Raw genomic sequence first — 112,614 nt, forward strand, 5'->3', positions numbered from 1 at the left:
CTGCTCACGCTGGGCATTCCGACCTCCAACACCACCGCCATCCTGCTGGGCGCGTTCCAGAACTACGGCATCCAGCCGGGTCCGCAACTCTTCACCACCTCGGCCGCGCTGGTCTGGGCGCTGATCGCCTCGCTCTACATCGGCAACGTGATGCTGCTGGTGCTGAACCTGCCGATGGTGGGCCTGTGGGTCAAGCTCCTGAAGATTCCGAAGCCCCAGCTCTACGCCGGCATCCTGATCTTCGCGACGGTGGGGGCCTACGGCATGCGCCAGAGCGCGTTCGACCTGTTCCTGCTCTACGCCATCGGCCTCCTGGGCGTGGTGATGCGGCGCTTCGATTTCCCGACCGCCCCCGTGGTGGTCGGCATGATCCTCGGGCCGCTGGCCGAAGCGCAGCTGCGCAACGCCATGTCGATCGGCGAGGGCAGCGCGGTGGTGTTCTTCCAGCGTCCGATGTCGATCGTGCTGGTGATCATCGTGGTGGCCGTGCTGGTGCTGCCGCGCCTGGCCAAGCGCATGAGCGAACGCAAGTTGAAGCGCCTGGCGCAGCTGGACGCCTGACCCTCTTTCGTTTCTTTCTCTCCAGGAATGCCGCGGTGCTTTTGCCCCGCGGCATTTTTGTTTGGCATGCCCGGGTCCGCCCCAGCGGGCAACCGCTGGCGCACCGTGGCGGCTGTCCGCCCCCCGCCTGATGCATTTCGTCGCAAGTCGGATGCGCCGCGCGGCGTGCGTTCCTAGAGTCCCGCACCAGAAGACGCCGCCCGTCTTCCCCGGATGGAACCCAACGAAAGGAACTCACCATGGAACGCCGTCACTTCGCCCGCTCGATCCTCGCCGCCGCGGGTGCCATCGCACTGGGCGCAAAAGCGCAGGAGGCCAGCCCGGCCGCTGCCGCATCGCCCGCACCGGCAGCCCCTGGCCTGAAGCCGTTTCTCTTCGAGAAGGACGAGACCTTCTGGTACGAGACGCTGCGCTCCTTCGGCCACATCGCCTATGGCGGCGCGGATTTCGGCGAGGTGGTGGTCACCGCCCAGCGCATCCGCGGCGGCGACTACGACAGCTGGCACGACGAATGGTGCCTCACCGCCGACCGGGTGGCCGCCGAGGCCGAGAAGAGCCTGGCCGCGGGCCACGCGGTGAGCGCGCGCGATGCGTTCTTTCGCGCTTCCAACTACTACCGCAGCGCGGAGTTCTTCCTGCACGGCAACCCGGCCGATCCGCGCATCAACGCGGCGTATGAGCGCAGCGTCGCGTGCTTTCGCGCGGCCGTGCGGCTCACCGGCGGCGCGATCGCGCCAGTGCGCATCCGTTACGAGAACACGACGCTGCCGGGCTACTTCTATCGCGCTGCGGGAAACGGTGGCAAGGGCGGCAAGCGCCGGCCCACGGTCGTCATGCACAACGGCTTCGACGGTTCGGTCGAAGAGATGCACTACGTTGCCGCCGCCGCGCTGGCCGAGCGCGGCTACAACGTGCTGAGCTTCGACGGCCCCGGCCAGCCCGGCCCGATGCACCGCGAAGGCCTGGTTCTGCGGCCCGACTGGGAGCATGTGGTCGGCCCGGTGCTCGACCATGTGCTGGCGCGGCCCGACGTCGATGCCAGGCGCGTCGCGCTGCTGGGCAACAGCCTGGGCGGCGTGCTGGCGCCGCGCGCAGCAGCGTTCGAGCCGCGCATCCGCGCACTGATCGCGCTGGACGGCATCTACGACATGAGCGAGAAGACGCTGCCGATGTTCGGCGGCCAGCGCGAAGTGGCGCGCCGCGTGCTCACCGCGCCCTCGGCGCCCGACATCGACAAGGCACTCGCGCAGGTCGCCGCGCACGATGCGCAGGCGCGCTGGGCCTTCGGCCACGGCGCGTGGGTCACCGGCAAGGGCACGGCGCGCGGTTATCTCTCGACGCTGCTGGACTACAACGTGGCCGACGGCGTGGCCGAGCGCATCCAGTGCCCGACGCTGGTGTGCGCTGCCGCCAACGACATGTTCTTCAAGGGCCAGCCCGAGGCGCTGTATGCGCACCTCACATGCCCGAAGACTTTTCTCGCGCTCGACGACACCCTGGGTGCCGGCGCGCATTGCCATGCGGGGGCGCAGCGCCTGGCGATGGCGCGCATCGGCGATTGGCTCGATGCGACGTTCGCGGCTTGAGGCTGGGCTCCCTCTCCCGCGAGCGGGAGAGGGGGCAAGACAGCATCAGCCCGCAGGCCGCGGCGTCTCCACCAGGTCGTCGTCGAGGTGCGGATCGGCCGGCTGCCCGCGCAGCTTGCGCACGGTGCGCTTGATCCAGTGCTCGATGTCGTCGATGTAGGTGAACACCGCCGGCACCACCAGGAGGCTCAGCACGGTGGAGGTGATCAGCCCGCCGATCACCGCCATCGCCATCGGCGAGCGGAAGCTCGAATCGGCGGCGCCGAAGCCCACGGCGATCGGCAGCATGCCGGCGCCCATGGCGAGCGTGGTCATGATGATGGGGCGCGCGCGCTTGTGGCAGGCGTCGCGCAGCGCGTCCCAGCGGCTCATGCCGTGGTCGCGGCGCGCCACGATGGCGTACTCCACCAGCAGGATCGAGTTCTTCGTCGCGATGCCCATCAGCATGATGAGCCCGATCAGCGACGGCATCGAGAGCGCCTTCTGCCCGATCAGGAGGCCCACGAAGGCGCCGCCCAGCGCGAGCGGCAGCGCGCACAGGATGGTCACCGGGTGCAGGAAGTCCTTGAACAGCAGCACCAGCACGATGTAGATGCACAGCACGCCCGTGAGCATCGCGAGGCCGAAGCTCGCGAAGAGCTCGGTCATCACCTCGGCGTCGCCCACCTCGGTCACCCGCACGCCGGGCGGCAGCTTCTGGATCGAGGGGAGCGCCATCACCGCGGTCTTCGCATCGCCCAGGCCCACGCTGGAGAGTTCGATCTCGAAGTTGACGTTGCGCGAGCGGTCGTAGCGGTCGATCACGGCCGGCCCGCCCTCCATGGTGAGCGAGGCCACCTGGTTGAGCATGACCGGGCCGCGCGCGCCGGGCACCGAGAGGCGCCCGAGCAGGTCGAGGTCCTTGCGCGCCGAGTCTTCCAGCTTCACCACGATCGGCACCTGCCGCTGCGCGAGGTTGAGCTTGGCGAGCGACTGGTCGTAGTCGCCCAGCGTGGCCACGCGCAGCGTCTCGGCGATGGCCGCACTGGTCACGCCCAGGTCGGCGGCGCGCGCGAAGTCGGGGCGCACGGCGATCTCGGGGCGGATCAGGCTCGCGGTGGAGGTGATGTTGCCCAGGCCCGCGATGGTGCGCAGGTCCTTCTCGACCGCGCTGGCCGCGGCGGCCAGCGCGACCGGGTCTTCGCCCGTGAGCGCCAGGATGTACTTCTCGCCCGAGCCGCCCAGGCCCACCGTGCTGCGCACGCCCGGCAGGGTTTCCAGGGCGGTGCGGATCTGGTTCTCGATCACCTGCTTGCGCGGCCGGTCGCCGCGCTCGTCCAGCTTGATGGTGAGCGTGGCCTTGCGCGTCTCGGGCGTGCCGAAGCTGGCGAACGGGTCGCCGCCCGCGCTGCCGCCGGCCACCGTGGTGTAGACGCTCTTCACATGCGCGATCTTCATCACGCGGTTGCGCGTTTCCTCGGCGGCTGCGGTGGTCTGCGCGAGCGTGGAGCCCGGCGCGAGCGACAGATACACCTGCGTCTGCGAGTTGTCGTCGGGCGGGATGAAGCCGGTCTTCAGGAGCGGAATCATCGCCAGCGAACCGAAGAAGAAGAGGGTGGCCAGCACCATCGTCTTGAAGCGGTTGTGCGTGCTCCACTCCACGGCGCGCATGTACCAGCGCAGCCAGCCGGGCTCCTTCTCTGCGCCGACGATGGGTTTGAGGATGTAGGCCGCCATCATCGGCGTGAGCACCCGCGCGACCACCAGCGAGGCGAACACCGCGAGCGAGGCCGTCCAGCCGAACTGCTTGAAGAACTTGCCGGCCACGCCGCTCATGAAAGCCGTCGGCAGGAACACCGCGATCAGCGTGAAGGTGGTGGCGATCACGGCCAGGCCGATTTCGTCGGCCGCCTCCATCGCCGCCTGGTAGGGGGTCTTGCCCATGCGCAGGTGCCGCACGATGTTCTCGACCTCCACGATCGCATCGTCCACCAATATCCCGACCACCAGCGAGAGCGCGAGCAGCGAGATCACGTTGACCGAGAAGCCCAGGAGGTACATGCCGATGAAGGCCGGAATCACCGACATCGGCAGCGCCACCGCCGAGACGAAGGTCGCGCGCCAGTCGCGGAGGAACAGCCACACCACGATCACCGCCAGGATGGCGCCTTCGTACAGGAGGTGCAGCGAGCCGTTGTATTCCTCTTCCACCGGATCGACGAAGTTGAAGGCTTCGGTCAGCTCGATGTCGGGGCGCTGCGCGCGCATGTCGCCCAGCGCCTTCTGCACCGCGCGGCCCACTTCCACTTCGCTGGCGCCGCGGCTGCGGGCCACTTCGAAGCCCACCACCGGCTTGCCGTTGAGCAGGGCCCCCGAGCGCGGCTCGGCGATGGTGTCGCTGATGCGCGCCACCTGATCGAGCCGCACGCGGCGGCCGTCGGACAGCACGATCTGGATGTCGTTCAACTGGTCGGCCGACTGCACGGTGGCGAGCGTGCGCACCGGCTGCTCGCTGCCGCCCAGGTCGAAGCGCCCGCCGGCGCTTTCCACCTGCACCTGGCGCAGCTGGCGCGAGATGTCGCCGGCCGAGGCGCCCAGCGCCTGCAGCTTGGCCGGGTCCAGGTCGATGTGCACCTGGCGCGTGACGCCGCCCACGCGGTTTACCGCGCCCACGCCGGGCAGCGCGAGCAGCTTCTTGGTGATGTCGTTGTCCACATACCAGCTGAGCGCCTCGGCGTCCATCTGCGAGGAGGAGATGGTGAAGGCCAGCACCGGCTGGCCCGCCAGGTCGAGCTTGGTGACCACCGGGTCGCGCACGTCGGCCGGCAGGTCGGCGCGCACGCGCTGCACCGCCGAGCGCACGTCGTCCACGGCTTCCTGCACGGGCTTCTCGAGGCGGAACTCCACGATCAGCGTGGCGGCGCCGTCCTGCACCTTGGTGGTGATGTGCTTCAGGCCCTGCACGGTGGCGATGGAGTTCTCGAGCTTGCGCGCGACGTCGGTCTCCAGCTGCGAAGGCGCGGCACCGGGCAGCAACGCCGAGACCGTGACGGTCGGCAGGTCGATGTCCGGAAAGTTCTGCACCTTCATCGCGTTGAACGACAGCAGCCCACCGAAGGTGAGCAGCACGAACAGCATCACCGCCGGAATCGGGTTGCGTATGGACCAGGCGGAAACGTTCATGGCGTGTCCTTGTTTGTCTTACTTGGCACCCGCGGCGGATGCCGCGGATTTCGCCGGGTCTGCGGCGGATGCCGCGGACTTCGCAGGCTGCGCTGCCGTTGCCGCCGCTGCCGGCGGCGTTGCCGCCACCACGCGCACCAGATCGCCGTCGTTCAGGAAGCCCGCACCCTGCACGACGACCTGCGCGCCCTCGGGCAGTGCGCTGGTGACCTCGATGCGGTCGTTCAGCCGGCGGCCGACCTGCACCTTCAGCTGTTGCACGCGGTTGTCCGGCTGCAGCACGAACACGTTGTTGAAGCCGTCGCGCGGAACGATGGAGGCCTGCGGCACGGTGGGCGCCGAGGTGCGGCCCAGCTCGAAGTCGCCGCGCGCGAACATGCCGGCCTTGACGCCCGTGTTCTGCAGCACCGTGGGCAGGTCGACGTAGACCAGCGCCGCGCGCGTCTGCGGATCGACCGTCGGCGCGATGCTGCGCACCTTGCCGCGCACCTGCGCGCCGCTCGCGCTGACCACGAAGGCGGGCGTGCCGACCGCGATGCGCGCGAGCTCGGCCGAGGTGACTTCGGCGCGCCATTCGAGGCGGCCCTGGCGGATCAGGCGAAAGAGCTCCGTGCCCGCCGCGACCACGCTGCCCACCGTGGCGGTGCGCGCGGAAATCACGCCGTCGTCCGGCGCCAGCACCTGCGTGTTGCGCCCGCGCACCTGCTGCGCGGCCAGCACCGCTTCGGCCGCCTCGACGCGCGCCTTGGCGGTCTGCTCGGTGGTCTGGTACTGGTTGATCTGCTGCTGGCTCAATGCGCCGGTGGCCTGCAGCGTGCGGGCGCGCGCGGCGTTGCCGGCGGCATCGGCGGCCGTGGCGCGGGCCTCGGCCAGCGAGGCGCGCGACTGCGCGATGTCGGCCTGCACCGTCTCGGGCGAGAACACGGCGAGCACTTGGCCCTTCTTGACCACGTCGCCCACGTTCACCCGCACCTCGGCGAGCTTCAGGCCGTTGGACTCGGAGCCGATCACCGCCTCCTGCCAGGCGGCCACGTTGCCGTTGGCTGCGAGCGTGACGGTCAGCTCGGTGGCTTCGGGCTTGGCGACGGTGACGGTGAGCGCGGGCTTGGGCGCAGGCGCGCCGTCCTTGGCTTTGCCTGCCGCGGCCTGCTCGGCGGGCGTGCCCGAGGGCTTGCGCACGAGCCACACGGCCGCAACGACGACGATGACGAGCGCCAGCAGCGCGATGACGAGGGTGGAACGCTTCATTGTTTTCATGGTGACGTCGCAACCGTAGAGGTCGAGGAAGAGGTCATGGACGAGGACGCTGGCGAGGACGAGGACGAGGACGCGGACGAGTCAGGCCGGTTCCAGCCGCCGCCCATCGAGCGGTACAGCGAAACCCAGGCTTCGGCGCGTTCGCGCTGCAGCGTGACGCGCGCGGTCTGCGCGGTGAAGAGCGTGCGGCGCGAGTCCTCCAGCTCGAACAGGCTCGCGAGACCGCTGCTGTAGCGCGCCTGCGTGGCGTCGAAGGAGGCCTGGTAGTTCTTCACCGCGCTGTCGGCGTCGGTGGTGCGGGCTTCGGTGGCGTCGAGGTTCACGAGCGCCTCTTCCACCTCGCGCACCGCCTGCCGCACGTTCGCGCGGTAGAGCGACACGGCCTCGGTGTAGCGCGCCTTGGCCGCATCGGTGTTGGCCTTGCGGGCGCCGCCATCGAGCAGCGGCACGGTGAGCGACACCGGCCCGACCGTCCAGGTGTCCAGCGACTCGCGAAAACCGCTGGTGCGGATCTGCATGCGGCCGATGGAGCCCGAAATGCTGAGCTTGGGATAGCGCTCGGCCTCGGCCGAGCCCACATCGGCGCTGGCCGAAGCCACGGCGAGTTCGGCGGCGTACACGTCGGGCCGCTGCGACAGCGCCTGCGCCGGCACGCTCTCGATGCCGCCCATCACCACCAGCGCGCGCTGCGTGTGCGAGACGGCGAGCTTCTGCGCGAGCGTGGGTTCGTCGATGCCGCTGAGCGCCACCAGCGCCTTGCGCTGTATCGCGCACTGGGCGCGCTGTTGCGTGAGGCGCCCCGAGGCATCGGAGGCGCTGGCGCGGGCGAGCGCCGCATCGGCCGGCGCGGTGAAGCCGGCGCGCGCCGACAGGTCGGTGAGCCGCGCGGTCTCGCTGCGCGACTTGGCATCGGACTCGGACACGCGCAACTGCTGACGGCAGGCGCGCTCGGCGAAATAGGCGTTGGCGGTTTCGGCCGCGACGGCCACGCGCGCGTCGTGCCATTTGGCGGTGGCGCTATCGAGCTTTTGCTGGGCTGAATCGCGGTCGGCGCGCAGGCGCCCGAAGAGATCGATCTCCCACTTGGATTGCAGGCCGGCCTGCAGCGTGGTGAGCGGCGCGGTGGCTGCCGCCGCGGCGCTGCTGCTGCTGCTGCTGCTCGATGACGACGAGCCCGTGCCGCCGCCGCTGAAGGACGAGCCCGAGACACCGCGGCTCGCCGTGCCCGTGCCGTCCAGGCTGGGCAGCAGCGCCGCGCCGGCCTGCACGCGCGTGGAGCGCGCCTCGGCCACGCGCGCCGCGGCGCTCGCAAGGTTGGGGCTGGCGGTTTCGGCCGCGGCGATCAGCTCGACCAGCAGCGGATCGTCCAGCTGGCGCCACCAGTCGGCCAGCGAGGCGAGCGAGCCGCCGTGGGGCAGGGGCGCATTCCATTGCGCGGGGAACGGCGCCTGGACGCTGGCCGGCGGGCGCATCAGGCCGCAGCCCGCGAGGCCCACGCTCAGCGGGATGCAAAGGGAGGCAATCAGTCGCAGTTGTCTCATGGCTTCTTTCTCGCGGCGCGTGCGGGGGAGGGCGCAGGCGCGGTTGCGGCTTTCTCGTCGGCGGCCGCGGCCTGCCGGCGCGTGGCTTCGGCCTGCACCAGCGCCAGCGCGTAGACGGTGAGGCGGTCGGCCCAGGTGTCGATGCTGCGCGGCGTGCGCAGGAGCGACGGGCGCACGGCCTCGATGAAATCCTGGTTCACGTAGAGCTGCATCGACAGCCCCGTGATCGCGAAGGTCAGGCGGTGGATGTCGTCGTCGGCGCGCTCGAGCTTCAGGTGCCGGCACAGCAACTCGGCAATGGCGCGGTGCGGGCCCTTGATGTCGCGTTCGATTTCCTTAGCCCACTGGCTGGTCGGCTCCAGCATCTCGCGCATGTGCAGCTGGATGCACTGGCGCACGATCTCGCCCTGTTTCAGCGGCTGGATCACCGAGGTGAAGCAGATGCGCAGCGCCGCTTCGAGTGTGAGCCCGGGCGTGCTGAAGATCGCCACCAGGTCGTCGGAGTCGCCGCCCATCGGCTCGGTGAAGCAGGCGCCGTACAGGCCGTTCTTGTCGCTGAAGTAGTAGCTGATGGCCGAGATGTTGACCCCGGCCTCGCGGGCGATCTCGCGCGTGGAGGTCTTGGCGAAGCCCTTCTGCGCGAAGAGCCTGAGCGCCGTGTGCAGGAGGCGGTGGCGCGCCTCGGCGCCATCCGCGCGGGACGAGCGGGAGGCGTTTGGCTTAGCGGGAACTTGGTGGGAGTTCATGTGGCCACATTGAAACTGAAGTGGCCGGATAAATCAATCGTTTGATTGAAGTAGAGCTCAGATCCTCTTCATATGGGGCGTTCTATGGCTCTATACATAGGGCTTACTGGTTCGTTCGCCTGTAGACTCTTTTGCAACCAAATCTTTGGAAGAAAACATGAGCGATTTGCAGGTCGATCAAGGGCATCGTGTTCTAAGTGATTTAATTAATGCATTTGGGAAGTTGTCTCTCGCAAATGCAAATGAGGCCGAAACCAGATTTAAGGTAATCGATGGTATTTTGGAAAAAGTCCTTGGATGGCAAAAAGATGACATATCGGTTGAACCGGCCTGCACTGAGCAGGGGCACACGGATTATGCAGATTATTTGGTAAAAACGGCCACTACCAGCATTATTGTTGAAGCGAAGCGCGCAGGAGCAGCTTTCACTCTTCCGAATAAGCTTAAATCTGGAAAGCTTGGTGGTTTTTTGTCGATCGGGGAGATTGGAGAGGCTGTTGCGCAGGCAAGATTTTATTGCCAAAAAAAATCGGCACAATTTGCAGTGGTAACTAATGGGGATGCTTGGATAGTTTTTCCTGCTGTACGAACGGATGGCATTGAGTTTGAAGAAACCCAAGCTCGAATTTTTCGAAGTCTTGAGGATATAAATAGTCGATTCGTTGAATTTTGGGAATTACTTTCTAGGCAGCGAGTTATCGAGGGCAATCTTGAGAAAGAGCTTTTGCAAAAAGATGGAGATACAACCATTCGACGTGCACTTTCTCTGCTGCGTGATCCAAATATCAGGTTGGCAAGAAATACATTGTTTGCGCACCTGAATCCTGCAGTTGAAAAAGTTTTAACTGACGAGGGGTTGCTGGGTGATGCAGATGCTTTGAGTTTTTGCTATGTTAGAAATACAGAAAGAACAGGATTTGATAGCCGACTGAAGATGTATCTTTCAGATCCAAAGCCTCAACTTGGGATTGCTTCAACTCGAGTTAAAACTTCAAAAAAGGCATTTGATTATTTCGATCAAAAAATTAATTCAGCCAGACCCGCGCAGTCAAAATTTTTCCTGATTCTTGGACAAGTCGGCGCGGGAAAATCGACGTTCCTTGCGTATACACGCATGGTATCTGCGCGCGATCTTATTGACGCGTCAATCGCTTGGTTGTACATCGATTTCAAGAAGGCGACACAATACGATGTTCCGAGAGAGTTCATTTATTCTCAACTGCTTTCTTTGATCGAAGAGGATAAGCAATTTGATTTAGGGGACTGGGAGAAAACTATAAGCCCGGCCTATCAGGCGGAAATTGATAATTTGGGGCGAGGCCCGTTATATTTGCTGAAAAAGGCGGATGCTGCTGCGTTTGAAAGAGAAGTTGCAGCGGTAATAATGAAAGAGCGAACTGCCGTCGTTCCATATGTAGATCGCATAATTTCTCATGTTGCGGCAACTCGCCCAATTTTTATTGCTATTGATAATGTGGATCAAATTGAGGATGACAAGCGGCAAAGCGAAATTTTTGCGGAGGCACAGGCATTTTCTCAAAAGCATCAAGTAAATATAATAATTTCTCTTCGAGATACGACATTTCGCAAATACCGATCCGCGCCAACATTTAACGCGTTCGAAGTGGATGCTATATATATTGATCCGCCCAGTGTTGTCCCTGTTTTAGCCCGTCGATTCACATTTGCTCGAAAAATGCTGGAAGGGCAGAAGGCAGATCTTTTATTGGAAAGCGGAATTCGTTTCAAAGCAGATGATATCGGGGCTTTTTTTGAGATTGCCGCCCATTCGTTGCTTTCGATTGAAGGCGCCGAGCTAATAGATACGTTGGCAGGCGGAAATATTCGTCGTGGCCTTACGTTGGCGCGAGAATTTCTGGCGAGCGGGCACGTGACTGCTGACGTCGCGCTTCAAAAATATTTGACCGATCAGAATTGGAAATTTCCTATTCACGAAATATTTAAAGGCGCTGTGCTTGGAGGGCGTAAGTTTTATAGGGAAGAAGACTCGCTTTTGCCAAACATGTTTTGTGCCAAACTCGGCATCCCAACACTTCAGTTATTGCGCTTGATTCTCGCCGATTACTTAGTCCACATGGCGCAATCTTCTAATTTTGAGGGTGCCATTGTTGAAGAAGTTCAGGCAACTCTTCATCAAGTGGGGATTGCGCAGAGAGAGGTTGACTTGGTTTTAAAAAGTCTATTGGAAAGTTCTATATTAAGAACTGTTGATGGAGCTCCTGTATCTCAGCAGTCGAGATTGGTTCCTACAAGGTTGGCTGGGTATTTAGTTCAGGATTTGATGGGTAGATTTAATTACGCTGAAATGTGCACATTAGATGCCCATATATATGACGAAGACCTGTGGAATGGCATAAGAAAACTCACTAATAAGATTCAATTCGAAGAGAATTTCATTTCTAAAATTAGAATTAGAATTGAACGTGTAAAGCTATTTTTTGATCACTTGGAGGTGGTGGAGGAAAAATGGGTTGTCGAGGCTAGGCGTCGAAATCTAGGGCAGGGCTGGCTGGACGCGCCAATTCGCAATAGGATTCGACCGCTGCTAGACAAGGATTGCGAGCGCGCGCTGGAGTCGGCCCAGAATAATTACGCAAAGAAGAAGAACGGAAATTGAGCTCGGTTCCTGTGCTTCCCCTCGATGCCGAAGGCATCCTCGCGCTGGCCGCGCGCTCGATGTTCCATCTGTTCTCCAGCATCAGCCAGGGCATGTTCCTGGTGGACAGCAGCGGGCGCATCGTGTGGGTCAATGAAGGCTACCGGCGCTTCCTGCCGGCGCTGGGTTTCTCGTCCATCGACCAGTTCCAGGGCCACATGGTCGAGGACGTGATTCCCAACACGCAGATGCGCCGCGTGCTCGAGACCGGCGAGCCGATCCTGGTGGACCTGCTCACGAACAAGGCGGGGACCTTCGTGGTCAGCCGCATTCCGCTGCGCGACGAACGGGAGGGCGGTGCGGGCGATGTGATCGGCGCCATCGGCATCGTGCTGTTCGACCAGCCCGAGACCACGCTGCAGCCGCTCATCAGCAAGTTCGCGCTGCTGCAGCGCGACCTGGACGACGCGCGGCGCGAACTCGCGAGCCAGCGCAACAACCCGCTGTACCAGCACGCGCCCGACGGGCAGCGGCGCTCCAAGTACACCTTCGCGAGCTTCATCGGCAGCAGCCCCGCAGCGGTGGAGGTCAAGCGCCATGCGCGTCGCGCGGCGCAGTCCACCAGCCCGGTGTTGCTGCTGGGCGAAACCGGCACCGGCAAGGAGCTGCTCGCGCACGCCATTCACGCATCGTCGGCGCGCGCCAAGGGCATGTTCGTCAGCGTCAACATCGCGGCCGTGCCCGACACGCTGCTCGAAGCCGAGTTCTTCGGCTTTGCACCCGGTGCCTTCACCGGCGCCGACAGGCGAGGGCGCGAAGGCAAGTTCAAGCTGGCCGATGGCGGCAGCCTTTTCCTCGATGAGATCGGCGACATGCCGCTCGGCCTGCAGGCCAAGTTGCTGCGCGCATTGCAGGAGGGAGAGATCGAACCGCTCGGCTCCAACAAGCTCGTGCCTTTCGACGCACGCGTGATCGCCGCCACCTCGCGCGACCTGCCCGAGCTGGTGCGGCGCGGCCTGTTCCGGGAAGACCTCTACTACCGCCTCAACGTGCTGCCATTGCGCGTGCCGCCGTTGCGCGAACGGCGCAGCGACATTCCCGCGCTGGTCGAAGCGCTCGGCGAAGACATGGCGCTGCGCAGCGGCGAAGCGCCGCCCGAGCTCACCCCCGATGCACTCGCACTGCTCGCGGGCCAGCACTGGCGCGGCAACATCCGCGAGCTGCGCAACGTGCTGGAGCAGGTGACGATGCGCAGCGATTCGCAACGCATCGATGCCGTGCAGCTCGAGCGCATCCTGCGCGAAGCGGGGCTGGAGCAGATCGAGCTGCCCGACCTGTCGCATGCGGGCGGCGATGAAGAAGCCGCGCTGCTGCGGCCGCTCGCGCAACAGGTCGCCGAGCTGGAGCGCAAGGCCATCGCAGCGGCGATGGCTTCCACAGGCGGCAACAAGCTCGCGACGTCGCGGCTGCTCGGCATTTCGCGCGCAACCTTGTACGAGCGCATGACGAACCAGGAGCGATGAGCTCCGATCGACAACCACCATGAGGAAGGGGATTCGATGAAGGGTCTGTTCGCGAAGTTGAAAGATGCGCTGGTGAAGCCCGCGGCGCCGATAGAGCAACCGGATGCAATCCCGCAGGAGGGGATGCTGGTCAACGCCTATTGCACCTGCGCCGAGGTTCCTGAACTTCAATTCGCGCACACGATCGTGGCGCGCCGCGATCTCTCCGATCCCGAGCTCGCCACGCATCTCGAAGGCTTCGTCGGCTATGTGCTGAGCGGGGGCAACGGCGAGATGACGCGCAACCGCTATCACGTGATGCGGCACATCCAGCGGGTGCGGCAGCACCTGAGCCTCGTCGTCGAGGACGCGCAGCTCGATGCGTTCGCCGACTGGGCCGTGCAGGCCAACGCGATCCTGTTCATGCGCGATGGCGGCATCCGCGATCCCCACGGCGTGGTCCTGCTGTCCGCGGGCGGCGAGGAGGGCGATGCGCGCACCGCGATTCCCTATCCACCGCAGGCATGGGAGAGAAAGGCGCGCACGGAAGCGCTTCTCTCAGGGAAACAGATGCCGCCGCCCCAACACCTGCCGCCGCTCATCTCGGAGCCCGAGCTGCGGTTGCGCACCACGCAGGAGATCGCGGGCAGGGCGTTCGCGCTGCTGGCCATGGCGGTCCGCGCCGAGTCGGTGGCCGCCAAGGACCCGCTCTCCGCCGAATCGCTGTTCGAAAGCCTGCCGTCCGCGCGGACTCACCTGACGCCGAAGGAGCAGGCCTTTCTGCTGCAGGAGGCACCATCGGAATCGGAGGTCGCGCAGTTCGCCTGGCGCTACGAATGCGTGTTCCTCCTGGAATGGGCCATGGGCCTGGTGGACGCGCTGCCGTTTCCCTCGGCCATCTGCGACGTGCCGTTGACGACCCGCCGCCTGCTGGACGCGCGCGACGAGCAAGGCCTGATGCGCGCGATGCGGATGCGGACGGACAGCGAGATCCTCGATGCGCTCGACCTGCACTACCGGCTCCACTGGCTCACGCGCCAGGCCGAGCTCAAGGAACAGGCCGTGCCGGCGGGGCTCGATGCCGGCGTGATCCTGGAGCGCCACCGGGTGCTGAACTGGCTGGTCCGATTCGAGAACAAGGAATGGGATGACGTCGATACGCCGACCTGACTGCGCCATGAGGGCCGCACCATGAGCGTCCGAGCCCTGCGCTCCACCTTCGGCCCCAACTGCCACTGGTGCGGCCTTCCCATGGACTTCGACGAGCCGCACGGCCGGCCCGAGTCCGCGACCATCGAGCACCTCGTCGACTCGACGTTGGGCGGTGTGCGCAATCAGAAGCACCGGCGCCTCGCCCACGCCATCTGCAACCACACGCGCAACGAATTCCGCATGCAGGCCGAGCGCGAATTCCAGCGCTGGATCGCGGTGCGCCAGGCTTCTGGGAAACCCTGACTGATAAAAAGACAGTTGCCTGAAATTCAGACGCGGCAAGTGTTCTGAAATCAGGCGCCAGGGGCTTCTTCCCAATGAAGAAACCTTTGTTATCAACGACTTGGTCGCGTGGCACGAACTGTGCAATATTCAGTCACCACTTTCAGGAGACATAACGATGATCCGTCGCCACCTCGTCGCGCTGGCCGCGCTTTCCGCTTGCGCCGCCGCCGCACCCGCCTGGGCCCAGTCCAACGAAATCCGCATCGCCCACATCTACAGCAAGACCGGCGCGCTGGAGGCCTACGGCAAGCAGACGCAGACCGGCTTCATGATGGGCCTGGACTACGCCACCGGCGGCACGATGGAGGTCAACGGCAAGAAGCTCGTGGTCATCGAGAAGGACGACCAGGGCAAGCCGGACCTTGGCAAATCGCTGTTGGCCGCCGCGTACTCGGATGACAAGGCCGCGCTGGCCGTCGGCCCGACCGCTTCGGGCGTCGCGCTCGCGATGCTGCCGGTGGCCGAGGAATACAAGAAGATCCTGCTGGTCGAGCCCGCCGTGGCCGACTCGATCACCGGCGACAAGTGGAACAAGTACATCTTCCGCACCGGCCGCAATTCGAGCCAGGACGCGATCTCCAACGCGGTCGCGGTCGACAAGGCCGGCGTCACCGTCGCCACGCTCGCGCAGGACAACGCCTTCGGCCGCGACGGCGTGAAGGCCTTCGGCGCCGCGCTCAAGAAGGCGAAGCTGGTGCACGAGGAGTACCTGCCGCCCGCGACCACCGACTTCACCGCCGGCGCGCAACGCCTGATCGACAAGCTGAAGGACCAGCCGGGCCGCAAGATCATCTGGATCGTCTGGGCCGGCGCGGGCAATCCGTTCAAGATCGTCGACCTGGACCTCAAGCGCTACAACATCGAGATCGCCACCGGCGGCAACATCCTGCCGGCCATGGCCGCGTACAAGGCGCTGCCGGGCATGGAGGGCGCGGCGTACTACTACTTCGGCATCCCGAAGAACCCGGTGAACGAGGCGATGGTCTCGGCGCACTACAAGCAGTTCAAGACGCCGCCGGACTTCTTCACGGCCGGCGGCTTCTCGGCCGCGATGGCGGTGGTGACGGCGCTGAAGAAGACCAACGGCGACACCAACACCAACAAGCTCATCAGCACCATGGAAGGCATGAGCTTCGACACGCCCAAGGGCAAGATGACCTTCCGCAAGGAAGACCACCAGGCGATGCAGTCGATGTACCACTTCAAGATCAAGGTGGACCCGGCGTTCGCCTGGGGCGTGCCTGAGCTAGTCCACGAGATCAAGCCTGAAGAGATGGACATCCCGATCAAGAACAAGCGCTGATCGACACGGCGCCGATCGCCCCCTGACCGCGCGGCGCGCAAGAAGCGCCGCTCCCATTTCGCCCCGGATGGCCGCCGGGCGAAGCGCCAGCCTGCGTGCGCGCAAGCCGGTGCGTTTCCACGGCCGATTCGTCAGTCTGCAAGCAAGCGTTCGATACCCACAACACAAGGAGACAGCGATGCAAGCGATGAGAAGGAACTGGAAGGGACTGGCCGCGGCAGCGGCAATGACGGTGGCGGCGCATGCCGCGGTGGCGGCGGTGCCGCTGCCTGCGCTCAACGCCAATCCGGCGGAGGTGAGCGTCTCGGGCCTGTCGGCCGGCGGCTTCATGGCGGTGCAACTGCACGTGGCCTATTCGGCCACCTTCAAGCGCGGCGCCGGCATCGTGGCCGGCGGTCCGTACTACTGCGCCGAAGGCTCGGTGCTCAATGCCACGGGGCGCTGCATGACGCACAGCACCGCCATCCCGGTGTCCACGCTCGTGAGCACCACCAACAGCTGGGCCGCGAGCGGCGCGATCGACCCGGTCTCCAACATGACGGGCTCCAAGGTCTACATGTTCTCCGGCACCTCGGACAACACCGTCAAGCAGGCGGTGATGAACGACCTGAAGACCTACTACCAGAGCTTCGTGCCCGCGGCCAACACGGTCTACAAGAACAACCTGGGCGCGGGCCACGCGATGGTCACCGACGACTACGGCGCGGCCTGCAGCACCACCGCCACGCCCTACATCAACAACTGCGGCTTCGATCTGGCGGGCGAGATCCTCGCGCACCTGTACGGCCCGCTGAATGCGCGCAACAACGGCACGCTGGGCGGCACCTTCACCGAGTTCAACCAGGGCGAATTCGCCGGCGGTTCCGGCATGGCGGCCACCGGCTGGCTCTACACGCCCGCGGCCTGCGCGGCCGGCAGCGGCAACAGCTGCCGCGTGCACCTGGTGCTGCACGGCTGCAAGCAGAACTACACGGACGTCGGCGACCAGTACGTGAAGAAGACGGGCTACAACCGCTGGGCCGACACCAACAACATCATTCTTCTCTACCCGCAGACCAGCACCGCCGCGACCAACAGCTGCTGGGACTGGTGGGGCTACGGCAGCGTTAACTACGCCAAGAAGTCCGGCCCGCAAATGGCGGCGCTGAAGGCCATGGTCGACCGCGTCAGCGGCTCGGGCGGCGGCTCGTCGCTGCCGGCACCGACCGGCGTGGGCACCTCGGGCGCGACCAGCAGCAGCATGGTGATCGGCTGGGCGGGCGTCACTGGTGCGAGCGGCTACAACGTGTACCGCGGCGGCAGCAAGGTCAACGCCGCGCCGGTCGCCGGCACCAACTACACCGACACGGGCCTGGCCGCCTCCACCACCTACAGCTGGACGGTCGCGGCGCTGGACGCGGGCAGCGCGGAGGGCGCGATGTCGACGGCGGCGACGGGCACCACCACCTCGGGCGGCACCGGCGGCACCTGCTACACCGCGAGCAACTATGCGCACACGATGGCCGGGCGCGCCTATGCGTTGTGGGGCCTGACGTATGCCTACGGCTCGGCGCAGGCCATGGGCCTGTGGAACATCTACGTCACCACCACGCTGAAGCAGACCGGCCCGAACTACTACGTGATCGGCACCTGTTGAGGCCGATCGAGATCGACACTTTTTTCTTTTCGCAATGACCAACGATGCTTGAGACCCGAGACCTGACCATCCGCTTCGGGGGACACGTGGCCGTCAACAGCGTGAGCTGCGCTTTTGCGCCGGGCACGCTAACGGCCATCGTCGGCCCCAACGGGGCGGGCAAGACCACCTATTTCAACCTGATCTCGGGGCAGCTCAAGGCGAGCGCCGGCACGGTGTCGCTCGACGGGCAATCGCTCTCGGGCCTCGCGCCGTCCGCGCGCACGCACGCGGGGCTGGGGCGGGCCTTCCAGCTCACCAACCTCTTTCCCAACCTCACGGTGCTGGAGAACGTGCGCCTGGCGGTGCAGGCCACGCGCGAGGGGGCGCACCGGCGGGGCCTGAATCTCTGGAGCATCTGGAGCGACCACAAGGCGCTGACCGAACGCGCGGACCAGATCCTCGCGGACGTGGCGCTGAAGTCGCGCGAGCACGCGACGGTCGCGAGCCTGCCGCACGGCGACCAGCGCAAGCTCGAGGTGGCGCTGTTGATGGCGCTGGAGCCCAAGGTCTTCATGTTCGACGAACCCACGGCCGGCATGAACGCGGCCGAGGCGCCGGTCATCCTCGATCTGATCCGCAAGTTGAAGCAGGACAAGACCAAGACCATCCTCCTGGTCGAACACAAGATGGACGTGGTGCGCGAGCTCGCGGACCGCATCATCGTGCTGCACAACGGCACGCTGGTGGCCGATGGCGAACCGGCCGAGGTGATCGCCTCGCCGGTGGTGCAGGAAGCCTACCTGGGCATCGCGAAGGAGGCTGCATGAGCTCGAATCTCTTGACGCTCGAAGGCGTTCAGACGCACATCGGGGCGTACCACATCCTGCACGGCGTGGACCTCGCCGTGCCCAAGGGTCAACTCACCATGCTGCTGGGCCGCAACGGCGCGGGCAAGACGACGACGCTGCGAACCATCATGGGCCTGTGGCACGCCTCCGAGGGCCGGGTGCGTTTCGCCGACAAGGACATCACAGCGCTGCAGACGCCCCAGATCGCGGGCCTGGGCATCGCCTACGTGCCCGAGAACATGGGCATCTTCTCCGACCTCACCGTGAAGGAGAACATGTTGCTCGCGGCACGCGGCGCCAAGAACGCCGCGCAGATCGACGACACGCGCCTGAAGTGGATCTTCAAGCTCTTCCCCGCAGTGGAGAAGTTCTGGAACCATCCGGCCGGCAAGCTCTCGGGCGGGCAGAAGCAGATGCTGGCCGTCTCGCGCGCCATCGTGGAGCCGCGCGAACTGCTCCTGATCGACGAGCCGAGCAAGGGCCTCGCGCCCGTGATGATCAACAACATGATCGACGCTTTCGCCGAACTCAAGCGAAGCGGCGTGACGATCCTGCTGGTGGAGCAGAACATCAACTTCGCCCAGCGCCTGGGCGACAACGTCGCGGTGATGGACAACGGCCGCGTGGTGCACAGCGGCTCGATGGCGGCGTTCTCCGCCGATGCGCAACTGCAGCAATCGCTGCTCGGACTGGCCTTATGAAACTCGACTTCGACTGGAAGCCGCTGCTTCTGGCCCCCATCCTCGCGCTCGTCGCGCTGCCGCTCACGGGCTCCTTCTCTACCTGGCTCACGCTCACCGTGGCGGGCCTTGCGATGGGCATGATCATCTTCATCATCGCCTCGGGCCTCACGCTGGTGTTCGGCCTCATGGACGTGCTGAACTTCGGCCACGGCGTGTTCATCGCGCTGGGCGCCTTCGTGGCGAGCAGCGTGCTGGGCCTCATGGGCGACTGGACCGGCTCGCAGGAACTGTGGCGCAACCTGGTTGCGGTATTCCCCGCGATGCTGGTCGCGATGGCCGTCGCGGGCGCGGTCGGCTTTGCGTTCGAGCGCTTCATCGTGCGGCCCGTCTACGGCCAGCATCTGAAGCAGATCCTCATCACGATGGGCGGCATGATCATCGGCGAGGAGCTCATCAAGGTGATCTGGGGCCCGGCTCAGGTGCCGCTGCCCTTGCCCGAGGCACTGCGCGGATCGCTGCTGATTGGCGATGCGGCGATCAGCAAGTACCGGCTGCTCGCGGTGGCCGTGGGCATCGTGGTGTTCGGCGTTCTCGCATGGACGCTCGGCCGCACCAAGATCGGCCTCCTGATCCGCGCCGGCGTGCAGGACCGCGAGATGGTCGAGTCGCTCGGCTACCGCATCGGCCGGCTCTTCGTCGGCGTGTTCGTGGTGGGCAGCGCGCTCGCGGGGCTGGGCGGCGTGATGTGGGGGCTGTTCCAGCAGAACCTCGTGCCGCAGATGGGCGCGCAGGTCAACGTGCTGATCTTCATCGTCATCATCATCGGCGGGCTCGGCTCGACGGGCGGGGCGCTCATCGGCGCGCTGCTCGTGGGGCTCATGACCAACTACATCGGCTTCCTGCTGCCCACGGTCACGCAGTTCGCGAGCATCTTCCTGATGGTGGCGGTGCTGCTGTGGCGGCCGCAGGGCGTGTATCCCGTTGCGAACCGTTGAGGAAGAAGACACCATGTTCCTCAAAAGACTTCTCTCCAACGACATGCCGCGCAGCCGCCTGCTGGCGCTGCTGCTCGTGGCGCTGTTCATCGCGCTGGCGTTCGCGCCGTTCATCTTTCCGGGCGTGAAGGCGCTCAGCGTTGCGGCCAAGATCCTGGTGTTCGTGGTGCTGGTCGCAAGCTTCGACCTGCTGCTGGGCTACACCGGCATCGTGAGCTTCGCGCACACGATGTTCTTCGGCATCGGCGCCTACGGCATCGCCATCTCGGCCTCGCGGCTCGGTCCCAACTGGGGCGCGGTGCTCGTGGGGCTTGGCGCGTCGCTCGCGATCTCGCTGGTGCTCTCGTTCGCCATCGGGCTCTTTTCGCTGCGGGTGCGCGCGATCTTCTTCGCGATGATCACGCTGGCCGTGGCCTCGGCGTTCCAGACGCTGGCCTCGCAGCTGTCGGACTTCACCGGCGGCGAAGACGGCCTCACGTTCAAGCTGCCCGAGCTGATCTCGCCGAGCTTCGAGTTTGCCGAGGAGCCCTTCCTCGGCGTCTCGCTCGACGGCCGGCTGCTCTGCTACTACCTCTTGTTCGTCGCGGCGGTGGTGCTGGTGCTCGCGCTGCTGCGCATCGTGAATTCGCCGTTCGGCCGCGTGCTGCAGGCGATCCGCGAGAACGAGTTCCGTGCCGAGGCCATCGGCTACCGCGTGGTGGTGTACCGCACGACGGCTGCGGTGCTGTCGGCGCTGTTCGCCACGCTGGCCGGCGCGATGCTCGCGATCTGGCTGCGCTACAACGGACCGGACACATCGTTGAGCTTCGAGATCATGATCGACGTGCTGCTGATCGTGGTGATCGGCGGCATGGGCACCATCTACGGCGCTGCCATCGGCGCGGTGCTGTTCGTGGTGGCACAGAGCTATCTGCAGGACCTGCTTCGACTGGGCAGCGAAGCCGCGAACGGCCTGCCGTGGCTCGCGGCGCTGCTGTCGCCCGACCGCTGGCTTCTGTGGCTGGGCGTGCTGTTCGTGCTCTCGGTGTATTACTTTCCGACCGGCATCGTCGGCAAGCTGCGGGCGAGGGCGGCACGATGAGCGCGCCCCTCATTCCCACATCGCATTACGCGGAACTTGTCGGCCGCGAGATCCACTGGCTCGAATGGGGCGCACCCGATGCGCCGGTGGTCATCGCCTGGCACGGGCTCGCGCGCACCGGCAGGGACATGGACGAGCTCGCGCAGCACTTCGCCGAGCGCGGCTTTCGCGTGATCTGCCCCGACACCATCGGCCGGGGCCTCAGCCAATGGAGCCCGCTGCCCGACGAGGAGTACCAGCTGTCTTTCTACGCGCGGCTGGCCAACGCGCTGTGCGACGAACTGCGTCTGGGCCGCGTGCACTGGGTGGGCACCTCGATGGGCGGCGCGATCGGCATGGTCTGCGCCTCGGGCCTGTTCGAGCCGCGCATGAAGGCGCGCATCGCGAGCCTGACGCTCAACGACAACGCGCCGCAGCTCGCGCAGGCGGCCATCGAGCGCATCCGCGCCTATGCGGGGCAGCCGCCTTCGTTCGACACGGTGGCCGAGCTCGAAGCTTTTTTCCGCACCGTCTACAAGCCCTACGGCTGGCTGAGCGACGCGCAATGGCGGCGCCTGACCGAAAGCTCCACGCGCCGCCTGCCCGACGGCCGCGTGACGCCGCATTACGACCCGGCCATGGTCCAGCAGTTCAGCGCGCACGACAACGATTACCTCATCTGGCCGCACTACGACGCGATCGAGGTGCCGGTGCTGTGCCTGCGCGGCGCCGACTCGGACCTGGTGCTGCCCGAGGTGGTCCAGGAGATGCGGCATCGCGGACCGGGCGCCCAGGGGCGGCTGCAGGTCATCGAAATCCAGGGGTGCGGCCACGCGCCCGCGCTGAACGTGCCCGAACAACTGGCGCCCATCGAGGGGTTTATCCGCGCCGCCGGTCGCTGAACGCGCGGCGGCATCACAATCGCCGCGGCTTCAACCACTACAAGGCTCACCTCACCATGGCGCTCTCGATGTACGACATTTCGGTCCCGGTCTTCACCCGCGGACTCGGCCAGCTCATCCACCTGTTCGACAAGAGCCTGGCGCACGCCAAGGCCAACGGCATCGACACCGCCACCCTGGTCGATGCGCGCCTCGCGCCCGACATGCTCACGCTGGCCGGCCAGGTGCAGCGCGCGAGCGATGCTTGCAAGCTCGGCGCGGCGCGCATCGCGGGCATCTCGGCACCGAGTTTTCCCGACGAGGAAAAGACCTGGGACGACCTCGTGGCCCGCATCCACAAGACGCAGGACTTTCTCGCCACCGTGGACCGCGCGCTCATCGACGGCCAGGAGGAGCGCCCCGTGACCATCAAGACCCGCGAGGGCGAGGCCACCTTCACCGCGCAGCGCTACCTGCTGCAGTTCGCGCTGCCCAACTTCTTCTTCCACGTGACCACCGCCTACGACGTGCTGCGCCACAGCGGCATGCCGATCGGCAAGCTGGACTACCTCGGCAAGTTCTGAACGCCGTTCGTCACGGCTTCGCGACAAACTTCAAATTGCCGTGACACATGCGCGCCAACCCGGCGCGCGCCCAACAATCGCGCCAGACCGCTGTCGGTCTGACACGAACGGGGTTGCGATCATGGGCAAGTTGCTGTCGAGAAGGGCGTTTTCAGGACTCGGTGCGGGCGTGGCCGCGGCCGCCTGCTGGCCGATGCAGGGTGCGCTCGCCGCATCGCCGGGCCTCAAGGACTACGGCCGCGCGCCCGAGTTCGCGGGCATCGAGAAGTGGCTCAACTCGGGGCCGCTCACGATGCAGGGCCTCGCGGGCAAGGTGGTGCTCGTCGACTTCTGGACCTACACCTGCATCAACTGCATCCGCACGCTGCCGCACGTGGTGCGCTGGTACGAGACCTACAAGGACCAGGGCTTCGTCGTCGTGGGCGTGCACTCGCCGGAGTTCGCCTACGAGCGGTCGACGCGCAACGTGCAGGACGCGATCGAGCGCTTCAACATCCGCTACCCGGTGGCGCAGGACAACGGCTTCACCACCTGGAAGGCCTACAACAACCAGTACTGGCCGGCGTTCTATCTCGTCGACGCCAAGGGGCAGGTGATGCGCCAGCATTTCGGCGAAGGCGAGTACGCCGAGATGGAGGCGGCGATCCAGGCGCTGCTGGCCCGCAAGGCCACGGGCTGAGCTACCTGGTCGGCCAGCCCGCGAGATTGCGCTCGGCAATGTTCGCGAGCGCGGTGATCCAAGCGGGGCTGTCGTTCAGGCACGGGATGTAGTTGAACGCCTGGCCGCCCGCATGCAGGAAGGCCTCGCGGCCTTCCATGGCGATCTCTTCGAGCGTCTCCAGGCAGTCGGCCGGGAAGCCCGGGCACACCACATCGACCCGCTTGACGCCCTTCGCGCCGAGTTCGCGCAGCGTCGGCTCGGTGTAGGGCTCGAGCCATTTGGCGCGGCCGAAGCGCGACTGGAAGGTGACGCGGTACTGCGCATCGGAAAGGCCGAGCCGCGCCACGAGCAGGCGGGCGGTTTCGAGGCACTGCGCCTGGTACGGATCGCCCAGCGCGATGTTGCGCGCGGGGATGCCGTGGAAGCTCATCAGCAGCACCTCGCCGCGGCCTTCGCTCTTCCAGTGGCGCTCGATGCCCTGCGCGAGCGCGTCGATGTAGGCGGGGTCGTCGTGGTACTGGTTGACGAAGCGGAACTCGGGAATGCGGCGTTGCTTCCGGCTCCAGTCGTTCACCGCATCGATCACGCTCGCGGTGGTGGTGGCCGAGTACTGCGGATAGGCCTGCAGCACCAGCACGCGCGTGGCGCCTTCGGCCTGCAGCGCATCCAGGCGCGAGGCGATCGACGGCTTGGCGTAGCGCATCGCGTCGCGCACCGTCACGCGGTGGCCGCGTTCGCCGAGCCAGCCGGCCAGGAGCTTCGCCTGCTTCTCGGTCCACACCTTCAGCGGCGAGCCCTCGGTCATCCAGATGCTCGCGTACTTGGCGGCCGACTTGGCCGGCCGGGTGCGCAGGATGATGCCGTGCAGGATCAGTGCCCAGAGCACCTTTGGAATCTCGACCACGCGCGGGTCGCCCAGGAAGTCGGCGAGGTAGGGGCGGACGGCGGCGGCGGTGGGGGCGTCTGGAGAGCCCAGGTTGCACCAGAGCACGGCGGTGCGGTCATTGACGGAGCTGGCGATCATCGTGTCTTGAGGCATGCGATATTCTCAGGCATGACCTCCGCTCCCCCAGCGCCCGCGAGCGCCGCGCCGCTCGACGTCCAGCGCATCGCCGCGATCTCGCTCGACCTCGACGACACCCTCTGGCCCATCTGGCCCACCATCGAACGCGCCGAGGGCGTGCTGCAGGAGTGGCTCCTGCGCGAGGCGCCCAAGACCGCTTCGCTGCTGCTCACGCCCGGCATCCTGCGCGAACTGCGCGAGGCCACCGCCAAGGAGCGCTCGGACCTCGCGCACGACCTGAGCGCGCTGCGCCGCGAATCGATCCGCACCGCACTGAAGCGCGCGGGCGAAGACCCGGCACTGGCCGATCCGGCGTTCGACGCCTTCTTCGCCGAGCGCCAGCGCGTGACGCTCTACGACGACGCGCTGCCCGCGCTCAAGTGGCTCAGCGAGCGCTACCCATTGGTCGCCGTGTCGAACGGCAATGCCGACATCCACCAGACCGGCGTGGGCCGGTGGTTTCGCACCGCGTTCAACGCGCGCGCCTTCGGCAGCGGCAAGCCGCATGCGCCGATCTTTCGCGCGGCCGCGGCCTCGGTCGGCCTCTTGCCCAAGGACGTGCTGCACGTGGGCGACGACGCCGAGCTCGACGTGGTCGGCGCGCTCAACGCCGGCATGCAGGCCGCATGGCTGGTGCGCGACGAGCGCCCCTGGGTGCACGGCGCGCGGCCGCAGCTGATCGTGCCGAACCTGCACGCGCTGTGCGTGGCCCTCGGTGCCTGAGCCTTATTCGAAGACTGGGCGGAAGAAGCTGCGCTCGTAGCTGAGGAAGCAGCGCGTGTCCTGCGCGTACTTGAAGGCGGCTTGGCACTCGGGGTCCTGCATCGAATCGGCGCGGTACTTCTCGTAGGCCGCGAGGCTCGGGAAGCTGAACATCGCCAGCGCCACGTCGTTGGCGCCTTCCGAGGGCAGGAAGTAGCCGTGGTGCTTGCCGCCGAACTTCTCGACCAGCGGAATCCAGAGCTTGCCGTAGTGCTCGAATTCCTTGAGCTTGTAGGCGTCGACGATGTAGCGCAGGTAACAGGTGACCATGTTCTTTGTCCAGAGGTGAGGGGCAATTGGCGCGGCCCGGGCGGGCGGCGGGCCGTCGGACTATAGTTTCCCGCTCCCCCGTCTCCGCATCCCCGATCACCTTTCGCGCAGGAACTCCGAAAGTGCACCTCTCCAACTGGCTCATCTTCTGCGGCGTGACGCTGCTCGTCGCCTTCACCCCCGGTCCGGCCGTGCTGCTCGCGGTGTCGAACTCGATCGCCGTGGGCCCGCGACGCGCGATGATCAGTTCGCTCGGCAATGCGGTGGGCCTGTTCATGGTGTCAGCCGCCGCGATGGCGGGGCTGGGCGTGGTGCTGACGACCTCGGCCTCCGCGTTCATGGTGCTGAAGGTGGCCGGTGCGGCGTACCTCATCTATTTGGGCGTGAAGCAGTGGCGCAACCGGGCCAGCGTGTTTTCCGACCTCGCAGCAACCGGCGCGCCCGCCGCGCCGCGCGCCGCATGGCGCCTGTTCGGCAACGGCGTGACCGTGGCGCTCACCAATCCCAAGGGCATCCTGTTCTTCTCGGCGCTGTTCCCGCAGTTCCTCATGCACGACGCGCCGATCCTCGGGCAGTTCGCGGTGCTCACGGCCACCTTCGCCGCGGGCTCGGTGCTGTCGCATGCGTTCTATGTGCTGCTCGCGCGAATGCTGAAGAAGCAGCTCTCGGATCCGCGCCGCTCGAAGCTCTTCAACCGCGTGTCCGGCGGCGCCTTCGTGCTGCTGGGCCTGAGCCTGCTGCGCCTGCCGAACAAGGTGGCCTGATCAGTCGAGCGCGAATTGCTCGCGCAGCGCGGCGCAGAAGTCCGCGGTGCCGCCGAGCGAGAAGGTGAGGGTGGTGAAGCGCGTGTCCTCGCGCGTTTCCTGCAGGTCATAGTCCCAAATCGCGCCTTCGTCCAATGCGCCGCGCGCGTTCGGAAACGTGGCTTCCGCCCAGGCGATCACCTGTTCGATTTCGGCACGCACCTCGCGCACTTTCTCTGGCGACGTCGAGGCCATGGCATCGAAGGTGCCGTTGCCTTCGGTGTCTTCGCTGTAGTCGAAGTCGAGGTAGCGCAGTTCGGTCATGGGGTGGTCAACGCCTGCGCGGCCGCCAAGCCGCTGAGCACGGCGCCTTCGAGCGTCGCGGGGTAGGGGCCTTCGGTGTAGTCGCCGCAAGCCTGCAGGCCCGGCGCGATGCGCATCGGTGGCCGTGCGAGCGCGGGCGTGCAGGCGAAGGTGGCGCGCTTTTCGACGACGGTCTGAATGATCTCCAGCGAAGTCTGGCCCAACTGCGTTGCAGCTTGCGCGATCACTTGCTGTTCGAGTACTTCGCGCGATGCCTCGTTGGCGCTGATGACCAGCGCGAGCACGCCGTCCGGGCCGCCGAGCTGGGTGCGGTCGAACACGAACTGTGCGGGCGCCGTGGCCGGATCGCTGCGCAGCGCCAGCATCGGCTCCGCCAGCTTCGAGGCGCCGCGCACATAGACCGTGGCGATGGCTTCGAAGCGCAATGCCTCGGTGGTCTCGCACCAGCGATCGGCCGGCAAGCCCGATGCACGAACAAGCCGCGCGGCATCCCAGGGGGCGCAGGCCAGGATGACCTGATCGAAGGCTTCGCCATCGACGCGCCACTCGCCGGCTTCAGGGGCGATGGCCCGCGCGCGCGTGCCGATGCGCAGCGTCGCGCCGTGCTTCGCCAGCCACGCGATCGCAGCATCCGGGAGAAGCGCGCCGAGGTCCGCACGCGGCAGCAACAGGTCCGCGCCGCCGCTGCCGCTGAAGAGCGCGTCGCGCAGCACGCGCAGGAACACCTCGCCGCTCGACTGGGCGACCGGCGTGTTGAGCGCAGAGACGCACAGCGGCTCGATCAGCTCCTGCATCACACGCGGGGAAAGGCCGGTGCACAGGTCGGCGACCGTGGTGGTGCTTGCGCAGCGGAAGCCGGAAAGCCGCCAGCCGATGGCGGTGCGCAGCAACGAAGACTTGTCCTGCCACGTCCAGCCGCGCGCCGTGAAGATGCCCATCAGCAGATCGAGCGGTGCAGGCAGACGCGGCAGTTTCAAGCCGCCGCCATCGGCGAAGCGCAGCGAGAGCGGCAAGCGATGCAGCGCCTTCTCGACATCGACGCCGACTTCGCGCATCAGCTTCAGCGTGGCCGTGTAGGCGCCGATCAGGATGTGCTGTCCGTTGTCCAGCGCCAGCCCGTGCATGTGGTCGACGCGCCGCGCGCGCCCGCCCGGCATGTGCGCCGCCTCGAACAGGGTGACCGCATGACCGAGCCGCATGGCCTCGACCGCACAGGCGAGGCCGGCCCAGCCGGCGCCGATGACCGCAAGCTTCTTCATTGCTGGAAACCGCGGGGAAGTTGAATGCGGTCGCCGTAGGGATGAATGTCGTCGTCCGGCTTCTCGCAACGGACGAAACATCTGTGCGTGAGCACCTCGATGCGCTCGGCAACAGTCAGGTCGTCGTACGCGGAGTCCGGCAATCCGAGCGCAGCCAGGTCGTGCTCGCCGTCGGCGTTGAAGAGCAACTCTTCGCCGACGATGTAGTCGCGGCGAAAGGGCGTTCTCCACTGCGAATTGGAGCCCCAACCATCTGAGAGATCCGACGTGCGGCGATGCTTGCGCCGGCGTTCCCAATAGAGGGTCGAGGACGTTGCGATCTCGGCATGCAGGGCGCCAGGGGCGCAACTGACCGCAACGCCCGATCTCGAGAACATCATTGTCCCGAGCATCAACGCGGGCCAATCGACCCTTGCCAGTTCAACGGCCTTGCGTTGCGAAGAGACAGTTCTCTTCTCTTCAGCGACTTCGACAATTTCGTGGAAGAACGGCGAGTAGTCCGTCTCGTCGGCCACGCGGCAACCCAGGCCGGTCATGAATGTCAAGTAATCCGGCAGGCCCAGGTTCGGGCCTTCCCAGCCTTCGCCCTCATTGCGTTGAAAGGCCAGCAGCAAGACCTGGTTGACGCGCGACAGTGCGTAGAGGCGCCACGAGTCCTCGATGGCGATGGGCGCCGGCGAGGATCTTTGCGCAAACGCATTCAGCCAGTCGCGTTCTTTCGCGTGTGCGTCGAGCCACGGACGAAGCAGCGTCTCAAAGACATCTTCCGCTGGGGCAGTTTGGGAGAGCGCATCGGACAGATCCCGATACGGAGCTTGGGACGGATCCATGGGCGCGACGGCTAGATCCGCCCCAAGGCCTGGACCTTCCATGCGAGCCAGAACTTGCGCACCGGCGTCAGGCTCACCCGCTGGTTCAGCACCTGGAAGTCGTCGCGCTCGATCTCGCGCAGCAGCGTGCGGTAGATGCTGGCCATCATCAGGCCCGGCTTCTGCGTGCGGCGGTCGGCCACGGGCAGGAGGGCGAGCGCCTCGTCGTACGCGGCATGCGCGCGTTGGGCCTGGAACTTCATGAGCGCCACGAAGCGGTCCGAATGCACGCGGTTGAGGATCTCGTGCGCCTTCACGTCGAACTGCTGCAGCTCGTTGACCGGCAGGTAGATGCGGCCACGCAGGGCGTCTTCGCCCACGTCGCGCAGGATGTTGGTGAGCTGCAGCGCGAGGCCCAGCTTGTGGGCGTAGGCGGTGGTCTGCGGATCGGTCTGGCCGAAGATGCGCGCGGCGACCTCGCCCACCACGCCTGCCACCAGGTGGCAGTAGCGCGCAAGGCCGGGGAAGTCGAGGTAGCGGGTCTGGTCCAGGTCCATCTGGCAGCCGTCGATCACCTCGAGCAGCTGGCGCGCCTCGATGCCGTAGGCCGCGGCGTGCGGCATCAGCGCCAGCATCACCGGATGGCGCGGCGTGCCCGCGAAGGCCTGGGCCACTTCGGTGCGCCACCAGGCGAGCTTGGTGGCAGCCACGCCGGGGTCGCTGACCTCGTCGACCACGTCGTCGACCTCGCGGCAGAAGGCATAGAAGGCCGTGATCGCGGCGCGGCGCGGCTTGGGCAGGAACAGGAAGGCGTAATAGAAACTGCTGCCCGAGGCGGCGGCCTTGTCTTGCACGTATTGCTCGGGATTCATCGGGGAGGCGCTGCTTTCATGGGGCGCCATTGTCTCCGCATCCGCAGCGTCTTCCAGAGCAGCACGGGCGCATCGGCCTTGCCGATGGTGGGGCGCTCCGAGAAGGTGTCGAAGCCCAGGTCGGTGATCTTGTCCAGGATGCGCAGGCCCCCCTGCACGACCAGGCGCAGCTCCCAGCCCGCGCGGCCCGGCAGGCGGTGCACCAGCGGCGCGCCTTCGTCCATGAGCTCGCGGGCCCAGAAGGACACCACCGACACCAGGTTGATGGCCTCCTGCGGCGGCGGCGCGGCCGAGAGTGGCTCGAACACCTTGAAGTGCTCGCGCGTGAGCCCGCGCCGGGCGCAATCGGTCAGCGGGAAATAGAAGCGCCCGCGCGGCAGGTCCACGCTCGGGTCCTGCCAGAAGTTGATGAGCTGCAACGCGCTGCAGATGGCGTCGCTCTGCGCGAGCGCCTGTGCATCGTGCACGCCGTAGAGGTGCAGCAGCAGCCGCCCGATGGGGTTGGCCGAGCGGCGGCAGTAGTCGAGCAGCTCGGCGCGGTCGGCGTAGGTGCCGTGGTCGCGGGTCTTCTCGATGTCCTGCATGAAGGCACTCAGCAGGTCGGCGAGCAGGTTCTCGGGCAGGCCGTGTTGCGCGATGCTGTGGGCGAGCGGGCCGAACACGTGCGGCCAGCGCGACGCGGCGAGCGCCTGGCCCTGCGCGGCGGCGGCGAGTTCTTCGCGGTAGGCGCGCAGTTCGGCCAGGCGCTCGCCGGGCGACGCGTCGCCTTCGTCGGCGATGTCGTCGGCGGTGCGCGCGAAGTGATAGATCGCGGCAATCGGTGGGCGCAGGTGCGGTGGGCAGAGCCACGAGGCGACCGGGAAGTTTTCGTAGTGCGTCGGCGGGACGGCTTGGTGGGGAGTGGCGGACACGCCACGATTGTCCGCGACACGATGCCCCCGGCACTATGCTCGGTGCGTTGCCACTTCGAACAGCTCGCCCATGAACGCACCGGCCCCGGCCTCCAAGGCCCCGATTCCAGCGCAAGGCGCGGCAGGGCATCCGGCGGGGCCGGGATTGATGATCGCGGCGCTGGGCGTCGTGTTCGGCGACATCGGCACCTCGCCGCTGTACGCCTTCAAGGAAACGATGAACCCCGAGCACGGCGTGCCGTTCTCGCCCGATTCGGTGCTGGGGCTGCTGTCGCTGATCTTCTGGGGCCTGATGTTCGTGGTGACGCTGAAGTACGTGGTGTTCGTGCTGCGCGCCGACCACGACGGCGAGGGCGGCATCCTGGCGCTGCAGGCGCTCGCGCGCAGCGCGGTCGCGGGGCCCAAGACCCGGCCCTGGGTGTGGAACGCGATCGGTGTGCTCGGCCTGGTGGGCGCGGCCATGTTCTATGGGGACAGCCTGATCACGCCGGCGATCTCGGTGCTCTCGGCCGTCGAGGGGCTGGAGGTGCAGGCGCCGGTGCTGCAGCGCGCGGTGATCCCGATCACGGTCGTCATCCTGATCGCGCTCTTCATGGTGCAGAAGAAGGGCACGGGCGTGGTCGGCAAGATCTTCGGGCCGGTGATGCTGCTGTGGTTCATCGTGCTGGCCGCGGCGGGCCTGTGGCAGGTGCTGCAGCAGCCGCAGGTGCTGGCGGCGCTCGATCCGCGGCGTGCCTTCGGCTTCTTGATCGAGCACCGGGCGCAGTCGCTCGCGGTGCTGGGCGCGGTGTTCCTCGCGTTCACGGGCGGCGAGGCGCTCTATGCGGACATGGGGCACTTCGGCGCCAAGCCGATCCGGCTCGCCTGGCTCTTCATCGCGCTGCCGGGGCTGGTGCTCAACTACTTCGGGCAGGGCGCGCTGGTGCTGGCGAACCCGGCGGCCATCGACAACCCGTTCTTCCGGCTCTTTCCCTCGTGGGGCGTGCTGCCGATGGTGGTGCTGGCCGCGATGGCCACGGTGATCGCCTCGCAGGCGGTGATCTCGGGCGCCTTCTCGCTCACCGCGCACGCGATGCGCATGGGCTACCTGCCGCGCATGCGGGTGGTGCAGACCTCGGGCTCGGCGATCGGGCAGATCTATGTGCCGGCCGTGAACTGGCTGCTGATGGTGGGCGTGCTGCTCCTGGTGCTGGGCTTTCGCAGCTCGGGCGCGCTGTCGGCGGCGTACGGCATCGCGGTGTCGATCACGATGGTGACGACCACGCTGCTCGCCGGCATCGTCGCCTGGGGCCTCTGGCGCTGGAACAAGGTGGCGGTGGTGGTGGGCGTGGTGGCCTTCGCGGTCGTCGACCTGACCTTCGTGGTGGCTAACAGCCTGAAGGTGGCCGAAGGCGGCTGGCTCACGCTGGCGGTGGCGGCAGTGGTGATGGTGCTCTTCACCACCTGGGCCAAGGGCCGGCGGCTGGGGCTGGAGGCGGCTGCCGCCGAGAGCCTGCCGCTGCGGCCCTTCATCGAATCGCTCGCGCAGCACATGCCGCACCGGGTGAGCGGCACCGCGGTGTTCCTGAACCCCGATGCCACGGCGGTGCCGCATGCGCTGCTGCACAACCTCAAGCACAACCAGGTGCTGCACGACCAGGTGATCGTGCTGCGCGTGCTGGCCTGCGACACGCCGCGCGTGGACGCGCGCATCCGCATCGAAGCGGAGCAACTGATGGAGGGCATCTGGGTGGTCACCGCGCGCCACGGCTTCATGGAGCGGCCCGACGTGCCCGAGTTCATCCGCATCCTGGCCTACCAGAAGACGCTGGCGATCGATTCGATGAAGACCTCGTACTTCGTCTCCCGCGCCTCGGTGGGCGAGGAGAACCTGCCGGGCCTGAACCCGGTGCGGCGCGTGCTGTTCGGCTGGCTGCAGCGCAATGCGGGGAGGGCGTCGGACTACTTCGAGCTGCCCGACAACCGCCTGGTGGAGATGGGCCAGCGGACCTGAAAACATCTGTCAACTGACCCGCGGGTCATTGACAGTGTTTAACGTTTACCCTAGATTACTAACCAGTGGGTCATTAAAGGCCCGGGTTTGTTCTTTCTTGGGTGTCTCATGACCGCCTCCACCGCTTTTCCCGCTTTTCCTCCTCTGGTGCGCAGCGCCTTGTGGCTGCTGATTCCGTCCCTGTTCCTGGCCGGCTGTTCGCCCAAGCCGGCCGCCGAGGAGCCCGTGCGAGCGGTGAAGCTGGTGACCGTCGGCACCAGCGACTTCGACGCCCAGCCCGAGTTCTCGGCCGAGGTCCGGGCCCGCGTCGAATCGCGGCTCGGGTTCCGCGTGGCGGGCAAGATCACCAAGCGCCAGGCCGATCTCGGCCAGCACGTGCAGGCCGGCCAGGTGCTGGCCCAGCTCGATCCGCAGGACTACAAGCTGGCCGCCGACGCCGCCCGGGCCCAGCAGGCCGCCGCACTCACCAACCGCGACCTGGCCGCCGCCGACCTGAAGCGCTACCGCGAACTGCGCGAGCAGAACTTCATCAGCGGCGCCGAACTCGAGCGCCGCGAGACCACCTGGAAGGCCGCGCAGGCGCAGCTCGAACAGGCGCAGGCCCAGCTTTCCTCGCAGGGCAACCAGGCGAACTACACGACGCTCGTCGCCGACGTGGCCGGCGTCATCACCGCCATCGAGGCCGAGCCCGGCCAGGTGGTGCAGGCCGGCACGCCGGTCGTTCGCATCGCGCAGGACGGCGCGCGCGACGTCGTGTTCGCGGTGCCCGAAGACCGCGCGCAGGCGATCAAGCCCGGCTCGCCGGTCACGGTGCGCGGCTGGTCCGGCGGCAATGAATTGCAGGGCGAGGTGCGCGAAGTGGCGGCCAGCGCCGACGCGGTCACGCGCACGTATTCGGTCAAGGTCGCCATCGACGCGGCCACCTCGCCGCCGCTGGGCGCCACCGTCTACGCACGTCCGCAGGCCCTGGCCCACGCCAGCACCGCCGTGATGAAGCTGCCGACCAGCGCCTTGCGCCAGGAAGGCAAGGGCACGGCGGTCTGGGTGCTCGACAAATCGACGATGACGGTGCGCTCGCAAGCCGTGCAGGTGGCCACCGCCGACGGCAACGAAGCCGTGATCGGCGGCGGGCTCGCGCCCGGAATGATGGTCGTGGCCGCGGGCGTGCACGTGCTCTCGCCGGGCCAGAAGGTCACCATCTACCAGTCCAAGGAGGCGGCCGCGGCCGCCGCCAACGCGAAGGACGTCGTGCAGGCCGTCGAGCCCGTCGCCGCAACCAAGAAGGAGATCGCTGCAGGTGCCGCCAAATGACGGAAGGCGCAGCGAACCCCACCGACAAGCCCCTCGACAAGCCCGCCGCCAAGTCCGCCGGCTTCAACCTTTCCAAATGGGCGCTGGACCACGCGCCGCTCACCCGCTACCTGATGGTGGTGCTGATGGTGCTGGGCGCCTTCGCGTACTTCCAGCTGGGGCAGGACGAAGACCCGCCGTTCACCTTCCGCGCGATGGTCGTTCGCACCTACTGGCCCGGCGCCACCGCGCAGCAGGTGGCCGAGCAGGTCACCGACAAGCTCGAGCGCACGCTGCAGGAGGCGCCCTATGCCGACAAGATCCGCAGCTATTCGAAGCCGGGCGAGTCGCAGATCATTTTCCAGATCAAGGATTCGTCCAAGGCCGCGGAGGTGGCCAACGTCTGGTACACGGTGCGCAAGAAGATCGGCGACATGCGCAACACGCTGCCGCCCGGCGTGCAGGGGCCGTTCTTCAATGACGATTTCGGCGATGTCTATGGCGTGATCTATGCACTGGAGAGCGAAGGCTTCAGCTACGCCGAGCTCAAGACGCTGGCCGACGAAACCCGCCAGCAATTGCTGCGCGTGAAGGACGTGGCCAAGGTCGACCAGTTCGGCGTGCAGGACGAGAAGGTCTATGTGGAGATCTCGCAGAAGCGCCTGGCGCAGCTGGGGCTCGACTTCAACGCGGTGCTCGCGCAGCTCGGCTCGCAGAACGCGGTGGAGAGCGCCGGCACGATCCAGTCGCCGCTCGATGTGGTGCAGGTGCGCGTGGCAGGCCAGTTCACCAGCGTCGACCAGCTGCGCGAGATGCCGATCCGCGGCACCTCGGGCAACCAGCTGAAACTCGGCGACATCGCCGAGATTCGCCGCGGCTACATCGATCCGCCGGCCGTCAAGGTGCACCACCAGGGCAAGGAAGTGATCGCGCTGGGCGTCTCCATGGCCAAGGGCGGCGACATCATCGCGCTGGGCAAGGCGCTGAAGGTGGCGACCGCGCAGATCGACCAGCGCCTGCCCATCGGCGTGAAGCTCGCGCAGGTGCAGGACCAGCCGGTGTCGGTAGCCAGCTCTGTGAACGAATTCGTCGGCGTGCTGATCGAGGCGGTGGCCATCGTGCTGGCCGTGAGCATCATCGCGCTCGGCCTGCACAAGGGCGGGCGCTTCGGCTGGTACATCGACGTGCGCCCGGGGCTGGTGGTGGCGATCACCATTCCGCTGGTGCTGGCGGTGACGTTCCTCGCGATGAACTACTTCGGCATCGGGCTGCACAAGATATCGCTGGGGTCGCTGATCATCGCGCTGGGCCTCCTGGTGGACGACGCGATCATCGCGGTCGAGATGATGGTGCGAAAGATGGAGGAGGGCTACGACAAGGTGCGCGCCGCCACCTTCGCCTACGACGTGACGGCCAAGCCGATGCTCACGGGCACGCTCATCACGGCGGCGGGCTTTTTGCCGATCGGCATCGCCAAGTCGGTGACGGGCGAATACACCTTCGCGATCTTCGCGGTGACGGTGATCGCGCTGGTGCTGTCGTGGATCGTCTCGGTGTACTTCGTGCCGTACCTGGGCACGCTGCTGCTCAAGGTGAAGCCGCACGATCCGGATGCGCCGCCGCACGAGCTCTTCGACACGCCCTTCTACAACGGCTTTCGCCATGCGGTGAACTGGTGCGTGCAGCACCGGTGGCTCACCATCGGCGCGACGGTGCTGGTGTTCGCGCTGGGCATCTTCGGCATGGGCAAGGTGCAGCAGCAGTTCTTTCCCGATTCGAGCCGGCCCGAGATCATGGTGGACATCTGGTTCCCCGAAGGCACCTCGTTCGCGGCCAACGAAGAGGTGGCCCGGCGCGTCGAGCACCGCGTGATGAAGGAAGAGGGCGTCAAGACCGTGAGCACCTGGGTCGGCTCGGGCGTGCCGCGCTTCTACCTGCCGCTGGACCAGGTGTTCCCGCAGACCAACGTGTCGCAGCTCATCGTGCTCGCCAAGGACCTGAAGGTGCGCGAGCGCCTTCGGCTGCGGCTGCCCGCGCTGCTGGCCGAGGAATTCCCCGAGGTGCGCGGCCGCGTCAAGCTGCTGCCCAACGGGCCGCCGGTGCCCTACCCGGTGCAGTTCCGCGTGATCGGCACCGAGCCGGCGCAGCTGCGCGCGCACGCCGACGAGGTGAAGGCCGTGCTGCGCGAGAACGCCAACATGCGCGGCGTGAACGACAACTGGAACGAGTCGGTGAAGGTGATCCGCCTGGAGATCGACCAGGCCAAGGCGCGCGCGCTCGGCGTGACGAGCCAGGCCATCGCGCAGGCTTCGCGCACGATGTTCAGCGGCACCACCGTGGGCCAGTACCGCGAGAACGACCTGCTGATCGACATCGTGCTGCGCCAGTCGCCCGATGAGCGCGAAGCCATCTCGGACATCGCCAACGCCTACATCCCGACGACCTCGGGCCGCTCGATCCCGCTCACGCAGATCGCCCGGCCGGTGTTCACCTGGGAGCCCGGCGTGATGTGGCGCGAGAACCGCGACTACGCGATCACCGTGCAGGGCGACGTGGTCGAGGGCCTGCAGGGCGCGACCGTGACCGAGCAACTGCTGCCCAGGCTGCGCCAGCTCGAAGCCGGCTGGCTTGCGGCGGGGCAGGGCGCCTACCGCATCGAGGTGGCGGGCGCGGTCGAGGAAAGCAGCAAGGGATCGGCCTCCATCGTGGCGGGCGTGCCGATCATGCTGTTCCTGGTGTTCACGCTGCTGATGCTGCAGCTGCACAGCTTCAGCCGCTCGCTGCTGGTGTTCATCACCGGGCCGATGGGCATTGCCGGCGTCGCCGGCGCGCTCCTGGTGCTGGACCGGCCGTTCGGCTTCGTGGCGCTCCTGGGCGTGATCGCGCTCATGGGCATGATCCAGCGCAACGCGGTGATCCTGATCGACCAGATCGAGAGCGATCGCGCGGCGGGCGTGCCGGCGTGGGACGCGATCGTCGAGTCGGCCGTGCGGCGCCTGCGCCCCATCGTGCTGACGGCGGCGGCTGCGGTGCTGGCGATGATTCCGCTGTCGCGCAGCGTGTTCTGGGGGCCGATGGCCGTGGCCATCATGGGCGGGCTGATCGTGGCGACGGTGCTCACGCTGCTGGCGCTGCCGGCGATGTACGCCGCGGCATTCCGGGTCAAGCGGGAGCCGGCCGAGCCAGGGGCACCGAAGGCGCCGGAAGCGACCCTCATTCATGCTTAAAATCGAAAGCTGACCGATTTCAAGCGGATGGTCTTCGGCCCGAGGGATTCCCGAGGTGCCAAGAGGCCGTCCGCTTTTGCATTCACCTGAAAGATTTGGCATCGCGCGGGTGGCGAAATTGGTAGACGCACCAGGTTTAGGTCCTGACGTTCGCAAGAACGTGCCGGTTCGAGTCCGGCCCCGCGCACCAGCCTCTGCTATGTAGACGTTCTATCGAGCAGCGAAGAGCCCCCGTTCCACAAGGACGGGGGCTTTTTTGTTTTCACCAGTCGCTGCTGCTGGAACTGCTGTCGCTGCTGCTGCTATCGCTGCTGCTGCTGTCGCTGCTGCTACCGCTATCGCTGCTGCTGCTGCTGCTCGAGTCGTCCCACGAGCTCGTGTCCTTGATGCCGAAATCGTTGTCCACGAAGCTGCGGTCGGGCCGGCGCTCGGGTTCGGAGTCCGAGTCCGATATCGAATCCGATGAAGGCCACAGGCTGCTGCCAATGTGCGCGTTGTTGCTGCGGCTGTTGTTGAAGATGTTGACCGTGCTGCCTGCGCGCGACTCTCGCCGACTGTTCATGGCCTCGCGCAGCACTTCGCCCACGATCACCGCGCCGACGCCGGCCACGGCACCGGCCGCCAGCGCGCCGCCGATGTTCGAGCCGTGGCCGGGCGGGGGCGAGGGCGGAAATTCGCGGTCGCCATAGCCCATGGACGAGTCGCTCGTGGGCCGCGAGAACCGCGGCGCTTCCGCGACGTCGCCTGGCACCGGGAAGGTGACGGCACGCGAACGCCGCTGGAAGAACACGTAGGCGACGACGATCAGCGCCACGATGCCGATCGGGCCCCACGGGATCGAGCCGGTGGGCGGAAAGGAGTCCTTGACCACGGGAGCCGGCGCTGCGACCGGGCTCGGCGCGGGCAGCGGTTCGGGGGGCGCGATCTCCGCCGGCTTCTCCAGCTTGCGCTCGAGCTTGGTGACCGATTCGGCCTTCGCGAACTTGAGGCCCGGCGACAGTTCCTTGGCCCGGGCCAGCGCGTCTCTCGCGTCATCGAGTTCGTCCTGCATCGCGAGCAACTGCGCGTGGACGAAATGGGCTTTCGCGCTCTCGGGATGGCTCTTCAGCACCTTGGCGATCATCGTGTTCGCGGCGTCAATGCGGCCCTTGTCCGCCGCGTCGTAGATCTGCTGGATGGTCGGCTCCTTCGCCTGCGCGCCGGTCTTGGCCAGCGTCGGCGAGGGCATCGCAAACGCGAGGGCGGCAAGTGCGAAGGTGAGGGCGGCGAAGAGGCGCTGGAGCATGGAGATCCCTGGGGGCAGTGGCGAATCGCCCGCCACTGTAAAGGGGAATGCGGCGCGGGATTTCGGCACGCACCGAGCAATCTCCGCGCACGGCCTTGCGGCCGGTCCGAAGCGGGTGTTCCAGCCGATTAGAATCGCGGGTTGCCCAGTTTTGCGAGCTGCACGCGTGTGCCGCCGCATAAATCCCGCTAGCGCGTGTAAGTCCTTGATCTGTATTGATAAAAAAGATGCAGGCCCCGCGCAACAGCCCCCTCACAAGGAAGACATCATGACCGTGACCGTTGAAACTCTCGAGAAGCTCGAACGCAAGATCACGCTGACCCTGCCGGTCGGCACCATCCAGAACGAAGTCGATTCGCGCCTCAAGAAGCTCGCGCGCACCGTCAAGATGGACGGCTTCCGTCCTGGCAAGGTGCCGATGAACGTCGTGGCCCAGCGCTATGGCTACTCGGTGCACTACGAAGTCATGAACGACAAGGTCGGCGAAGCCTTCTCGCAAGCGGCCAACGAAGCCAAGCTGCGCGTGGCCGGCCAGCCCCGCATCACCGAGAAGGAAGAGTCGCCCGAGGGCGAGCTGGCCTTCGACGCGGTGTTCGAAGTGTTCCCCGAAGTCAAGATCAACGACCTCTCGGGCGCTGAAGTCGAGAAGCTCTCGGCCGAAGTGGGCGACGACGCGATCGACAAGACGCTGGACATCCTGCGCAAGCAACGCCGCACCTTCGCCCAGCGCGCGCAAGACGCCGTTGCTCAAGACGATGACCGCGTGACCGTCGACTTCGAAGGCAAGATCGACGGCGAGCCCTTCCAGGGCGGCAAGGCCGAAGACTTCCAGTTCGTGGTCGGCGAAGGCCAGATGCTCAAGGAATTCGAAGACGCCGTGCGCGGAATGAAGTCCGGCGACAGCCGCACCTTCCCGCTGTCGTTCCCGGCCGACTACCACGGCAAGGACGTGGCCGGCAAGCAAGCCGACTTCATGGTCACCGTCAAGAAGATCGAAGCCTCGCACCTGCCCGAAGTCAACGAGCAGCTGGCCAAGTCGCTCGGCATCGCCGAAGCCACCGTCGAAGGCCTGCGCGCCGATATCAAGCGCAACCTCGAGCGCGAAGTGAAGTTCCGCCTGCTGGCCCGCAACAAGAACGCCGTGATGGACGCGCTGGTGGCCAACGCCGAGCTCGACCTGCCCAACGCCAGCGTGCAGTCCGAAGTCAGCCGCATGATCGAAGGCGCCCGCGCCGAGCTCAAGCAGCGCGGCATCAAGGACGCCGACAAGGCCCCGATCCCCGACGAAGTGTTCCGCCCGCAAGCCGAGCGCCGCGTGCGCCTGGGCCTCGTGGTGGCCGAGCTGGTGCGTGCCAACGAACTGCAGGCCAAGCCCGAGCAGATCAAGGCCCACATCGACGAGCTGGCCGCCAGCTACGAAAAGCCGGCCGACGTGGTGCGCTGGTACTTCAGCGACAACAACCGCCTGGCCGAAGTCGAAGCCGTCGTCATCGAGAACAACGTGACCGATTTCGTGCTCGCCAAGGCCAAGGTCAACGAGAAGTCGGTGTCGTTCGACGAACTGATGGCGCAGCAGCAAGGTTGATCTCCTGGCTGCCCGCAACGCCAATGGGGCTTGTGCTTTGCGGCACGAGCCCCATTTCACTCAGGCGTACAGTTCATACACAGCGAACGATTCATCTTCCGGAGAGCTAATTCATGATCGCAAACGAAATTCAAGGCCTCGGCATGGTCCCGATGGTCGTCGAGCAATCGGGCCGTGGCGAGCGGTCCTATGACATCTATTCGCGCCTCCTGAAGGAGCGCATCGTGTTCCTGGTGGGCGAGGTCAACGACCAGACCGCCAACCTCGTGGTGGCCCAGCTGCTGTTCCTGGAGAGCGAGAACCCGGAGAAGGACATTTCCTTCTACATCAACTCCCCGGGCGGCAGCGTGAGCGCCGGCATGGCGATCTACGACACCATGCAGTTCATCAAGCCCGACGTGTCGACCATGTGCCTGGGCTTTGCGGCCAGCATGGGCGCGTTCCTTTTGGCGGCGGGCGAGAAGGGCAAGCGCTTCTCGCTGCCCAACTCGAAGATCATGATCCACCAGGTGCTGGGCGGCGCACGCGGCCAGGCGACCGACATCGAGATCCATGCGCGCGACATCCTGCGCACCAAGGACCAGATGAACCGCATCCTGGCCGAGCGCACCGGCCAGCCGCTGGAGAAGGTCAAGACCGATACCGAGCGCGACTATTTCCTCACGGCCGACGAGGCCAAGGACTACGGTCTGGTCGACCAGGTCGTTGCCAAGCGCGGTTGAAGCTGCCGGCGCCTGTGGCGCAAAAGGCGAAAAACGGCGTTTTCCACACGGGAAACGCCGTTTTTGTTTAGTTATCATTGTCCATACCCTGTCACGAGGCACCTGTCCATGGCCGAAAAAAAAGGCTCTTCCAGCGAAAAAACGCTTTATTGCTCGTTCTGCGGCAAGAGCCAGCATGAGGTCAAGAAGCTGATCGCGGGCCCTTCGGTCTTCATCTGCGACGAGTGCATCGACCTGTGCAACGAGATCATCCGCGACGAACTGCCGGCCGGTGAAGAAGCACGCGAAGCGCGCAGCGACCTGCCCACGCCGCTGGAGATCAAGACCAACCTGGACAACTACGTGATCGGCCAGGAGCCGGCCAAGCGCATGTTGTCGGTGGCGGTCTACAACCACTACAAGCGCCTTCGCCACAAGGAAAAGGCCAAGGGCGACGACGTCGAACTCAGCAAGAGCAACATCCTCTTGATCGGCCCCACGGGCTCGGGCAAGACGCTGCTGGCGCAAACGCTCGCGCGCATGCTCGACGTGCCCTTCGTGATGGCCGACGCCACCACGCTGACCGAAGCCGGCTACGTGGGCGAGGACGTCGAGAACATCATCCAGAAGCTGCTGCAGAGCTGCAACTACGAAGTCGAACGCGCCCAGCGCGGCATCGTCTACATCGACGAAATCGACAAGATCTCGCGCAAGTCGGACAACCCCTCGATCACACGCGACGTGTCGGGCGAGGGCGTGCAGCAGGCCTTGCTGAAACTCATCGAAGGCACCATGGCCAGCGTGCCGCCCCAGGGCGGGCGCAAGCACCCGAACCAGGACTTCCTGCAGATCGACACGACCAACATCCTGTTCATCTGCGGCGGCGCGTTCGCGGGCCTGGAGAAGGTCATCGAAAACCGCACCGAGGCCTCGGGCATCGGCTTCGGCGCCACGGTCAAGAGCAAGGCGCAGCGCAGCATCACCGAGGTGTTCCGCGAAGTCGAACCCGAAGACCTGATCAAGTTCGGCCTCATCCCCGAACTCGTGGGCCGCATGCCCGTGGTGGCGTCGCTCGCGGAACTCAGCGAGGACGCGCTGGTCCAGATCCTGACCGAGCCGAAGAACGCGGTGGTCAAGCAGTTCACCAAGCTCCTGCAGATGGAGGGCGTGGACCTGGAAATCCGTCCGGCGGCGCTCAAGGCCATCGCGCGCAAGGCGCTGGCCCGCAAGACCGGTGCACGGGGCCTGCGTTCGATCCTTGAACAGTCGCTGATCGACACCATGTTCGAATTGCCGAACGCGACCAATGTCGACAAGGTGGTGGTCGAGGAATCGACCATCGACGAAAACAAGCCCCCGCTGCTCGTGTACCGCGAAGCGGCGAAAAAGGCGTAAAGCCAAAGACGCGAAGGATCTGCATGTCTGGCCATACCCCCCTGCCTCCCGAAGCCCTCGACCTGCCGCTGCTGCCGCTGCGCGACGTCGTGGTGTTTCCCCACATGGTGATCCCGCTCTTCGTGGGACGCCCCAAGAGCATCAAGGCGCTCGAACTGGCCATGGAGGCCGAGCGCCGCATCATGCTGGTGGCCCAGAAAGCCGCCGCCAAGGACGAGCCCTCGGTCGAGGACATGTTCGAAGTCGGCTGCGTCTCGACCATCCTGCAGATGCTCAAGCTGCCCGACGGCACGGTGAAGGTGCTGGTCGAAGGCCAGCAGCGCGCACGCGTGAACCGCATCGATGACGGCGAGACGCACTTCACGGCCAACGTGACGCCCGTCGAGGCGACCGAAGGCGGAGAGAAGGGCACCGAGGTCGAGGCCCTGCGCCGCGCCGTGATGCAGCAGTTCGACCAGTACGTCAAGCTGAACAAGAAGATCCCGCCCGAGATCCTGACCTCGATCTCGAGCATCGACGATGCCGGCCGCCTGGCCGACACCATCGCCGCGCACCTGCCCCTGAAGCTGGACAACAAGCAGGCCGTGCTCGACCTGGACGACGTCAAGGCGCGCCTGGAAAACCTGTTCGGCCAGCTCGAGCGCGAAGTCGACATCCTCAACGTCGACAAGAAGATCCGCGGCCGCGTGAAGCGCCAGATGGAGAAGAACCAGCGCGACTTCTATCTGAACGAGCAGGTCAAGGCCATCCAGAAGGAGCTCGGCGAAGGCGAAGAGGGCGCGGACATCGAGGAGATCGAGAAGAAGATCAAGCTCGCCAAGATGTCCAAGGAGGGCTTGAAGAAGGCCGAAGGCGAACTCAAGAAGCTCAAGCTCATGTCGCCCATGTCGGCCGAGGCCACCGTGGTGCGCAACTACATCGACGTGCTCATCGCCCTGCCGTGGAGCAAGAAGACCAAGATCAAGCACGACCTGGCGAATGCCGAGGCCGTGCTCAATGCCGACCACTACGGCCTGGAGAAGGTCAAGGACCGCATCCTGGAATATCTCGCGGTCCAGCAACGTGTCGACAAGGTCAAGGCGCCCATCCTGTGCCTCGTGGGCCCACCGGGTGTCGGCAAGACCTCGCTGGGGCAGTCGATCGCCAAGGCGACCGGCCGCAAGTACACGCGCATGGCGCTGGGCGGCATGCGCGACGAAGCCGAGATCCGTGGCCACCGCCGCACCTACATCGGCGCGCTGCCGGGCAAGGTGCTGCAGGGCCTGAGCAAGATCGGCACGCGCAACCCGCTGTTCCTGCTGGACGAAATCGACAAGCTGGGCACCGACTTCCGCGGCGACCCGTCGAGCGCGCTGCTCGAGGTGCTCGACCCCGAGCAGAACCACACCTTTGGCGACCACTACGTGGAAGTCGACTTCGACCTGAGCGACGTGATGTTCGTCGCCACCTCGAACTCGATGAACATTCCGCCGGCGCTCCTGGACCGCATGGAAGTCATCCGCCTCTCGGGCTACACCGAGGACGAGAAGACGCACATCGCGATCAAGTACCTCTTGCCCAAGCAGCTGAAGAACAACGGCGTCAAGGAAGAAGAACTCCTGGTCACCGAAGAGGCTGTGCGCGACATCGTTCGCTACTACACGCGTGAAGCCGGCGTGCGTTCGCTCGAGCGCGAGCTCTCCAAGATCTGCCGCAAGGTGGTCAAGGGCCTGCTGCTCAAGCAGATGACGCCCAAGGTCACCGTCGACGGCGCGAACCTCAACGAGTTCCTGGGCGTGCGCAAGTACAGCTTCGGCCTCGCCGAGAAGCAGAACCAGGTCGGCCAGGTGGTCGGCCTCGCATGGACCGAAGTCGGCGGCGACCTGCTGACGATCGAGGCGGTCACCATGCCCGGCAAGGGCGTGATCAGCCGCACCGGCTCGCTGGGCGACGTGATGAAGGAATCGGTCGAGGCCGCACGCACCGTGGTGCGCAGCCGCTCGCGGCGCCTGGGCATCAAGGACGAGATGTTCGAGAAGCGCGACATCCACATCCACGTGCCCGACGGCGCGACGCCCAAGGACGGTCCGAGCGCGGGCGCCGCGATGACGACCGCCTTCGTGTCGGCGCTCACCGGCATCCCGGTGCGCGGCGACGTGGCGATGACGGGCGAGATCACGCTGCGCGGCGAGGTCACGGCCATCGGTGGGCTGAAGGAAAAGCTGCTGGCCGCCTTGCGCGGCGGCATCAAGACCGTGCTGATCCCCGAAGAGAACGCCAAGGACCTGCAGGACATCCCCGAGAACGTGAAGAACGGCCTGGAGATCGTGCCCGTGAAGTGGATCGACAAGGTGCTGGAGATCGCGCTGGAGAAGATGCCCGAGCCGCTGTCGGACGAAGAGGTCGCGGCCTCCGCGGCTGCGGTGGCTGAGCTCGCCAAGCAACGTGCCGGTGGCACCGCGACCGAAGGCTCGGTCAAACATTGAGGGTGTGAATTTGCCAGGCCTCGAAAAACTGGTATATAATTCGAGGCTCGAAACGCGGGAATAGCTCAGTTGGTAGAGCGCAACCTTGCCAAGGTTGAGGTCGAGAGTTCGAGACTCTTTTCCCGCTCCAGTTTTGAAAAAGGGAAGCAACTGCTTCCCTTTTTTTCGCAAGTTCGTTTTTTGGTTCTGCGTGGCGCGATAGCAAAGCGGTTATGCAACGGATTGCAAATCCGTCTAGCCCGGTTCGACTCCGGGTCGCGCCTCCACCTTCTCGTTAGACACGATTCGACCCGACAAACAAGCCCCGCCAACCACCGTTGTCGGGGCTTGTTTCGTTTGGGTTATCGTCGATGTTCAACCTGACGCCCGGATGGTGAAATTGGTAGACACATCGGACTTAAAATCCGCCGCTTCCTTGATCGGGGCATACGGGTTCGACCCCCGTTCCGGGTACCACATATAGAAAAAGGAGCATTCGATGCCTCGCTACAACGCTCCATTTGAAATCCATGTGCATGGCGACGTGCCATTGCGCCCGGACGTGAACTTCGAGCAGATCCAGGAAGCGCTCAAGCCGCTCTGGAAATATGCAGGCGCCAAGTCGCTGGCCGATGGTGCCACCAGCACCTACGAAGAAGAACCCGGCATCCGCTTCGAGCAGAAGGACCACACGCTGCAGATCTGCTGGACCGTGCCCGGCGACGAAGACTTCCGCCAGGCGCTCGACGAAATGTGCATGGCCCTGAACGAGTTGTCGGATCGCGGCGCCGCCATCGAGGTCACCTTCTACGACACCGACTTCGACGAGGAAGAGGGCGACCCCGACGAAGAATCGCGCGACGATTTCCTGATGCTGTTCGTCGGCCCCAACCCGGCGGCAATCATGCAGGTGCAGCGCGACCTCTTGGTGGAAGACGTCGTCAACCTCATGGAGCGCCACTTCGACGGCGCCGAGCTGGGTGGCGTGGTCGCCGAGATCGATCGCCTGTTCAGCGACCGTTTCGATGCGCTGGTGAACTCGCTCGAAATCGGCAAGCGCCCGCGCGGCACCGGTGGCCCCGGCAGCGGCGGAAGCGGCGGTGGCCACGGCGGCGGTCGCCGTCCGCGTCACCTGCACTAACCCCGCGACCACTCGCCCGACGCAAGGCCGCATGGCCCTGTTCCCCGCCTCCGCGCTGCGCCCGGGCGTGCGCAAGCGCGAGGTGTTCGGCTGGGCGATGTACGACTTCGCCAACTCGGGCTACACGACGGTCGTCATCACGGCCGTGTTCGCCGCCTACTTCGTGGGCGGCATCGCGAAGGGCGCGCCTTGGGCCGCCTTCGCATGGACCGCGGCGCTCAGCATTTCCTACGCGATCGTGATGCTCACGATGCCCGCCATCGGCGCCTGGGCCGACCTGCGCGGCGCCAAGAAGCGGGTGCTGGTCATTGCGACCACCGGCTGCGTGCTGGCCACGGCCGCACTGGCGCTCACGCCGCGCTTTGCGGGCGCCTCGGGCGGCATTGCGCTGGCCATGGCGCTGGTGATCGTCTCCAACGCTTTCTATTCCTACGGCGAGTCCCTCACGGGCGCCTTCCTGCCCGAACTCGCAACGCCCGAAGGCATGGGCAAGGTGAGCGGGTGGGGCTGGAGCTTCGGCTACGTCGGCGGCATGCTCACGCTCGGCATCTGCCTGGCCTACGTGCTGTGGTCGCAGGCCAGGGGCCTGCCGGCTTCGCATTTCGTGCCGGTCACGATGCTGATCACGGCCGCGATCTACGGCGCCGCCGCCTGCGCCACCTTCGCGCTGCTGCCCGAACGGGCGCAGCCGAAAACTACCGACGGCGAACTCGGCGCATGGCAGCAACTGCGCGCCACCTACAAGCAGGCGCGCGCGTACCGAGACTTCATGTGGCTGCTGGTCTGCACCGTCTGCTACCAGGGCGGCGTGGCGGTCGCGATCACGCTCGCCGCGATCTACGCCGAGCAGGTGATCGGCTTCGTGGCGAGCGAGACGATGGTGCTGATCTTCGTGCTCAACATCGCCGCCGCCATCGGCGCTTTCTCGTTCGGGTACATCCAGGACCGCATCGGCCACAAGGTGTCGCTCGCGGCCACGCTGGTGGCGTGGATCGCGGTCTGCGTGATCGCCGCCGTGGTGACCACCAAGGGCAGTTTCTGGTGGGCCGCCGCCATCGCAGGCCTCGCGATGGGCTCGAGCCAGTCCGCCGGCCGCGCGATGACGGGCTACCTCGCGCCACCGCAGCAGCTTGCGGAGTTCTTCGGGCTCTGGACCTTCGCGACCCGGCTGGCCAGCATCATCGGCCCGCTGAGCTTCGGCGCGATCACCTGGGCCACCGGCGGCAACCAGCGCATCGCGATCCTCTCGACCGCGGTGCTGTTCGTGGCGGGGTTGTTGCTTTTGCTGCCGATCGACATGCGGCGCGGCCGCGAGGCCGCGCTGCGCACCTGAGCCATCAGAACAGGCTGTTGTTCGTCAGGGGCCAGCCGGCCTTGCTCTGGAACTTCCAGTTGGCCGTGTTCTTCACGCTCGCGGCGAAGTTCGCGATGTCGGTCGGCGTCGGCGAGGCCGGCAGCATCGGTCCGTTGTAGAGCACGTCGAACTGCGTGGGGAAGCTGATCGCTGCGCCCGTGGCCGTCAGCGTCGCGGGAATGGCGTTCGCATCGGGCACCGGTCCCAGCGTGATGCTGGCCAGGTACGTTCCCACGCCGCTGATGGTGCCGGCAGCACCGTCGCCCAGGCCGGCGATGGTGCCGCCGACGAAGGCGTAGACCGTCTCGTAGCTGGCGCTGATGCCGCCGCCCGCGCCCTGCACGGTGCCGACGTTGGTGATCGGGTTCGTGTTCTTGGCCACGTCCGGCTGGATGGTCACGATGGTGCCCGCGGGCAGGGCGCGGTCTGCGGTCCAGACGAAGGCGCTCTCGTTGGTGATGGTGTCGAAGTCGGCGGCGGTGCGGTCGCGGTCGGTGAAGATGATGCGCGTGCCCGTGTCCATCGGCTTGAGCAGCACGAAGGCGAACGCGTCGGTCTTGTCGGCGTTCGCGCCCATGAAGAGGATGTCGCCGGCAGCCAGCGCGGGCGGTGCGCTGGTCGTGAAGCTCAGCGTGGTCGCGTCGGCGATGCCTGCGTAGGCGTTGCCCTTGGCATCGGTGATGGCGTTGGCGTCCACGGTCACGTAGTAGCCGGTGGATGCTGCCAGCGGTTGGCTCGGTGTCAGCGTGATCACGTTGAACGCGGCTTGCAGGCGCGTGGCCGGGCTCGCGGCCGAGAAGCTCTCGACCACGCTGCCGTCGGCCTTGTGTAGCACGATGCTGCCGGCGCCCAGGCGCACGCCTTCGTTGAAGCTCAGGGTCACCTTCGCGTTCGCGCCGACGCTGCCGTCCGTGGCCTTGGGCGAGCCGCTGCGAAGCACCGGGCCGGCGGTGTCGACCCATGGCGCGGCCAGGCGCACGACGTAGCCGTTGAACTTCTGGTCGGCCGGCGGCAGGTCCTTCGAGGCGTCGCTCTGGCCGGGCCAGACGGTGTCGCCGTTGTCCAGCAGCAGTTGCACTTCTGTGCCGGCCGTCACCGGCCCCGGCACTTCGACGGTCGATTCGAAGCTGCCGCCCGTGTCCTTGCGCAGCTTGTCGAGGTCGTTCGACAACTCGACCGGTGCCGTGCCCGGATTGCCGTTCCACGAAAAGAGCGCGAAGTTGCGGTCCACGTCCGCGCTGGCGGCGCCTGCCGGACCGGCCACGATCAGGTAGTTGCCGTCCGTGCCCTTGTCGATCGAGCGGATGCCCCGGCCGCCGAGTTCCAGCTCGATGGGGGCGCCGAACGCGGCCTGCGTGGCCGTGCCGCCCACCAACGCGGCGTAGTTCTGCACCGGCACGATCAACGCCTTGGCGCGCGTCGATGCACCCGTCTGCGGCGCGCGGAAGCCCAGCCACAAGGCGATGTCGCCCGGCGCGCTGGTGATGCCCTCGATCGAGAAGCCATCGACCCGCTCAGGCACGATGCCCGCGCCGGCCGACACGGTGAAGCCGAAATGGTTCGCGCCCAGGCCGTGCGCATTGGTGGCGTCCCAGGCGACGAGTTGCGCTTCGAGCGACGAGAACTGGCCCACATAGCTGAAGGCTGTTGCGGCGCCAGTGCCCGTGACTTTCACGGCGAAGAGGTGCGAACGATCAGGCGCATCGCCCCCGTCCTTCTTGTTGCTGTTGGAGCCCGTGAGGTACAGCGTGTCGCCGATGCGCGTACCGGCTTCCAGGTCGAGTTCCTTGCCGAGCTTGGGGCCTTCGAGCTCGTAGCTCCATTCCTTCACCGCAGCGCCGCTGGTGCGCGGGTACACGCGCAGCACGTTGGCCTCGTCGTCGGCCACGATCATGAAGTTGTCGGGCAGGGCGAATGCGGTCGATGCGTCCGACGAGCCCTCGGTGGTGCCGGCATTGGGGGTGAACGTGGCCTTGGAGACGAACTGGTCCGGCTCGGCTGCCGGCGGCGCTGCCGCGGGTGGCTGGGCGGCCGGCGGGGGCGCCACGCCGACCGGCGGGAAGGCAATGCCACCTCCGTCGCTACCGCCGCCGCATGCGGCCAGTACGAGAGCGAGGGCACTGGCGAGCAGCATGGGCTTGAAAGGAATACGGGAGGAGGCGAGAGAGTTCATGTTGCGCGGTTCTTGTTCTGGACAAACCGCGCATGCTGGTACTTTCGTGTGACGGTGCCGTGAAACACCCCGCGAATTCAGCCGCCCGTCAGGGCGATTGCTGCAGCAGCGACTTCGGCACCTTGAACCGTTCGCCGTCGTAGCGCAGCGTCACGGTGCTGAACTTCGCGGGCAGCGCCTTCTCGACGCAGCCCTGGTCTTCCTGCTCCTGCGCGCGGCTCTGCACGAGCGTGCGCGACAGCTGCAGGTCCGCAAAGCCGTTGCTGGCGGCCTTGCCCACCGAGAGCATGGTGCGCAGCTTCTCGAAGTGGCCGGTGCAGGTCGAATCCCAGCCACCGTTGTCGTGGTCCAGCTCGATTTCCTGCAGCACCTCGCGCAGCCTGCTGCCGTGCTGCACGTAGAGGCGCACCGTCTCGCTGGCCAGCGGGCTCGAGGGCGCGCTGCTGCCGCGGTAGCGCACGCGCAGGCCGAAGGCGCGCGCGTCGGCGGCGAGCACGTAGCGCGAGGTGTCGATGCGGATGTCCTGGATCGCGGTGGTCGCGTCCTCGTCGAGCGCCTCGGGCTGGAAGAGGCGGCCGATGACGGTGTCGCGCTCGGTGTTGCCGTTGTCGGGCCGCTGGATCAGCAGCACCTCGAGGTCGAAGACCTTGGCGCCCTTGTCGGTGGTTTCGCGCGGCATCGGCAGCACGACGATGCTGCGGCCGGGGAACGCGGGCCACACCTTGCAGGCCGCGAGCCGCTCGTCGAGCGGGCGCTTGGGGTACAGCTTGGCGTGCATGCGCTCGGCCAGGCCGCTTTCGCAGGCAGCGTGACTCAGGCCGGCCGCAGAGAGGCACAGCAGGAGCAGGGCGTGACGAAGAAAGGAGCGCATGAGGTACGGCAGTTTCAGGTGGCGATCGCCGTTGTACCTTGCGGTGAAATCTGCAGCCAGCGCGCGGCGGCCACGTCGAGAACGGCGGGGTCACCGCTGCTCTGAAGCATCAGTCCGCCTTCGCCATCCGAGAGGCGGCCGGCAGCGGCCAGCACGCGCCGCGTCTGCTGCGCGACGGGCGCGCCGGTGTCGATGAAGCGCAGCGTGGGCGGTGCATGGCGCTGCAGTTCGCTCTTCACGAGCGGGTAGTGCGTGCAGCCGAGCACGATGGTGTCGACTTCGCCGGGCGCATCGCCGAAGGGACCGGCCTCGGCCATGTAGCGCGCGCAGAGCGTCGCGATGGCTGCGGTGTCCAGGCCTTCGATGGCTTTGACGAGTCCGTCGCACGGCACGGCACGAATGTGGGCAGACCCGGCGAACGAGTCGCGCAAGGCCGCGTACTTGGCGCTGGCCAGCGTTCCGCGCGTGGCCATCACCGCGATGTGGCCCGTGCGGCTCGTCGCGACCGCGGGCTTGAGCGCAGGCTCCAGGCCCACGATGGGCAGTGCCGGATGCTCGGCACGCAGCAGGTGGATCGCCGCCGTCGTGGCCGTGTTGCAGGCCACGACCAGCGCCTGGATGCCGTGCTCGGCGATCAATTGCGCGGTCACCTTGCGCGAGCGTTCGATCACATACTCATCGCCGCGCTCGCCATACGGGGCATAGGCCGCATCCGAGAAATAAACGAAGCGCTCACGCGGCAGTTCGGCACGCAGCGCGGCGAGCACGCTGAGCCCGCCGACGCCGCTGTCGAAGACGCCTACAAGGCTCAAGCTTCTTCCATCATGATGGTCTTGAACTCGCCGCTGGCGATGCGCTTTTGCCACTCGGCCGGGCCGGTGATGTGCGCGCTGGTGCCGCCCGCATCGACCGCCACCGTCACGGGCATGTCGACCACGTCGAATTCATAGATGGCTTCCATGCCCAGGTCCTGGAAGCCCACCACCTTGGCGGTCTTGATGGCCTTGCTCACCAGGTAGGCGGCGCCGCCCACGGCCATGAGGTAGGCGCTCTTGTGCTTCTTGATCGCCTCGATGGCGACGGGGCCGCGCTCGGCCTTGCCGATCATCGCGATCAGGCCGGTTTGCGCCAGCATCATCTCGGTGAAGCCGTCCATGCGCGTGGCGGTGGTCGGGCCGGCGGGGCCCACGGCCTCGTCGCCCACCGGATCGACCGGGCCGACGTAGTAGATGACGCGGTTGGTGAAGTCGACGGGCAGCTTCTCGCCCTTGGCCAGCATGTCCTGGATGCGCTTGTGCGCGGCGTCGCGGCCGGTGAGCATCTTGCCGTTCAAAAGCAGCGTGTCGCCCGGCTTCCAGCTCGCCACTTCGGCGGGCGTGAGCTGGTCCAGGTTCACGCGCTTGCTCTTCTTCTCGTCGGGTGCCCAGTTCACGTCGGGCCAGAGGTCCAGCGACGGCGGATCGAGGTACACCGCGCCGCTGCCGTCCATCACGAAGTGCGCATGGCGGGTGGCCGCGCAGTTGGGGATCATCGCCACGGGCTTGCTGGCCGCGTGCGTCGGGTACATCTTGATCTTGATGTCCAGCACGGTGGCCAGGCCGCCCAGGCCCTGCGCGCCGATACCCAGCGCATTGACCTTCTCGTACAGCTCGATGCGCAGCGCCTCGACCTTGCTCAGCTCGGCGCCCGAGGCCTTCTTGGCCTGCAGCTCGTGCATGTCCAGGTCGTCCATCAGGCTTTCCTTGGCCATGAGCGCGGCCTTCTCGGCGGTGCCGCCGATGCCGATGCCCAGCATGCCCGGCGGGCACCAGCCGGCGCCCATGGTGGGCACGGTCTTCAGGACCCAGTCGACCACGCTGTCGCCGGGGTTCAGCATCACGAGCTTGCTCTTGTTCTCGCTGCCGCCGCCCTTGGCCGCGACCGTCACTTCGACGGTGTTGCCCGGCACGATCTCGGTGAAGATCACCGCGGGCGTGTTGTCCTTGGTGTTCTTGCGGTCGAACTGCGGATCGGCCACGACCGAGGCGCGCAGCGTGTTGTCGGGGTGGTTGTAGCCGCGGCGCACGCCCTCGTTGATGGCGTCGTCGAGAGACCCGGTGAAGCCGCCCCAGCGCACGTCCATGCCCACCTTGAGGAACACGTTGACGATGCCGGTGTCCTGGCAGATCGGGCGGTGGCCCGTGGCGCTCATCTTGCTGTTGGTGAGGATCTGCGCGATGGCGTCCTTGGCCGCGGGGCTCTGCTCGCGCTCGTAGGCGCGGGCCAGGTGGGCGATGTAGTCGGCGGGGTGGTAGTAGCTGATGTACTGCAGCGCGGCGCTGATCGATTCGATCAGGTCGGCCTGCTGGATCGTGGTCGTCATGGTGGGGGGCTTTTTGTAGTGGGTAACACGGGAAATCGCCCCCCGATTATCTCAGCCGCCGCCAGCTACCTCGCCGCCGCCCGCGCTTCGGCGATCCAGCCGTCGAACAAGGCCTGGTGCACCCGGATCCACCCATCCGCATGCCGCTCCACATCCTGCTGCGTGTTGGCGCCCTGGCTCATGCGCAGGTTCTGGGCGTTGATGTCGCCGATCGGCAGCTTCATCACCTCGAACAGCTTGCCGGCCGCCGGGTTCTTCTCGACGAACGCCTTGTTCGCGACGATCTGCTCCCGGTTGGCCTGGAAGCCGTAGTTCTTGCCATTGGGCAGTTGCGTGTCGGCCTGGCCCTCCTGCGAGGACGAGAAGGGCACCTGCAGCCACACCACGTCCGCGCCGGGGCGCAGCACGGCGCTCACCCAGTAGGGCGTCCACGTGTAGTACAGCACCGGCTTGTCCTGCTTGAAGCGCGCGATGGTGTCGGCCATCAGCGCGGCGTAGCTGCCCTGCTTGTGGGTGACGGTGTCGCGCAGCCGGTAGGCCGTCAGGTGGTTCTCGATGGCCAGCTCGCAGCCCCAGCCGGGGTTGCAGCCCGTCAGGTCGGCCTTGCCGTCGCCGTCCGCGTCGAAGAGCCTGGCGATCGCCGGGTCCTTCAGCTGCGCGATGTTGGTGATGTTGTATCGCTCGGCGGTCTTGCGGTCGATGAGGTAGCCCTGCACCGCGCCGTCCGAGTACACGCCGGTGCGCGAGAGCTTCGCGTCGCCGCCGCTGTTCTTGTAGAAGTCCGCGTGCAGCAGGCTCCAGTGGTTGGCCATGAAGGTGGCATCGCCGTTGGCGATGGCCAGGTGCTCGGTGGCGGGCTCCAGGTCCTTCATGGGCTCGACCGTGTAGCCGAGCTTTTCGAGGGCGCGCATCACGAGCAGCGTCTGGAAGGCCTCTTCGGCCAGCGAGCTTTTGAGCGGTTGCACGGTGACGCCCTTGCCGGGCAGGTCGTTGGCGGCCTGCGCGGCCACGCCGAATGCGACGAAGCCGAGGGCCAGGAAGCCGCGGGCGATGAAACTGGTTTTCTTCATGCGTTGATTTCCTCCGTGACCTGTCATTGCGCAGAGAGCGCGGGAACGGGCGCGCCCGCATCGCGCGACGGCGTGCCCACGAGCCGCTGCAGCACGCGCAGCGCCAGCCCCGCAGGCCCCGTGTGCCACCAGCGTCGCCCCGCGCTGCGGCGTGACTTGCCCATCGCCTGTGTGAGCCGGTCGAGCGAAATCGCCAGCAGCACGATGCCCAGGCCGCCCACGGTCGCAAGACCCATGTCCAGCCGCCCGATGCCGCGCAGCACCATCTGGCCGAGGCCGCCGACGGCGATCATCGAAGCGATCACCACCATCGACAGCGACAGCATCAGCGCCTGGTTGATGCCCGCCATGATCGAGGGCATGGCCAGCGGCAGCTGCACCTTCACCAGCATCTGCCAGGGCGAGGCGCCGTAGGCGCGCGCGGCCTCGATGAGGTCGGGCCGCACCTGGCGCAGGCCCAGGTTCGTGAGGCGCACGAGCGGCGCGAGCGCGAAGATGATCGTCACGATCACGCCCGGCACGTTGCCGATGCCGAACAGCATCACCACCGGCACCAGGTACACGAAGGCGGGCGTCGTCTGCATCGCGTCGAGCACGGGCCGCATGATCCGCTGGGCCCGGTCGCTGCTGGCCAGCAACACGCCCAGCGGCAGGCCGATGACCATGCAGAAGACGAGCGAGGTCAGCACCAGCGACAGCGTGACCATCGCCTCGGGCCAGATGCCCAGCATCGCCACGAGCAGCAGCGCGACCGTGGTGCCGATGGCCAGCGCGCGGCCCGCGAACTGCCAGGCCAGGAGGCCGATGAGCGCGATCATCGCGAGCGTCGGCAGGCCGGTCAGCAGGCCCTGCACCCAGTTCAGCGTGCTGTCGATGGGCAGGCGCACCGTCTGGAAGAAGGGGCGGAAATGTTCGACCACCCAGCCCAGGCCCTGGTTGATCCAGGACTCGACGGGAAGGGAGCCGTCCCAGAGGCGGTGCAGCTGGAAGCCGCTGGTCGCGCTGTCGGCCTGGCCGGCGAGCTGGTGCGCGGCGTTCAGCGGCGCATCGAGCCAGGCGCTGGTGGCCGAGGTGTCGGGCGCGGCCGAGAGCGCCTCCCACGGATCGACGAAGGCCGCGGGTTCGGGGGACGTGTTCAGCGCGGCGCCGATGTCGGGCGCGTTCAGGTCGGAAGGCAATGTGGTGTCGTTCATCGTTCAGGATCCTTCGTGAATTCAGTGCGGCTCGGCGGCGAGGGCAGGCGCGGCGTGCGGGGAGACGGGCTCGATCGGCGGCGTCTCGCGGTCCAGGAACTTGAGCAGCGTCGTCTTGCTGATCGCGCCGCAGAAGCGCCCGTCGCCCGCCACCACCGGCAGCGCGCACGGCGCCTGCGCGAGCTGGCCGATGAGGCCCGCCACCGGCGCCTCGGCGTCGATGCGCGGCAGGTCGGCCAGGAACGCGTGCTGCAGCCCGAGCGGGCCCGAATGCCCGTCGAGCGCGCCGCGCAGCGTGTCGGCCGACACCACGCCCAGGAAGCGCTTGTTGGGGCTGGTCACGTAGGCGAAGTCGCGGTCCTGGTCTTCCAGCAGCTTGAGCGCCGCGCGCGCGCCGCGCTCGGGGTGCTCGCACACCACGGTGAGCGACTTGCGCGCGATGTCCGCCGCCTTGAACACGGCCGCCGCGTCCACGCCGCGCACGAAGCTGCGCACGTAGTCGTCGGCGGGGCTGCGCAGGATCTCGTCGGGCGTGCCGACCTGGATCACCTGTCCGTCTTTCATGATCGCGATGCGGTCGCCGATGCGCATGGCCTCGTCCAGGTCGTGCGAGATGAAGACGATGGTGCGGCGCTGCTCCTGCTGCAGCCGCAAGAGCTCCGACTGCATCTCGGTGCGGATGATCGGATCGAGCGCCGAGAAGGCCTCGTCCATCAGGAGGATCGATGGGTCCGAGGCCAGCGCGCGCGCCAGGCCCACGCGCTGCTGCATGCCGCCCGAAAGCTCATCGGGATAGCTGTCGCCCCAGCCCGCCAGGCCCACCTGCGCGAGCGCCTTGTCGGCTTGCGCGAGGCGCGCCTTCTTGCTCGTGCCCGAGAGCTCCAGGCCGAACGCGGTGTTCTCGCGCACCGTCATGTGCGGCATCAGCGCGAACGACTGGAACACCATGCTGATGTCCTTGCGGCGCAGCGCGCGCAGCCTGGCGTCGGAGTGCTCGTTGATGTCGGCGCCGTCGATCACGATGCGCCCCGCGGTCGGCTCGATCAACCGGTTCAGGAGGCGCACCAGCGTCGACTTGCCCGAGCCCGACAGGCCCATGATCACGAAGATCTCGCCGGCCTGGATCTCGAAGGTGGCATCGAAGACGCCGATCGACTGGCCCGTCTGCGCGAGGATTTCCTTCTTCGAAAAACCTTGGCGCACGAGTTCGAGGGCTTCGTCGGGCGAATCGCCGAACACCTTGAAGACATGGTCGATGAGAATTCCTTTGGCCATATGCCGGGGCTCCTTGTTGAAAGGTTGGACACAGCACCGCCCCGGCAAAGCACGGGACGGCAACGGTCACGCCATCAGCCGATGGGCTGTCCGAACAGAGAGCGCGAGAAACGCGTGCAATGGCCCGGCGAGCCTTGGAGGGCTGCCGACAGGCACTGAAGACGACGTGGCGACGAAACCAGTGCCCGCCGAAGGTGGCGTGGCAGTGGGGCCGGAAACGATCCGGCCGGTTTGCCGGACAGGGCCCGGCGGGGAGAACCTTGCACCGCGACGGGATTCGGAGATCCGCGAGTAGCGCAGGGCCGACCAACCATGACTTACATGACTTGTTGGTCGTCTGAAGCCCATGATTATAACTTTTTGACATGACGCGAGTCAACCCGACGGGCGTAACGTGATGTCGGCGGCGGTCCAATGGCCCCGTCAGATGCGAGCTATTCTTGTTGGCCGATACTCGGGCCGCGCCCGACCAAGCGGCGCGACCATCCAAGACTGCGGAGCTTTTCTCATGACGACTTTCCCCAAGACCCGTGCCGAGCGCGATACCTTCGGTCCGATCGACGTGCCGGCCGACAAGCTGTGGGGCGCGCAAACGCAGCGCTCGCTGCAGAACTTCGACATCTCCGGCGAGCAGCAGCCGCGCGAGATCATCAAGGCGCTGGCGCAGGTCAAGCGTGCATCGGCCGTGGTCAACCACGCGCTGGGCCTGCAGGACGAGAAGAAGACCCAGGCCATCGTGGCCGCGGCCGACGAAGTCATCGCCGGCAAGCACCCGGGCGAATTCCCGCTGGTGGTCTGGCAGACCGGCTCGGGCACGCAGACCAACATGAACGTCAACGAGGTGCTGGCCAACCGCGCGAGCGAAATCCTCGGCGGCGAGCGCGGCGAAGGGCGCCTCGTGCACCCGAACGACGACGTGAACCGCAGCCAGTCGAGCAACGACGTGTTCCCCACCGCCATGCACGTGGCGGCTGTCGAGGCCATCACCCACAAGCTGCTGCCCGCCATCGCCAGGCTGCGCGGCACGCTGGAGCAGAAATCCAAGGACTTCGCCGACATCGTGAAGATCGGCCGCACCCACCTGCAGGACGCCACGCCCCTCACGCTGGGCCAGGAGTTCTCGGGCTACGTGGCGCAGCTCGCGCACGGCGAGGCGCATGTGCGCGCGGCGCTCCCGCACCTGAGCGAACTGGCGCTGGGCGGCACGGCCGTCGGCACCGGGCTCAATGCGCCGAAGGGTTATGCGGAGCAGGTCGCCGCCGAACTCGCGAAGCTCACGGGCCTGCCGTTCGTGACCGCACCGAACAAGTTCGAGGCCATGGCCAGCGTCGATGCGCTGGTGCATGCGCACGGCGCGCTCAAGACGCTCGCCGCCAGCATGAACAAGATCGCCAACGATGTGCGCTGGCTCGCGAGCGGCCCGCGCAGCGGCATCGGCGAACTGAGCATTCCCGAGAACGAGCCGGGCTCCTCGATCATGCCGGGCAAGGTCAACCCGACCCAGAGCGAGGCGGTCACGATGCTGGCCGCGCAGGTGTTCGGCAACGACGTGGCCATCAACATCGGCGGCGCCTCGGGCAATTTCGAGCTGAACGTGTTCCGCCCGATGGTGGCGCACAACTTCCTGCAGAGCGTGCGCCTCTTGGCCGACGGCATGGTGAGCTTCAACGACCACTGCGCCGTGGGCATCGAGCCGAACCGCGAACGCATCACGGAACTGGTGCAGCGCTCGCTGATGCTGGTGACGGCGCTGAACACGCACATCGGCTACGACAAGTCGGCCTACATCGCCAAGAAGGCGCACAAGGAAGGCACGAGCCTGCGCGAAGCGGCGATCGCCTCGGGGCACCTGACGGCCGAGCAGTTCGACCAGTGGGTCGTGCCGGAGAACATGACGGGGCGCTGAATTTCAGGCGCCGGGTTGTTCGAGGGGCCGCCGCGCACGGCCGCCCGAAGCGGCCGGCCCGCCCCCGGTAGGGGGTTGGCGAAGCGACACGAAGTGCGCGCAGCCTGGGGGCGAGCCTCAATACCCGATCGTGTAGCGCTGGCGCGAGTGGGCAGGCTTCTCGAGCTCGTCGATGAACGCGATCGCGTAGTCCTCGAAGCTGATCCAGCTGCGGCCCTCGGCACTCACGAGCAGGTCGTCCTTGCCGAGGCGGAACTTGCCCGTGCGCTCGCCGTCGACGAATTCGGCCGAGGGCGACAGGAAGGTCCAGTCGAGCTCCTTCTCGCTGCGCAGCGCCTCGAGGAACACGCCGCCGGCCGTGGCTTCGGCGCGGTAGGCATCGGGGAAGTTCGGCGTCTCGATCACCTTCAGGCCCGGTGCCGCGGACAAGCTGCCCGCGCCGCCGACCACCAGCAGGCGCTTGACGCCCGCGCGCTTGACCGGATCGATGATGGCCGCGGACGGCACGGTGGCGAAGTGCGCGGCGCTGAACACGGCGTCGTGGCCTGCCAGTGCCTTCTCCAGCGCGGGGGTGTCGAGCGCGTCGACATCGACGGCCTTCACGTTGGCGCGTCCCGACAGCTTCTCGCTCGCCTTGCGCGCGATGGCGGTGACGGTATGGCCGCGGCGCAGCGCCTCTTCGAGAAGGCGGCCGCCGGCGCGTCCGGTGGCGCCGATGATGGCGATGTGGCTCATGAATGACTCCAGAAAGTGGATGGGATGCATCTCATCTTAGGTTTCTGGTTTCGAAAGAAATACCTCGAAATCCGCGCTTCTTTATTCCTAAAATCGTTCGAATGGACCGATTGAACGCAATGCGGGTGTTCGTGAACGTGGTGGATTCGGGCAGCCTGTCCGCCGCGGCCGAGAAACTGGACATGTCCCGACCCGTGGTCACGCGCTACGTGGCCGAGCTGGAGCAATGGACCGGCGCGCGCCTTCTGCACCGGACCACGCGGCGCCTGAGCCTCACCGCCGCGGGCGAAGAACTGCTGCCGCGCTGCCGCCAGGTGCTCGAGCTCGCGGGCGACATGCAGGCGGCCGTGCGGCATCCGGCCGAGGCGCCGCAGGGGCAACTGCGCATCACGACCGGCACGTCGTTCGCGCAGGCGCAGTTGGCCGACGCCATCGCGGACTACGTGCGTCTCTATCCGGGCGTGGCGGTCGATTTGGTGCTGTTGGACCGCACCGTCAACCTGGTGGACGAGCGCATCGACCTGGCGATCCGCACGGCGGCAGAGATCGATCCCAACCTCATCGCGCGCCGGCTCACCACCTGCCGCTCGGTGGTCTGTGCCTCGCCCGCCTACCTGCAAGAGCACGGCAAGCCGCTGCGCGTGGACGAACTGGCCCAGCGCAACTGCCTCACGCATTCCTACTTCGGCCACAGCCTCTGGAATTTCACCCGCAAGGCGGACGGGGCGCCGTTGTCCGTGGCCGTGAACGGCAACGTGTCGGCCAACGATGCCGCGAGCCTGATGTACCTCGCGCGGGCGGGGGCGGGCATTGCGATGCTGCCGACCTTCCTCACGGCGCAGCTGCTGCAGTCCGGTGAACTGGTGCCGCTCTTCGAGGACTGCGAGCCGCAGGTCGTCGGGATGTATGCGGTGTATGCCTCGCGCAAGCACATGCCGGCCACGCTGCGCACGATGCTCGACTTCCTGGCCGAGCGCTTCACCGAAGTGCCGGCCTGGGACGCGCCGCGCGCCGCCGCATAGGACGAGGGCGCGCGGGCTTTCTCTCGGTGACTCAGTGACTCAGTGAGGCGTGCCGCCCTGCGACGCGTTCGCGGTCATCAGCTTGTCCGTGTAGGCAATGGCAATCGCCGAGAACAGGAAGGTGATGTGGATCACCGTCTGCGCGATCAGCACGCGGTCGGTGTAGTTGTCCGCGTTGATGAAGGTCTTCAGCAGGTGGATCGAGCTGATGCCGATGATGGCGGTGGCCAGCTTCACCTTGAGCACCGAGGCGTTCACGTGGCTGAGCCACTCGGGCTGGTCGCGGTGGCCTTCCAGGTTCATGCGGCTCACGAAGGTCTCGTAGCCGCCCACGATCACCATGATCAGCAGGTTGGAGATCATCACCACGTCGATCAGCGCCAGCACCACCAGCATGATCACGGTCTCGTTGAGCGAGCCGACGGGCGCGGTCGTCTTGTAGCCGATGCTGGTGATCAGGGCCTGCAGCGCGGTCTGGCTGCCGAATGCGGCTTCGACCAGGTGCAGCAGCTCGACCAGGAAATGCACCACGTACACCGCCTGCGCGACGATCAGGCCCAGGTACAGCGGCAATTGCAGCCAGCGGCTGGCGAAGATCAGCTTGGGCAGCGGCCCCATGGGGATGGTCCGGGTGGGGGGCGGGTTCAAGGGGTCGAAAGGATCGGGAGCGGACATCGGATGGGGGTTCGTGGAAGACCGGCGATTTTATGGGTGCCCCCGTGTCGTACTCGTGATAACCCTGCGAACTAACATCGGACGCGTCAGTGACCCGTAAGTGGCCCGGTCGACATTACGGCCGCACCCATCCAGGAGACAAAGCGAATGAGCAGCGCATCTAAAAACATTGAATCCGTATTGGTCGAGAACCGCGTGTTCCCCCCGACGCCCGCGCCACCGAAGGCGCCACGATTTCCGGCATGGCCGCGTATGACGCGCTGTGCAAGGAAGCCGAACAGGACTTCGAGGGTTTCTGGACTCGCCTGGCCAAGGGCAACCTCCAGTGGACCAAGCCCTTCACGAAGACGCTCGACGAGTCCAAGGCGCCGTTCTACGAATGGTTCGGCGACGGCGAGCTCAACGCCAGCGCCAATTGCCTGGACCGCCACATCGGCACCCCCGTCGAGAACAAGACCGCCATCGTCTTCGAAGCCGACGACGGCACCGTCACCAACGTCACCTACAAGGAACTGCTCGCCCGCGTGAGCCAGTTCGCCAACGCGCTCAAGGCCGCGGGCATCCAGAAGGGCGACCGCGTCATCATCTACATGCCGATGACCGTCGAAGGCGTGATCGCGATGCAGGCCTGCGCGCGCATCGGCGCCACCCACAGCGTGGTGTTCGGCGGCTTCTCGGCCAAGGCGCTGCAGGAGCGGATCATCGACGCCGGTGCTGTGGCCGTCATCACCGCCAACTACCAGCTGCGCGGCGGCAAGGAACTGCCGCTCAAGGCCATCGTGGACGACGGCATCGCGCTGGGCGGCTGCGAGTCGATCAAGACCGTGTTCGTCTACGAGCGCACGCCCACCGCATGGGCCCGTGTCGAGGGCCGCGACAAGACCTTCACCGAAGCGCTCCAGGACCAGAGCACCGACTGCCCGCCCGTGCCGGTGAACGCCGAGCATCCGCTGTTCATCCTCTACACCTCTGGCTCCACCGGCAAGCCCAAGGGCGTGCAGCACGCCACCGGCGGCTACCTGCTGTGGGCCAAGCTCACGATGGACTGGACCTTCGACATCAAGCCCGAAGACGTGTTCTGGTGCACCGCCGACATCGGCTGGATCACCGGCCACACCTACGTCGCCTACGGGCCGCTCGCGGCCGGCGCCACGCAGGTGGTGTTCGAGGGCATCCCGACCTTCCCGCACGCGGGCCGCTTCTGGCAGATGATCGAGAAGCACAAGGTGTCGGTGTTCTACACGGCGCCCACCGCGATCCGCTCGCTCATCAAGGCGGCCGAGGGCGACGAGAAGGTGCACCCGAAGAACTGGGACCTCTCGAGCCTGCGCATCCTCGGCTCGGTCGGCGAGCCGATCAATCCCGAGGCGTGGATGTGGTACCACCGCAATATCGGCCATGAGAAATGTCCGATCGTCGATACCTTCTGGCAGACCGAAACGGGCGGCCACGTCATTACGCCGCTGCCGGGCGCCACGCCGCTGGTGCCAGGCTCTTGCACCTTGCCGCTGCCGGGCATCATGGCCGCGATCGTCGACGAGACCGGCAAGGACCTGCCCAACGGCGCGGGCGGCATGCTGGTCATCAAGCGGCCGTGGCCCTCGATGATCCGCACGATCTGGAACGACCCCGAGCGCTTCAAGAAGAGCTACTTCCCCGAGGAAATGGGCGGCACGATCTACCTGGCCGGCGACGGCGCGGTGCGCAGCGCCGACCGCGGCTACTTCCGCATCACCGGCCGCATCGACGACGTGCTGAACGTCTCGGGCCACCGCCTGGGCACGATGGAAATCGAATCGGCGCTGGTCTCCAAGACCGATCTCGTGGCCGAAGCCGCGGTGGTGGGGCGTCCCGACGACGTGACAGGGGAGGCGGTGTGCGCCTTCGTCGTGCTCAAGCGTTCGCGCCCGACCGGCGAGGAAGCCAAGCAGATCGCCAACGAGCTGCGTGCCTGGGTGGCCAAGGAAATCGGCCCCATCGCCAAGCCCAAGGACATCCGCTTCGGCGACAACCTGCCCAAGACGCGCAGCGGCAAGATCATGCGGCGCCTGCTGCGCAGCATCGCCAAGGGCGAAGAGATCACGCAGGACACCTCGACGCTGGAAAACCCGGCAATCCTCGAACAGTTGTCAGAACGCCTGTAGGACGTGGCCGCCTGTCCGTCCGGCCGCGCCAGACGGGCCCTTTGCCTGAGGTAAAACCAACCCGTTGCCGCGCGCCTCGATGCCTGCGGCGCCGGTTGTTGTGTTCGATCTTTTCAGAGGAGGCCCCCCATGGGCGTGAGATCCGCTTTCCTGTTCGTCATCGTGCTGCTGATCGCAGCGCTCGCCGCATTGAACTGGGGGATGCTCGCGGCCCCCACCGATGTCTGGCTGGGCTTCATGACCGTCTCGGCGCCGCTGGGGCTGATCATGCTGGGCCTGACGGTCGTGCTGGCCGCCTTCTTCCTGGTCTACGTGCTGTACCTGCACAGCTCGGTGCTGCTGGACACCAAGCGCCACACGAAGGAAATGCAGGTCCAGCGCGCCCTGGCCGACAAGGCCGAGGCCTCGCGCTTCACCGAACTGCGCAACTTCCTGGAGGCGCAGGAGAACAAGCACATGGCGCATAACGCCGACCGCCACACCGCGCTGGTGGCGCGCATCGATCAGCTGGAGAACGCCGTGCGGGTGCGCTCCGAGCAGACCGACAACACCTTGGCCGCGCACATCGGCCAGCTCGAAGATCGCATCGAGCGCCGGCCGGTGGTGGTTCCGGCCGACATCAATCCGCAGGGTTGAATTGGTTAACGCGGTGTTGCGAGCACCCAGGCCGCCAGCTTCTTCGCATCGGCTTCGCTGACCTGGTTGTTCGCCGGCATCGGCACCGGGCCCCACACGCCGGAGCCGCCCTTCACGATCTTGGTGGCCAGGGTGTCGACGGCACCCTTGTCGTCCTTGTATTTCGTGGCCACGTCCTTGAAGGAGGGGCCGAGCACCTTGCGGTCGACCGCGTGGCAGCTCATGCAGTTCTTCGACGTGGCCAGGGCCAGGTCGGCAAAGGCGGGCGCCGCGAGGCCAAGGCCCAGGGCTGCGGCGAACAGAACTCTTTTCATGGGGGATTTATTTCGTAAGGGCTGGGTTACATTCGATGCAACGCGATTGTAGGTAGCGCCGACCAGCGGCGTCCGGATGCGTTGACAACAACCCGGAGGGATTCGCGATGCTGTTCTTGCTGTTGGGCCTGCTGGGCCTGGGCCTCAAATACTTCGAAGTCGGCGTCGTCGCCGGCTGGAGCTGGTGGATCGTGCTGTCGCCGTTCGCACTGGCCGTCGCGTGGTGGGCGTGGGCCGATTCGTCGGGCTACACCAAGCGCAAGGTGATCGAGCGCGAAAACCGCCGCAAGCAAGCGCGCATCGACCGCCAGAAGGCCAACATGGGCCTGCCGACCAGCAACGGCCAGCGCCCGCGCCGCTGAGCGCACAGCGGCTCCCCGGCCACATCATCCCGCGCTGCCAGAACGAAAGCGCGCCATGGATGACGAAGCCGCCACCCACGCACTGCTCGTCTTCGGGCTCTCGCTCCTCGTCGGGCCGGCCATCGGCGCGCTCGTGGGCTGGCGCAAAAAGCTCTTCTGGGGCGTCGGCGTCGGGGCGCTGCTGATCGGCTGCGCGGGGCTCTACGGCGCGGCCACGGTGGGCTGGCAGCGCCATCAATCGATTGCCGGCACGGTGCTGGTGGAAGGGCGCCTCGTCGAATTCGTCGAGGAGCGCAGCAAGGACAGCAAGGGCCGCACGACGACCACCCGCGCCCCCATCGTCGAATACACCGCCGCCGACGGGCAGGCGCGCCGCGTGAAGGGGCTCGGCGGCGGGCTTTCCGACAAGTCGACGGGCGATCCGGTCGACGTGCGCTACAAGCCGGCCGATCCGTCGCAGGCGTTGGTGGCCGATTTCCAGAACATGTGGGGCATCGTCTGGGCGCTCGGGCTCTTCGGCGGGTTTCCGACGCTGTCCGGCATCTTCTTCACCGGCATGGCCATCAAGGAGGGCCGCCACCGCAGCGGACGCATGGGGGTGCGCGCGCCCACGCCCGCGCAGCAGCGCTGGCGCACGCGCGGCACGGTGGTGGCCAACGTGGTTTTTCTTGCCGGCTTCGCGCTGGCATTTTTCTATCCCGACCCGAACCCCATGAAGCAGTTCGGTGCGGGCTTCTTCACCATCGGCGTGGGCGCCTTGCTGCACCTGGTGGTGCAGTGCCTGCCGCCGGCGAGGGACTTCGAGGTCCTGGGCATCCTCGCGATCGTGGGCCTGGGCTTTGCGGCCTTCGGCTACGGCGCGTGGATGATGGCCTGATCAGAACTTGTCGAGCACCGCGCCCGAGCTCGCGCTGGAGGCGTTGAACGCGAACTTGGCCTGCACGCCGCGCGTGTAGCGCGGTGCCGGGGCCTTCCAGCCTTCGCGGCGCTTGGCGATCTCTGCTTCGGGCACGTTCAGTTCGAGCTTGAGATCGTGCGCGTCGATGGTGATCGAGTCACCTTCGTTCACGAAGGCGATCGTGCCACCGGCCGCCGCTTCGGGCGCCACGTGGCCCACCACCATGCCCCAGGTGCCGCCCGAGAAGCGGCCGTCGGTGATGAGGCCGACGCTTTCGCCCAGGCCCGCGCCGATCAGCGCACCGGTCGGTGCCAGCATTTCCGGCATGCCCGGGCCGCCCTTGGGGCCGAGGTAGCGCAGCACCATCACGTCGCCGGCCACGATCTTGCCGGCCAGGATGGCTTGCAGCGCCGACTGCTCGTCGTCGAACACGCGCGCCGGGCCGGTGATGACCGGGTTCTTCAGGCCCGTGATCTTGGCGACCGCGCCTTCGGGCGAGAGGTTGCCCTTCAGGATCGCCAGGTGGCCTTCGGCGTACATCGGCTTGCCGATCGGGCGGATCACGTCCTGGTCGGCGCGCGGCACGTCGGGCACGTCCGCCAGCACTTCGGCGATGGTCTGGCCGCTGATGGTGATGCAGTCGCCGTGCAGGAGGCCTGCGTTCAGCAGCACCTTCATGACCTGCGGAATGCCGCCGGCCTGGTGCAGGTCGACCGCCAGGTACTTGCCCGAGGGCTTCAGGTCGCACAGCACCGGCACCTTCTTGCGCATGCGCTCGAAGTCGTCGATGGTCCACTCCACTTCGGCCGCGTGCGCGATCGCCAGGAAGTGCAGCACCGCGTTGGTCGAGCCGCCGGTGGCCATGATCACGGCCACGGCGTTCTCGATGGCCTTCTTGGTCACGATGTCGCGCGGCTTCAGGTCCTTCTTGATCGCCTCGATCAGCACCTTGGCCGATTCCTTGGCCGAGTTGGCCTTCTCGTCGTGCGGGTTCGCCATGGTGGACGAGTAGGGCAGCGAGATGCCCAGCGCCTCGAACGCGCTGGACATGGTGTTGGCCGTGTACATGCCGCCGCAGGAGCCCGTGCCGGGAATGGCGCGCTTCTCGATCTCGTGCAGGTCCTCGTCGCTCATGTTGCCAGCGGCGTTCTGGCCCACGGCTTCGAACACGCTCACGATGTTGAGGTCCTGGCCCTTGTAGCGGCCCGGGAGAATGGTGCCGCCGTAGACGTAGATGGCCGGCACGTTGGCGCGCAGCATGCCCATCAAGCCGCCGGGCATGTTCTTGTCGCAGCCGCCGACCACCAGCACGCCGTCCATCCACTGGCCGCCCACGCAGGTCTCGATGCAGTCGGAGATCACCTCGCGGCTCACCAGCGAATACTTCATGCCTTCGGTGCCCATGGCCATGCCGTCGGAGATGGTGGGCGTGCCGAACACCTGCGCGTTGCCGCCGGCTTCCTCGATGCCCGCGATGGCCGCGTCGGCCAGCTTCTGCAGGCCCGAGTTGCAGGGGGTGATGGTGCTGTGGCCGTTGGCCACGCCGACCATCGGCTTCTTGAAATCGCTCTCTTCGTAGCCCATGGCGTAGAACATCGAGCGGTTGGGGGCGCGGCTCTTGCCTTCGACGATGTTGGCGCTGCGGCGGTTGATCTGGATCGGCTTGGTGTCCATGGTGTCTCTTCTATCGTGGGGGAGATCGGGGAGCCAAGTATCGGACTTCTGATTGATTGGTTCCAATCCATTTTTGAGCATGGATTGATATGCTCGGCATATGAATGAAGCCCTCATCGACCTGCGTGCCTGGCGCCAGTTCGTCGCCGTGGCCGAGGAACTGCACTTCGGCCGCGCCGCATTGCGCCTGCACATGACGCAGCCGCCGGTGACGCAGGCCATCGCCCAGCTCGAAAAAACGCTGGGCGTGGTGCTGTTCGATCGCACCCGACGGCGCGTGGCGCTCACGCCCGCGGGCGAGGCGCTCTTGCCCGATGTGCGCGAGCTGCTGGCCCGCGCCCAGGCGCTGCCGGCACGCGCGCGCGCCGCGGCGGCGGGGCAGGTGGGGCGGGTGCGCATTGCCTTCGTCTCGACGGTCGGCTTCGAGCAATTGCCCGCCTGGGTGCGCGAATTCCGCGTGCTGTGCCCCGAGGTGGCGCTGGAGCTGGTCGAGGCCACCGGCGACGTGCAGATCGAAGCCTTCGCGCGCGGCGAGATCGATGCCGGGCTGATGCTGCATTCGCCCGGCGCCGCGCCGCCGGGGCTCGCGCGGCTGGCCGTGTCCGAGGAGCCGCTGGTGCTCGCGCTGCCGGCCCGGCACGCGCTGGCCCGCACGCGCAAGCTGCTGCTGGCCGACGTGCTCACCGAGCCGCTGGTGATCTTTCCGCGCCGCATCGTGCCTTCGCTGCACGACGCGATCTTCGGGCTCTATCACGCGGCGGGCCGCGTGCCGCAGCTCGCGCAGGAGGCCATCCAAATGCAGACCATCGTCAACCTGGTTTCCGGGGACATCGGTGTGGCCTGGGTGCCGGAGAGCGTCACGCAGTTCCGGCGCGCGGGCGTGGTCTATCGGCGTGCCGCGGAGTTCGCGCCGGCCGCGCGGCGCCGCAGTGGGCCGGCACTGCCCGTTTGCGAGACCAGCCTGGTGTGGCCCGAAGGGGCGGACAATCCGGCGCTCGCACGTTTTGTCGCGTTCGTGCGCGAGCGCGGCGCAAACACATCCTGAGGAGTGCACGGATGCATACGATCCTGGTGATGGGCGGCGGCTTCGTGCTGCTGGTGGTGTTTCTGCTGGCCAGCCGCTTCATCGGCGACGGCTCTTCGCTGGCGCTTGCCACCGCCGCCAAGTGGTTCATTCCGGCATGGTTCATCGGCGCCGGCATCAACATGGCGGTGGGCGTGATCAAGGCGGGGTACTCGGTGGCCGAGGAGCTGCCGATCTTCCTGGTGATCTTCGCGGTGCCGGCCGTGGTCGCGGGGCTCCTGTGGTGGAAGTTCGGGCGCTGAGATTGCCCTGAATATCCCCGTGCCGGCCGCGACATCCGGCGCGGGCACAATCCGCGGATGCTCATGTATCCGCAGATCAATCCAATCGCGTTGCAGCTCGGTCCGGTCGCCATTCACTGGTACGGCCTGACCTACCTGGCGGCCTTCGCGCTGTTCTACTTTCTCGGCACGCGCCGGCTGCATCACGAGCCCTACCGCTCGCTGGTCGGGCAGGGCGCCTGGCAGCGCAAGGACATCGAGGACATTCTTTTCCTCGGCGTGATGGGCGTGATCGTCGGCGGGCGCTTGGGCTATTGCCTCTTCTACAAGCCCGAGTTCTACCTCACGCATCCGCTGGAAATCCTCTACGTGTGGCAGGGCGGCATGAGCTTCCACGGCGGCATGCTGGGCGTGATCGGCGCGATGGTGTGGTTCGCCCATTCGCGCGCGCGGCCGTTCTGGCAGGTGATGGATTTCGTCGCGCCCTGCGTGCCGACGGGCCTCGCCGCAGGCCGCGTGGGCAACTTCATCAACGGCGAACTCTGGGGCCGCTTCAGCAGCCCCGACCTGCCCTGGGGCATGGTGTTTCCGCAGAGCGGCTCGATGCAGCCGCGCCATCCTTCGCAGATCTACCAATTCCTGCTCGAAGGGCTGCTGCTGTTCGTGATCATGTGGCTCTACGCGCGCAAGGAACGCAAACAGGGGCAGGTAGCCTCCGTCTTCTTGATCGGCTATGGCGCGCTGCGCTTCTTTGCCGAGTACTTCCGCGAGCCCGATGACTTTCTCGGCCTCCGGGCGCTGAGCCTGAGCCAGGGGCAGTGGCTGAGCGTGCCGATGGTGATCGGCGGCATTGCGCTGTGGTTCTGGTTCGGCCGCTCCAAGCGCGTCGTTGCGCGCGCCTGAACCTGTAAGTTCTCAGGGTAAGTCCGGGCCGCGCAGGCGATGCGCGGCACTTGCGCCGCAGGGTTGGCGCGCTCACAATTACGCGTAATTACAGGAAATTACGCCGAGCCTCACAACTCAGCCGTCAAGGTCGAAAGCCCGAATCGCCATGCGCCTGGTCCCCAACTCCCTGCACGACGAAGTCGCCGCCACGCTGCGCGAGCAGATCTTTGCGGGCACGCTGGCACCGGGCAGTTTCCTGGACGAAGTGGCCTTGTGCGAGCGCCTCTCCATCTCCCGCACGCCGCTGCGCGAGGCGCTCAAGGTGCTCACCGCCGAAGGCCTGCTGCGCCACGAGCCGCGCCGCGGCTGCTTCGTCAACGAGGTCACCGAGCGCGACCTCGACGAGATCTTCCCGGTCATCGCATTGCTCGAAGGCCGCTGTGCCTACGAGGCGGCGCGCAACGCGAGCGATGCCGAGCTGCACGAGCTCGACGGGCTGCACGAGCGCCTGGAGCGCCACGCCAAGGCGCGCCGCATCAACGACTACTACGCCACCAATCACATCATTCACGAGGCGATCATCAAGCTGGCCGACAACCGGTGGCTCGCGCAGGTGATCGGCGACCTGCGCAAGATACTGAAGCTCGCGCGCCTGCAGCAGCTGCATGCGCCGGGCCGCCTCGACCAGAGCCTCTCGGAGCACCTGGCCGTGTTCGCGGCGCTCAAGGCGCGCGACAGCGAAGGCGCCGATGCCGCGATGCGCACGCACCTCACGCGCCAGCGCGAGGCATTGCGCGAAGTCGCGCGGCAACAGAAATCCAGGGTGATGCCATGACGATCTGCCGCGGCGCGCCCGCATCCGTTCACAGGGGAGTCCAGCGATGAGTGCGACCGAATGGTTCCAGGCGCGGCTGCGTTCTGGCGAAAAATCCAAGGTGCCCGTGGCGCCCGAAAGCACAGCCAAGAGCGCACCCAAGAGCGCAACCAAGAGCACGCTCAAGCCCAGCGAGCGCACGACCGCCGAGCGCCTGCAGGTCACGCTGCGCAAGGCCGACGAGGCCCTGTCGCCGCGCGCGCTGCGCCGCGTGCTCGCTGACCTGCAGGCCGTGATCGATCCGCGCGTGAGCGAGGTCGAGGGCGGCCGCCGGGCTCATGCCATCGCAGAGGCCTACGCCGACGCCACGCCCGAGGAGCGCCGCGATTACTGGGCCCTCATGAGCGAGCACTTCGCTGCCGATGCGCAAAAGCTCAAGACCGCGCGCGACCAGCACCAGGCCGCGGTCGGCACGCCCGACGAAGGGCAGGCCGAGCTGCGCCTGCGCCGCGCGCTCGTGTCGCCGCGCATGCGCCTGCTGCAGCGCTTCGCGGTCGAGCCCGCGGGCATGCGCTTTCTGGTGGATCTGCGCGCCGACCTGCTGCCGTGCCTGAAGGCCGACAAGCGCCTGCTCGCGCTCGATGCCGAACTCGAGCACCTGTTCTCCACCTGGTTCGACGTCGCCTTCCTCGAGCTGCGCCGCATCGACTGGGATTCGCCGGCTTCGCTGATCGAGAAGCTCATCCGCTACGAGGCGGTGCACGACATCAAGAGCTGGTCCGACGTGAAGAACCGCCTGGACGACAGCGACCGCCGCTGCTACGGCTTCTTTCATCCGCGCCTGCCCAACGAGCCGCTGATCTTTGTCGAAGTGGCGCTGGTCGATCGCATCAGCGACGGCATCACGCCGCTGCTGGACGAGGCCGCCGTGCCGGTGCTGCCCGCCAAGGCGACCACCGCGATCTTCTATTCGATCAGCAACACCCAGACGGGCCTGCGCGGCGTGAGCTTCGGCGATTCGCTCATCAAGCGCGTGGTCGAGACGCTGCAGGACGAGTTGCCGCGCCTGAAGACCTTCGCCACGCTCTCGCCGATTCCGGGCTTTCGCACATGGCTCGCCAAGAACGCTGGCGACCTGTTGCCGCGCCTGGACGAGAAGCGCGAGGCCGAACTCGGCCGGCTCGTCGGCTCCGTGCCGCCCACGGCCGAGCGCCTGCTCGCCGCCGTGGACGCGGCCGCCACCTTCGATGCGAAGTCGCCGCTGCGGCAATGGCTGCTGCAGGCGGCGGCCGAATACCTGGGCCACGCGCTGGTCGACGGCACGCCGGCCGACCCGGTCGCGCGCTTTCACCTGGGCAACGGCGCGCGGGTGGAGCGGCTGAACTGGGCGGGCGACCCGTCGCCCAAGGGGCTGAAGCAGTCGTACGGGCTCATGGTCAACTACCTGTATGACCTGAAGCGCCTGGACAAGCACAGGGCCTGGCTGGGCGATGGCAAGGTCGCGGTATCGGGAGACATCGAAAGCCTGTTCTTCAAAAAAGGCTAGTGTTCGGAAAAGCGAAAAAAAAGCGGGTGCAGAGAAGGCGCCTACCGCCGCATCGGGCGGCAAAATCCACAACGATCGGAGAAGAGACACATGAACCAGAGTTTTCAGCGACGTGATGTTTTGCGCGTGGCCGCCGCCGGTGCGGCCGTTCTTTGCGGCGCCGCGCGCGCCCAGGGGCAGGGCTGGCCGACCAAGCCGGTAACGATGATCGTGCCGTTCCCGGCCGGCGGCGGCACCGACGCTTTCGCGCGGCCGCTCTCGGGCCAGTTCACCAAGGTGGCGGGCCAGACGCTGGTGATCGACAACCGCGGCGGTGCCGGCGGCACGCTAGGCGCGAGCATCGCGGCCAAGGCGCCGGCCGATGGCTACACGCTCTTCATGGGCGCTGTGCACCACGCCATCGCGCCCTCGGTGTACCCCAAGCTGGACTACGACATCGAGAAGGACTTCGCGCCGCTCATGCTGCTGGCCAACGTGCCGCAGGTGGTGGTCATCAACCCCAAGCGCGTGCAGGCCAACACAATCCAGGAATTCATCGCGCTGGTGAAGCGCAACCCCGGCAAGTTCAACTACGGCTCGGCCGGCTCGGGCACCTCGCACCACCTGGCGGGCGAGCTCTTCAAGATCCAGACCGGCACCTTCATCACCCACATCCCGTACCGCGGCGCGGGCCCGGCGCTGTCGGACCTGATCTCGGGCAACGTCGACCTGATGTTCGACGGCCTGGGCTCTTCGTCCCAGCACATCAAGAGCGGCCGCATCAAGGCGCTGATGGTCGCGGGCAGCAAGCGCAACCCCGCGTTCCCCGACGTGCCGTGCGCCGCCGAAGTGGGCCTGCCCGACTACACGGTGACCACCTGGTATGGCCTCTGGGCGCCGAAGAACACGCCGGCCGATGCGCAGGCGCGCGCGGTCGAAGACATGAAGAAGGCGCTCGCCACCGACGAGCTCAAGACCATCTGGGCGCAGAACGGTTCCGAGATCCCGACCCTCACCATGGCGGCCTACGGCGGCTTCGTGAACGCCGAGATCAAGCGCTGGGCCACGGTCGTGAAGGCGTCGGGCGCCAAGCTCGAATGACGGCTGCGGGCACTGTTTCACTGCGCCGCGAAGGCGCGGTGGCGGTCGTCACGCTGTCGAACGCGGGCCGCCTCAATGCGATGACGCGCGCGATGTGGCGCGCGCTGCGCTCAGCGTTCGCGGGCCTGGACGATGCGGACCTGCGATGCGTCGTGATCCGCGGGGAGGGCGCCGCCTTCTGCGCGGGCGGCGATATTTCCGAGTACCCGTCGTTCCGTTTCGAAGCATCGAGCCTGCGCGAATTCCACGAGAACGAAGTCTGGGCCGCGCTGCAGGCGCTGCTCGACTGCCCGGTGCCACTGGTCGCGCAGATCGAGGGCGCCTGCATGGGCGCCGGCATCGAGATCGCGAGCTGCTGCGACATCCGCATCGCGGGCGCTTCCGCGAAGTTCGGCGCGCCGATCGCCAAGCTGGGCTTTCCGATGGCGCCGCGCGAAGCGGCCCTCGTGCATGGCGCCATCGGCGACGTGCTCGCGCGCGACATGCTGCTGGCCGCCGGCGTGCATGGCGCCCAGCGCCTGTACGACGCGGGCTTCCTGCTGCAGGTGCTGCCCGACAACGAGGTGGCGACGGCCGTGCAGGCGCACGCCGAGCGCATCGCCGCGCTCGCGCCGCAGGCCGCGCGCCTGCACAAGCGCACGTTCGCGATGCTGAAGGCCGGCGCGCCCTCCCTGCAGACCCTGCTTGCCACGGCCTACGACTACGCCGATTCCGCCGAGCACCGCGAAGGCATCGATGCCTTCCTTGCCAAGCGCACACCGAATTTCTGAAGTACCGGTTCAAAGACGAAGCGATGAAGAAGCCCACCAACGCCAACCTGTTCGCCGCCTTGCGCGCGGCCTTTCCCGCCGACCTCGATGCCATTGCGGTCGAGACCGACAACGGCCTGTTCTATTCGTGGCGCGACCTCGAACGCGCGAGCGCGATGATCGCCAACCTGCTCGATGCGCTGAAGCTCGAGAAGGGCGCGCGCATCGCGGTGCAGGTCGAGAAATCCGTCGAGGCGATGCTGCTGTACCTCGCGACGTTGCGCGCGGGCTATGTGTTCCTGCCGCTGAACACCGCCTACCAGAGCGCCGAGATCGAATACTTCATTGGCAACGCCGAGCCCGCGGTCGTGGTGTGCACGAGCCGCAATGCCTCATGGGTCGGGCCGATCGCCACCGCAGCGGGCACGCGGCATGTGTTCACGCTGGACGACGACCGCACCGGCACGCTGCTCGAAGTGGCCGCGCAGTGCAGCGACAAGCACGCGCCCGCGAAGAAGTCGGCCGATGATCTGGCCGCGATCCTCTACACGAGCGGCACCACCGGCCGCAGCAAGGGCGCGATGCTCACGCACGGCAACCTGCTGTCCAACGCAGAGGTGCTCAAGGACTGCTGGGGCTGGACACCGGGCGACGTGCTCATCCACACGCTGCCCATCTTCCACGTGCACGGCCTCTTCGTCGCGCTGCACGGCGCGCTGCTCAATGGCAGCAAGATGCTGTGGTTCTCGAAGTTCGACCCCAGGCGCATCGTCGCCAAGCTGCCCGAAGCCACCGTGTTCATGGGCGTGCCCACGCTCTACGTGCGCCTGCTGGCCGAGGCGGGCCTCACGCGCAAGGCGGTGCGCAACATGCGCCTGTTCGTCGCGGGCTCTGCGCCGCTGCTCATCGAGACCTTCGACGAATGGCAGGCGCGCACCGGCCACACCATCCTGGAGCGCTACGGCATGAGCGAGACGGTCATGCTCACCTCCAACCCCTACAAGCCCGAGCAGGGCGAGCGCCGCGGCGGCACCGTCGGCTTCGCGCTGCCGGGCGTGCAACTGCGCGTGCGCGATGAGAACGGCAACGACTGCACCACCGACGAGATCGGCGGCATCGAGGTCGACGGCCCCAACGTGTTCGCCGGCTACTGGCGCATGCCCGAGAAGACCAAGGAAGAGTTCACCGCCGACGGCTTCTTCAAGACCGGCGACGTCGGCAAGATCGACGGCCGCGGCTACATCACCATCGTCGGGCGCAGCAAGGACCTGATCATCAGTGGCGGCTACAACGTCTACCCGGCCGAGATCGAGGGCTACATCAACGAGATGGCCGGCGTGGCCGAGAGCGCGGTCGTCGGCGTGCCACACCCCGATTTCGGCGAGGTGGGCGTGGCCATCGTGATCGCCAAGGCGGGCACGGCCATCGATGCCGATGCGATCGTGGCGGAGCTCAAGTCGAAGCTTGCGAACTTCAAGATTCCCAAGCGCTGCTTCGTCGTGGCCGAGTTGCCGCGCAACACGATGGGCAAGGTGCAGAAGGCGCTGCTGCGCGCCGAGCACAAGGAGCTGTTCGCTTAGGGCTTCGCAATCCTTGACGCGAGGGCGGTGGCACGCGGCTCGTGAAAGACCAGCGCATCCACGGCCTCCGGTGAAGGCCGGCGGAACTCCACGCCGAAGCCTTCGAGCGTCTCGACGTTGAAGCGCCGCCCGCCGGCCGGCAGCAGCCGGTAGGTCGGCTGGCCCGGAATCGTCATGCTGAGCTGGTCGCCGGCATCGAGCCGGATCTCGATCACGCGGCCCGCGTGCAGGTAGTCGCCGGCGCACAGCCGGCGGAAGGCGGGGTCCAGCACCTCGCCGGCCGCGACCCGGCGGAACACGATGTCGTCCACCATCTGCTCCAGGGGCACTTCGATGCGATCGATGTGGCCCTGCCGGTCGTAGCGGAAGGTGAGGGTGCGGTCGCTCGGATGCATGATCGTCGGCCGGTCGGGCGTGATGAAGACGTCGTAGTGGCGGTGCTGGAGCAGGTCTTCCGTACCGCGCCATTGCCACGCGAGCGCATCCCCGCGTTGCTCGATGTGGATGCGCCCGTAGGCCGGGTGTTCGTACTCGCCGGCATAGTCTTCGAGCGGATGGCTCGGCCGCGTTTCGCTGTGGCGAACATCGGCGGCGGCCTTCTTGTCGAGCTTCTGCTGCGCTACGGCCTGCCGGCGCTTCGGTGCCAACCGGCCGAACCAGTCGATGGGTTCGCGGCCCGAGAGGCGGTCGAGCGCCGCGAAGGTGAGGATGGGCGTGGCGCCGCCCGGCGTGCGGTTCGTCAGCACCACGATGCCGGCGCGGCGTTCGGGCAGCAGCGTCATGAGCGTGCTCCAGCCGGTCCACGAGCCCGAGTGCGCGATCGTGCGATCGCCGCGGTACTGCTCGCAGAAGAGGCCCAGGCCGTAGTGCGAATCGCCGATCTCCGCGTACTCGGAGCGGCCCATGTGCACGCGCGGCGTCGTCATCTCGCGCAGCGCCTGCGGCGAGAGCAGCTGGCGGCCGTCCGCCTTGCCGTCGAGCAGGAAGCGCGCCCATTTCGCGAGGTCGGCCACCGAGGCGTTGATGCCGCCCGCGGGCGTCGCGCGGATGGGCGACAGCGGCGACCGGTGGCGCACGTCGCCATCGATGGCGTGCGGACGGGCGCCGTCTTCTGCTGCGCCGAGCGCCTCGATGGAGAAGCCGAAGTGGTTGAAGCCCAGCGGCTTCATCAGCCGCTCGGTGGTGAAGTCCTCGAAGCGCTGTCCGCTGACGCGCTCGGCGATCATTCCCGCGACGAGGTAGCCCAGGTTCGAGTACTGGAAGGTGTCGCGCAGGTCCTTGTTCGGCGCGAGGTGCCGGAGCGCCGCGAGCATCTGCGCGTTGCTGAGGTCGCCGGGCATGTGGATCCAGTCGTGGCGCGGCAGCCCGCTGTGGTGGCAGAGGAGGTCGCGCACCGTGAGCCGCCCGGTCGCCACCGCGTCGTGCAGGCGGAACTCGGGGAGCACTTCGCGCACGGGCCGGTCCCAGTCGAGCTTGCGTTCGTCGACCAGCAGGCCCAGGCCCGCGGCGGTGAACGACTTGGTGATCGAGCACAGCAGGAACTGCGTGTCGGTGGTCACGGGCAGGCCAGTGTCGGTGTCGCGCACGCCGTAGCCCTTTTGCAGCACCACCTCGCCGTCCTGGATCACCGCCAGCGCGAGGCCGGGCACTTGCCATTCCTGCATCGAGGCTTCGACGAGGCTTTCGAGATCGCTCCACATGGTCGGGGTCCTTGCCTTTGGGCCGTTGGATAGGGGGGCGAATCCTAAGGCAATCCCGCGCGGCGAATTTTTTCTTATGCTGCAGCCAGCCCGTTCATGAGCCCGCTGCGCGCGTGGCAGTTGATGTATTCGTAGCTCTGCTCATCGGCCTTGAGCACCGACACCTCGTGGTACACGCGCAACTGCAGCTGGAAGTTCAGCGCCTGCACATAGCGCATGAAGCTGCCGAAGATCGCAACGTGCGTCGGGTGCGATTCGGCCCAGCGTTCCATGTCGGCGAGCGAGCGCCAGTAGCTCAGGCCGAACGACTTCTGCAGCGGCGCGCCCTTCGCGTCCAGATGGTGCATGTAACGGTTGCTGTAGCAGCCGATGGCCAGGCCCTGGTCGCGCAAGAAGTCCATGCCTTCGCGCAGCACCGGCTCCATGTCCTCCAGGTAGAGCGTGCGCTCCTGGCCGGTGGTCTCGGTCCACTCCTGGCCGGAGCGGATCATCGCGATGTTCTCGTGGCCCGCGACGCGCACGCGCTGGCCCGGTGCCGGCGTGCCGGCGACGACCGCGCGCGTGCCCGAGGGCGACAGCGCATCGGTCTGCGAGAGCGCAATGCGGTCGCGCATCGACCCCCAGTAGCCGTGCTCCTGCAGCTCGCCGCTGACCTCGCCCATGACCACGCCGACGCCCTCGAAGCGGTCGGGCGTGTTGAACATGGTCTCGAAGTGTTCGACGCGCGGCGAGGCGATTTCGCGGAAGTAGCCGAGGCCTTCCGAGAGCCGTTCGTCCGATCGCCACCATGCATCGATGGCGGGCGTGGCGCTCCAGCGTGCGAAGGCGGCGGCGTCGTCCCAGTAGGCGATCGCGACCATGTTGTCGAAGCCGTCGGCATCGACGTAGTGCGTGAGGTCGTGATGGCCCGGCCCGTCGGGCAGCGCGAAGTCGCGCGCGATCTTCATCAGCGCGGCGCAGGCGCGGCCCTGCATCTGCGCGCCGCGCGACTGCACGCCGAAATAGCCCATCACCACCTGCGTCACCGAGACCGGCGCGCGGGCCGACCAGACAGGGTAGGGCGGCGTGTAGTCGTCCTCGACGCGGCGGTGCCGCGTGCGGGGGCATTTCAGGTGCTCGGCGATGGCGGATTCCATGGCGGGCTCCCGGGCGTCAGGCCGCGAGCTGCAGGCGCGGCTCGGTGCCCGCGGCCATGGCTTCGGGTGCGCTGCGATCGGGCTCGGGCGTGCGCTGCAGCACCACGGGCTCGCGGCGCGTCTTGTTGAGCAGCAGCTGCGTGACGTCGGGGCGCGAGTAGTGCCCGCTCGGATCGCCCGCGGCCTTGGCGAGCGAGATCATGCCCAGGTCGATGTCCGCGATCACCAGGCCCTCCTGGTCCTCGGCCAGCGGCGTGCCGAGCGGCGAGCCGTCGGGTGCGTAGATGCGCGCGAAGCCGCCGCCGGTGCGCAGCATCTGCTGCTTGCCCGCGTCGGTGCACATCAGCTCGCTCATCGCGGGCGAGACGGTGGCGCACGGCGCGATCACGAAGCACTGGCCCTCGGCCGCATACACCTGGCTCGCCGCGTTGTTGACCTCTGGCCCGAGCGCGTAGGCGGCACCGCGGTAGAGCGAGAAGCTGGGCCATGCGCCGCAGTGGATCTGCTCGTTCTGCGCATACATCGCGTATTTGCTCAGCGGCTGCAGGTGCTCCCAGCACGAGAGCGAGCCGATGTTGCCGATGGCCGTTTCGGCCACCGCGAGATCGGAGCCGTCGCCTTCGCCGAACACAGTGCGCTCCACGTGCGTGGGCTTCAACTTGCGGCGTGTCTGCACGGTGTTGCCCTGGTCGTCGAAGAGCGCCTGCGCGATGTAGAGGCTGCCCGCGGCCTTCTCGCTGTAGCCCAGCGAGACCCAGATCCTGTGCTTGCGCGCAGCCTCCGCGATGCGTTCGAACTCGGCCGAGCCGACCACCAGCGAGTTGTCGTGGTAGCGCTGCACGAACTGCATGCCCCAGGCGGGCGAATCGAGCCAGATCCACCACGGATAGCCGGGCACCCAGGTCTCGGGAAAGGCGATGAGCTTCACGCCCTGGCCGGCGGCCTGGGCCATGAGCTCGATGGTCTTGTCGATGGTGCCGTCGAGGTCGAGGAACACGGGCGCGGCCTGCACGGCGGCGACGCGCAGCTTGGGGTGAACGGTGGTGGGCATGGCGAGCCTCCAGAGGTGATGGTGGTGGGGTGGATGAAACAACTTCGCACACCCCCAACGCGGGTTTGCGCGGTGGCATGCGGGTTGCTTGAAGCGTAGATTCGCCGCCGCGGAACGCCTTGATCCGAACTGGCGGCGTTCTTGTTCCAGCGTTGCACGCGCTTTCCGGGGACCCCCATGAACCAGTTGCTCAGCACCGATGCCGTGGCGCGCGACCAGCGCCTGGCCTACTGGACCGACATGATCTGCAACGTCTACGTGCAGCTCGGGTGCGACCCGGTGCGACCGGACGACATCGGCCGCTTCGAGGGCAGCATCCGCCAGCACTCGCTGCCGAGTCTCGACGTGTCGGTGGTCAAGTCAGGCGCGCAGAAGGTCATGCGCACGAGCGGGCACATCGCGCGCTCGTGCGACGACTATTTCCTCGTGAGCATCCAGGCCGAGGGGCGCGGCGTGGTGCGCCAGGACGGGCGCGATGCGGTGCTCTCGGCCGGCGACTTTGCGCTGTACGACAGCACGCGGCCCTACGAGCTGCTGTTCGACGACAGGTTCGAGCAGATCGTGCTCAAGCTGCCCGGCGAGCGCCTGCGCAGCGAACTGCGCGATACCGAGGCGCTGACGGCCACCACGGTGTCGGGCAAGGAGGGCGCGGGGCATCTCCTGCTCGGCATGATCCGCACGCTGCGCGAAGACATCGACACGCTGCAGCCCGCATCGGCGCTGGCCGTGGCCAATGGCGTGCAGAGCATCCTCGTGGCGGGGCTGCAGACGCTGCCCGCGGCGCGTGCGCCGTCGCTGAGCAATCTGACGGCGTACCACCTCGCGCGGGTGAAGCGGTGCATCGACGAGCAGCTGGCCGATCCCTCGCTCTCGGTGGGCAGCCTCGCGGCGTCGCTCGGGGTGTCGGCGAGCCACATCCACCGCGTGTTCAAGAGCGAGCCGCTGACGCCCTCGCAGTACATCTGGGAGCGCCGGCTCGAGGCCTGCAGCCGCGACCTGCTGGAGCCGCGCCTGGCGGGCAAGCCGGTGGGGGAGATCGCGTATGGGCGCGGCTTCAACGATGCGGCGCATTTCAGCCGCGCGTTCCGCGAGCGCTTCGGCTGCTCGCCGCGCGAGTGGCGGCACCCACAGGTGCCGCGGGTGCAGTAGCCGAGGTCTACTGGACCAGCAGGACGGAGATGTCGGTCTCGCCGATCACCTTGGTCGCGACCGAACCCATCAGCGCGCGTCCGAAGAGGCCGTGGCCATGGGTGCCGAGCACGATCAGCTCGGCGTGCGCGGCGGTGGCCGACTTCAGGATTTCCTCGGCCGCGTGGCCGTGGCGCTTGTCGATCGTGTAGTTGCCCACGCCCTTCTCGGCGAGGAGCGCCTTCACCGGATCGAGCGCCTTCGCGCTTTCCTCGGCGTAGTACTCCGCGACGATCTCCTTGCTCAGGTGCCGCGTCACGTGGCCCGAGATGCCGGTGCACACGTGGACCACGATGAGCTCGTGCCCGTCCACGAACATGGCGCGGTTGGTGACGAGGTAGTCCAACGCCTTGCGGGTGTAGGCGCTGCCGTCGACGGCGATGAGGATTTTCATGAAACCGTTATACGGCTGCGACCTGTGGGTCGCAACGGGTCTCACCCCAGAACCGAGGGGCTATTTCCAGCCCCGTGCCTCAGCCTTGGAGGCCCTTCCAAAGCATGTAGGCGGCGAGCAGATAGAGGATGCTCGCGAACACGCGCTTGAGCTTCTTCACGGGCAGCGTGTGCGCGGCCTTGGCGCCCAGCGGCGCGGTGAACACGCTGCACAGCGCAATCACCACCAGCGCCGGCAGCCAGATGTAGCCGAAGGAGCCCGCGGGCAGGCCCTGCACCGACTGGCCGCTGATCGCATAGCCCACCACGTTGGCCACCGCGATGGGGAAGCCCAACGCCGCGCTCGTGGCGACCGCGTTGTGGATCGAGATGTTGCACCACGTCATGAACGGCACGCTGATGAAGCCGCCGCCCGCGCCCACCAGGCCCGAGATGAAGCCGATCACGCCGCCCGCGGCGAGCTGGCCGCCGGTGCCCGGCATCTGGCGCGTGGGCTTGGGCTTTCTGTCCAGGAACATCTGCGTGGCCGAGAAGCCCACGAAGAGCGCGAAGAAGATCGCCAGCGCCGTGCCCTTGAGGAGGGCGAACACGCCCAGGCTGCCTGCGAGGCTGCCGATCACGATGCCGGGCGCCAGGCGCTTGACGATGTCCCAGCGCACCGCGCCGCGCTTGTGGTGCGCGCGCACGCTGGAGACCGAAGTGAAGATGATCGTGGCCATCGAGGTGGCGATCGCCATCTTCACCGCGAGGTCGGAGGACACGCCGCGGTGACCCATGATGATCGTGATGAAGGGCACCATCAGCATGCCGCCGCCGATGCCCAGGAGCCCCGCGAGAAAGCCGGTGCCCAGGCCGAGCGCGGCCAGTTCAAGAATCAGGAGGGGGTCGAGGAGATCGGTCACGCTGCGGGTCTTCGGACAAAGCAACGGCCCCGAGCAGTGTGTGCTGGGGGCCGTGCCGATGAAAAAAGGTGTCTGCAAGTGGGCGCCGAACCCGCATCCTGAACCAGGGTTCAGGTGGGCGAGGGCAGCAAGACTTCGGGTTCATCTGACGCGAGATGATCACGCCCGTCAAGCGATGTACCAAGCCCGGCTCCGGAGAGCATTGGAACAAGGAAATATTAAGCCCGACGCGCACCGCAGACAGTTCGGATTTTACGCTCCGTATGCGTCCATGGTGTTCATTCAGAGCAAATGACCATCGCCGGCCAGTGCCTGATCGAGCTTTTGAATGAGCTGGGTGGCCTTGGCATCGACTTCTCCGGGCTCGGCCGCGGCAGGCGCGGGCGCTGTGGCGACAGGCGCTGCAACAGCCGTGGCCTGTTGCGCCGCGAGATCGAAGGCCAGGTTCAGCGAAGCCAGCACCGCGATGCGATCGCGCGCCTTGACTTTTCCCGCATCGCGGATCTTGCACATGGCCGCATCCACGCGTTCGACCGCATCGCGCAGTTGCGGCTCGCCGCCGTCGGGACAGCCGAGCAAATAGCTCTGGCCCATGATCTGTACTTCTATCTGCTTCATGCGGTGGAGTCTTCGGGAGGTGGTTCAGCCGGCAGCCGCTCGAGCAGCGCATCCAGGCGCGTGCGTGCCGCGGCGAGCCGCGACTTGAGCCCGTCGCGTTCGCGCGTGAGCGCATCGACCTGTTCCTGGAGCAGCGCATTGGTGCGCTGTACCTCTTCGTGACGCACGAGCAAGCGTTCCACACGCTCGGCGATCTGATCGATGGGGCTGGAGGCGGGCATGGTTGGCGATTGTAGTTTCCCGGGGAATGGGGCCCGCCGGCAGGGCGCGCGGTGCCTCGACTGGCATGGATTCTGCTGCCTTCGCAGTGGCGTTTCAAACATTTATAGCCACTCCATGACCACGAAGAACAACACTCTATTCAGCCGGCGCGACCTGCTCGCGCTCATCGGCAAGACCGCGGGCGGCGGCGCGATGTACCAGGCGATGACTTCCCTGGGTTTCGCTGCCGAGTCCAACTACGGCGGTCCTCCGAAACTCGATGGTGCAAGAAAGGGTGCGTCGGTGCTGGTTCTTGGTGCGGGCCTGGCCGGCATGGCCGCCGCGCTCGAGCTGCGCAACGCGGGTTACTCGGTGAAGGTGCTCGAGTTCAGCAACCGCGCGGGCGGCCGCTGCTGGACGCTGCGCGGCGGCGACACCTTCACCGAGCTCGGCGGTGCCGCGCAGCAGTGCGGCTTTGCCAAGGGCGAGTACTTCAACCCCGGTCCGTGGCGCATACCTTTTCATCACCACGCGGTGCTCGGCTACTGCAAGCGCCTGGGCGTTGCGCTGGAGCCCTTCATTCAGGTGAACTACAACGCGCTCGTGCATTCGAGCAAGGCCTATGGCGGCAAGCCGCAGCGCTATCGCCATGTGCAGGCCGACTACCAGGGCTACGTGGCGGAGCTGCTCGGCAAGGCGACGCAGCAGGGCAACCTCGATGCGGCGCTGACGAAGGAGGACAAGGAAAAACTCCTCGAAGGCCTGCGCCGCTGGGGCGCGCTCGACACGCAATTCCGCTACCGCGAAGGCACTGTCAGCAGCGACCGCCGCGGCTATGAAGTCGATGCGGGCGGCGGCCTCATGCCGCTGGCCAAGCCGTCGAAGCCGCTCGACATGAGCGAGTTGCTGCAATCAAACCTTTGGCGTTACATCGCGAGCGGACAAGACTATGAATTCCAGAGCGCGATCTTTCAGCCCGTGGGCGGCATGGACATGATCGCCAAGGCCTTCCAGAAAGAAGTCGGCAGCCTCATCCGCTACGGCGCGAAGGTCACCAAGATCGAGCAGAACGACCGCGGCGTCACCGTCACCTACACCGACGAGGCCAAGGGCGGCGCGGTCGCGCAGGCCAAGGCCGACTGGTGCCTGTGCACCATTCCGCTGTCGGTGTTGAGCCAGATCGACGTCCAGGTCAGCGCGCCGATGCAGGAGGCCATCAACGCCGTGCCCTATGGCGCGTCGGTGAAAGTCGGCCTGCAGTTCAAGCGCCGCTTCTGGGAAGAAGACGAGCACATCTACGGCGGCATCAGCTACACCGATCTGCCGATCTCGCGCATCTCGTACCCCTCGACGCGCTACGGTGACAAGGGCAAGGCGGTGGTGCTCGGGGCCTATGTGTTCGACGGCCCGAACTCCTACGAATTCACCGCGATGGCGCCCGAGGAGCGCGTGCGCCGCGCGGTCGAGTTCGGCACGCAGCTGCATCCGCAGTACGCGCGCGAATTCGACAACGGCATCTCCGTCGGCTGGCACCGCGTGCCGGGCTCGCATGGCTGCTACGGCATGTGGACCGACGAGACGCGCCAGAAGCACTACAAGAACCTGTGCCAGGTCGACGGGCGCATCGCGCTCGCGGGCGAACACGCTTCCTACATTCCGGCCTGGCAGGAGGGCGCGCTGCTCTCGTCGCTCGATGCGATCCAGCGGCTGCACGCCCGCGCCGTCGCTGCATGAACGCAGCGTGAAGGACACACCCACCATGAACAACAACAACCTCACGACTTTCAAGCGCGCGCTGCTCGGCCTTTCGTTCGGCGCCATCGCAGCGATGAGCGGCCAGGTCTTCGCGCAATCGCAATCGCCGTCGCAGTCGTCCGAACCCGCGTTCTCCGTCGGCCCCCGGTTCCAGGAGAGCTCGGGCGAATCGATCTACCGCGCCACCTGCCAGGCCTGCCACATGGCGCAAGGGCAGGGCGCGAAGGGCGCGGGCGCCTACCCGCCGCTCGCATCGAACCCGCGCCTGGCCAGCGCGGAGTACCCGCTCTACGTCGTCATCAACGGCCAGAAGGGCATGCCCGCCTTCGGCAAGATGCTCAGCGACGAGCAGATCGCCTCGGTGGTCGGCTATGCGCGCACCCATTTCGGCAACCAGTACGCCGATGCCATTCCCGCGGAGAGCGTCAAGAAGCTGCGGCCTTGACCGCGTTGCGGCATTCACCGGATCCCTCCTTCATCCACCACCCCAGCAGAGAGACAACACGCATGACCATGACCCTGTTCACCAAGACCCAGCCACTGGCGCTCGCCGCCGCCCTGTTCGCAGCCGGCGCCGGCGCGGCGCACGCGGCCGACGAAGTCATTCGCCACCGCATTCCGAACTCCACCTTTCCGATTTCGGCCGCGGTCGAGGTGCCGTCGTCGCTCACCAACGTGTACCTCTCGGGCCAGGTGCCGCCGCTGCAGGACGCGGCCGCGCCCAAGAACAGTGCCGCGGCCTATGGCGGCGACACCAGGGGCCAGACCGTCGGCGTGCTCAAGGCCATCGAGAAGAGCCTCACGGGCCTGGGCCTCACGATGGGCGACGTCGTGAAGATGCAGGTGTTCCTGGTCGGCGATCCGGCCAAGGACAACAAGATGGACTTCGCCGGCTTCATGGAGGGCTACACCCAGTTCTTCGGCACCACCGCGCAACCGAAGCTGCCGGTGCGCTCGGCCATGCAGGTGGCGGCACTGGCCAACCCGGCGTACCTGGTGGAGATCGAGGTGATGGCGGTCCGCCCGGCCCCATCGAAGTAGCCTCACCAGCGGCCCGATGGGCGCGGCAGCCAAAACTTTCGACTTAGCGCCGCTGCCGAAGGGCCTAAAATCCCGCCCGTTGGTGCTCGCGCCGTGGTTCGCACGGCGCAGTTCAACGGGAAGCAGGAGTGAACGCCCCCGAGGGTCCGCAAGCCGGACATCGGAACAAGGCCGAAGCCGCCTGCGCTGCCCCCGCAACGGTCAAGCAGACGACGCCGCAAGGCGCCACCCCTTTCCATCCAGCCACTGGGCGCCCTGAAACAGGTGCCTGGGAAGGCGGCAGGGGCCGTTCTGCCAGCCCGGATACCGGCCAACAAGGCGGCTGCCGCATGCAATGAACCGATGAAACGGTTCGTGCCTGGGGCGGTCATTGCGCCCCGAGGCGCCGGCGGGGAGGCCGGCCAGGGGCATTGACGTTCGTTCGGCTGATCCATGACTTCCTGCGTTTCTCTTTCCCGCGGCCGCGCTCCTGCGCGCCGCTCTCTCGCCTGCCTGCCGCTCGCGCTGGCCTCGGCCTTCGGCGGCCTCGCGCTGATCCCGCTGTCCGTGCTCGCGCAGGAAGCAACACCCGCGCTGCCCCAGACGGTGGTCACCGCCAACCGCACGCCGCAGCCGTTGTCGGACCTGGTGGGCGACGTGTCCATCATCGACCGCGAGACCATCGAGCGCAGCGGCGCGACCGGCGTGGCCGATGTGCTGGCGCGCCAGCCGGGCATCGAGATCACGCGCAACGGCAGCGTGGGCAACACCACCAGCCTCTTCATCCGCGGCGCGGAAACGCGCTTCACCGCCGTCTATTTGGATGGCGTGCGCATCGACTCGCAAACCACCGGCGGCGCCGGCTGGGAAAGCATTCCGCTCTCGCAGATCGACCGCATCGAAGTGCTGCGCGGCCCGGCCGCCGCGGTGTATGGCTCGGACGCCATCGGCGGCGTGATCCAGCTCTTCACCAAGCGCGGCGAGGAGGGCGTCTCGCCCTACGCGGGCATCGGCTTCGGCAGCCACGGCCTGCGCAAGATCGAGGGCGGCGTGAGCGGCAAGTCGGGCCTGTTCGACTACTCGTTCGGCGTCGCGCACGAAGAGAGCAAGGGCTTCAACGTGCAGCCCGCCGACAAGCGCACGCCTTCGAAGGACGGCTTCACCAGCCCCGACCGCGACGGCTACCGCAGCACGTCGGGCAACCTGAAGCTGGGTTTCCAGATCACGCCCGACCAGCGCATCGACGCCACCTTGCTCCAGAGCAACATCGAAGCCGGCTACGACCCCTCGGTGAGCTTCCGGACCAAGCCGCCGATCCTCTTCAAGAACGACGTCTCGACCAACACGCTGCGCACCGCGGGCCTGACCTGGTCGGCCAAGTGGAACGACATCTACAGCACCCGCGTGCAGGTGACCGACTCGCAGTCGGTCTACAAGACGCAGCCTTCGTTCTATCGCACCGAAACCAACCTGCGCGGCTACCTGTTCCAGAACGAATTGCGCTTCGGCCCGCACCTGGTGACCGCCACGCTGGAGCGCCGCGAAGACGCGCTGGAAAACGCGCCCACCACCTCGGCCAAGCTCCTGTCGCAAGACCGCTCGCAGAACGCCCTGTCGCTCGGCTACGGCTTCGTGCAGGGCCCGCATTCGCTGCAGCTGCACGTGCGCCGCGACAAGGACAGCGAGTTCGGCGGCAAGACCACCGGCAGTGCCGCCTACGGCTTCGCCATCCTGCCGTCGCTGCGCTTCACCGCGTCGGCCGGCACGGCCTTCCGCGTGCCGACGCTCTACCAGCGCTTCAGCGAATACGGCATCGCGACGCTCAGGCCCGAGGACAGCCGCAACGTCGAGCTGGGCCTGAACTACGCCAAGGACGGCACCACCGCCGGCATCGTGGTGTACCGCAACCGCGTGCGCGACCTGATCAACTTCGTCGGTACCGCCAAGGGCTGCGCCTCGGCGTTCGGCTGCTACACCAACGTGAACCGCGCCACGCTGCAGGGCGCGACGCTCTCGGCCAGCCAGCGCCTGGGCGACGTCACGTTGCGCGCCTCGTTCGACGTGCAGGACCCCAAGGACGCCGACACCGGCAACCTGCTCGCGCGCCGCGCCAAGCGCCACGGCACGCTGGGCGCCGACTGGCGCGTGGCCGGCTGGACGCTGGGCGCCGAGGTGCAGGCCTCCAGCCAGCGCTTCGACGACACGGCCAACACCGTCAAGCTGGGCGGCTACACGCTGCTGAACCTGTCGGCCAGCACGCAGATCACGCGCGACCTGAACCTCATCGCCCGCATCGACAATGTGGGCGACAAGGACTACCAGTTCGCACGGCTCTACGCCAACGGGGGCCGCAGCGCCTACCTCGGCCTCAAGTGGACACCGCAGTAAACGACCGCTCGCCACGACACGCCGCAGCCACCTGCGCTGCGGTGCTGATCGCCGCGCCTGCCTCGGGGCAAGGCAAGACGACGGTGGCCGCCGCGCTCGCGCGGCTGCATGCGCGCCAGGGCCGGCGGGTGCGCGCCTTCAAGTGCGGGCCGGACTTTCTCGACCCGCACTGGCTGGCGCTCGCCACCGGCGCGCCGGTGCATTCGCTGGACCTGTGGATGACGGGCGAGGCCGATTGCCGCGCGCGCCTGCATGCCGCGGCGGCCGAAGCCGATCTCGTGATCGTCGAAGGCGTGATGGGCTTGTTCGACGGCACGCCGAGCGCGGCCGATCTCGCGGAGCGCTTCGGCTTGCCGGTGCTCGCGGTGATCGACGCGCATGCGATGGCCGGCACCTTCGGGGCGCTGGCCTATGGATTGCAGAACTTCAGGCCCGGCCTGCCGTGGGCCGGCGTGCTGGCCAATCGCGTGGCGAGCGAGCGGCACGCGGGCATGCTGAAGGACGCGCTGCGGGAGCCTTCGCAATGGATGGGCGCCTTGCCGCGCGACGCGCGGTTCGCGTTGCCCGAGCGCCATCTGGGCCTTGTGGGCGCGGGCGAAATCGACGACGCGATGGCGCGGCTCGATGCGGCGGCCGATGTGCTGGCCGAAACGCCGCTGGGCCAGTTGCCAGTCTCGCAACTGCCGCAGGTGCGCTTCGATGCCGCATCGACGCAAGACACAGCCGCTACGCAATTGCTGAAGGGCCGCGCGATCGCCATCGCGCGCGACGCGGCGTTCTCCTTCATCTATCCCGCCAACCTCGATGTGCTCTCGGCACTCGGTGCGCGGCTCACTTTTTTCTCGCCGCTCGCGGGCGATGCCTTGCCGGTGTGCGATGCAGTCTGGCTGCCAGGCGGCTATCCCGAACTGCATGCCGAAGCCCTGTCGGCGAACGAGTCGATGCGTGCCTCGCTGGCCGCGCATGCCGAAGCAGGCAAGCCCATCTGGGCCGAGTGCGGCGGCATGATGGCGCTGTTCGATGAACTGGCCACGCACGCCGATGCAGAGCCGCAGCACGTCCACCGCCTCTGGGGCCTGCTCCCCGGCCGCGTGACGATGCAGAAGCGCCTCGCCGGCCTCGGACCGCAACAGCTTGAACTTGGAAGCCACACCCTGCGCGGCCACACGTTCCACTATTCGCGCTGCGAAACGCCGCTCGTGCCTTCCGCCCACACCGCGCGGCCCGGCGCCACGCAGCCCGTCGGCGCGCGCGGCGGCGAGGCCTTCTATGTGCATGGCCCGGTGCGGGCCAGCTATTTCCACGCATGGTTCGCCTCCAGCCCCGAGGCCACGGCGCGGCTCTTCGGCGCCATGCCGATCGCGCTGGACAACGACGCAGCAAAGGAAGAGATCGATGAGCGTTGAGCACGAATTCATCCTCGGTGGCCAGAAGAGCGGCAAGTCGCGCCGCGCCGAGCAGCGCGCCATCGACTGGCTCGCCGCTGCGCCCGGCAGCCACCGTGCCGTGCTGATCGCCACCGCCCAGGCTTACGACGACGAAATGCTCGAGCGCATCGTGCGCCACCAGGCCGACCGCGCCGAGCGCGTGCCCGGCATGCGCACCATCGAGGAGCCGGTCGAGCTCGCGCGCGCCATCGTCACGCAGAGCGCACCCGAGACGCTGGTGGTGGTCGACTGCCTCACGCTCTGGCTCACCAACTTGCTGATGCCGATGCGCTGCGAAGCCGCGCGGCCGGTGACGCGCACGCCCGCGGCGCATGCCACCATGCTGCAGATCGCACTGCGCGAGGCGCGCGGGCCGGTGGTGCTGGTGGGTAATGAAATCGGCCTGGGCGTGATTCCGCTCGGCCGCGAGACGCGTGCGTTCGTCGATGCGCTCGGGCGCCTGAACCAGGACGTGGCCGCCGCCTGCAGCCGCGTGACGCTCATGGCGGCCGGCCTGCCGCTGAGCCTGAAGGCGCCCGCCTGATGAAGCTGCGCCTGCTTTCATCGCTCGCCGTCGCCATCGGCCTGTCGCTCTGCGCACTCGCGGCGCACGCCTTCGATGTGGTCGACGAACGCGGCACCACCGTGAGCCTGCCGCAGCCGCCGCAGCGCATCGTCTCGCTGTTGCCGTCGCTCACCGAATCCGTCTGCGCGCTGGGCGCCTGCGAGCGGCTGGTGGGCGTGGACAACTATTCCAACTCGCCGGCCGCGGTGCGCGCGTTGCCGCAGATGGGCGGCGGCATCGAGCCCAACGTGGAAGCCATCGTCGCGCTCCGGCCCGATGCGGTGCTGCTGGCCAAGTCGTCGCGCGTCACGCAGCGGCTCGAGGCGCTGGGCCTGAAGGTGCTGGTGCTCGAACCCAAGAGCCATGCCGACGTGCAGCGCGTGCTCGACAAGCTCGACCAGGTGCTGGGCACGCATGAGGCGCCGCGCGTGTGGCGCGTGATCGATGCGAGCGTCTCGGCCGCGGCGCAGTCGGTGCCCGCGGGCGCGCGCGGCAAGCGCGTGTACTTCGAGGTCAACAGCACGCCGTATGCGGCGGGCGAGTCGTCGTTCATCGGCGAGACGCTCACGCGGCTGGGCATGAAGAACATCGTGCCCGCGAAGCTCGGGCCGTTTCCCAAGCTCAACCCCGAGTACGTGGTGCGCGCCAATCCCGACCTCATCATGGTCAGCGTGCGCAGCGCGCAGGGGCTGGAGCAGCGGCCCGGCTGGGGCGGCATCCGCGCGGTGCGGGAAGGGCGCATCTGCCGCTTCGACGCGCTGCAATCCGATGTGCTCGTGCGGCCCGGTCCGCGCATGGACGAGGCCGCGCGCCTGATGGCGCAGTGCCTGGTGGACAAGGGCCAGTGAACGCCGCGCACATCCATACCGCGCACATGCACACCGCGCACCTGCGCCGCGTCGTGGTGTTCGGCACGGCACTGCTGGTGCTGGGCGTCGCGCTGCTGCTGTTCGGCCTGGGCATCGGCAGCACCGGCTTCGAGAGCCTGCTGGCCGCGCGGCACGACCCGGTGGCGCTGCAGATCGTGTGGGACATCCGCCTGCCGCGCACGCTCGGCGCGTGGCTCGCGGGCGCGCTGCTCGGCCTGGCGGGCGCGGTGGCGCAGGGGCTGTTTCGCAATCCGCTGGCCGACCCTTATCTGCTGGGCAGCGCCTCGGGCGCCTCGCTGGGCGTGGCCGTGGCGCTGATGCTGTTCGGGGGCTCCGCTGCGAGCACGCAATGGGTGATGCGCCTCGGGCTCACGGGCGCGGCCTTCGTCGGCGCGGTGCTCGCGGTGCTGCTCACGCTCACGCTCGCGCGCGGCGTGCAGCAGACGCTGCGGCTCCTGCTCGCGGGCGTGATCGTCGGCGTGGTGCTCGGCGCCGCGAAGGACCTGATCACTATCGCCTCGGCCGACATCCTGCAGGCCATCCAGGGCTTCATTCTCGGCAGCACCGGCCTCGTCGGCTGGAGCGCCTGCGCGGTGATGGGCGCGGTCTGCGCGGTGTGCCTGCTGGCGGCTTGGGCGCTCGCGCCGGTGCTCGACGGGTTGGCGCTCGGCGAGGCGACCGCACGCAGCCTCGGCCTGCCGCTGGGCGCGATGCGTGCCGCGCTGGTCGTGGTGCTCGCGCTGGCCACCGGCGCGGCCGTCGCGCAGACCGGCCTGATCGCCTTCGTCGGCCTTGCGGCGCCGCACCTCGTGCGCTCGGTGGTCAAGACCACGCATGCGCGGCTGATCGTGCTCGCGGCCTTGATGGGCGGCCTGCTGCTGATGGCGGCCGACTTGCTGGCGCGCTGGCTCATCGCACCGCAGGAGCTGCCGGTGGGCGTGCTGACTGCGGTACTCGGCGGCAGCTATCTGCTGTGGCTCATGCATCGCCGCAGCGCGCGTGGAGGTTTGTCGTGAGCCGCCCCGCCATCGAAGCGCGCCGCATCAGCGCCACGCTCGGCACGACCGAAGTGCTGCACGGCATCGATCTCGAACTTTCGTCCGCGCGCTGGACCAGCATCGTCGGCCCGAACGGCGCGGGCAAGTCCACGCTGCTCAAGGCGCTCGCCGGCCTGCTCGCGCACCGCGGCGAAGTGCGGCTCTTCGGCGAGGCGGAGGGCAAGATCCCGGCCCGCATCCGCGCGCAGCGCCTGTCCTGGCTCGGCCAGAGCGGCACGGGCGAGGCGAGCGCCGACGACCTGATGGTCTACGACGTCGCGATGCTCGGCCGCTTGCCGCACCAGCGCTGGCTCGCCGCGCCGAGCGCCGCCGACCGCGAGGCGGTGGAGCAGGCCCTGCGCAGCACGCAGGCCTGGGACTGGCGCGACCGCCCGCTCGGCCAGCTCTCGGGCGGCGAGCGCCAGCGCGTACTGCTGGCCCGCGCGCTCGCGGTCCAGGCCCAGGTGCTGCTGATGGACGAGCCGCTCGCCAACCTCGACCCGCCGCACCAGGCCGACTGGATGCAGACCGCCCGCACGCTCGTGGCCGAGGGCCGCACCGTGGTCAGCGTGCTGCACGAACTGCCCATGGCACTGGCCGCCGACGAAATGGTCGTGATGGACAAGGGCCGCGTGGTGCACCACGGCGGCTGCGACGACCCGGCCACCCACACCGCGCTCGAACAGGTGTTCGACCACCGCATCCGCGTGCACCGCGTGGCGGACCAGTGGATCGCGCTGCCGAAATAAGGAACACACATGCAGATCGAAACTCCCCCCAGCGAAAAGCCCTACGAAAAGCCCGAGGGCGAACGCCGCGGCATCGTCATCGTCAACACCGGCGACGGCAAGGGCAAGAGCACGGCAGCCTTCGGCCTCGCGCTGCGCGCCCACGGCCGCGGCAAGGCCGTGAAGATCTACCAGTTCATGAAGGTGCCTTCGGCGCGCTTCGGCGAGCACCGCATGTTCGAGCAGATCGGCATTCCGATCGAGGGGCTGGGCGACGGCTTCAGCTGGAAGAGCCAGGACCTCGAACGCTCGGGGCAGCTCGCGCGGGACGGCTGGGAGAAGGCGAAGGCGGCGATCCTCTCGGGCGAATTCTTCCTCGTGGTGCTCGACGAGATCACCTATCCGCTGATCTACGGCTGGCTGCCGCTCGAAGGCGTGCTCGAGACGCTGCGCGCGCGGCCCAAGCACGTGCATGTGGCGCTGACCGGCCGGCGCTGCCCGCCCGAGATCATCGAGCTGGCCGACACCGTGACCGAGATGACGATGGTCAAGCATGCGTTCAAGGCCGGCATCCCGGCGCAGCGCGGCATCGAGGACTGAGCGCGATGGCGCAGCAGCAGCACGCCTTCGCGGACGACGAGGCGAGGGCCGTGTACCGTGCCATCCGCGAGCGGCGCGACATGCGGCACTTCGCGGGCGGCGAGGTCGCACCCGAAGTGCTGCGCCGGTTGCTCGAAGCGGCGCACCAGGCGCCCAGCGTCGGCTTCATGCAGCCGTGGCGCTTCATCCGCATTCGCGGCGCCGCGTTGCGGCAGCGCATGCACGACGCGGTCGAGCGCGAACGCGTGCTCACGGCGCGCGCCCTCGGCGAGCGCGAAGACGAATTCATGCGCCTGAAGGTGCAGGGCCTGCTCGATGCGGCCGAGGTGCTGGCCGTGTCGCTCGCGGACGATCGCGACCGTCATGTGTTCGGCCGCCGCACGCTGCCGCAGATGGACCTGGCCTCGGCCTCCTGCGCGATCCAAAACCTCTGGCTCGCGGCGCGCGCCGAAGGGCTGGGCATGGGGTGGGTGTCGCTGTTCGATCCGGTCGAATTGAGCGCCTTGCTCGGCCTGCCCGAAGGCGCCGAGCCCATCGCCTTGCTGTGCCTCGGCCCGGTGCACGATTTCTACGAAGAGCCGATGCTGCAGCGCGAACGCTGGGCGCGGCGCGAGCCGCTCTCGGCGCTGGTGTTCGACGAATGCTGGGGCCAGCCGTCGGACCTGTTTTCTTCCGCCCCCTCCGCCGTGGAACCCGCCTGATGCTGGCCTTCGATACCGTCCTCTTCGAGCTCGCGCGCCTGTTCCTCTGGCCAGTGACGCTCGGCGTGCTGCTGTCCTTCGTCTACGCGGTGTATTGCCTCGGCGCCTTCGGCATCGAGTACCTGCAGCGCCGCCGCGACCCGTCGCGCGCATTGGTGCTGCAGCGCCACCTCGGCGCGAGCCAGGAGCAGATGGAGCTGGTGGTGCTCAAGCACCTCGAAGGCGTGCGCCTGTGCAGCCGCGTGGCGCCGATGCTCGGGCTGATCGCCACGATGATCCCGATGGGGCCGGCGCTGGTGGCCGTTGCATCGGGCGAATCGCAGGGCGTGGCGCAGAGCCTCGCGCCCGCGTTCGCCGCGGTGATCGTGGCGCTCGCCTCGGCCTCGATCACCTTCGTGGTCTACACCGTGCGCCGCCGCTGGCTGATGCGCGAGCTGGTGACGGTGCTCGATGCGCGGGATCGCCTCTCATGAGCCGCAGGCAGTTCTCGATCCTGAGCAGCCTCGATACGGATGACGACGACCCGGTGCTCTCGACCATCAACCTGATCGACGTGTTCATGGTGGTGATCGGCATGCTGATGATCGCGGTCATCAACAACCCGATGAACCCGTTTGCGCAGGACAAGGTCACGGTCATCCGCAACGAAGGCAAGCCTGACATGGAGATCATCACGCGCGAAGGGCAGAAGATCACGCGCTTCAAGGCCAGCGGCGCGACGGGGCAGGGCGACGGCGAGAAGGCTGGTACGGCGTGGCGGCTGAAGGACGGCACGATGGTCTATGTGCCGGCGGATGCGGTGCCTGCGGCGCAGGACGGGAAGTGACGCGCGTCTTCGTCTGGCTCGTGTTGATGGCGCTGGCGTTCTGCGCGCAAGCCGAGCCGGACGAACCTTCGCGCATCGTGGTGCTGAGCACGTCGCTGGTGTCGCCGGCGCGCGTGGTGCGGCTGCAGGAAGCGGCGCACGAGGTGGGGCTGCCGCTGCAGGTGGTGTCGGCCGCCAAGGATTCGCCCGAAGCGCTCGCCGCGGCGCTTGACGGCGCGCGGCTGCTGGTGATCGATGCGCCGCACATCAGCGTGGCGCAAGCCGCGGCGGCGCGCTTCGGCGATGTGATTTCGCGCAGCGCCGTGCCCTATGTGCTGATCGGCGAATTCGCGCTCGTCGCGAAGGGTCAGGCCTCCGGTGCAGCGCCCCTCGCGGCCGAACGCGGCGTCGATGCGGCCTGGGCGCAGCGGCTGCGCGAGTACTGGCGGTTCGCCGGCGCGGCCAACCTGAAGTCGGCGATGAAGGCGCTCGCGCAGATCGACGACGTGAACGGACTGCCGCCCCCCGTGCCGACGCCGCTCTCGGGCTTCTATCACCCGCGCTGGCCGCGCATCGAACCCGACATCGCGGCCGTGGACAAGTTGCCTGGCACCGGCGGAACCGTCGCCATCGCCATCAACAGCGCCACCGTGACAGGCGACGACACCGGCTGGCTCGACGCGCTGATCGCCGCGCTCGAACAGCGCGGCCTGCGCGCCTACGCCTTCTACGGCCCGCGCCAGCAGAAGGACCTGTTCTTTCGCATGACGCACGCAGCCGGCGCGGACGAGCACCGCGTGGCCGATGTGATCGTCAACGCCTCGCTGGTCTTCACGCCGAACGAGCGCAAGGCCGAACTGGAGCGCATCGGCGTGCCGGTGCTCCAGACGCTGCCGTCGCTCGCCATGGACGCCGCGCAGTGGGCCGCCAGCAAGGACGGCCTCGCGCAGACCGACATCGCCTCGTACTACAGCCCGAGCGAGCTGGCCGGCATGACCGACCCGATGCTCGTGAGTGCGCGCGATGCCGCCGCCGGCACGCTGCAGCCGCTGCCTGCGCAGATCGATGCGGTGGCCGGCAAGGCGGCCGCGCTGCTGCGGCTGCAGCGCACGCCGGCCGCGGACCGGCGCGTCGCAATGCTGGTCTACAACTACCCGCCGGGCGAGGCGAATTTCGGTGCGTCGTTTCTCAACGTGCCGCGCAGCGTGAACAACATGCTGGCGGCGATGCAGTCGGCGGGCTACCGCACCGAGATACCCGGCGCGGACGCGCTCATCGCGCAGGTGCAGGCGGCGATGAAGGCGTACTACCCGGTCGATGGCGGCGATGCGTTGCAGCCGCTGCTCGGCAAGGGGCTGGCCGATTCGCTGCCACTCGCGCGCTATGTCGCGTGGTTTCGTTCGTTGCCTGCCGAGACGCAGCGCCGCATCGAGACCTACTGGGGACCGCCCGAGAAGTCGACCATGCTGCGGCCCGTCGCGGGCGAGCCGGCCTTCGTCATTCCGCGCGTCCGCTTCGGCAATGTCGTCGTGCTGCGCCAGCCACCGCGCTTCGAGCCGGGCACGCAGGTGGCAGGCAAGGCCGAGCAGGTCTACCACCGCTCGGCCATTCCGCTGAGCCACGGCTATCTGGCGACGTACCTCTGGCTGCGCACGCAGTTCGGTGCGAGCGCGGTCGTGCACGTGGGCACGCACGGCACGGTCGAATGGTCGGCCGGCAAGGAGCGCGGGCTCTCGGTGCAGGACGATCCGCTGCTGGCGCTCGGCGACCTGCCCAACGTCTACCCGTACATCATGGACAACCTCGGCGAAGCCACCACTGCGAAGCGCCGCGGCCGCGCGACGATGGTGAGCCACTCGACGCCGATGTTCGCGCCCGCGGGCTTTCGCCCCGGCGTGCAGGCGATGCACGAGCGGATGCACGATTGGGAGACGCTGTCGCCCGGGCCGGTGAAGCGCGCGATGGAAAAGCAGCTCGCCGCGGAGTTCACCGAACAGCACTACGACCGCGACCTGAAGTGGACGCCCGCGCGGATTCGCGCCGATTTCGCGGGCTTCATCGCGGTGCTGCATCCCTACCTCGATGAACTCGCGCAGACCGCGCAGCCGCTGGGCCTCGCCACTTTCGGGCAGGCGCCCGATGCTGAGCGTCGCCGCATGACGATCCTGCAGATCCTTGGCAAGCCCTTGGCCGAAGCGCTGGGCGAAGACGTCGATGAGGCCTTCCTTGTCGATGCGAAGAACATCGCGGCTTCGCGCCTCGCACGCTGGGTCGAGGTAGCGATCAAGGATGCCGATGCGGCGAGCGCAATGGGCGCGGATGCCAAGGCGCTGCGAACCATGGCCCTGCGCGCGCAAAAGATCGACACCGTACTCGCGCACAACGAAGAAATCGAAGGCCTGCTCACCGCGCTCGACGGCTGCTACCTCAAGGCCAGCTACGGCGGCGACCCCGTGCGCAACCCCGACAGCCTGCCGACCGGCCGCAACCTCTACGGCTTCGACCCGAGCCGCGTGCCGACGCGCGCCGCGTGGGACATCGGCGTCGCCGCGATGGACGCATGGATCGCCGAACACGCCAAGGGCCACGCCGGCAAGCTCCCCGAGAAGATCGCCTTCACCCTCTGGGCGGGTGAAGCCTCGCGCCACCAGGGCGTGCTGGAGAGCCAGGCCTTCTACGCCATGGGCGTGAAGCCACGCTGGGACGAGGCAGGGCGCATCGCCGGCATCGAAGTGCTGCCCGCATCGGCGTTGAAGCGGCCGCGCATGGATGTGCTGGTCAGCGTCACCGGTTCGTACCGCGACCAGTTCCCGAACGTGATGCGCTGGCTCGACGAGGCGGTGCAGCAAGTCGCGGCGCTGGACGAACCGGGCAATGCGGTCGCGCAGCACAGCGCGGCGCTGGCCCGCAAGCTGCGCGCGGAAGGCGCCACGCCGGCCGAGGCCAGGCGCTGGTCGACCGCGCGCGTGTTCTCGAACGAGCAGGGCAGCTACGGCGCCGGGCTCGAAGAGGCCGCGCTCGCAAGCGATGTGTGGACTTCGCAGCGGCGCGGCGGCGGCGATGCGCAGATGGCGCGGCTCTACATGGACCGAATGGGCCATGCCTACGGCCAGGGACTCGACGGCGCGGCGCGCCCTGATGCCTACGCGAACAATCTCGCGCAGGTCGATGCGGCGCTGATGACGCGCACGTCGAATCTCTATGGCGTGCTCACCAACGACGATCCGTTCCAGTACCTGGGCGGCATCGCGCAGGCTGTGCGCCAGCTCACCGGCAAGGACCCGGCGCTCTACGTGCAGAACCTGCGCGACGGCGGCGCGGTGCGCACCGACACGGCCGCCGGCGCCATCGCGCGCGAGATGCAGACGCGCTACCTGCACCCGCAATGGATCGAAGCGCAGAAAGCCGAGGGCTACAGCGGCACGCTGCAGGTGCTCAAGACCGCGCAGTTCCTCTGGGGGTGGCAGGTCACCGCGCCCGCGGCGGTGCGGCAGGATCAGTGGCAATCGCTGCACGACGTGTATGTGCGCGACCGGTACAAGCTCGGCACGCGCGAATGGCTGGAGGACGACAACCGCGCCGCCTTCGCGCAGACGCTGGAGCGCATGCTCGATGCGGTGCGGCTGGACTACTGGAAGCCCGATGCCGCGACGCGGCGTGAACTCGCGAAGGCCTACGACGAGGCGGTGCGCGCCACCGGGCTGCGCGAGCGCAATGCCGGGGTGCAGCGCTTCGTGCAGGCCGAGCTGGCGCCGCGGGCTACCGCGCCCGTCGAGGTGCGAAGGGCGCCGGCCGTGGCGCCGGTCGAAGCGAGTGTCGCGCCGACATCCGAGAAGGCCGCGGAGGCTCCCGCGCAGGAAGGCACGCAGCCCGTGACCGGCCTCAAGCTCGAACCCACGCCCGACGAAGCGCCGCCGCCGAAGGCCGAGGCGAGCGCGCTGCGGTTTTGGGTCGCGCTCGGCGCCGCCTTGCTGGTCGCACTCGGCGCGCTGGCGCAGTGGCGGCGCGGCAGGGCATCGCCGGCCCATGCCTGATTCGCGAGAATGACGGCCCCGATGCCAGCCCTTTCCCTCACTCACGCCCTCATCGCCGTCACGGCGCTGTGGCTCGCGCTGGCCATCGATCGCTGGTTCGGCGAGCCCACGGCACGTTTGCATCCGGTGGTGTGGATGGGCGCCTACCTCGGCTGGATCGGCTCGCGCATCGCGCCCAAGGCATGGCAGGCCAAGGCGCGCGACCTGCCGCGCTTCTTCATCGGCGCGTTGACGTGGTGCCTCGGCGGCATGGCGGTCTGGGGCGTGGCGCTGCTGCTGCAATCGCTCGTCACGCTGCACCTGCCCGCATGGGCCGCGGCCGTGCTGCTGGGGCTGCTGCTCAAGCCGCTCTTCGCATGGCGGATGCTGCGCGACGAAGTGCTCGCGGTCGAAGCGGCGCTGGCCGTTTCGCTCGACGCAGGCCGCGCGCAGTTGGCCCGGCTCGTGAGCCGCGACGTCGCCCAGCTCGGCGAGCGCGAGGTGCGCGAGAGCGCGATCGAGTCGCTGGCCGAGAACCTCAACGATTCGCTGGTGGCGCCGCTGTTCTGGTTCGTGCTGCTCGGCCTGCCGGGCGCGGCGCTCTACCGTTTCGCGAACACGGCCGATGCGATGTGGGGCTATCGCGGCGAGCGCAAGGGTCTGGATTGGACATGGCTCGGCAAATGGGCGGCGCGCGCGGACGACGTGCTCTCCTGGGTGCCGGCGCGCCTCACCGCGCTGCTGCTGGCGCTTGCCGCGTGGCAATGGCCAGGAGGCCTAGGCGAGGAAGCGCGCCGCACGCCATCGCCCAACAGCGGCTGGCCGATGGCGGCGATGGCGCTGTTGCTCGGCGTGCGACTGGCCAAGCCGGGCGTTTACGCACTGAATGCCGAGGCGCGGCGCGCCGCCACGGACGACACGCAGCGCACGGCGGTGCTGGCGGGCAGGGCGGTGCTGGCGGCGGCCGTGTGCGCATCGCTGGCGATCGCGGGCATCGCGGCATGGGTGAGGTGGCCATGAGCATCGCCCCGCTTCTCCACGGCGGCCCCGACGAGACCGGTGCTGCGCCACATGACTTTTCGACGAACGGCAACGCCGTGGGCGCGTGCCCGGCGGCAGTGGCCGCGGTGCGCGCGGCCGACGCGACGCACTATCCCGATCCGCGCTACACGGCGCTGCGCGAACGGCTCGCGGCCTTTCATGGCGTGGATGCCGGACGCATCGTGATCGCGGCGAGCGCGAGCGAATTCATCCACCGCATCAGCGCCGCTGTCTCACGCGACGGAGGCCGGAAGGTCTGGCTGCCCGCGCACAGCTATGGCGACTACGAGCGCGCCGCGCAAGCCTGGGGCCTGGACGTATCGCGCGCGCCCGCGCCGCACGATGGCGCGGCGCTGCGTTGGTGCTGCGAGCCGTCGAGCCCGCTGGGGCAGGCGCAAGCCGATCTCGCGCTGCATGCGCAAGCCAGCAGCACCTGCGTGCTCGACATGGCCTACGCGCCGTTGCGCCTCGAAGGCCGTGCTTCGCTCGATGCCGCACAGCGCGACCGCGTCTGGCAACTGTGGACGCCGAACAAAGCCATGGGCCTCACCGGCATTCGTGCCGCTTACGCGATCGCGCCCGACGACGCGGCCGCCGCGCCGCTGATGCAGCGCCTCGAACAACTCGCCCCGTCATGGCCGCTCGGCACGCACGGCGTGGCGCTGCTCGAGACCTGGACAGGCGACCAGGCGCAAGCCTGGCTCGCCCGGAGCCTGCAGACCCTGCGCACCTGGAAGTCGCAGCAGCGCGCGCTCTGCGAATCGCTCGGCTGGCAGTGCCTTCCCAGCGACGCCAATTTCTTCTGCGCCCGCACCGACATCCCGTACCCCCCGTTGGCAACCGCCTTGCGCGCCGACGGCATCAAGCTGCGCGACTGCGCCTCCTTCGGCCTGCCGGGCCACGTGCGCCTGGGCGTGCTGCCGCCGCAGAGCCAGCAGGCGCTCAAGCAAGCCTGGACACGCGCCGCCGCTTGCACCGAAGATTGAAACCATGCTCTACGCCATCACCTCGCTTTTCCTTTGCCAATTGGCCGGCGAACTGCTCGTGCAGTGGCTGGGCCTGCCGATTCCGGGGCCGCTGATCGGCATGGTGCTGCTCTTCATCGCGCTGCTCGTGCGCGGCGGCGTGCCGCAGGCGCTGGCCGACACCTCGGGCCACCTGCTGCGCAACCTGATGCTGCTGTTCATTCCGGCCGTGACCGGCGTCATGCTGCATTTCGAGCGGGTGGGGCGCGAGTGGCTGCCCTTCCTGGCGGCCGGCATCGTCGGTGCGGCCTTCACCATGACCGTCACCGCGCTCACCTTCCGCTGGATGATCCGCATCACCGGAAAGAACGCCGAATGAGCGCCCCCGCCAAGCTCTCCGAGGTCTGGGTCTTTCTCGCGCAGTCGCCGCTGCTGTGGCTCTCGCTCACGCTGCTCGCGTACCTCGGTGCGCTGTGGCTGCACCGGCGCAGCGGCGCGAACCCGATGGTCAATCCGGTGCTGATTTCCGTCGTGGTCATCGTCACCGTGCTGCTCCTCACGCGCACGCCCTACGACACCTATTTCGAAGGCGCGAAGTTCGTGCACTTCCTGATCGGCCCGGCGACCGTGGCGCTGGCCGTACCGCTCTATGGGCAGATCGCGCGGCTGCGCAGGCTGTGGCTGCCGATCGGCGTGGCGCTGCTGATGGGGTCGGTGGCGGCCATCGTCTCGGCCATCGGCATCGCGTGGGCGCTGGGCGGATCGCACGAGCTCATCATGTCGCTCGCATCGAAGTCGGCCACGATGCCCATCGCGATGGGCGTGGCAGAAAAGATCGGCGGTTTGCCGTCGCTGGCAGCGGTTGCCGCCGCTGTCGCCGGCATCTCGGGCGCGATCATGGCGACCGGTCTCTTGAACCTGCTGCGCATCAAGGAGCCCGCGGTGCGCGGCTTCGCGGTCGGCATGGCGGCGCATGGCATCGGCACCGCGCGGGCCATCCAGGTGAACGAAACCGCGGGCGCGTTCTCTGCGCTTGCGATGGGGCTGAATGGCATCGCGACGGCGCTGCTGGTGCCGCTGCTGGTCAAGCTGCTGGGCGCCTGACGCTCACATCGCCCGCGCTTCGCCGCGCAGCCAGCAGCCTTGCGCTTCTTCGCCGCGCGCGGGAAGCCGCACGCCGATCAGCGAAGGCGAGCCCATCGCCTCTCCCTGCCTGACCGTCACGAGCGTCGCCGCATCGCCCGCCAGCGACTGTTCGCGCAGGCCCCAGGCGAGCGCCGCCGCGGCGATGCCGGTGGCCGCATCTTCCGGGTAACCCGACGAGCGCGGGAACTGCCGCGCGCTGACGACCGGGCCCGTGCTGTCGGCGAGCGCAAAGGGATAGAGCCCGGTCGAGCCAAGCCGGTTGCACAGCGCCTCGACGCTGCCCAGGTCCACGCGCAATGTGTGCAGCGCCTCGAGGCTTTCGAGCCGGATCAGCGTCTTCACGCGGCTCGTCGCCGAGTTGAGCACTTGGCCGACGATCTGCCGCAGCTCCACGCCGAGGCAGCGCGCAATCTCCTGCACCAGCGCATCGCCCACGACCTGCACCTGCGCGCGCGGCTGGCTGATCTCGACCGTGCCCTGCACATGGCGCCCTTCGACCGTTCCGCTCAAGGTCTCGATGCGCACCGGCGCGCCGCTCCAGAGGCCGCGCTCGTGCAGCAGCCACAGCGCGCCGATGGTCGCGTGGCCGCACATTTCCATTTCGTGGCGCGGCACGAAGTAGCGCATGCGGAACCGGTGATCGGCGCTCGACGGCATCAGCGCGAACACCGACTCGTGACCGCTCAGGCGCGTGTGCTCCTGCATCTGCGCGGAGGTCATGTCGTCGGCATCGAGCCATACGGGCGCGGGGTTGCCGCCGGTGTCGGCGCCGGAGAGGGCGAAGACGCGAACGAGCTGCGTGGTCATCGCCATCAGTCCGCCTTGGCGTTGACCGCGCGGGCGATGCCGCCCCACAGCGCGATGTCGGCGCGGATCTTCTGCGCGAACGCCTCCGGGCTCAGGCTTTGCGGCGCGACGCCCTTGGCGAGCATGTCGGCGCGCAGGTTGCGGTCCTGCAGCACCTTGTCCAGGGCCGTGCGCAGGCGCTGCAGCACGTCCTTGGGCGTGGCCGCGGGCGCCATGAGTCCGTACCAAAGCTCGGGCTTGAAGTCCTTGATGCCCGAGGCCTCGAAGGTCGGCAGCTCGGGAAACACCGCCGAGGGCTGGCTGATCGCCAGCGCCCGCATGCGCGAGGCGCGCACTTGCGGCGCGAGCGCGACGGGGTTGTCGAACAGCGCCTGCACCTGGCCGGCCATCAGGTCGGTCTGCGCGGGCGCCGCGCCGCGGTAGGGGATGTGCGTCATCTCGATGCCGGTGCGCTGCTTGAAGAGCTCGGCTGCCAGGTGGCTCGCGGTGCCGTTGCCGATGCTGCCGTAGTTGAGCGCGCCGGGCTTGGCCTTGGCGTAGCGGATGAACTCGGCCAGGTTCTGCGCCGGCAGTTCCGGCGACACCACCAGCACGAAGGGCGTGGTGCCGAGCGTGCCGACCGGCGCGAGGTCCGCCAGCGGGTCGTAGGGCAGCTTGGGGTACACGGCCTGCGCCGAGGCGATGGTGGTGGTCGTCGCGGCGACCAGCGTGTAGCCGTCGGGCGCCGCCTTGGCCGCATAGCCCGTGCCGACGGTGCCGCCCGCGCCGGCCCGGTTGTCGATGATCACCGGCACGCCCAGCTCGGCCTGCAGCTTGACCTGCACCGCGCGAAAGATCACGTCGGTGCCGCCGCCCGCGGGGAAGGGCACGACGATGGTCACGGGCTTGGCCGGGTAGGCGGCGTGGGCGGCGTGCGTGGCCGCTGCGGCTGCCAGCACACCGGCCGCGGCCAGGCGAAGGCTGGCGCGCACGAGGGACGAGGGGTTCATGAAGCTTCCTTGCAGGATCGACGGTGGGATGCGGACTAGTCTTGTCGAAGGCGCTCCTCGGGGTGCGCCGGATCGCGACACCCTCGCGCACGAAAGCGACATTGGCGACAATCCCCCGCATGCCACCGAAAGACGCCCAGCCCGGCCTGCGGATTTCGCCGTTCATCGACCGGCTCGCCCACAAGGCGACGATGGTGGCGAACGCGCGCGAGGGCTACGCGACCAGCACGCATGCGCACGATTGCGACATGCTCTTCGTGCCGCTCGCGGGCCGCTTCGACATCGTCGATGCGCAGGGCGACGCGCTGCAGTCGTCCCCCGGTCACTTCCTCTGGTTCGCCGCAGGCGCGGCCCATGCAACGAGCGCGCAGACCTTGCGGCAGACGCATGTCGCGGTGTACGTCGATTCCGAGTTCTGGGAAATGGCGTTGCGCGCCCAGGGCGTGCGGCAGCCGCAGCAGGGCATGCGCGCGGGCAGCGCCGCGCTCACGGCGCTGTCGCAGCAGATGCTGTCGCTGGCGCAGTCGGGCGAGACCGAGGAGCGCGTCGTCGCGCATTGCGGCGCGCTCGTCATGGAGGCGGCGCGGCTCACGGCGCATCCCCTCGTGCAGCCGAACGACCGCGGCGCGCCCGCGCAGGTGCTTGCGGCGCTGCTGGCGGACGACATCGAGGCCGACCTCGCGCGAGCGCTCTCGCTCGATGCGTTCGCCGAGCGGCACCGTATGTCGCGGCGGCAGGTCGAGCGGATCTTCAAGACCGCGTTCGAGATGTCGCCGCTCGAATTCCAGCAGCGCAAGCGCCTGGAGCGCGCGCGTTACCTGCTCGAGCGCACCGACGATTCGGTGCTTTCGGTCGCGCAGCAAGTGGGATGGGAGTCGGGCTCTTATCTCTCGCGCATGCTCGGCAAGGCCTGGTCCGTGACGGCCGCGCAGATCCGCGCTTCGGCGCCAACCAGAAGCTGACCCCACAACCCATCACGGAGAACGACGACCATGTCCGAATACACCGCAGAAGTGCTGTGGCAACGAGGCGAGCAGGACTTCCTGGCCAACACCTACAGCCGCAGGCACTCGTTGCGCTTCGACGGCGGCGCGGAGTGGGCGGGCTCGTCGTCGCCGCACGTGGTGCCGCTGCCTTTTTCCGATGCATCGGCCGTCGATCCGGAAGAAGCCTTCGTCGCATCGCTGTCGAGCTGCCACATGCTCTGGTTCCTCACGATGGCGGTGAAGCGCAAGTTCTGCGTTGACCGCTACTTCGATGCGGCGAGCGGCGTCATGGAAAAGAACGCGGACGGCAAGATGGCCATGACCGTCGTCACGCTGCGGCCCGAGGTCACGTTCTCGGGAGAGAACCTGCCCACGCGCGAGCAGATCGCGCACATGCACCACCGGGCGCACGAGGAGTGCTTCATTGCGAACTCGGTGAAGACGGATGTGCGCTGCGAGCCGGTGTACGGCGCGGGCGGGTGAGTTAACGCCGAAAATCCGGAGCTGGCCGGGCCACCGGTCAAGTCACCGCCGCTGCAACCGCGGATTCTTCGCAAACAACTCCGCCGCCCAATCCACAAACGCCCGCACTTTCGCACTCAAATGCCGGTTCGGCGGATACACCACGTGAATCGGCAGCGGATCGCGGCTCCAGTCGGCCAGCACTTCGACCAGCTCCCCGCTTTCCAGATGCGGCTCCGCCATGAACGTGATGCACTGCGAAATACCGAAGCCGCCGAGCACCGCCGCGATGTGCGCGTTGCTCTCGTTCACCGACACCCGGTACGGCCCGTTCAGCTCGATGCGCTCGTCGCCCTTGTGGAACTCGTGCGGGTAGATGCGCCGCGTGGTGCCTGAGAAATAGCTCACCACCGTGTGGCGCTTCTCGATGTCGTTCGGATGCTGCGGCGCGCCGTAGCGCTTGATGTACGCGGGCGAGGCCACCGTCACGAAGTGCAGGGTGCCGATGCGGCGGGCCACCAGCGACTGGTCGCTCAGTTCGCCGGCGCGGATCACGCAGTCGACGTTGTCGCTGATCAGGTCGACCGTGCGGTCGCTCACGCCCAGGTCGACCTGGATGTCGGGGTAGCGGTCGCAAAAGCTGGCCAGGTTGGGCAGGATGATCTGCCGGGCGACCGAGGTGCCGACGTCGATGCGCAGCCGCCCCGTGGGGCTGGCCTGCGCATTGGTCATGCTGGCCTCCATGTCGTCGAAGTCGTTCAGGAGGCGCGCGGCGCGCTCGAAGTACGCGGCGCCGTCGGGCGTGACCGTCACGCGGCGCGTGGTGCGGTTCAAGAGCTTCACGCGCAGGCGCGATTCCAGCGCCTGGATCTGCTTGGTGACCGTGCCCTTGGGCAGGGCGAGCGAGTCCGCGGCCCGGGTGAAAGTGCCGGCCTCCACGACGCGGACGAAGATGCGCATGGCCTGGATTTGATCCATCGAATGCCTGTTCTGGTGCCCGGCCCACGCCGGAGGGAGGCGGATTCTCACACAAGGCGACCAACCCCCCGTGGCATACGGATTGTTAGCCGTTTGGAAACAGAGTGGGGTCAGCTTGCCTGTTTCATGTCACACACGGCGCCTTATATTTCAACCATCGCCCATTCCCCTGAGGTCGCCCATGTCACCCGTTCCATCGTCCCGTTCTGCCGAAGCCGCCGCCGCAGCCGCTGCGGTGCAAGGCGTGGAAGCCGATCTGTCGATCGAGCTGCCCGGTCGCGAACCGGTGGCCGCCCGTATCTACGGACAGCGCGCCAAGGGCGACACGGCGCCGCTGGTGCTGCATTTCCATGGCGGCACCTTCGTGTGCGGCGGCCTGGACAACGGGCGCAACGTGGCGCGGCTTTTGGCCGGCTCGGGCGCCGTGGTGGTGTCGCTGGCCTATCCGCTGGTGCCGTTTCCGGAGCCCATCGAGGTCGGCTATGCCGCGCTCGAATGGCTCTACAAGCAGCGCACCAAGCTGGGCGGCAAGGGCGCGCTGGTCTATCTGGCCGGCGAGGAAGCCGGTGGCAACCTGGCTGCCGCCGTGGCGCTGATCGCCCGAGACCGGGCCCATCCGCCGCTGGCAGGCCAGATTTTGCTGTCGCCGATGCTCGACCCGTGCGCAGGCACCGCGTCGCTGCGCAAGGCCACCAACGACGCCCCCGAATGCCGCTGGGCCAGCGGCTGGGAAAAGTACCTGAGCTGCCCGTCGAACGCGACGCACCCCTATGCGGTGCCGAGCGGGTCGCTGCGCCTCTCCGCCCTGGCACCTGCGCTGGTGCTGGTGGGGCAGGACGACGCGATGCGCGACGAGGCCATGACCTTCGCGGGGCGCCTGCGTGCGGCCGGCATCGAGGTCACCAGCAGCGTGCTGCCCGGCGCGGCGAACTGGCCCAAGGCGCTGTACGACCCTGACAACGAGGGTTGTCGGGACTGCGCGGCCAACGTGCAGCAGCACTTTCGCGAGTTCTTCAGCGCCACGACGCCGCCACCTCCGGCGGCGCCCGAGCCCAGCTAGACCCGCAAGAGTCAGCACCGCCCACTGACAGCCGCCGCCTCCCCTCGAGGCGGGCGTCCGGCCCCTCTTTTCCCTGAAATCCGCCTCCTGGTGCCAAAAGCACCGGGGTGGCCTGTTGCATCCCAAAAAGTCATCGAGAAGGACGAAACATCATGTCGAACAACGAACAACAAAAGCTGTCTTCCGCCGCCCGCAAGGGCCTGTGGCCCGCCGTGACCGGCCTCACCGCACTGCTGGCGGTGGCCGCCGCGGTGGTGGGCATGTACAGCTTCAAGGCCGAGGCCACCGCGCCCGTGGCTGCGCAACAGGGCACGCCGGTGTCGGTCGCGGTCGTCGCGTCGAGCGAGATCAATGCGTGGGACGAGTTCTCCGGCCGCCTCGAAGCGGTCGAGCGCGTCGACGTGCGATCCCGCGTGGCGGGCGCCGTGCAGGCGGTGCACTTCCGCGAAGGCGCGCTCGTGAAGCAGGGCGACCTGCTGATCACCATCGACCCCGCGCCGTACGCCGCCGAGGTGGAGCGCGCCGCAGCGCAGGTCGCCTCGGCGCAGGCCCGCCAGGCCTTCAGCCGCAGCGAGCAGGAACGCGCCAGGCGCCTGTGGGACGAGCAGGCCATCGCCCAGCGCGAACTGGACGAGCGCGTGAACGCCGGCCGCGAAGCCGAAGCCAACCTGCGCGCCGCGCAGGCCTCGCTGCAGACCGCACGCCTGAGCCTGGGCTACACCCAGGTGCGGGCGCCGGTGTCCGGCCGCATCGGCAAGCTCGAAGTGACGGTGGGCAACCTCGTCGCCGCGGGCCCCGGCGCGCCGGTGCTGACCACGCTGGTGTCGGTGAGCCCGATCTACGCGAGCTTCGATGCCGACGAGCAAGTGATCACCCGCGCCCTGAAGGACCTGCCGGCCAACGTCGGCGCACGCGGCCAGATCGACACGATCCCCGTGCAGATGGGCACCGCCGGCCTGGACGGCACGCCCTTCACCGGCAAGCTGCAGCTGATCGACAACCAGGTCGACGCCCGCAGCGGCACCGTGCGTGTCCGTGCTTCCTTCGACAACAAGGACGGCGCGCTCATCCCCGGCCAGTTCGCCCGCATCCGCATGGGCCAGGCGCGCAACGACACGGCGCTGCTGGTGAGCGAACGCGCCATCGGCACCGACCAGAACAAGAAGTTCGTGATGGTCGTGGGCGAGGACAGCAAGGCGGTCTACCGCGAAGTGGCCCTGGGCGCTTCGATCAACGGCCTGCGCGTCGTGAGCAAGGGCCTGAAGGCCGGCGATCGCGTCGTGGTCAACGGCCTGCAGCACATCCGCCCGGGTGCGCTGCTGGCGCCGCAGAACGTGACGATGGACGCCAAGGCGGACGCCGCCAAGCAACAACAACCGGAACGCGTGGCCGAGGCCGCGAAGTCCTGATTTCGGAGGAGGGCGCCTTGGCGTCCGCCGGAGAACCAACATGAATCTCTCTAAATTCTTCATCGACCGGCCGATCTTTGCCGGCGTGCTGTCGCTATTGATGCTGATAGCCGGCCTGATCGCGCTGCGGGGGCTCCCGATCTCGGAGTACCCGGAAGTCGCGCCGCCTTCGGTGGTGGTGCGCGCCCAGTACCCGGGCGCCAACCCCAAGGTGATCGCCGAAACCGTGGCCACGCCGCTGGAAGAGCAGATCAACGGCGTCGAAGGCATGCTCTACATGGGCAGCCAGGCCACGACCGACGGCGTGCTCACGCTGACCGTCACGTTCCGCCTGGGCACCGACCCGGACAAGGCCCAGCAGCTGGTGCAGAACCGCGTCTCGCAAGCCGAGCCGCGCCTGCCCGAGGAAGTGCGGCGCCTGGGCATCACGACCGTCAAGAGCGCGCCTGACTTGACGATGGTGGTTCACCTCGTGTCGCCGAACAACCGCTACGACATCAATTACCTGCGCAACTACGCGGTGCTGAACGTGAAGGACCCGCTCGCACGCATCGAAGGCGTGGGCCAGGTGCAGATCTTCGGCGGCGGCGACTACTCGATGCGCGTCTGGCTCGACCCGCAGAAGGTCGCGCAGCGCGGCCTCTCGGCGAGCGACGTGGTGGCTGCGATCCGCGGCCAGAACGTGCAGGCCGCGGCCGGCGTGGTCGGCGCATCGCCGGGCCTCTCGGGCGTGGACATGCAGCTGTCGATCAATGCGCAGGGGCGCCTGCAGAGCGAAGAAGAATTCGGCGACATCATCGTCAAGAGCGGCACCGACGGCGCCGTGACGCGCCTTCGCGACATCGGCCGCCTGGAGATGGGCGCTGCCGACTACTCGCTGCGCTCGCTCCTGAACAACGACCCGGCCGTGGGCATGGGCGTGTTCCAGGCGCCGGGCTCCAACGCGCTCGACATCTCGTCCAACGTTCGCAAGACGATGGCCGAGCTCAACAAGAACATGCCCGAGGGCCTGGAATACCGCATCGCCTACGACCCGACGCAGTTCGTGCGCGCATCGATCGAGTCGGTGATCCACACGCTGCTCGAAGCCATCATGCTGGTGGTGCTGGTGGTGATCCTGTTCCTGCAGACGTGGCGCGCGTCGATCATTCCGCTCTTGGCCGTGCCGGTGTCGGTGATCGGTACCTTCGCGGTGCTGCACATCCTCGGTTTCTCGATCAATGCGCTGAGCCTTTTCGGGCTGGTGCTGGCGATCGGCATCGTGGTGGACGACGCCATCGTGGTGGTGGAAAACGTCGAGCGGAACATCGAGGCGGGGCTCACGCCGCGTGAAGCGACGTACCGCGCGATGCGCGAAGTGTCCGGGCCCATCATCGCGATCGCGCTGGTGTTGGTGGCCGTGTTCGTGCCGCTCGCATTCATCAGCGGTCTCACGGGCCAGTTCTATCGCCAGTTCGCGGTGACCATCGCGATCTCGACGGTGATCTCGGCGATCAATTCGCTGACGCTCTCGCCGGCGCTCGCAGCCCTCCTGCTGCGCGGCCATGACCAACCGAAAGACGCGCTGACGCGCGGCATGGACAAGGCGTTCGGCTGGCTGTTCCGCGGCTTCAACAAGCTGTTCCATCGCGGTTCGGAGGCCTACAGCGGCGGCGTGAAGAACGTCATCTCGCGCAAGGCCCTGATGCTGGCGGTCTACGTCGCGCTGATCGCGGTGACCTTCGGCCTCTTCAAGGCGGTGCCCGGCGGTTTCGTTCCGGCGCAGGACAAGCAGTACCTCATCGGCTTTGCCCAGCTGCCCGACGGCGCCACGCTCGACCGCACCGACGAAGTGATCCAGCGCATGGGCGAGATCATGAAGAAGAACCCGAACGTGGAAGACGCCATCGCCTTCCCGGGCCTGTCGATCAACGGCTTCACCAACAGCTCCAACTCGGGCATCGTGTTCGCCACGCTCAAGCCTTTCGACCAGCGCAAGCGCGCCGATCAAAGCGGCGGCGCGGTGGCGGGCCAGCTCAACGGCGCGTTCTCCAGCATCCAGGACGCATTCATCGTGATGTTCCCGCCGCCGCCGGTGGCGGGCCTGGGCACCACGGGCGGCTTCAAGCTGCAGATCGAAGACCGTGCATCGGTCGGCTACGACCAGATGGACCAGGCAGTGAAGGCCTTCATGGCCAAGGCGCAGGCCGCGCCCGAGCTCACGGGCATGTTCACGAGCTGGCAGGTCAACGTGCCGCAGCTGTACGCGGACATCGACCGCACCAAGGCGCGCCAGCTCGGCGTGCCGGTGACGGACATCTTCGACACGATGCAGATCTACCTGGGTAGCCTGTACGCCAACGACTTCAACAAGTTCGGCCGCACGTACTCCGTGCGCGTCCAGGCCGATGCGCCTTACCGCGCCCGTGCCGAAGACGTGGGCCTCTTGAAGGTGCGCTCGACCTCGGGCGAGATGGTGCCGCTGGCCGCGTTGATGAAGGTCAATTCGACCTTCGGACCGGAACGCGCCATGCGCTACAACGGCTACCTCGCCGCCGACATCAACGGCGGCCCGGCACCCGGCTATTCGTCGGGCCAGGCGCAGGACGTGATCACCAAGATCGCGGCCGAGACGCTGCCCAAGGGCGTGAGCTTCGAGTGGACCGAGCTGACCTACCAGGAAATCCTGGCCGGCAACTCCGCCTTCCTGGTGTTCCCGCTGGCCATCCTGCTGGTGTTCCTGGTGCTGGCTGCCCAGTACGAGAGCCTGACGCTGCCGATCGCGATCATCCTGATCGTGCCCATGGGCATCATGGCCGCGATGGCGGGCGTATGGATATCGGGGGGTGACAACAACGTCTTCACGCAGATCGGGCTGATCGTGCTGGTGGGGTTGAGTGCGAAGAACGCGATCCTGATCGTGGAGTTCGCACGGGAGCTGGAGTTCGCCGGACGCACGCCCATCCAGGCCGCGATCGAAGCGAGCCGCCTGCGCCTGCGCCCGATCCTGATGACCTCGCTGGCCTTCGTGATGGGTGTGCTGCCCCTGGTGCTCTCGACCGGCGCGGGCTCGGAGATGCGCAAGGCCATGGGCGTGGCGGTGTTCGCCGGGATGATCGGGGTGACGGCCTTCGGCCTGTTCTTGACGCCCGTGTTCTACGTGCTGCTGCGGCGCCTGGCGGGCAACAAGCCGCTCAAGCTGCATGGCGAAGTGCCGCATGGCGAGGAGTTCGTCTCGGCGGGCCATCCGGCCGCCCCGGCGCCTTCGTCGTCGCACGGTGGTTCGGGCGGTGGCGGTCTGCACCCGGTGCCGGCCTCGCCGCGTCCCTCGCACGGGTCGCATGACTGATCGCATCGCTGATCAAGAAGAAAGTTCATCATGAAATTCGCATTCCAACCTTTGGTGCGCAACGCATTCCTGCCGCTGGTCGCCGCCCTGGCGCTGGCCGGTTGCGCGACGGTGCCTTCCGGCGTGCCGGAAATCCAGACCACGGCGCAGTTCAAGGAGCAGGGCGCCACGCCGCCGGCCGGCTTCACAAAGGCACTGCCTTCGGAAGCGCAGGCGCGCGGCGCCTGGTGGCTGGCGTTCAACGACCCGGTGCTCAATGCGCTGGTCGAGAAGGCCGACGTCAACAACAACAACATCCAGGCCGCCGCGGCCCGGCTGGCCGAGGCCCGCGCGCTTGCGCGCAGCGCCAATGCCGACCGGCTGCCGCAGATCGGCCTGGGCGCGGGTGCCAACCGCGGCGCGGGCCTGGACAAGGCCACGGCCAGCGTTTCGCCGGGCACCATGACCAACATCGGCGCCACGTTCTCGTACGAAGTGGACCTGTTCGGCCGCCTCTCGGGCGCCAGCAACGCGGCCAAGCTCGATGCCGCCGGCCGCGAAGGCCTGCTGCAGAGCACGCGTCTCGCGGTACAGGCCGAAGTGGCGCAGACCTACCTGCAGCTGCGCGCGCTCGACGCCGAACGCGCACTGATGCGCGAGACGGTCGACGCCTACAGCGACACGCTGCGCCTCACGCAGCGCCGCCAAGCGGCCGGCGACATCGCCGAGCTCGATGTGGCGCGGGTGCAGACCGAGGTGTCGTCCACCGAATCCGACGCGCTGGCACTCGACCGCCAACGCGCCCAGGTCGAGCACGCGCTCGCGGTGCTGGTGGGCGATTCGGCCTCCAGCTTCGGCGTGCGCACCGACGAATGGGCGACAGCCCTGCCGGCCATTCCGCCCGGCGTGCCCGGCACGGTGCTCACGCGCCGGCCCGATGTGTCGGCCGCGCAGAACGCGGTGCTCGCGGCGCAGGCCCGCGTTGGCGTGGCGCAGACCGCATGGTTCCCGGACATCTCGCTGACCGGCGCCGCCGGCTACGCCTCGCCCGAGATCGGCGACCTCTTCAAGTGGTCGGCCCGCTCGTGGGGCGTGGGCGCGCTGCTGTCGCTGCCGATCTTCGACGGCGGCCGCCGCGAGGCCGGCCTGCAGGGCGCCAACGCCCAGCTCGACGGCGCGCTGGCCAGCTACCGCACGCAGGTGCTGGTGGCGTTCCAGGAGGTCGAAGACCAGCTGGCCGCGATCCGCATCCTGCAGGAGCAATCGGTGGTGCAGGCCAAGGCGGTGTCGTCGGCGCAGCGGGCGACGAGCCTGTCGGACACGCGCTATCGCAATGGCTACATCAGCCAGCTCGACCTGCTCGACGCGCGCCGCAGCGAGTTGCGCAACCGGCGCCAGGCGCTGCAGGTGAAGTCGGCGCAGTACCAGGCCGCCGTGGGCCTGATCCGTGCGATCGGCGGGACGTGGGAAGTGCCGGCGGCAACCGCGTCGGCTGCCCCGGCCGCTACCCCTGCTGCTGCGCAGAAGGTGGCGACGCGCTGATCTTCTGGAGCTCCGCGACGCCCAGGGCCAGCGCGTTGGAGTAGGTGGCCTGCGGCTTGCCGGCCGTGCGGAATACCCGGTAATCGAGGGTGTCGCGGGTGTCGTGAAGGTCTGAGTGGCCGCTGTTGTCGAGGGCTTCGAGCAGGGTCCAGTAGAACTGGCCCGGCTCGCGTTCCTCGACCGTGAGCGCCAGGTCGTTGAGAGCGGGCATGGGTCCGTGGTCGCAAGGCATTGAGGTGTCTTGTATACGGACAAACGACGCCCCCGGATTCAAAACGCAACCGCATCCCCGGCCGCCTGCGTGAAAGATGCCGCATTTCGGCCGCCCGATTCGGGGCGCGCCGGCGCTCAACGACAATCCGGCCCATGAGTTCAACGGCGAAAAGCAGGCCGGCGCGGTGCGTCATGGTCCTGGGCACCACCAGCGGAGCCGGCAAGAGCTGGCTGGCCACGGCGCTGTGCCGCTGGTACGCGCGGCAGGGGCTGAAAGTGGCGCCCTTCAAGGCGCAGAACATGAGCAACAACGCCCGTGTGGTCGATGGCGGCGAGATCGGCAGCGCCCAGTACTTCCAGGCGCTGGCGGCCAACGCCGTGCCCGACGTGCGCATGAACCCGCTGCTGCTCAAGCCCGAGCGCGACACCCACAGCCAGGTCGTCCTGATGGGGCAGGTGAGCGAGGCGCTCTCGGCCTTGCCCTGGCGCGGGCGCAGCGAGCGCGTGTGGCCGCAGATCGCGCAGGCGCTCGACGACCTGCGCGCCGAGAACGACGTGGTGGTGATCGAAGGGGCGGGCTCGCCGGCGGAGATCAACCTCATGGCCAGCGACATCGTCAACATGCGCGTCGCCCGCTACGCCCAGGCCCGCTGCCTGCTCGCCACCGACATCGACCGGGGCGGCGCCTTCGCGCATCTCTACGGCACCTGGGCGCTCTTGCCCGAGGCCGACCGGTCTCTGTTGCATGGCTTCGTGCTCAACAAGTTTCGCGGCGACGCCTCGCTGCTGTCGCCCGCGCCCGAAAAACTGCAG

99 protein-coding genes, 4 tRNA genes, 1 pseudogene and 1 riboswitch (2 of these 105 running past the window's edge) are annotated in these 112,614 nt (G+C 67.4%); of the genes and pseudogenes, 70 read left to right on the forward strand and 34 right to left on the reverse strand.

What is annotated here, in order from left to right; genetic code table 11:
- On the forward strand, window positions 1-561 hold the 3' portion of the coding sequence (locus tag ACZYRS_RS15610) for a tripartite tricarboxylate transporter permease (RefSeq protein ID WP_198787447.1). It extends 963 nt beyond the left edge of the window; only the last 561 of its 1,524 coding nucleotides appear in the window; the start codon falls outside the window, past its left edge; its stop codon occupies window positions 559-561.
- Window positions 562-800: 239 nt separating this feature from the next.
- The gene (locus ACZYRS_RS15615) at window positions 801-2,147 is read left to right on the forward strand and encodes an alpha/beta hydrolase family protein (protein WP_463419976.1); all 1,347 of its coding nucleotides are present in this window, start codon (window positions 801-803) and stop codon (window positions 2,145-2,147) included.
- Between the two features lie 45 nt (window positions 2,148-2,192).
- On the opposite strand, the gene ACZYRS_RS15620 is transcribed toward ACZYRS_RS15615, so the two are convergent.
- The 4 genes from ACZYRS_RS15620 to ACZYRS_RS15635 are packed head-to-tail and all read right to left on the reverse strand — an operon-like array spanning window position 2,193 to window position 8,853.
- Window positions 2,193-5,309 carry an efflux RND transporter permease subunit gene (locus ACZYRS_RS15620; RefSeq protein WP_463419977.1) on the reverse strand — a complete coding sequence of 1,039 codons (3,117 nt, stop codon included), beginning with the start codon at window positions 5,307-5,309 and terminating at the stop codon, window positions 2,193-2,195.
- An 18-nt stretch (window positions 5,310-5,327) separates the two neighbouring features.
- Window positions 5,328-6,566, reverse strand: a complete 1,239-nt coding sequence (locus ACZYRS_RS15625) for an efflux RND transporter periplasmic adaptor subunit (RefSeq protein ID WP_463419978.1) — start codon at window positions 6,564-6,566, stop codon at window positions 5,328-5,330.
- Window positions 6,563-8,107: an efflux transporter outer membrane subunit gene (locus ACZYRS_RS15630; protein ID WP_463419979.1), complete on the reverse strand. Its 1,545-nt coding sequence runs from the start codon at window positions 8,105-8,107 to the stop codon at window positions 6,563-6,565. The genes ACZYRS_RS15625 and ACZYRS_RS15630 overlap by 4 nt, the downstream gene beginning before the upstream one ends.
- Complete coding sequence (locus tag ACZYRS_RS15635) at window positions 8,104-8,853, reverse strand: TetR/AcrR family transcriptional regulator (protein ID WP_463419980.1); 750 nt, start codon at window positions 8,851-8,853, stop codon at window positions 8,104-8,106. The genes ACZYRS_RS15630 and ACZYRS_RS15635 overlap by 4 nt, the downstream gene beginning before the upstream one ends.
- A 157-nt stretch (window positions 8,854-9,010) precedes the next feature.
- Here ACZYRS_RS15635 and ACZYRS_RS15640 point away from each other — a divergent pair, with 157 nt between their 5' ends.
- The 13 genes from ACZYRS_RS15640 to ACZYRS_RS15700 all read left to right on the forward strand — a co-directional run bounded on the left by ACZYRS_RS15640 (window position 9,011) and on the right by ACZYRS_RS15700 (window position 23,120).
- Window positions 9,011-11,491, forward strand: coding sequence for a P-loop NTPase fold protein (locus ACZYRS_RS15640; RefSeq protein ID WP_463419981.1), 2,481 nt, complete (start codon window positions 9,011-9,013; stop codon window positions 11,489-11,491).
- Window positions 11,488-12,993: a sigma-54 interaction domain-containing protein gene (locus tag ACZYRS_RS15645; RefSeq protein WP_463419982.1), complete on the forward strand. Its 1,506-nt coding sequence runs from the start codon at window positions 11,488-11,490 to the stop codon at window positions 12,991-12,993. Before ACZYRS_RS15640 ends, ACZYRS_RS15645 begins: the two co-directional genes overlap by 4 nt.
- A 72-nt stretch (window positions 12,994-13,065) precedes the next feature.
- Window positions 13,066-14,142 (forward strand): DUF4272 domain-containing protein, encoded by a 1,077-nt coding sequence (locus ACZYRS_RS15650; RefSeq protein ID WP_463419983.1) that lies wholly within the window; start codon window positions 13,066-13,068, stop codon window positions 14,140-14,142.
- Between the two features lie 21 nt (window positions 14,143-14,163).
- Window positions 14,164-14,427: a hypothetical protein gene (locus ACZYRS_RS15655; RefSeq protein WP_176657944.1), complete on the forward strand. Its 264-nt coding sequence runs from the start codon at window positions 14,164-14,166 to the stop codon at window positions 14,425-14,427.
- A gap of 157 nt (window positions 14,428-14,584) precedes the next feature.
- On the forward strand, window positions 14,585-15,772 hold the full coding sequence (locus ACZYRS_RS15660) for a substrate-binding domain-containing protein (protein WP_463419984.1): 1,188 nt from the start codon (window positions 14,585-14,587) through the stop codon (window positions 15,770-15,772).
- Window positions 15,773-15,950: 178 nt separating this feature from the next.
- A complete protein-coding gene (locus ACZYRS_RS15665) occupies window positions 15,951-17,408 on the forward strand; it encodes an extracellular catalytic domain type 2 short-chain-length polyhydroxyalkanoate depolymerase (RefSeq protein ID WP_463419985.1) in 1,458 nt (485 codons plus the stop codon).
- A 44-nt stretch (window positions 17,409-17,452) separates the two neighbouring features.
- The gene (locus ACZYRS_RS15670; RefSeq protein ID WP_198787457.1) at window positions 17,453-18,217 is read left to right on the forward strand and encodes an ABC transporter ATP-binding protein; all 765 of its coding nucleotides are present in this window, start codon (window positions 17,453-17,455) and stop codon (window positions 18,215-18,217) included.
- Window positions 18,214-18,939 carry an ABC transporter ATP-binding protein gene (locus tag ACZYRS_RS15675; protein WP_463419986.1) on the forward strand — a complete coding sequence of 242 codons (726 nt, stop codon included), beginning with the start codon at window positions 18,214-18,216 and terminating at the stop codon, window positions 18,937-18,939. Before ACZYRS_RS15670 ends, ACZYRS_RS15675 begins: the two co-directional genes overlap by 4 nt.
- Window positions 18,936-19,916, forward strand: a complete 981-nt coding sequence (locus tag ACZYRS_RS15680; protein WP_463419987.1) for a branched-chain amino acid ABC transporter permease — start codon at window positions 18,936-18,938, stop codon at window positions 19,914-19,916. The genes ACZYRS_RS15675 and ACZYRS_RS15680 overlap by 4 nt, the downstream gene beginning before the upstream one ends.
- 13 nt (window positions 19,917-19,929) lie before the next feature.
- Window positions 19,930-20,997 (forward strand): branched-chain amino acid ABC transporter permease, encoded by a 1,068-nt coding sequence (locus tag ACZYRS_RS15685; RefSeq protein ID WP_463419988.1) that lies wholly within the window; start codon window positions 19,930-19,932, stop codon window positions 20,995-20,997.
- On the forward strand, window positions 20,994-21,878 hold the full coding sequence (locus ACZYRS_RS15690; protein ID WP_463419989.1) for an alpha/beta fold hydrolase: 885 nt from the start codon (window positions 20,994-20,996) through the stop codon (window positions 21,876-21,878). The genes ACZYRS_RS15685 and ACZYRS_RS15690 overlap by 4 nt, the downstream gene beginning before the upstream one ends.
- Window positions 21,879-21,934: 56 nt before the next feature.
- Window positions 21,935-22,441 (forward strand): DUF1993 domain-containing protein, encoded by a 507-nt coding sequence (locus ACZYRS_RS15695; RefSeq protein ID WP_463419990.1) that lies wholly within the window; start codon window positions 21,935-21,937, stop codon window positions 22,439-22,441.
- A 121-nt stretch (window positions 22,442-22,562) separates the two neighbouring features.
- Window positions 22,563-23,120 carry a thioredoxin family protein gene (locus tag ACZYRS_RS15700; protein WP_463419991.1) on the forward strand — a complete coding sequence of 186 codons (558 nt, stop codon included), beginning with the start codon at window positions 22,563-22,565 and terminating at the stop codon, window positions 23,118-23,120.
- Window position 23,121: 1 nt separating this feature from the next.
- On the opposite strand, the gene hemH is transcribed toward ACZYRS_RS15700, so the two are convergent.
- The gene (gene hemH, locus ACZYRS_RS15705; RefSeq protein WP_463419992.1) at window positions 23,122-24,126 is read right to left on the reverse strand and encodes a ferrochelatase; all 1,005 of its coding nucleotides are present in this window, start codon (window positions 24,124-24,126) and stop codon (window positions 23,122-23,124) included.
- A 30-nt stretch (window positions 24,127-24,156) separates the two neighbouring features.
- On the opposite strand from hemH, the gene ACZYRS_RS15710 reads away from it, so the two are divergent.
- Entirely contained in the window at window positions 24,157-24,888 is a 732-nt protein-coding gene (locus ACZYRS_RS15710) for an HAD family hydrolase (protein ID WP_463419993.1), read from the forward strand.
- 3 nt (window positions 24,889-24,891) lie between these two features.
- Here ACZYRS_RS15710 and ACZYRS_RS15715 read toward each other — a convergent pair whose 3' ends face one another.
- Complete coding sequence (locus ACZYRS_RS15715; protein WP_206178920.1) at window positions 24,892-25,197, reverse strand: NIPSNAP family protein; 306 nt, start codon at window positions 25,195-25,197, stop codon at window positions 24,892-24,894.
- A 122-nt stretch (window positions 25,198-25,319) separates the two neighbouring features.
- Here ACZYRS_RS15715 and ACZYRS_RS15720 point away from each other — a divergent pair, with 122 nt between their 5' ends.
- On the forward strand, window positions 25,320-25,961 hold the full coding sequence (locus ACZYRS_RS15720; protein ID WP_463419994.1) for a LysE family translocator: 642 nt from the start codon (window positions 25,320-25,322) through the stop codon (window positions 25,959-25,961).
- Here ACZYRS_RS15720 and ACZYRS_RS15725 read toward each other — a convergent pair whose 3' ends face one another.
- From ACZYRS_RS15725 to hpnC, 5 genes are read right to left on the reverse strand one after another with little or no spacing between them, the layout of a single operon-like run.
- Window positions 25,962-26,264 carry a hypothetical protein gene (locus ACZYRS_RS15725; protein WP_463419995.1) on the reverse strand — a complete coding sequence of 101 codons (303 nt, stop codon included), beginning with the start codon at window positions 26,262-26,264 and terminating at the stop codon, window positions 25,962-25,964.
- Window positions 26,261-27,523, reverse strand: a complete 1,263-nt coding sequence (gene hpnE, locus ACZYRS_RS15730) for a hydroxysqualene dehydroxylase HpnE (RefSeq protein WP_463419996.1) — start codon at window positions 27,521-27,523, stop codon at window positions 26,261-26,263. The genes ACZYRS_RS15725 and hpnE overlap by 4 nt, the downstream gene beginning before the upstream one ends.
- Window positions 27,520-28,353, reverse strand: coding sequence for a hypothetical protein (locus ACZYRS_RS15735; RefSeq protein WP_463419997.1), 834 nt, complete (start codon window positions 28,351-28,353; stop codon window positions 27,520-27,522). The genes hpnE and ACZYRS_RS15735 overlap by 4 nt, the downstream gene beginning before the upstream one ends.
- Window positions 28,354-28,364: 11 nt before the next feature.
- A complete protein-coding gene (hpnD, locus tag ACZYRS_RS15740; RefSeq protein ID WP_463419998.1) occupies window positions 28,365-29,204 on the reverse strand; it encodes a presqualene diphosphate synthase HpnD in 840 nt (279 codons plus the stop codon).
- The gene (gene hpnC / locus ACZYRS_RS15745; protein WP_463419999.1) at window positions 29,201-30,115 is read right to left on the reverse strand and encodes a squalene synthase HpnC; all 915 of its coding nucleotides are present in this window, start codon (window positions 30,113-30,115) and stop codon (window positions 29,201-29,203) included. Before hpnC ends, hpnD begins: the two co-directional genes overlap by 4 nt.
- A 148-nt stretch (window positions 30,116-30,263) precedes the next feature.
- Between hpnC and ACZYRS_RS15750 the strand changes: the two genes are divergently transcribed.
- From ACZYRS_RS15750 to ACZYRS_RS15765, 4 genes are all read left to right on the forward strand, one after another.
- Window positions 30,264-32,108 carry a potassium transporter Kup gene (locus ACZYRS_RS15750; protein ID WP_463422493.1) on the forward strand — a complete coding sequence of 615 codons (1,845 nt, stop codon included), beginning with the start codon at window positions 30,264-30,266 and terminating at the stop codon, window positions 32,106-32,108.
- Window positions 32,109-32,216: 108 nt separating this feature from the next.
- A complete protein-coding gene (locus ACZYRS_RS15755; RefSeq protein ID WP_463420000.1) occupies window positions 32,217-33,419 on the forward strand; it encodes an efflux RND transporter periplasmic adaptor subunit in 1,203 nt (400 codons plus the stop codon).
- A complete protein-coding gene (locus ACZYRS_RS15760; RefSeq protein ID WP_463420001.1) occupies window positions 33,416-36,625 on the forward strand; it encodes an efflux RND transporter permease subunit in 3,210 nt (1,069 codons plus the stop codon). Before ACZYRS_RS15755 ends, ACZYRS_RS15760 begins: the two co-directional genes overlap by 4 nt.
- 103 nt (window positions 36,626-36,728) lie before the next feature.
- Window positions 36,729-36,815: transfer RNA gene (locus tag ACZYRS_RS15765), tRNA-Leu, on the forward strand.
- 72 nt (window positions 36,816-36,887) lie between these two features.
- Here the strand turns inward: ACZYRS_RS15765 and ACZYRS_RS15770 are convergent.
- The gene (locus ACZYRS_RS15770) at window positions 36,888-37,910 is read right to left on the reverse strand and encodes a tetratricopeptide repeat protein (RefSeq protein ID WP_463420002.1); all 1,023 of its coding nucleotides are present in this window, start codon (window positions 37,908-37,910) and stop codon (window positions 36,888-36,890) included.
- 268 nt (window positions 37,911-38,178) lie between these two features.
- Between ACZYRS_RS15770 and tig the strand changes: the two genes are divergently transcribed.
- The 9 genes from tig (at window position 38,179) to ACZYRS_RS15815 (ending at window position 46,509) form a co-directional block, all read left to right on the forward strand.
- Complete coding sequence (tig, locus tag ACZYRS_RS15775; RefSeq protein WP_198787474.1) at window positions 38,179-39,495, forward strand: trigger factor; 1,317 nt, start codon at window positions 38,179-38,181, stop codon at window positions 39,493-39,495.
- 113 nt (window positions 39,496-39,608) lie between these two features.
- Window positions 39,609-40,217: an ATP-dependent Clp endopeptidase proteolytic subunit ClpP gene (gene clpP / locus ACZYRS_RS15780; protein ID WP_176657927.1), complete on the forward strand. Its 609-nt coding sequence runs from the start codon at window positions 39,609-39,611 to the stop codon at window positions 40,215-40,217.
- Window positions 40,218-40,325: 108 nt separating this feature from the next.
- Complete coding sequence (gene clpX / locus ACZYRS_RS15785) at window positions 40,326-41,591, forward strand: ATP-dependent Clp protease ATP-binding subunit ClpX (protein ID WP_013541833.1); 1,266 nt, start codon at window positions 40,326-40,328, stop codon at window positions 41,589-41,591.
- 23 nt (window positions 41,592-41,614) lie between these two features.
- A complete protein-coding gene (lon, locus tag ACZYRS_RS15790) occupies window positions 41,615-44,056 on the forward strand; it encodes an endopeptidase La (protein WP_463420003.1) in 2,442 nt (813 codons plus the stop codon).
- Between the two features lie 54 nt (window positions 44,057-44,110).
- Window positions 44,111-44,186: transfer RNA gene (locus ACZYRS_RS15795), tRNA-Gly, on the forward strand.
- Between the two features lie 62 nt (window positions 44,187-44,248).
- Window positions 44,249-44,322, forward strand: a tRNA-Cys gene (locus ACZYRS_RS15800).
- A gap of 98 nt (window positions 44,323-44,420) precedes the next feature.
- Window positions 44,421-44,512, forward strand: a tRNA-Leu gene (locus ACZYRS_RS15805).
- Window positions 44,513-44,534: 22 nt separating this feature from the next.
- A complete protein-coding gene (locus ACZYRS_RS15810) occupies window positions 44,535-45,176 on the forward strand; it encodes a DUF6806 family protein (RefSeq protein WP_198787476.1) in 642 nt (213 codons plus the stop codon).
- A gap of 31 nt (window positions 45,177-45,207) precedes the next feature.
- On the forward strand, window positions 45,208-46,509 hold the full coding sequence (locus ACZYRS_RS15815) for an MFS transporter (RefSeq protein ID WP_463420004.1): 1,302 nt from the start codon (window positions 45,208-45,210) through the stop codon (window positions 46,507-46,509).
- Between the two features lie 4 nt (window positions 46,510-46,513).
- Here the strand turns inward: ACZYRS_RS15815 and ACZYRS_RS15820 are convergent, their stop codons facing one another.
- From ACZYRS_RS15820 to proV, 7 genes are all read right to left on the reverse strand, one after another.
- Window positions 46,514-48,703 (reverse strand): Ig-like domain-containing domain, encoded by a 2,190-nt coding sequence (locus ACZYRS_RS15820; protein WP_463420005.1) that lies wholly within the window; start codon window positions 48,701-48,703, stop codon window positions 46,514-46,516.
- A gap of 88 nt (window positions 48,704-48,791) precedes the next feature.
- Entirely contained in the window at window positions 48,792-49,574 is a 783-nt protein-coding gene (locus ACZYRS_RS15825) for a PA3715 family protein (RefSeq protein ID WP_463420006.1), read from the reverse strand.
- A gap of 14 nt (window positions 49,575-49,588) precedes the next feature.
- Window positions 49,589-50,386, reverse strand: coding sequence for a glutamate racemase (gene murI / locus ACZYRS_RS15830; RefSeq protein WP_463420007.1), 798 nt, complete (start codon window positions 50,384-50,386; stop codon window positions 49,589-49,591).
- The gene (locus tag ACZYRS_RS15835) at window positions 50,383-51,936 is read right to left on the reverse strand and encodes a fumarate hydratase (protein WP_463420008.1); all 1,554 of its coding nucleotides are present in this window, start codon (window positions 51,934-51,936) and stop codon (window positions 50,383-50,385) included. Before ACZYRS_RS15835 ends, murI begins: the two co-directional genes overlap by 4 nt.
- 65 nt (window positions 51,937-52,001) lie before the next feature.
- Entirely contained in the window at window positions 52,002-53,006 is a 1,005-nt protein-coding gene (proX, locus tag ACZYRS_RS15840) for a glycine betaine/L-proline ABC transporter substrate-binding protein ProX (RefSeq protein ID WP_463420009.1), read from the reverse strand.
- A 23-nt stretch (window positions 53,007-53,029) separates the two neighbouring features.
- Complete coding sequence (proW, locus tag ACZYRS_RS15845; RefSeq protein ID WP_463420010.1) at window positions 53,030-54,199, reverse strand: glycine betaine/L-proline ABC transporter permease ProW; 1,170 nt, start codon at window positions 54,197-54,199, stop codon at window positions 53,030-53,032.
- 21 nt (window positions 54,200-54,220) lie between these two features.
- Window positions 54,221-55,474 (reverse strand): glycine betaine/L-proline ABC transporter ATP-binding protein ProV, encoded by a 1,254-nt coding sequence (gene proV / locus ACZYRS_RS15850; protein ID WP_463420011.1) that lies wholly within the window; start codon window positions 55,472-55,474, stop codon window positions 54,221-54,223.
- Between the two features lie 508 nt (window positions 55,475-55,982).
- Between proV and fumC the strand changes: the two genes are divergently transcribed.
- The gene (gene fumC, locus ACZYRS_RS15855; protein WP_463420012.1) at window positions 55,983-57,380 is read left to right on the forward strand and encodes a class II fumarate hydratase; all 1,398 of its coding nucleotides are present in this window, start codon (window positions 55,983-55,985) and stop codon (window positions 57,378-57,380) included.
- 117 nt (window positions 57,381-57,497) lie between these two features.
- Here fumC and ACZYRS_RS15860 read toward each other — a convergent pair whose 3' ends face one another.
- Window positions 57,498-58,115 (reverse strand): NAD(P)-dependent oxidoreductase, encoded by a 618-nt coding sequence (locus tag ACZYRS_RS15860; protein WP_463420013.1) that lies wholly within the window; start codon window positions 58,113-58,115, stop codon window positions 57,498-57,500.
- Between the two features lie 101 nt (window positions 58,116-58,216).
- On the opposite strand from ACZYRS_RS15860, the gene ACZYRS_RS15865 reads away from it, so the two are divergent.
- On the forward strand, window positions 58,217-59,137 hold the full coding sequence (locus ACZYRS_RS15865; protein WP_463420014.1) for a LysR family transcriptional regulator: 921 nt from the start codon (window positions 58,217-58,219) through the stop codon (window positions 59,135-59,137).
- A 39-nt stretch (window positions 59,138-59,176) separates the two neighbouring features.
- Here the strand turns inward: ACZYRS_RS15865 and ACZYRS_RS15870 are convergent, their stop codons facing one another.
- On the reverse strand, window positions 59,177-59,812 hold the full coding sequence (locus tag ACZYRS_RS15870; protein ID WP_198787488.1) for a YqhA family protein: 636 nt from the start codon (window positions 59,810-59,812) through the stop codon (window positions 59,177-59,179).
- Between the two features lie 147 nt (window positions 59,813-59,959).
- Between ACZYRS_RS15870 and acs the strand changes: the two are divergent.
- Both acs and ACZYRS_RS15880 read left to right on the forward strand, forming a co-directional pair.
- Window positions 59,960-61,956 (forward strand): annotated as a pseudogene (gene acs / locus ACZYRS_RS15875) (acetate--CoA ligase).
- Between the two features lie 129 nt (window positions 61,957-62,085).
- Window positions 62,086-62,592: a LapA family protein gene (locus tag ACZYRS_RS15880; protein ID WP_463420015.1), complete on the forward strand. Its 507-nt coding sequence runs from the start codon at window positions 62,086-62,088 to the stop codon at window positions 62,590-62,592.
- A 5-nt stretch (window positions 62,593-62,597) separates the two neighbouring features.
- Here the strand turns inward: ACZYRS_RS15880 and ACZYRS_RS15885 are convergent, their stop codons facing one another.
- Window positions 62,598-62,906, reverse strand: coding sequence for a c-type cytochrome (locus ACZYRS_RS15885; protein ID WP_206178944.1), 309 nt, complete (start codon window positions 62,904-62,906; stop codon window positions 62,598-62,600).
- A gap of 107 nt (window positions 62,907-63,013) precedes the next feature.
- Here ACZYRS_RS15885 and ACZYRS_RS15890 point away from each other — a divergent pair, with 107 nt between their 5' ends.
- Both ACZYRS_RS15890 and ACZYRS_RS15895 read left to right on the forward strand, forming a co-directional pair.
- Window positions 63,014-63,268, forward strand: coding sequence for a TIGR04438 family Trp-rich protein (locus tag ACZYRS_RS15890; RefSeq protein ID WP_198787492.1), 255 nt, complete (start codon window positions 63,014-63,016; stop codon window positions 63,266-63,268).
- Window positions 63,269-63,323: 55 nt separating this feature from the next.
- On the forward strand, window positions 63,324-64,145 hold the full coding sequence (locus ACZYRS_RS15895) for a DUF3592 domain-containing protein (protein WP_463420016.1): 822 nt from the start codon (window positions 63,324-63,326) through the stop codon (window positions 64,143-64,145).
- Here ACZYRS_RS15895 and ilvD read toward each other — a convergent pair whose 3' ends face one another.
- On the reverse strand, window positions 64,146-65,840 hold the full coding sequence (ilvD, locus tag ACZYRS_RS15900; protein ID WP_198787494.1) for a dihydroxy-acid dehydratase: 1,695 nt from the start codon (window positions 65,838-65,840) through the stop codon (window positions 64,146-64,148).
- A 100-nt stretch (window positions 65,841-65,940) separates the two neighbouring features.
- On the opposite strand from ilvD, the gene ACZYRS_RS15905 reads away from it, so the two are divergent.
- From ACZYRS_RS15905 to ACZYRS_RS15940, 8 genes are all read left to right on the forward strand, one after another.
- Window positions 65,941-66,885 carry a LysR family transcriptional regulator gene (locus tag ACZYRS_RS15905; protein ID WP_198787495.1) on the forward strand — a complete coding sequence of 315 codons (945 nt, stop codon included), beginning with the start codon at window positions 65,941-65,943 and terminating at the stop codon, window positions 66,883-66,885.
- Window positions 66,886-66,896: 11 nt separating this feature from the next.
- Window positions 66,897-67,166 carry a hypothetical protein gene (locus ACZYRS_RS15910; RefSeq protein WP_463420017.1) on the forward strand — a complete coding sequence of 90 codons (270 nt, stop codon included), beginning with the start codon at window positions 66,897-66,899 and terminating at the stop codon, window positions 67,164-67,166.
- Between the two features lie 57 nt (window positions 67,167-67,223).
- On the forward strand, window positions 67,224-68,048 hold the full coding sequence (gene lgt, locus ACZYRS_RS15915; RefSeq protein ID WP_463420018.1) for a prolipoprotein diacylglyceryl transferase: 825 nt from the start codon (window positions 67,224-67,226) through the stop codon (window positions 68,046-68,048).
- 148 nt (window positions 68,049-68,196) lie between these two features.
- Window positions 68,197-68,865 carry a GntR family transcriptional regulator gene (locus ACZYRS_RS15920; protein WP_198787498.1) on the forward strand — a complete coding sequence of 223 codons (669 nt, stop codon included), beginning with the start codon at window positions 68,197-68,199 and terminating at the stop codon, window positions 68,863-68,865.
- 46 nt (window positions 68,866-68,911) lie between these two features.
- Window positions 68,912-70,390, forward strand: coding sequence for a malonyl-CoA decarboxylase (locus tag ACZYRS_RS15925; RefSeq protein WP_463420019.1), 1,479 nt, complete (start codon window positions 68,912-68,914; stop codon window positions 70,388-70,390).
- Between the two features lie 90 nt (window positions 70,391-70,480).
- Window positions 70,481-71,470 carry a Bug family tripartite tricarboxylate transporter substrate binding protein gene (locus ACZYRS_RS15930; protein ID WP_198787500.1) on the forward strand — a complete coding sequence of 330 codons (990 nt, stop codon included), beginning with the start codon at window positions 70,481-70,483 and terminating at the stop codon, window positions 71,468-71,470.
- Window positions 71,467-72,240 carry an enoyl-CoA hydratase/isomerase family protein gene (locus tag ACZYRS_RS15935; RefSeq protein ID WP_463420020.1) on the forward strand — a complete coding sequence of 258 codons (774 nt, stop codon included), beginning with the start codon at window positions 71,467-71,469 and terminating at the stop codon, window positions 72,238-72,240. Before ACZYRS_RS15930 ends, ACZYRS_RS15935 begins: the two co-directional genes overlap by 4 nt.
- 23 nt (window positions 72,241-72,263) lie before the next feature.
- A complete protein-coding gene (locus ACZYRS_RS15940; protein WP_463420021.1) occupies window positions 72,264-73,799 on the forward strand; it encodes a malonate--CoA ligase in 1,536 nt (511 codons plus the stop codon).
- On the opposite strand, the gene ACZYRS_RS15945 is transcribed toward ACZYRS_RS15940, so the two are convergent.
- The 3 genes from ACZYRS_RS15945 to ACZYRS_RS15955 form a co-directional block, all read right to left on the reverse strand.
- On the reverse strand, window positions 73,796-75,499 hold the full coding sequence (locus ACZYRS_RS15945) for a serine hydrolase (RefSeq protein WP_463420022.1): 1,704 nt from the start codon (window positions 75,497-75,499) through the stop codon (window positions 73,796-73,798). The two genes, ACZYRS_RS15940 and ACZYRS_RS15945, sit on opposite strands and share 4 nt — an antisense overlap.
- 74 nt (window positions 75,500-75,573) lie before the next feature.
- Window positions 75,574-76,635, reverse strand: coding sequence for a phenylacetaldoxime dehydratase family protein (locus tag ACZYRS_RS15950; protein WP_463420023.1), 1,062 nt, complete (start codon window positions 76,633-76,635; stop codon window positions 75,574-75,576).
- A 16-nt stretch (window positions 76,636-76,651) separates the two neighbouring features.
- The gene (locus ACZYRS_RS15955) at window positions 76,652-77,686 is read right to left on the reverse strand and encodes a carbon-nitrogen hydrolase family protein (RefSeq protein ID WP_463420024.1); all 1,035 of its coding nucleotides are present in this window, start codon (window positions 77,684-77,686) and stop codon (window positions 76,652-76,654) included.
- A 177-nt stretch (window positions 77,687-77,863) separates the two neighbouring features.
- Here ACZYRS_RS15955 and ACZYRS_RS15960 point away from each other — a divergent pair, with 177 nt between their 5' ends.
- The gene (locus tag ACZYRS_RS15960) at window positions 77,864-78,835 is read left to right on the forward strand and encodes an AraC-like ligand-binding domain-containing protein (RefSeq protein WP_463420025.1); all 972 of its coding nucleotides are present in this window, start codon (window positions 77,864-77,866) and stop codon (window positions 78,833-78,835) included.
- A 7-nt stretch (window positions 78,836-78,842) separates the two neighbouring features.
- Here ACZYRS_RS15960 and ACZYRS_RS15965 read toward each other — a convergent pair whose 3' ends face one another.
- The 4 genes from ACZYRS_RS15965 to ACZYRS_RS15980 all read right to left on the reverse strand — a co-directional run bounded on the left by ACZYRS_RS15965 (window position 78,843) and on the right by ACZYRS_RS15980 (window position 81,008).
- Complete coding sequence (locus ACZYRS_RS15965) at window positions 78,843-79,268, reverse strand: universal stress protein (RefSeq protein WP_463420026.1); 426 nt, start codon at window positions 79,266-79,268, stop codon at window positions 78,843-78,845.
- Between the two features lie 79 nt (window positions 79,269-79,347).
- Complete coding sequence (locus ACZYRS_RS15970; protein WP_463420027.1) at window positions 79,348-80,169, reverse strand: sulfite exporter TauE/SafE family protein; 822 nt, start codon at window positions 80,167-80,169, stop codon at window positions 79,348-79,350.
- 282 nt (window positions 80,170-80,451) lie between these two features.
- Window positions 80,452-80,787: a cell division protein ZapA gene (locus ACZYRS_RS15975; RefSeq protein ID WP_463420028.1), complete on the reverse strand. Its 336-nt coding sequence runs from the start codon at window positions 80,785-80,787 to the stop codon at window positions 80,452-80,454.
- Window positions 80,784-81,008 carry a hypothetical protein gene (locus ACZYRS_RS15980; protein ID WP_042581495.1) on the reverse strand — a complete coding sequence of 75 codons (225 nt, stop codon included), beginning with the start codon at window positions 81,006-81,008 and terminating at the stop codon, window positions 80,784-80,786. The genes ACZYRS_RS15975 and ACZYRS_RS15980 overlap by 4 nt, the downstream gene beginning before the upstream one ends.
- 115 nt (window positions 81,009-81,123) lie before the next feature.
- Between ACZYRS_RS15980 and ACZYRS_RS15985 the strand changes: the two genes are divergently transcribed.
- The 18 genes from ACZYRS_RS15985 to ACZYRS_RS16070 all read left to right on the forward strand — a co-directional run bounded on the left by ACZYRS_RS15985 (window position 81,124) and on the right by ACZYRS_RS16070 (window position 100,006).
- Window positions 81,124-82,722 (forward strand): flavin monoamine oxidase family protein, encoded by a 1,599-nt coding sequence (locus tag ACZYRS_RS15985; RefSeq protein ID WP_463420029.1) that lies wholly within the window; start codon window positions 81,124-81,126, stop codon window positions 82,720-82,722.
- 25 nt (window positions 82,723-82,747) lie between these two features.
- The gene (locus ACZYRS_RS15990; protein WP_463420030.1) at window positions 82,748-83,188 is read left to right on the forward strand and encodes a c-type cytochrome; all 441 of its coding nucleotides are present in this window, start codon (window positions 82,748-82,750) and stop codon (window positions 83,186-83,188) included.
- A 62-nt stretch (window positions 83,189-83,250) separates the two neighbouring features.
- Window positions 83,251-83,784: a RidA family protein gene (locus ACZYRS_RS15995; RefSeq protein WP_463420031.1), complete on the forward strand. Its 534-nt coding sequence runs from the start codon at window positions 83,251-83,253 to the stop codon at window positions 83,782-83,784.
- A 64-nt stretch (window positions 83,785-83,848) separates the two neighbouring features.
- Window positions 83,849-84,113: riboswitch (cobalamin riboswitch) on the forward strand.
- 103 nt (window positions 84,114-84,216) lie between these two features.
- On the forward strand, window positions 84,217-86,151 hold the full coding sequence (locus ACZYRS_RS16000; protein WP_463420032.1) for a TonB-dependent receptor domain-containing protein: 1,935 nt from the start codon (window positions 84,217-84,219) through the stop codon (window positions 86,149-86,151).
- Window positions 86,136-87,557, forward strand: coding sequence for a cobyrinate a,c-diamide synthase (locus ACZYRS_RS16005; RefSeq protein ID WP_463420033.1), 1,422 nt, complete (start codon window positions 86,136-86,138; stop codon window positions 87,555-87,557). The genes ACZYRS_RS16000 and ACZYRS_RS16005 overlap by 16 nt, the downstream gene beginning before the upstream one ends.
- The gene (locus ACZYRS_RS16010; RefSeq protein ID WP_463420034.1) at window positions 87,547-88,122 is read left to right on the forward strand and encodes a bifunctional adenosylcobinamide kinase/adenosylcobinamide-phosphate guanylyltransferase; all 576 of its coding nucleotides are present in this window, start codon (window positions 87,547-87,549) and stop codon (window positions 88,120-88,122) included. The genes ACZYRS_RS16005 and ACZYRS_RS16010 overlap by 11 nt, the downstream gene beginning before the upstream one ends.
- Entirely contained in the window at window positions 88,122-88,991 is an 870-nt protein-coding gene (locus tag ACZYRS_RS16015; protein ID WP_463420035.1) for an ABC transporter substrate-binding protein, read from the forward strand. Before ACZYRS_RS16010 ends, ACZYRS_RS16015 begins: the two co-directional genes overlap by 1 nt.
- Before the next feature lie 26 nt (window positions 88,992-89,017).
- The gene (locus tag ACZYRS_RS16020) at window positions 89,018-90,028 is read left to right on the forward strand and encodes a FecCD family ABC transporter permease (protein WP_198787584.1); all 1,011 of its coding nucleotides are present in this window, start codon (window positions 89,018-89,020) and stop codon (window positions 90,026-90,028) included.
- The gene (locus ACZYRS_RS16025) at window positions 90,025-90,798 is read left to right on the forward strand and encodes an ABC transporter ATP-binding protein (RefSeq protein WP_463420036.1); all 774 of its coding nucleotides are present in this window, start codon (window positions 90,025-90,027) and stop codon (window positions 90,796-90,798) included. Before ACZYRS_RS16020 ends, ACZYRS_RS16025 begins: the two co-directional genes overlap by 4 nt.
- A 9-nt stretch (window positions 90,799-90,807) precedes the next feature.
- On the forward strand, window positions 90,808-91,377 hold the full coding sequence (gene cobO, locus ACZYRS_RS16030) for a cob(I)yrinic acid a,c-diamide adenosyltransferase (protein WP_013541785.1): 570 nt from the start codon (window positions 90,808-90,810) through the stop codon (window positions 91,375-91,377).
- 5 nt (window positions 91,378-91,382) lie between these two features.
- A complete protein-coding gene (gene bluB, locus ACZYRS_RS16035; protein ID WP_463420037.1) occupies window positions 91,383-92,078 on the forward strand; it encodes a 5,6-dimethylbenzimidazole synthase in 696 nt (231 codons plus the stop codon).
- Window positions 92,078-92,551 (forward strand): MotA/TolQ/ExbB proton channel family protein, encoded by a 474-nt coding sequence (locus ACZYRS_RS16040; protein ID WP_198787520.1) that lies wholly within the window; start codon window positions 92,078-92,080, stop codon window positions 92,549-92,551. The genes bluB and ACZYRS_RS16040 overlap by 1 nt, the downstream gene beginning before the upstream one ends.
- The gene (locus tag ACZYRS_RS16045) at window positions 92,548-92,904 is read left to right on the forward strand and encodes a DUF2149 domain-containing protein (RefSeq protein ID WP_463420038.1); all 357 of its coding nucleotides are present in this window, start codon (window positions 92,548-92,550) and stop codon (window positions 92,902-92,904) included. The genes ACZYRS_RS16040 and ACZYRS_RS16045 overlap by 4 nt, the downstream gene beginning before the upstream one ends.
- Window positions 92,901-96,917, forward strand: coding sequence for a cobaltochelatase subunit CobN (cobN, locus tag ACZYRS_RS16050; RefSeq protein ID WP_463420039.1), 4,017 nt, complete (start codon window positions 92,901-92,903; stop codon window positions 96,915-96,917). The genes ACZYRS_RS16045 and cobN overlap by 4 nt, the downstream gene beginning before the upstream one ends.
- 21 nt (window positions 96,918-96,938) lie before the next feature.
- Complete coding sequence (gene cbiB, locus ACZYRS_RS16055) at window positions 96,939-97,916, forward strand: adenosylcobinamide-phosphate synthase CbiB (RefSeq protein ID WP_463420040.1); 978 nt, start codon at window positions 96,939-96,941, stop codon at window positions 97,914-97,916.
- Window positions 97,913-98,923 (forward strand): aminotransferase class I/II-fold pyridoxal phosphate-dependent enzyme, encoded by a 1,011-nt coding sequence (locus ACZYRS_RS16060; protein ID WP_463420041.1) that lies wholly within the window; start codon window positions 97,913-97,915, stop codon window positions 98,921-98,923. Before cbiB ends, ACZYRS_RS16060 begins: the two co-directional genes overlap by 4 nt.
- 4 nt (window positions 98,924-98,927) lie before the next feature.
- A complete protein-coding gene (locus ACZYRS_RS16065; protein ID WP_198787525.1) occupies window positions 98,928-99,281 on the forward strand; it encodes a CidA/LrgA family protein in 354 nt (117 codons plus the stop codon).
- Window positions 99,278-100,006 (forward strand): LrgB family protein, encoded by a 729-nt coding sequence (locus tag ACZYRS_RS16070; protein ID WP_463420042.1) that lies wholly within the window; start codon window positions 99,278-99,280, stop codon window positions 100,004-100,006. Before ACZYRS_RS16065 ends, ACZYRS_RS16070 begins: the two co-directional genes overlap by 4 nt.
- 3 nt (window positions 100,007-100,009) lie before the next feature.
- On the opposite strand, the gene ACZYRS_RS16075 is transcribed toward ACZYRS_RS16070, so the two are convergent.
- Both ACZYRS_RS16075 and ACZYRS_RS16080 read right to left on the reverse strand, forming a co-directional pair.
- Window positions 100,010-100,855: a PhzF family phenazine biosynthesis protein gene (locus ACZYRS_RS16075; protein ID WP_463420043.1), complete on the reverse strand. Its 846-nt coding sequence runs from the start codon at window positions 100,853-100,855 to the stop codon at window positions 100,010-100,012.
- A 5-nt stretch (window positions 100,856-100,860) separates the two neighbouring features.
- Window positions 100,861-101,844, reverse strand: a complete 984-nt coding sequence (locus ACZYRS_RS16080; RefSeq protein WP_463420044.1) for a Bug family tripartite tricarboxylate transporter substrate binding protein — start codon at window positions 101,842-101,844, stop codon at window positions 100,861-100,863.
- Between the two features lie 119 nt (window positions 101,845-101,963).
- Between ACZYRS_RS16080 and ACZYRS_RS16085 the strand changes: the two genes are divergently transcribed.
- Together ACZYRS_RS16085 and ACZYRS_RS16090 are read left to right on the forward strand one after the other, a co-directional pair.
- On the forward strand, window positions 101,964-102,806 hold the full coding sequence (locus ACZYRS_RS16085; protein WP_463420045.1) for a helix-turn-helix domain-containing protein: 843 nt from the start codon (window positions 101,964-101,966) through the stop codon (window positions 102,804-102,806).
- A gap of 30 nt (window positions 102,807-102,836) precedes the next feature.
- A complete protein-coding gene (locus ACZYRS_RS16090; protein ID WP_463420046.1) occupies window positions 102,837-103,313 on the forward strand; it encodes an OsmC family protein in 477 nt (158 codons plus the stop codon).
- 42 nt (window positions 103,314-103,355) lie between these two features.
- Here the strand turns inward: ACZYRS_RS16090 and ACZYRS_RS16095 are convergent, their stop codons facing one another.
- Window positions 103,356-104,270 carry a LysR family transcriptional regulator gene (locus ACZYRS_RS16095; RefSeq protein ID WP_198787531.1) on the reverse strand — a complete coding sequence of 305 codons (915 nt, stop codon included), beginning with the start codon at window positions 104,268-104,270 and terminating at the stop codon, window positions 103,356-103,358.
- Between the two features lie 181 nt (window positions 104,271-104,451).
- On the opposite strand from ACZYRS_RS16095, the gene ACZYRS_RS16100 reads away from it, so the two are divergent.
- The 4 genes from ACZYRS_RS16100 to ACZYRS_RS16115 all read left to right on the forward strand — a co-directional run bounded on the left by ACZYRS_RS16100 (window position 104,452) and on the right by ACZYRS_RS16115 (window position 111,588).
- Window positions 104,452-105,330, forward strand: a complete 879-nt coding sequence (locus tag ACZYRS_RS16100) for an alpha/beta hydrolase (RefSeq protein WP_198787532.1) — start codon at window positions 104,452-104,454, stop codon at window positions 105,328-105,330.
- Window positions 105,331-105,482: 152 nt separating this feature from the next.
- Window positions 105,483-106,739 carry an efflux RND transporter periplasmic adaptor subunit gene (locus ACZYRS_RS16105; protein WP_463420047.1) on the forward strand — a complete coding sequence of 419 codons (1,257 nt, stop codon included), beginning with the start codon at window positions 105,483-105,485 and terminating at the stop codon, window positions 106,737-106,739.
- 40 nt (window positions 106,740-106,779) lie between these two features.
- Window positions 106,780-110,067 carry an efflux RND transporter permease subunit gene (locus ACZYRS_RS16110; RefSeq protein WP_463420048.1) on the forward strand — a complete coding sequence of 1,096 codons (3,288 nt, stop codon included), beginning with the start codon at window positions 106,780-106,782 and terminating at the stop codon, window positions 110,065-110,067.
- Between the two features lie 30 nt (window positions 110,068-110,097).
- The gene (locus tag ACZYRS_RS16115; protein ID WP_463420049.1) at window positions 110,098-111,588 is read left to right on the forward strand and encodes an efflux transporter outer membrane subunit; all 1,491 of its coding nucleotides are present in this window, start codon (window positions 110,098-110,100) and stop codon (window positions 111,586-111,588) included.
- On the opposite strand, the gene ACZYRS_RS16120 is transcribed toward ACZYRS_RS16115, so the two are convergent.
- Window positions 111,551-111,799, reverse strand: a complete 249-nt coding sequence (locus tag ACZYRS_RS16120) for a hypothetical protein (protein ID WP_463420050.1) — start codon at window positions 111,797-111,799, stop codon at window positions 111,551-111,553. The genes ACZYRS_RS16115 and ACZYRS_RS16120 overlap by 38 nt on opposite strands.
- Before the next feature lie 155 nt (window positions 111,800-111,954).
- Between ACZYRS_RS16120 and ACZYRS_RS16125 the strand changes: the two genes are divergently transcribed.
- Window positions 111,955-112,614, forward strand: the beginning of a protein-coding gene (locus ACZYRS_RS16125) for a cobyric acid synthase (RefSeq protein ID WP_463420051.1). The gene runs 807 nt beyond the window's last position; the window shows 660 of its 1,467 coding nt (coding positions 1-660); it begins with the start codon at window positions 111,955-111,957; its stop codon lies off the right edge, out of view.

The sequence above is a fragment of the Variovorax sp. AC194 genome (assembly GCF_979257995.1).

Bases quoted from the DNA above. Each gene is read 5' to 3' on its own strand.
- ACZYRS_RS15655 (WP_176657944.1), top strand. From the start codon at position 14,164: ATGAGCGTCCGAGCCCTGCGCTCCACCTTCGGCCCCAACTGCCACTGG.
- ACZYRS_RS15755 (WP_463420000.1), top strand. From the start codon at position 32,217: ATGACCGCCTCCACCGCTTTTCCCGCTTTTCCTCCTCTGGTGCGCAGC.
- ACZYRS_RS16110 (WP_463420048.1), top strand. From the start codon at position 106,780: ATGAATCTCTCTAAATTCTTCATCGACCGGCCGATCTTTGCCGGCGTG.
- ACZYRS_RS16020 (WP_198787584.1), top strand. From the start codon at position 89,018: ATGCACACCGCGCACCTGCGCCGCGTCGTGGTGTTCGGCACGGCACTG.
- ACZYRS_RS16080 (WP_463420044.1), bottom strand. From the start codon at position 101,844: ATGAACCCCTCGTCCCTCGTGCGCGCCAGCCTTCGCCTGGCCGCGGCC.
- ACZYRS_RS15715 (WP_206178920.1), bottom strand. From the start codon at position 25,197: ATGGTCACCTGTTACCTGCGCTACATCGTCGACGCCTACAAGCTCAAG.
- ACZYRS_RS15890 (WP_198787492.1), top strand. From the start codon at position 63,014: ATGCTGTTCTTGCTGTTGGGCCTGCTGGGCCTGGGCCTCAAATACTTC.
- ACZYRS_RS16015 (WP_463420035.1), top strand. From the start codon at position 88,122: ATGAAGCTGCGCCTGCTTTCATCGCTCGCCGTCGCCATCGGCCTGTCG.
- ACZYRS_RS15615 (WP_463419976.1), top strand. From the start codon at position 801: ATGGAACGCCGTCACTTCGCCCGCTCGATCCTCGCCGCCGCGGGTGCC.
- ACZYRS_RS15895 (WP_463420016.1), top strand. From the start codon at position 63,324: ATGGATGACGAAGCCGCCACCCACGCACTGCTCGTCTTCGGGCTCTCG.
- ACZYRS_RS15950 (WP_463420023.1), bottom strand. From the start codon at position 76,635: ATGGAATCCGCCATCGCCGAGCACCTGAAATGCCCCCGCACGCGGCAC.
- ACZYRS_RS15955 (WP_463420024.1), bottom strand. From the start codon at position 77,686: ATGCCCACCACCGTTCACCCCAAGCTGCGCGTCGCCGCCGTGCAGGCC.
- ACZYRS_RS15940 (WP_463420021.1), top strand. From the start codon at position 72,264: ATGAAGAAGCCCACCAACGCCAACCTGTTCGCCGCCTTGCGCGCGGCC.
- ACZYRS_RS16085 (WP_463420045.1), top strand. From the start codon at position 101,964: ATGCCACCGAAAGACGCCCAGCCCGGCCTGCGGATTTCGCCGTTCATC.
- ACZYRS_RS15865 (WP_463420014.1), top strand. From the start codon at position 58,217: ATGGACCGATTGAACGCAATGCGGGTGTTCGTGAACGTGGTGGATTCG.
- lgt (WP_463420018.1), top strand. From the start codon at position 67,224: ATGCTCATGTATCCGCAGATCAATCCAATCGCGTTGCAGCTCGGTCCG.
- ACZYRS_RS15725 (WP_463419995.1), bottom strand. From the start codon at position 26,264: ATGACCGAACTGCGCTACCTCGACTTCGACTACAGCGAAGACACCGAA.
- ACZYRS_RS15625 (WP_463419978.1), bottom strand. From the start codon at position 6,566: ATGAAAACAATGAAGCGTTCCACCCTCGTCATCGCGCTGCTGGCGCTC.
- ACZYRS_RS15980 (WP_042581495.1), bottom strand. From the start codon at position 81,008: ATGCCCGCCTCCAGCCCCATCGATCAGATCGCCGAGCGTGTGGAACGC.
- ACZYRS_RS15695 (WP_463419990.1), top strand. From the start codon at position 21,935: ATGGCGCTCTCGATGTACGACATTTCGGTCCCGGTCTTCACCCGCGGA.
- clpX (WP_013541833.1), top strand. From the start codon at position 40,326: ATGGCCGAAAAAAAAGGCTCTTCCAGCGAAAAAACGCTTTATTGCTCG.
- ACZYRS_RS15810 (WP_198787476.1), top strand. From the start codon at position 44,535: ATGCCTCGCTACAACGCTCCATTTGAAATCCATGTGCATGGCGACGTG.
- proV (WP_463420011.1), bottom strand. From the start codon at position 55,474: ATGGCCAAAGGAATTCTCATCGACCATGTCTTCAAGGTGTTCGGCGAT.
- ACZYRS_RS16060 (WP_463420041.1), top strand. From the start codon at position 97,913: ATGAGCATCGCCCCGCTTCTCCACGGCGGCCCCGACGAGACCGGTGCT.
- ACZYRS_RS15905 (WP_198787495.1), top strand. From the start codon at position 65,941: ATGAATGAAGCCCTCATCGACCTGCGTGCCTGGCGCCAGTTCGTCGCC.
- ACZYRS_RS15660 (WP_463419984.1), top strand. From the start codon at position 14,585: ATGATCCGTCGCCACCTCGTCGCGCTGGCCGCGCTTTCCGCTTGCGCC.
- ilvD (WP_198787494.1), bottom strand. From the start codon at position 65,840: ATGGACACCAAGCCGATCCAGATCAACCGCCGCAGCGCCAACATCGTC.
- fumC (WP_463420012.1), top strand. From the start codon at position 55,983: ATGACGACTTTCCCCAAGACCCGTGCCGAGCGCGATACCTTCGGTCCG.
- ACZYRS_RS16045 (WP_463420038.1), top strand. From the start codon at position 92,548: ATGAGCCGCAGGCAGTTCTCGATCCTGAGCAGCCTCGATACGGATGAC.
- ACZYRS_RS15685 (WP_463419988.1), top strand. From the start codon at position 19,930: ATGTTCCTCAAAAGACTTCTCTCCAACGACATGCCGCGCAGCCGCCTG.
- ACZYRS_RS16100 (WP_198787532.1), top strand. From the start codon at position 104,452: ATGTCACCCGTTCCATCGTCCCGTTCTGCCGAAGCCGCCGCCGCAGCC.
- ACZYRS_RS15710 (WP_463419993.1), top strand. From the start codon at position 24,157: ATGACCTCCGCTCCCCCAGCGCCCGCGAGCGCCGCGCCGCTCGACGTC.
- ACZYRS_RS15635 (WP_463419980.1), bottom strand. From the start codon at position 8,853: ATGAACTCCCACCAAGTTCCCGCTAAGCCAAACGCCTCCCGCTCGTCC.
- ACZYRS_RS15960 (WP_463420025.1), top strand. From the start codon at position 77,864: ATGAACCAGTTGCTCAGCACCGATGCCGTGGCGCGCGACCAGCGCCTG.
- ACZYRS_RS15870 (WP_198787488.1), bottom strand. From the start codon at position 59,812: ATGTCCGCTCCCGATCCTTTCGACCCCTTGAACCCGCCCCCCACCCGG.
- ACZYRS_RS15985 (WP_463420029.1), top strand. From the start codon at position 81,124: ATGACCACGAAGAACAACACTCTATTCAGCCGGCGCGACCTGCTCGCG.
- ACZYRS_RS15770 (WP_463420002.1), bottom strand. From the start codon at position 37,910: ATGCTCCAGCGCCTCTTCGCCGCCCTCACCTTCGCACTTGCCGCCCTC.
- ACZYRS_RS15965 (WP_463420026.1), bottom strand. From the start codon at position 79,268: ATGAAAATCCTCATCGCCGTCGACGGCAGCGCCTACACCCGCAAGGCG.
- ACZYRS_RS15630 (WP_463419979.1), bottom strand. From the start codon at position 8,107: ATGAGACAACTGCGACTGATTGCCTCCCTTTGCATCCCGCTGAGCGTG.
- ACZYRS_RS15935 (WP_463420020.1), top strand. From the start codon at position 71,467: ATGACGGCTGCGGGCACTGTTTCACTGCGCCGCGAAGGCGCGGTGGCG.
- ACZYRS_RS16075 (WP_463420043.1), bottom strand. From the start codon at position 100,855: ATGACCACGCAGCTCGTTCGCGTCTTCGCCCTCTCCGGCGCCGACACC.
- hpnD (WP_463419998.1), bottom strand. From the start codon at position 29,204: ATGAATCCCGAGCAATACGTGCAAGACAAGGCCGCCGCCTCGGGCAGC.
- ACZYRS_RS15820 (WP_463420005.1), bottom strand. From the start codon at position 48,703: ATGAACTCTCTCGCCTCCTCCCGTATTCCTTTCAAGCCCATGCTGCTC.
- proW (WP_463420010.1), bottom strand. From the start codon at position 54,199: ATGAACGACACCACATTGCCTTCCGACCTGAACGCGCCCGACATCGGC.
- ACZYRS_RS15680 (WP_463419987.1), top strand. From the start codon at position 18,936: ATGAAACTCGACTTCGACTGGAAGCCGCTGCTTCTGGCCCCCATCCTC.
- ACZYRS_RS15860 (WP_463420013.1), bottom strand. From the start codon at position 58,115: ATGAGCCACATCGCCATCATCGGCGCCACCGGACGCGCCGGCGGCCGC.
- ACZYRS_RS15835 (WP_463420008.1), bottom strand. From the start codon at position 51,936: ATGACGACCACGATCCAGCAGGCCGACCTGATCGAATCGATCAGCGCC.
- ACZYRS_RS16000 (WP_463420032.1), top strand. From the start codon at position 84,217: ATGACTTCCTGCGTTTCTCTTTCCCGCGGCCGCGCTCCTGCGCGCCGC.
- ACZYRS_RS16095 (WP_198787531.1), bottom strand. From the start codon at position 104,270: ATGGATCAAATCCAGGCCATGCGCATCTTCGTCCGCGTCGTGGAGGCC.
- ACZYRS_RS15910 (WP_463420017.1), top strand. From the start codon at position 66,897: ATGCATACGATCCTGGTGATGGGCGGCGGCTTCGTGCTGCTGGTGGTG.
- ACZYRS_RS15975 (WP_463420028.1), bottom strand. From the start codon at position 80,787: ATGAAGCAGATAGAAGTACAGATCATGGGCCAGAGCTATTTGCTCGGC.
- ACZYRS_RS15670 (WP_198787457.1), top strand. From the start codon at position 17,453: ATGCTTGAGACCCGAGACCTGACCATCCGCTTCGGGGGACACGTGGCC.
- ACZYRS_RS16090 (WP_463420046.1), top strand. From the start codon at position 102,837: ATGTCCGAATACACCGCAGAAGTGCTGTGGCAACGAGGCGAGCAGGAC.
- cobO (WP_013541785.1), top strand. From the start codon at position 90,808: ATGCAGATCGAAACTCCCCCCAGCGAAAAGCCCTACGAAAAGCCCGAG.
- ACZYRS_RS16115 (WP_463420049.1), top strand. From the start codon at position 110,098: ATGAAATTCGCATTCCAACCTTTGGTGCGCAACGCATTCCTGCCGCTG.
- ACZYRS_RS15735 (WP_463419997.1), bottom strand. From the start codon at position 28,353: ATGGATCCGTCCCAAGCTCCGTATCGGGATCTGTCCGATGCGCTCTCC.
- ACZYRS_RS16120 (WP_463420050.1), bottom strand. From the start codon at position 111,799: ATGCCCGCTCTCAACGACCTGGCGCTCACGGTCGAGGAACGCGAGCCG.
- ACZYRS_RS15920 (WP_198787498.1), top strand. From the start codon at position 68,197: ATGCGCCTGGTCCCCAACTCCCTGCACGACGAAGTCGCCGCCACGCTG.
- lon (WP_463420003.1), top strand. From the start codon at position 41,615: ATGTCTGGCCATACCCCCCTGCCTCCCGAAGCCCTCGACCTGCCGCTG.
- ACZYRS_RS15700 (WP_463419991.1), top strand. From the start codon at position 22,563: ATGGGCAAGTTGCTGTCGAGAAGGGCGTTTTCAGGACTCGGTGCGGGC.
- ACZYRS_RS15640 (WP_463419981.1), top strand. From the start codon at position 9,011: ATGAGCGATTTGCAGGTCGATCAAGGGCATCGTGTTCTAAGTGATTTA.
- hemH (WP_463419992.1), bottom strand. From the start codon at position 24,126: ATGATCGCCAGCTCCGTCAATGACCGCACCGCCGTGCTCTGGTGCAAC.
- ACZYRS_RS15880 (WP_463420015.1), top strand. From the start codon at position 62,086: ATGGGCGTGAGATCCGCTTTCCTGTTCGTCATCGTGCTGCTGATCGCA.
- ACZYRS_RS15825 (WP_463420006.1), bottom strand. From the start codon at position 49,574: ATGCGCTCCTTTCTTCGTCACGCCCTGCTCCTGCTGTGCCTCTCTGCG.
- ACZYRS_RS15885 (WP_206178944.1), bottom strand. From the start codon at position 62,906: ATGAAAAGAGTTCTGTTCGCCGCAGCCCTGGGCCTTGGCCTCGCGGCG.
- ACZYRS_RS16105 (WP_463420047.1), top strand. From the start codon at position 105,483: ATGTCGAACAACGAACAACAAAAGCTGTCTTCCGCCGCCCGCAAGGGC.
- ACZYRS_RS15760 (WP_463420001.1), top strand. From the start codon at position 33,416: ATGACGGAAGGCGCAGCGAACCCCACCGACAAGCCCCTCGACAAGCCC.
- tig (WP_198787474.1), top strand. From the start codon at position 38,179: ATGACCGTGACCGTTGAAACTCTCGAGAAGCTCGAACGCAAGATCACG.
- ACZYRS_RS16070 (WP_463420042.1), top strand. From the start codon at position 99,278: ATGAGCGCCCCCGCCAAGCTCTCCGAGGTCTGGGTCTTTCTCGCGCAG.
- ACZYRS_RS15620 (WP_463419977.1), bottom strand. From the start codon at position 5,309: ATGAACGTTTCCGCCTGGTCCATACGCAACCCGATTCCGGCGGTGATG.
- ACZYRS_RS15750 (WP_463422493.1), top strand. From the start codon at position 30,264: ATGATCGCGGCGCTGGGCGTCGTGTTCGGCGACATCGGCACCTCGCCG.
- ACZYRS_RS15690 (WP_463419989.1), top strand. From the start codon at position 20,994: ATGAGCGCGCCCCTCATTCCCACATCGCATTACGCGGAACTTGTCGGC.
- ACZYRS_RS15990 (WP_463420030.1), top strand. From the start codon at position 82,748: ATGAACAACAACAACCTCACGACTTTCAAGCGCGCGCTGCTCGGCCTT.
- ACZYRS_RS15945 (WP_463420022.1), bottom strand. From the start codon at position 75,499: ATGTGGAGCGATCTCGAAAGCCTCGTCGAAGCCTCGATGCAGGAATGG.
- ACZYRS_RS16065 (WP_198787525.1), top strand. From the start codon at position 98,928: ATGCTCTACGCCATCACCTCGCTTTTCCTTTGCCAATTGGCCGGCGAA.
- hpnE (WP_463419996.1), bottom strand. From the start codon at position 27,523: ATGAAGAAGCTTGCGGTCATCGGCGCCGGCTGGGCCGGCCTCGCCTGT.
- ACZYRS_RS15815 (WP_463420004.1), top strand. From the start codon at position 45,208: ATGGCCCTGTTCCCCGCCTCCGCGCTGCGCCCGGGCGTGCGCAAGCGC.
- clpP (WP_176657927.1), top strand. From the start codon at position 39,609: ATGATCGCAAACGAAATTCAAGGCCTCGGCATGGTCCCGATGGTCGTC.
- ACZYRS_RS16040 (WP_198787520.1), top strand. From the start codon at position 92,078: ATGCTGGCCTTCGATACCGTCCTCTTCGAGCTCGCGCGCCTGTTCCTC.
- bluB (WP_463420037.1), top strand. From the start codon at position 91,383: ATGGCGCAGCAGCAGCACGCCTTCGCGGACGACGAGGCGAGGGCCGTG.
- ACZYRS_RS16010 (WP_463420034.1), top strand. From the start codon at position 87,547: ATGAGCGTTGAGCACGAATTCATCCTCGGTGGCCAGAAGAGCGGCAAG.
- ACZYRS_RS15925 (WP_463420019.1), top strand. From the start codon at position 68,912: ATGAGTGCGACCGAATGGTTCCAGGCGCGGCTGCGTTCTGGCGAAAAA.
- ACZYRS_RS15665 (WP_463419985.1), top strand. From the start codon at position 15,951: ATGCAAGCGATGAGAAGGAACTGGAAGGGACTGGCCGCGGCAGCGGCA.
- proX (WP_463420009.1), bottom strand. From the start codon at position 53,006: ATGAAGAAAACCAGTTTCATCGCCCGCGGCTTCCTGGCCCTCGGCTTC.
- ACZYRS_RS15675 (WP_463419986.1), top strand. From the start codon at position 18,214: ATGAGCTCGAATCTCTTGACGCTCGAAGGCGTTCAGACGCACATCGGG.
- ACZYRS_RS15995 (WP_463420031.1), top strand. From the start codon at position 83,251: ATGACCATGACCCTGTTCACCAAGACCCAGCCACTGGCGCTCGCCGCC.
- cbiB (WP_463420040.1), top strand. From the start codon at position 96,939: ATGCCAGCCCTTTCCCTCACTCACGCCCTCATCGCCGTCACGGCGCTG.
- ACZYRS_RS15930 (WP_198787500.1), top strand. From the start codon at position 70,481: ATGAACCAGAGTTTTCAGCGACGTGATGTTTTGCGCGTGGCCGCCGCC.